General features: G+C 68.5%; 69 protein-coding genes, 1 rRNA gene and 2 pseudogenes (1 of these 72 cut by a window edge). 53 read left to right on the top strand and 19 right to left on the bottom strand.

All coding sequences use genetic code 11. The features are described 5' to 3' along the window. Positions 1–80: ribosomal RNA gene (gene rrf / locus GDJ08_RS20460) — 5S ribosomal RNA — on the top strand; the annotation flags it as partial. Positions 81–663: 583 nt separating this feature from the next. Here the strand turns inward: rrf and GDJ08_RS14485 are convergent. The 3 genes from GDJ08_RS14485 to hemH form a co-directional block, all read right to left on the bottom strand. Then, positions 664–2,406, bottom strand: a complete 1,743-nt coding sequence (locus GDJ08_RS14485; RefSeq protein WP_153165139.1) for a methyl-accepting chemotaxis protein — start codon at positions 2,404–2,406, stop codon at positions 664–666. A 379-nt stretch (positions 2,407–2,785) separates the two neighbouring features. Next, a complete protein-coding gene (locus GDJ08_RS14480; RefSeq protein ID WP_153165138.1) occupies positions 2,786–3,634 on the bottom strand; it encodes an alpha/beta fold hydrolase in 849 nt (282 codons plus the stop codon). Then, positions 3,631–4,593: a ferrochelatase gene (gene hemH, locus GDJ08_RS14475; protein WP_153165137.1), complete on the bottom strand. Its 963-nt coding sequence runs from the start codon at positions 4,591–4,593 to the stop codon at positions 3,631–3,633. Before hemH ends, GDJ08_RS14480 begins: the two co-directional genes overlap by 4 nt. Positions 4,594–4,758: 165 nt before the next feature. Here hemH and GDJ08_RS14470 point away from each other — a divergent pair, with 165 nt between their 5' ends. From GDJ08_RS14470 to tatC, 4 genes are all read left to right on the top strand, one after another. Beyond that, positions 4,759–5,646, top strand: a complete 888-nt coding sequence (locus tag GDJ08_RS14470; protein ID WP_136006492.1) for a lipid-binding SYLF domain-containing protein — start codon at positions 4,759–4,761, stop codon at positions 5,644–5,646. Between the two features lie 75 nt (positions 5,647–5,721). After that, a complete protein-coding gene (gene tatA / locus GDJ08_RS14465; RefSeq protein ID WP_136006490.1) occupies positions 5,722–5,952 on the top strand; it encodes a Sec-independent protein translocase subunit TatA in 231 nt (76 codons plus the stop codon). 15 nt (positions 5,953–5,967) lie between these two features. Continuing rightward, positions 5,968–6,477, top strand: coding sequence for a Sec-independent protein translocase protein TatB (gene tatB / locus GDJ08_RS14460; RefSeq protein ID WP_153165136.1), 510 nt, complete (start codon positions 5,968–5,970; stop codon positions 6,475–6,477). Then, entirely contained in the window at positions 6,474–7,223 is a 750-nt protein-coding gene (gene tatC / locus GDJ08_RS14455) for a twin-arginine translocase subunit TatC (protein ID WP_136006487.1), read from the top strand. Before tatB ends, tatC begins: the two co-directional genes overlap by 4 nt. 104 nt (positions 7,224–7,327) lie before the next feature. On the opposite strand, the gene GDJ08_RS14450 is transcribed toward tatC, so the two are convergent. The 3 genes from GDJ08_RS14450 to GDJ08_RS14440 all read right to left on the bottom strand — a co-directional run bounded on the left by GDJ08_RS14450 (position 7,328) and on the right by GDJ08_RS14440 (position 10,865). After that, on the bottom strand, positions 7,328–8,221 hold the full coding sequence (locus GDJ08_RS14450; RefSeq protein WP_153165135.1) for a BPSS1780 family membrane protein: 894 nt from the start codon (positions 8,219–8,221) through the stop codon (positions 7,328–7,330). Positions 8,222–8,335: 114 nt separating this feature from the next. After that, positions 8,336–9,055 carry a glutamine amidotransferase gene (locus tag GDJ08_RS14445; protein ID WP_153165134.1) on the bottom strand — a complete coding sequence of 240 codons (720 nt, stop codon included), beginning with the start codon at positions 9,053–9,055 and terminating at the stop codon, positions 8,336–8,338. After that, on the bottom strand, positions 9,027–10,865 hold the full coding sequence (locus GDJ08_RS14440; RefSeq protein WP_423669984.1) for a GspE/PulE family protein: 1,839 nt from the start codon (positions 10,863–10,865) through the stop codon (positions 9,027–9,029). The genes GDJ08_RS14445 and GDJ08_RS14440 overlap by 29 nt, the downstream gene beginning before the upstream one ends. Positions 10,866–11,063: 198 nt before the next feature. Between GDJ08_RS14440 and glyQ the strand changes: the two genes are divergently transcribed. The 9 genes from glyQ (at position 11,064) to GDJ08_RS14395 (ending at position 37,294) form a co-directional block, all read left to right on the top strand. After that, positions 11,064–11,975, top strand: a complete 912-nt coding sequence (gene glyQ / locus GDJ08_RS14435) for a glycine--tRNA ligase subunit alpha (RefSeq protein ID WP_017356533.1) — start codon at positions 11,064–11,066, stop codon at positions 11,973–11,975. Then, positions 11,972–14,146: a glycine--tRNA ligase subunit beta gene (gene glyS / locus GDJ08_RS14430; RefSeq protein WP_017356534.1), complete on the top strand. Its 2,175-nt coding sequence runs from the start codon at positions 11,972–11,974 to the stop codon at positions 14,144–14,146. The genes glyQ and glyS overlap by 4 nt, the downstream gene beginning before the upstream one ends. 245 nt (positions 14,147–14,391) lie before the next feature. Beyond that, the gene (locus GDJ08_RS14425) at positions 14,392–16,176 is read left to right on the top strand and encodes an autotransporter assembly complex protein TamA (protein WP_229296526.1); all 1,785 of its coding nucleotides are present in this window, start codon (positions 14,392–14,394) and stop codon (positions 16,174–16,176) included. Continuing rightward, positions 16,173–20,015, top strand: coding sequence for a translocation/assembly module TamB domain-containing protein (locus GDJ08_RS14420; protein ID WP_153165133.1), 3,843 nt, complete (start codon positions 16,173–16,175; stop codon positions 20,013–20,015). The genes GDJ08_RS14425 and GDJ08_RS14420 overlap by 4 nt, the downstream gene beginning before the upstream one ends. 103 nt (positions 20,016–20,118) lie before the next feature. Next, positions 20,119–22,266 carry a S46 family peptidase gene (locus GDJ08_RS14415; protein ID WP_153165132.1) on the top strand — a complete coding sequence of 716 codons (2,148 nt, stop codon included), beginning with the start codon at positions 20,119–20,121 and terminating at the stop codon, positions 22,264–22,266. A 125-nt stretch (positions 22,267–22,391) separates the two neighbouring features. Next, positions 22,392–23,141 carry a response regulator transcription factor gene (locus GDJ08_RS14410; protein ID WP_136006477.1) on the top strand — a complete coding sequence of 250 codons (750 nt, stop codon included), beginning with the start codon at positions 22,392–22,394 and terminating at the stop codon, positions 23,139–23,141. A gap of 227 nt (positions 23,142–23,368) precedes the next feature. Next, positions 23,369–32,920, top strand: a complete 9,552-nt coding sequence (locus GDJ08_RS14405; protein ID WP_153165131.1) for an SdrD B-like domain-containing protein — start codon at positions 23,369–23,371, stop codon at positions 32,918–32,920. Next, complete coding sequence (locus GDJ08_RS14400) at positions 32,917–36,273, top strand: Ig-like domain-containing protein (RefSeq protein ID WP_153165130.1); 3,357 nt, start codon at positions 32,917–32,919, stop codon at positions 36,271–36,273. The genes GDJ08_RS14405 and GDJ08_RS14400 overlap by 4 nt, the downstream gene beginning before the upstream one ends. Before the next feature lie 10 nt (positions 36,274–36,283). Further along, complete coding sequence (locus GDJ08_RS14395; protein ID WP_165699817.1) at positions 36,284–37,294, top strand: OmpA family protein; 1,011 nt, start codon at positions 36,284–36,286, stop codon at positions 37,292–37,294. A gap of 16 nt (positions 37,295–37,310) precedes the next feature. On the opposite strand, the gene GDJ08_RS14390 is transcribed toward GDJ08_RS14395, so the two are convergent. After that, positions 37,311–39,206 (bottom strand): GGDEF domain-containing protein, encoded by a 1,896-nt coding sequence (locus GDJ08_RS14390; RefSeq protein WP_165699816.1) that lies wholly within the window; start codon positions 39,204–39,206, stop codon positions 37,311–37,313. A 165-nt stretch (positions 39,207–39,371) separates the two neighbouring features. Between GDJ08_RS14390 and GDJ08_RS14385 the strand changes: the two genes are divergently transcribed. After that, positions 39,372–40,733, top strand: coding sequence for a sensor histidine kinase (locus GDJ08_RS14385; protein WP_037591210.1), 1,362 nt, complete (start codon positions 39,372–39,374; stop codon positions 40,731–40,733). A 63-nt stretch (positions 40,734–40,796) separates the two neighbouring features. After that, positions 40,797–44,249, top strand: coding sequence for a hybrid sensor histidine kinase/response regulator (locus GDJ08_RS14380; RefSeq protein ID WP_017356022.1), 3,453 nt, complete (start codon positions 40,797–40,799; stop codon positions 44,247–44,249). 21 nt (positions 44,250–44,270) lie between these two features. On the opposite strand, the gene mntP is transcribed toward GDJ08_RS14380, so the two are convergent. From mntP to acs, 3 genes are all read right to left on the bottom strand, one after another. Next, positions 44,271–44,849 (bottom strand): manganese efflux pump MntP, encoded by a 579-nt coding sequence (gene mntP, locus GDJ08_RS14375; protein WP_017356021.1) that lies wholly within the window; start codon positions 44,847–44,849, stop codon positions 44,271–44,273. A 332-nt stretch (positions 44,850–45,181) separates the two neighbouring features. After that, complete coding sequence (locus GDJ08_RS14370; protein ID WP_153165127.1) at positions 45,182–45,847, bottom strand: response regulator transcription factor; 666 nt, start codon at positions 45,845–45,847, stop codon at positions 45,182–45,184. Positions 45,848–45,948: 101 nt separating this feature from the next. Continuing rightward, a complete protein-coding gene (acs, locus tag GDJ08_RS14365; RefSeq protein ID WP_017356019.1) occupies positions 45,949–47,892 on the bottom strand; it encodes an acetate--CoA ligase in 1,944 nt (647 codons plus the stop codon). 328 nt (positions 47,893–48,220) lie between these two features. Here acs and GDJ08_RS14360 point away from each other — a divergent pair, with 328 nt between their 5' ends. The 4 genes from GDJ08_RS14360 to xth all read left to right on the top strand — a co-directional run bounded on the left by GDJ08_RS14360 (position 48,221) and on the right by xth (position 53,757). Continuing rightward, positions 48,221–49,648: a DcaP family trimeric outer membrane transporter gene (locus tag GDJ08_RS14360; RefSeq protein ID WP_017356018.1), complete on the top strand. Its 1,428-nt coding sequence runs from the start codon at positions 48,221–48,223 to the stop codon at positions 49,646–49,648. An 88-nt stretch (positions 49,649–49,736) separates the two neighbouring features. Continuing rightward, positions 49,737–51,392 carry an MFS transporter gene (locus tag GDJ08_RS14355; protein WP_017356017.1) on the top strand — a complete coding sequence of 552 codons (1,656 nt, stop codon included), beginning with the start codon at positions 49,737–49,739 and terminating at the stop codon, positions 51,390–51,392. A gap of 134 nt (positions 51,393–51,526) precedes the next feature. Beyond that, a complete protein-coding gene (locus GDJ08_RS14350) occupies positions 51,527–52,942 on the top strand; it encodes a coniferyl aldehyde dehydrogenase (protein WP_153165126.1) in 1,416 nt (471 codons plus the stop codon). Positions 52,943–52,989: 47 nt separating this feature from the next. Further along, on the top strand, positions 52,990–53,757 hold the full coding sequence (xth, locus tag GDJ08_RS14345) for an exodeoxyribonuclease III (RefSeq protein WP_136006462.1): 768 nt from the start codon (positions 52,990–52,992) through the stop codon (positions 53,755–53,757). 74 nt (positions 53,758–53,831) lie between these two features. On the opposite strand, the gene GDJ08_RS14340 is transcribed toward xth, so the two are convergent. Beyond that, on the bottom strand, positions 53,832–54,083 hold the full coding sequence (locus GDJ08_RS14340) for a GlsB/YeaQ/YmgE family stress response membrane protein (RefSeq protein WP_136006461.1): 252 nt from the start codon (positions 54,081–54,083) through the stop codon (positions 53,832–53,834). Between the two features lie 90 nt (positions 54,084–54,173). Between GDJ08_RS14340 and GDJ08_RS14335 the strand changes: the two genes are divergently transcribed. From GDJ08_RS14335 to GDJ08_RS14200, 28 genes and pseudogenes are all read left to right on the top strand, one after another. Next, positions 54,174–54,773, top strand: a complete 600-nt coding sequence (locus GDJ08_RS14335; RefSeq protein ID WP_136006459.1) for a 4'-phosphopantetheinyl transferase family protein — start codon at positions 54,174–54,176, stop codon at positions 54,771–54,773. A gap of 60 nt (positions 54,774–54,833) precedes the next feature. Then, the gene (rsmG, locus tag GDJ08_RS14330; protein ID WP_153165125.1) at positions 54,834–55,472 is read left to right on the top strand and encodes a 16S rRNA (guanine(527)-N(7))-methyltransferase RsmG; all 639 of its coding nucleotides are present in this window, start codon (positions 54,834–54,836) and stop codon (positions 55,470–55,472) included. Between the two features lie 211 nt (positions 55,473–55,683). Continuing rightward, on the top strand, positions 55,684–56,481 hold the full coding sequence (locus GDJ08_RS14325) for a ParA family protein (RefSeq protein WP_017357136.1): 798 nt from the start codon (positions 55,684–55,686) through the stop codon (positions 56,479–56,481). Further along, positions 56,481–57,404 (top strand): ParB/RepB/Spo0J family partition protein, encoded by a 924-nt coding sequence (locus GDJ08_RS14320; RefSeq protein WP_017357135.1) that lies wholly within the window; start codon positions 56,481–56,483, stop codon positions 57,402–57,404. Before GDJ08_RS14325 ends, GDJ08_RS14320 begins: the two co-directional genes overlap by 1 nt. Positions 57,405–57,438: 34 nt before the next feature. Next, a complete protein-coding gene (locus GDJ08_RS14315) occupies positions 57,439–57,747 on the top strand; it encodes a helix-hairpin-helix domain-containing protein (RefSeq protein ID WP_153165124.1) in 309 nt (102 codons plus the stop codon). Positions 57,748–57,795: 48 nt separating this feature from the next. After that, positions 57,796–58,761: an NAD-dependent epimerase/dehydratase family protein gene (locus GDJ08_RS14310; RefSeq protein ID WP_153165123.1), complete on the top strand. Its 966-nt coding sequence runs from the start codon at positions 57,796–57,798 to the stop codon at positions 58,759–58,761. A gap of 87 nt (positions 58,762–58,848) precedes the next feature. Continuing rightward, a complete protein-coding gene (locus GDJ08_RS14305; RefSeq protein WP_017357132.1) occupies positions 58,849–59,571 on the top strand; it encodes a glycosyltransferase family 2 protein in 723 nt (240 codons plus the stop codon). Then, on the top strand, positions 59,571–59,912 hold the full coding sequence (locus GDJ08_RS14300) for a lipid-A-disaccharide synthase N-terminal domain-containing protein (protein ID WP_017357131.1): 342 nt from the start codon (positions 59,571–59,573) through the stop codon (positions 59,910–59,912). Before GDJ08_RS14305 ends, GDJ08_RS14300 begins: the two co-directional genes overlap by 1 nt. Before the next feature lie 145 nt (positions 59,913–60,057). Beyond that, a complete protein-coding gene (locus tag GDJ08_RS14295; protein ID WP_153165122.1) occupies positions 60,058–61,842 on the top strand; it encodes a DUF885 domain-containing protein in 1,785 nt (594 codons plus the stop codon). 100 nt (positions 61,843–61,942) lie between these two features. Continuing rightward, on the top strand, positions 61,943–62,308 hold the full coding sequence (locus GDJ08_RS14290; RefSeq protein WP_136006449.1) for a DUF2946 family protein: 366 nt from the start codon (positions 61,943–61,945) through the stop codon (positions 62,306–62,308). Between the two features lie 56 nt (positions 62,309–62,364). Continuing rightward, entirely contained in the window at positions 62,365–63,675 is a 1,311-nt protein-coding gene (locus tag GDJ08_RS14285) for a TolC family protein (protein WP_153165121.1), read from the top strand. Between the two features lie 155 nt (positions 63,676–63,830). Next, positions 63,831–64,640: pseudogene (locus GDJ08_RS14280) on the top strand (efflux RND transporter periplasmic adaptor subunit); the annotation flags it as partial. 38 nt (positions 64,641–64,678) lie between these two features. Beyond that, positions 64,679–67,852: an efflux RND transporter permease subunit gene (locus tag GDJ08_RS14275; protein ID WP_026070811.1), complete on the top strand. Its 3,174-nt coding sequence runs from the start codon at positions 64,679–64,681 to the stop codon at positions 67,850–67,852. A gap of 99 nt (positions 67,853–67,951) precedes the next feature. Continuing rightward, positions 67,952–68,434 (top strand): hypothetical protein, encoded by a 483-nt coding sequence (locus tag GDJ08_RS14270; protein ID WP_153165119.1) that lies wholly within the window; start codon positions 67,952–67,954, stop codon positions 68,432–68,434. Then, positions 68,431–70,146 (top strand): hypothetical protein, encoded by a 1,716-nt coding sequence (locus GDJ08_RS14265; protein WP_153165118.1) that lies wholly within the window; start codon positions 68,431–68,433, stop codon positions 70,144–70,146. Before GDJ08_RS14270 ends, GDJ08_RS14265 begins: the two co-directional genes overlap by 4 nt. Positions 70,147–70,154: 8 nt before the next feature. Beyond that, positions 70,155–70,349: a hypothetical protein gene (locus GDJ08_RS14260; RefSeq protein WP_153165117.1), complete on the top strand. Its 195-nt coding sequence runs from the start codon at positions 70,155–70,157 to the stop codon at positions 70,347–70,349. Next, the gene (locus tag GDJ08_RS14255; protein WP_136006438.1) at positions 70,346–70,894 is read left to right on the top strand and encodes a hypothetical protein; all 549 of its coding nucleotides are present in this window, start codon (positions 70,346–70,348) and stop codon (positions 70,892–70,894) included. Before GDJ08_RS14260 ends, GDJ08_RS14255 begins: the two co-directional genes overlap by 4 nt. Positions 70,895–70,898: 4 nt before the next feature. Then, on the top strand, positions 70,899–72,455 hold the full coding sequence (locus GDJ08_RS14250) for an AAA family ATPase (RefSeq protein ID WP_136006436.1): 1,557 nt from the start codon (positions 70,899–70,901) through the stop codon (positions 72,453–72,455). Positions 72,456–72,662: 207 nt separating this feature from the next. Further along, on the top strand, positions 72,663–72,899 hold the full coding sequence (rpmB, locus tag GDJ08_RS14245) for a 50S ribosomal protein L28 (RefSeq protein WP_005411638.1): 237 nt from the start codon (positions 72,663–72,665) through the stop codon (positions 72,897–72,899). Positions 72,900–72,909: 10 nt separating this feature from the next. Further along, entirely contained in the window at positions 72,910–73,077 is a 168-nt protein-coding gene (gene rpmG / locus GDJ08_RS14240) for a 50S ribosomal protein L33 (RefSeq protein WP_172407465.1), read from the top strand. Between the two features lie 130 nt (positions 73,078–73,207). Continuing rightward, positions 73,208–74,626 (top strand): cardiolipin synthase, encoded by a 1,419-nt coding sequence (cls, locus tag GDJ08_RS14235; RefSeq protein ID WP_136006500.1) that lies wholly within the window; start codon positions 73,208–73,210, stop codon positions 74,624–74,626. Between the two features lie 53 nt (positions 74,627–74,679). Beyond that, entirely contained in the window at positions 74,680–76,062 is a 1,383-nt protein-coding gene (locus tag GDJ08_RS14230; RefSeq protein ID WP_153165116.1) for an FAD/NAD(P)-binding protein, read from the top strand. Positions 76,063–76,114: 52 nt separating this feature from the next. Further along, positions 76,115–78,307 carry a DNA helicase II gene (gene uvrD / locus GDJ08_RS14225; RefSeq protein WP_017357485.1) on the top strand — a complete coding sequence of 731 codons (2,193 nt, stop codon included), beginning with the start codon at positions 76,115–76,117 and terminating at the stop codon, positions 78,305–78,307. A gap of 16 nt (positions 78,308–78,323) precedes the next feature. Next, positions 78,324–78,649 (top strand): annotated as a pseudogene (locus tag GDJ08_RS14220) (low molecular weight protein tyrosine phosphatase family protein). A gap of 55 nt (positions 78,650–78,704) precedes the next feature. Then, a complete protein-coding gene (locus GDJ08_RS14215) occupies positions 78,705–79,259 on the top strand; it encodes a hypothetical protein (protein ID WP_017357488.1) in 555 nt (184 codons plus the stop codon). Between the two features lie 153 nt (positions 79,260–79,412). Continuing rightward, on the top strand, positions 79,413–79,691 hold the full coding sequence (locus GDJ08_RS14210) for a hypothetical protein (protein ID WP_017357489.1): 279 nt from the start codon (positions 79,413–79,415) through the stop codon (positions 79,689–79,691). Positions 79,692–79,754: 63 nt separating this feature from the next. Next, the gene (locus tag GDJ08_RS14205) at positions 79,755–80,321 is read left to right on the top strand and encodes a sugar O-acetyltransferase (protein WP_017357490.1); all 567 of its coding nucleotides are present in this window, start codon (positions 79,755–79,757) and stop codon (positions 80,319–80,321) included. 74 nt (positions 80,322–80,395) lie between these two features. Next, positions 80,396–80,842 (top strand): universal stress protein, encoded by a 447-nt coding sequence (locus tag GDJ08_RS14200; RefSeq protein WP_017357491.1) that lies wholly within the window; start codon positions 80,396–80,398, stop codon positions 80,840–80,842. 26 nt (positions 80,843–80,868) lie between these two features. Here GDJ08_RS14200 and GDJ08_RS14195 read toward each other — a convergent pair whose 3' ends face one another. Together GDJ08_RS14195 and GDJ08_RS14190 are read right to left on the bottom strand one after the other, a co-directional pair. Then, positions 80,869–81,108: a hypothetical protein gene (locus tag GDJ08_RS14195; RefSeq protein ID WP_017357492.1), complete on the bottom strand. Its 240-nt coding sequence runs from the start codon at positions 81,106–81,108 to the stop codon at positions 80,869–80,871. Between the two features lie 34 nt (positions 81,109–81,142). Then, positions 81,143–81,427: a DUF2782 domain-containing protein gene (locus GDJ08_RS14190; RefSeq protein WP_017357493.1), complete on the bottom strand. Its 285-nt coding sequence runs from the start codon at positions 81,425–81,427 to the stop codon at positions 81,143–81,145. A gap of 97 nt (positions 81,428–81,524) precedes the next feature. Between GDJ08_RS14190 and polA the strand changes: the two genes are divergently transcribed. Continuing rightward, positions 81,525–84,296 carry a DNA polymerase I gene (gene polA, locus GDJ08_RS14185; RefSeq protein WP_136006423.1) on the top strand — a complete coding sequence of 924 codons (2,772 nt, stop codon included), beginning with the start codon at positions 81,525–81,527 and terminating at the stop codon, positions 84,294–84,296. A gap of 375 nt (positions 84,297–84,671) precedes the next feature. Next, the gene (locus GDJ08_RS14180; RefSeq protein ID WP_017354629.1) at positions 84,672–85,151 is read left to right on the top strand and encodes a DUF421 domain-containing protein; all 480 of its coding nucleotides are present in this window, start codon (positions 84,672–84,674) and stop codon (positions 85,149–85,151) included. Positions 85,152–85,166: 15 nt separating this feature from the next. Here the strand turns inward: GDJ08_RS14180 and hemF are convergent, their stop codons facing one another. From hemF to GDJ08_RS14150, 6 genes are all read right to left on the bottom strand, one after another. Further along, complete coding sequence (gene hemF, locus GDJ08_RS14175) at positions 85,167–86,063, bottom strand: oxygen-dependent coproporphyrinogen oxidase (protein WP_017354628.1); 897 nt, start codon at positions 86,061–86,063, stop codon at positions 85,167–85,169. A gap of 63 nt (positions 86,064–86,126) precedes the next feature. After that, positions 86,127–87,749 carry a hypothetical protein gene (locus GDJ08_RS14170; protein ID WP_153165115.1) on the bottom strand — a complete coding sequence of 541 codons (1,623 nt, stop codon included), beginning with the start codon at positions 87,747–87,749 and terminating at the stop codon, positions 86,127–86,129. A gap of 27 nt (positions 87,750–87,776) precedes the next feature. Next, positions 87,777–88,175 carry a hypothetical protein gene (locus GDJ08_RS14165; protein ID WP_153165114.1) on the bottom strand — a complete coding sequence of 133 codons (399 nt, stop codon included), beginning with the start codon at positions 88,173–88,175 and terminating at the stop codon, positions 87,777–87,779. Then, positions 88,172–88,753 carry a hypothetical protein gene (locus GDJ08_RS14160; RefSeq protein WP_136006417.1) on the bottom strand — a complete coding sequence of 194 codons (582 nt, stop codon included), beginning with the start codon at positions 88,751–88,753 and terminating at the stop codon, positions 88,172–88,174. Before GDJ08_RS14160 ends, GDJ08_RS14165 begins: the two co-directional genes overlap by 4 nt. Positions 88,754–88,782: 29 nt before the next feature. Beyond that, on the bottom strand, positions 88,783–89,202 hold the full coding sequence (locus GDJ08_RS14155) for an NUDIX hydrolase (protein ID WP_017354624.1): 420 nt from the start codon (positions 89,200–89,202) through the stop codon (positions 88,783–88,785). Continuing rightward, on the bottom strand, positions 89,199–91,565 hold the full coding sequence (locus GDJ08_RS14150) for an alpha/beta hydrolase family protein (RefSeq protein ID WP_165699815.1): 2,367 nt from the start codon (positions 91,563–91,565) through the stop codon (positions 89,199–89,201). The genes GDJ08_RS14155 and GDJ08_RS14150 overlap by 4 nt, the downstream gene beginning before the upstream one ends. A gap of 350 nt (positions 91,566–91,915) precedes the next feature. Between GDJ08_RS14150 and GDJ08_RS14145 the strand changes: the two genes are divergently transcribed. The 3 genes in view from GDJ08_RS14145 to GDJ08_RS14135 are tightly spaced (at most 1 nt apart) and all read left to right on the top strand, a layout consistent with a single transcriptional unit that may run on beyond the window. Beyond that, positions 91,916–94,621, top strand: a complete 2,706-nt coding sequence (locus GDJ08_RS14145; RefSeq protein WP_153165113.1) for a type VI secretion system Vgr family protein — start codon at positions 91,916–91,918, stop codon at positions 94,619–94,621. Next, positions 94,614–95,525, top strand: a complete 912-nt coding sequence (locus GDJ08_RS14140) for a hypothetical protein (RefSeq protein ID WP_153165112.1) — start codon at positions 94,614–94,616, stop codon at positions 95,523–95,525. Before GDJ08_RS14145 ends, GDJ08_RS14140 begins: the two co-directional genes overlap by 8 nt. 1 nt (position 95,526) lies before the next feature. Then, positions 95,527–97,633: the 5' portion of a T6SS effector BTH_I2691 family protein gene (locus tag GDJ08_RS14135; RefSeq protein WP_153165111.1), read on the top strand. The gene runs 650 nt beyond the window's last position; 2,107 of the gene's 2,757 nt are visible here — the first part of the coding sequence; its start codon is at positions 95,527–95,529; the stop codon falls past the right edge of the window.

The raw sequence follows: 97,633 nt of genomic DNA, 5'->3' as shown, positions 1-97,633 counted from the left end.
CATCCCGAACTCGGAAGTGAAACGCAGCTGCGCCGATGGTAGTGTGGCCTAAGCCATGCGAGAGTAGGTCATCGCCAGGGTTTACACCCCAAAAACCCCGCTGCTCACGCAGCGGGGTTTTTTCTTTGTGCGTTGCCTGCGGCGGTGATGCATCGCTCCCCTACGGTGGACATCGACCGTACGCCGCCGATCCACATCCGAACGCGGCACCCCCGGATCGCGGCCCAGGTGCTGCACGCGGTGATGGACGGTGCAACCTGTGGTCGGCACCTACCGGACGCCGGTCCACATCGGGATGCAGTACCGGATCCCAGCCCATGCGCTCAGATCCCAGGTCGCCACCGGCCGCTGGTGGGGCGACGGCGCGCAGCGGCGGGCGCAACGTGCGGTGATGGACGGTGCGACCCGTGGTCGGCACCTACCGGACGCCGGTCCACATCGGGACGCGGTACCCCCGATCGCGGCCCATGCGCTCAGATCCCAGGTCGCCACTGGCCGCTGGTGGGGCGACGGCGTGCAGCGGCGGGCGCTGCGTGCGGTGACGGACCGTGCCCACCGGCGGTCGGCACCTGCTGGACATCAAGGGGGCGCTCAACGCTCGCCCTTGCCCAAAAAAAAACGGCGCCCGTGGCGCCGTTTCCTCGTCTCATCGCAGTGCGCGGTTCACGCCGCGCTGCGCATTCCCTGCGGTGCGGTGTCGGTCTGCGCCTGGTGGCGGAACACGGCAACCGCGTCGGTCAGTTCCCGGGCCTGGCTCTCCAGCAGACGCGCTGCAGCGCTGGCTTCTTCGACGAGCGCGGCGTTCTGCTGGGTGGCGTCGTCCATCTGGGCGACGGTCTGGTTGACCTGGTCGATGCCGGCGGCCTGTTCCTGCGATGCCGAGGAGATCTCGACCATGATGCCGCTCACTCCGCCCACGCTGCTGACGATCTCCTGCATGGTCCGGCCGGCGTCCTGCACGAGGCGGGCGCCGTCGGCAACATGGGTGGCGGCGTCCTCGATCAGGTGCTTGATCTCCTTGGCCGCATCGGCCGAGCGTTGCGCGAGGATGCGCACTTCGCTGGCCACCACCGCGAAGCCGCGGCCCTGCTCGCCGGCGCGGGCGGCTTCAACGGCGGCATTGAGGGCGAGGATGTTGGTCTGGAAGGCGATCCCGTCGATCACGCGGGTGATGTCGGCGATGCGGGTGGACGCGCCCTGGATGGTGTCCATCGTGGTGACCACGCGGCCGACCACGTCGCTGCCACGGCTGGCGACGTCGTGTGCCCCCTGTGCCAACGCGCTGGCCTGGCGGGCGTGCTCGGCATTCTGGCGCACGGTCGAGGTCAGCTCCTCCATCGACGCGGCGGTCTCCTCCAGATGCGCGGCCTGTCGCTCGGTACGCTCGGAGAGATCGCTGTTGCCGCTGGCGATCTCGCTGGCGGCCAGCGAGATTGACGCAGTGCACTGCTTGATCCGCTCGACCATTGCGGTGAGCTGGGCGGCGGTCGCGTTGGCATCGCGCTGCATGGCGGCGAACGAACCGTCGAACTCGCCCTGCATGCGCTGGTCCAGGTCGCCTTCGGCAAGCGCGGAGAGCACACGACGGATCTCGCCGACGGTGCCGCCCACGCTGTCGAGCAGGTGGTTGATGCCACCGGTCAGACTGTCGAGGAAGCTGACGCCGCTGTTGCTGGCGGGCAGGCGCTGATCGAGGTCGCCCTTGGTGGCGGCGGCCACGATGCCGGCCACGGCGTTCTCCAGCAGGAGCTCCTGGGTGCGGTCGTGCCATTCCACGGCAAAGCCGAGACGCTGGCCACGTGCGTCGAATACCGGGGTGACAACCTGGGCGAAGTGCACCGGTCCGATCCGCACACGCCCGTGATGGGCCTTGCTGAGGGTGTTGAGGATGCCGCGGATGCGATCGGGGTCAACGTGGAAGCGATGAATGCTGCTGCCGATCAGATGATCGGCGTCGAAATCGGGGAAGGCTTCGCGCAGGCTGCTCTGCTGGTTGCGCAGCAGGGTGACCACGGACTGGTTGACGTAGCGGATCACGTGGTCGTTGTCGGCGATCATCATCGCGGTCCGTGACACATCCAGCGCCTGGCGGATCTGCGCGTTCTCGCGGTGTGCGGCATCGTCGCGTGCGCGGTGCCGGGCAAGGTCGTCAGCGGCCCCGGCGGCGCGCCGTGCATCCAGTGCAGCCGCACGGGTCTGTCGGCGCTGGCGCAGCGCCATCGCGCACACCAGGGCCGCGCCGACGGCCGCGGCCAGCGACGGCGCGGGCTGACGGTGCCAGAACGCCATCGCCAGGGCGGTTGCCAGCAGCGCGGCGGCGGCCAGCAGCGCCGCGGTGTCGATGGTGAGGGGAAGCCTGCGCGCACGATCCGGCGGGCGGGAAGGGGTGTTGGGAAGGGCAGACATGACGACTCCGGAATCAGCAGGAAGCAGGGGGCCGCGACGGCGCGTGCGGACAGGCAGACGCCGCGTCGCACACTGCAGGGGCAGGGGACACGGCAATGAAAGCGGGACGATGGGGGACGCAGGGCGCACTCGCGGCGGCGGCGGTGGCGCTCACCCCCGTCATGGCCCGGTCCTGTGGGCGATGGCACGGCCAGTACGGCATGGCGATGAGGGTCCTGGAAACCGTGGGTGATGCGCGGCTTCGCGGTGGCGGAGCATGCGACGGCACAGGTGGACTCCTCCCACCTGCCCCTACGGTATCGGTCGATCGCCGGAAAAATTGAGTGCGACACGGTGTCGCAGTACGCCGCCGCATGTGCGCGGCAGCACGTGTCGGGGGTCAGGCGGCCAGGAAGCCGCGGACTACCTCACCGACCTGTCGCGGATGCTCCATGTGCAGGTGGTGGGTACCGGGGAATACCGCGAGGCGGCCATCGCGCAGCAGTGCAATGCGTTGGCTGCGCAGGGGCTCGGGGTAGTAGGACTGCGCCGGCGTGGCGTAGATCACCTGGGTGGGGCATTCAATGGCGGCCAACAGATCGTCGATCTGGGCTTCGCTCAGGCGCATCGCCGTGGGCAGCATCAGGCGGGGATCGCTGCACCAGCTGTAGCCGCCGTCCACGGCCTTGACGCCGCGTTCCACCAGCAGCCGCGCGCAGGGCTCGCTGAGCTGGTTGGTCATCATCCGGGCACGGATGGGCGTGCTCAGGTCAGGGAACACGCGCAGGTTCCTGCCCGGCAGGGCGCGGGCGGCACGCACATGGTCGCGCAGGCGCTGCGCGGTCTCATTCTCCGGCCCACGCAGACCGCCGAGCGCTTCGATCGCGACCAGGCGTTCGATCCGCTCGGGCGCGGCGGCCGCGGTGAGGCTGGCGATGCCGGCACCCATCGAATGGCCGATCAGGGAGAAGCGGTCCCAGCCGAGCGCGTCGGCAACATCCAGCACATGGCAGATCGCGCCGGGCGTGTTGTATTGCGTGCCGGGGGGCAGGTGCGCGCTGTGGCCGTGTCCGGGCAGATCGATCGCCACCAGGTCCAGGCCGGGCAGCTCGGCGGCCAGCGGGACGAAGCTGGCCGCGTTGTCGAGCCAGCCATGCAGCGCCAGCACGCGGGCGCCGTGCGGCGCGGACGCGCGCAGGCCCGCCACCGCGCTGCCGGCGACGTCGATCGAGAACGGCTGCAGGCTCATGCCAGTGCGGCGATGCTCAGCCGCGACAACGCCAGGGCGTGCTCGGGCGCATCGTTGAGGCAGGGGATGTAGCGCATGGTGGCGCCGCGCGCCGCAACGGTTTCGGTGAACCCCAGGGCCACTTCCTCCAGTGTTTCCAGGCAATCGGTCGCAAACCCGGGGCACACCACATCGATGCGGCGCGTGCCCCGTTCAGCCATCGCCCACAGCGTGGGTTCGGCGTACGGCTGCAGCCACTTCTCGCGGCCGAAGCGCGACTGGTAGGTCAATTGCCAGTCATCGGCACCCAGCTCCAGCGCCTGCGCGATCGCCTGCGCACTGGCTTCGCAGCGCTGCGGGTACGGATCGCCCGCGTCGGCCAGACGCTGCGGGATGCCGTGGAAGGAGAACACCAGCTTCTCGCCGCGGCCGTGCTGCGCCCACCACTGGCGGATGCTGGCGGCGACGGCGGCGACCCAGTCCGGATCGACGGCGTAGTCGCGCACCAGGGTGACGGTCACGCCCGGGTGCCGCGGCTGCCAGTCGCGCACCTGGTCCTCGATCGAGGCGGTGGTGGTGGTCGAATATTGCGGATACAGCGGCAGCACCACGATCCGACGCATGCCCTCGGCGGCCAGCCGGTCCAGCTCGGCCGTCAGCGCCGGTGCGCCATAACGCATCGCGTAGCGCACCCGCAGGTTGGGCATCAATGCCTGCATGGCCTCGGCCAGGCGCCGGGTATGGACCATCAGCGGCGAGCCGTCAGGCAACCAGACCAGGGCGTACTTGGCCGCCGAGCGGCCGCTGCGCAACGGCAGGATGAGCCCGTACAGCAAGGGCTTCCACAGCAACGGCGGGATCGCGACCACGCGCGGATCGCTGAGGAATTCGGCCAGGTAACGACGGACCGCCGGAGCGGTGGGCGTTTCGGGGGTGCCTAGGTTGACCGCCAGCACGGCGGTGTCGGGTGCGTCGAGCATGGGGGCTATTCTCGCAGGTCTACGCGATTGTCGGGGTCGATAGACACTATTGTGCCCATCGAGGGCGTGTATTCTCGACCGGGACGCTCATTGCTGATTCATGGCAAACCTTCTACTTTCAGTTACTTGCTCTATCTTCCTGTGTCCCGACTTCTGGAGCCCACCATGCGCCGCCTGAGCCTAGTACTGCTGATCTCCGCCAGCCTGTTGTCGACCCAGGCACTGGCCGGTCCACAGGAGGACCAGCGTGCGCGCAACGCGGTGCGCGTCCTCAACGAAATCCAGGACATTCCCGAGCAGGGTATTCCCGACAAGCTGCTGGATGAAGGCCGCGCGGTCGTGGTCATTCCCGACACGATCAAGGCCGGTCTGGTCATCGGTGGTCGCCGTGGCCACGGTCTGATGTCGGTGAAGATGCCCGATGGCAGCTGGTCCAACCCGGTGTTCGTCAAGCTCACCGGCGGCAGCATCGGCTTCCAGGCCGGCGTGCAGTCCTCGGACGTGGTGCTGGTGTTCCGCAACGACCGCAGCCTGGACAATCTCGTCAACGGCAAGTTCACCCTGGGCGCCGATGCCGGTGTCGCGGCCGGTCCGGTCGGGCGCAACGCGGCCGCCGCCACCGATGGCCAGCTGAAGGCCGAGATCTGGTCCTGGTCGCGTGCGCGTGGCCTGTTCGCCGGCGTGGCGCTGGATGGCGCCGTGCTGCAGATCGACGATGCCGCCAACCTGGACGCCTACGGCAGCAACACCACCCCGCGCATGGTCTTTGAAGGCCGCGTGGGTGAGCCGCCGTCGATCGACGTGGTGGCCTTCCGTGACCGTCTGGAAGAAGCCACCTATTCAGCCCGCGAGAAGCGCGGCACGGCCGGTGCCGCGCCTGCCCCGGCGCCGCGTTCCGCTGCCCCGGCCGTGGCTGAACGGGCCGCGCCCGCGCCTGCTGCCGGTGCCACCACGGCGCCGCTGCAGGCCGTGCCGGCGCAACCCGCGCCCCAGCAGGGCTTCCAGCCGATCGGCGAAGGCGAAGTCCGGACTGAATCGCTGGACGGCAACTGACTTTCGTCACGCGCGCCGGCTTACCACCGGTGCGCTATGCTCAACCGTCTGATCACTACGTAACGCGAGCAGCTCATGGGCAGTTTCAGCATCTGGCATTGGTTGGTCGTGCTGGTCATCGTTCTGCTGGTGTTCGGCACCAAGAAACTGACCAGCGGCGCCAAGGACCTTGGCAGCGCCGTCAAGGAATTCAAGAAGGGCATGCACGACGACGACAAGCCGGCCGCGCAGCTCGGCGATGCGTCGCGCTCGCAGCAGGACGCGGCCAAGTCGTCGCAGGCCGAGCACGACCGCGACCCGCGCTGATCCCGGGCGGTCGGTGTGTTCGATATCGGTTTCAGTGAACTGCTGGTCATCGCGGTAGTGGCCCTGGTCGTGCTCGGTCCCGAACGCCTGCCCAAGGCCGCGCGCTTTGCCGGGCTGTGGGTGCGGCGTGCGCGCAACCAGTGGGACTCGGTCAAGCAGGAGCTGGAGCGCGAACTGCACGCCGAAGAGATCAAGCGGCAGTTCCACGATGTGCAGTCCTCGGTGCAGGACACCGAAGCGCAACTGCGCGCCAGCGGCGAGGCGGTCCGGCGCGAAGCCGAGCAGCTGCGTGGCCATGCCCGGCAGCAGGGGCAGGCCGTTGCCGATGAGGCCGCCGCACCGTTGATGACCGGGCCGGTACCGGGTTCGCCGGCCAGCATGGCCCAGCACGCGACAGGGCAGGACGTGGACGCCGTTGATCCGGCCGGGGTGACGCACGCGAGGCACGATGCGGCCTCGCCCCCGGGCATTGATGGCAGCGCGCCGCGCGCGGACGCGCCTTCGCCGCCGGAGGCACCGCGATGAGCGAGACGAGCTCTCCTGAAAGTTCGCTGGTCGACCACCTGATCGAACTGCGCGCGCGCCTGGTCCGTGCCCTGCTCGGGCTGGGCGTGGTGCTGCTGGGGCTGATGCCCTTCAGCCAGAAGATCTACACGTGGCTGGCCGAACCGCTGATCTCCAAGTTGCCGCTCGGGCAATCGATGATCGCGACCAACCCGGCCGGCGCGTTTTTCGCGCCGCTGAAGCTGACCTTCTTCGTGGCGGTGTTCGTGGCGGTGCCGTGGCTGCTGTACCAGTTGTGGGCCTTCGTGGCGCCGGGCCTGTATGCGCGCGAGAAGCGGCTGGCCGTGCCGTTGCTGGTGTCGTCGGTGCTGCTGTTCTATCTCGGCTGTGCGTTCGCCTATTTCCTGGTGTTGCCGGCGGTCTTCCACTTCCTGACCACCTTCCGGCCGGAGGTCATCGCGATTACCCCGGACGCCAATGCGTACCTGGACTTCGTGCTGGCGATCTTCTTTGCGTTCGGCAGCAGTTTCGAACTGCCGGTGGCGATGGTGATCCTGACGCTGCTGGGCTGGATCAGCCCGCAGCAGTTCAAGGAAGGCCGCGGGTACGCGGTGGTGGGTATCTTCGTGCTGGCCGCGGTGCTGACGCCCCCGGACGTGGTGTCGCAGTTGATGCTGGCCATCCCGATGTGCCTGCTCTATGAGCTGGGCATCCATGCCGCGCGCTGGCTGGTGCCGCGCCCGGCGCCGGGCGCATCGCCGCAGTAGCGACGGCAAGGTTCCTCCCCCACTGCGTGGTGCGCACGCCAGCGCGGCGGTGCCGGGTGACAGGCCCGACAAAAAAACCCCGGCGCAGGCCGGGGTTTTCTGTATCAGGCGGCGAACATGTTGTTCGGGCCCGGCATCGGCGGCGGCTCCGTGCCCTGGCCGAACATCTGCTTCCACGCGGTGTAGATGGCCCCGGCGAACACCGGCATGACCACGCCCATCAGCAGCAGCTGGGCCACGAACAGCGCCAGGAAGGTGCCGCCGATGAGCTGGGCGATCAGCGCCACCAGCATCACCGCGAAGTAGATGGCGAACACGGCCACGAACGAGAGCAGGAAGAACACCAGCATCGCCGGCACGTTGTGCAGGCAGGCGCGCAGGCTCAAGCGCAGCGCCTGCAGGCCGTTGCGGTGTTCGAACATGACCTGCGGCGGCAGCGTGAACAGGGCCAGTGCCATCGCCAGGAAGGTGGCGACCACAAGGGCCAGCCACAACAGGATGCGGCCGGCCGGCAGGCTGGCGGCCAGCGCCTCGATCTGGGCGGGGTCCGGCTGCGCGCCGGACTGGCTGATCGTGTTGAGCTGCTCCATCACCTCGCTGAGGTGCTGCAGGCCGTTGCTGCCGATCAGCATCAGCAGCAATGCGCCGAGGAACAGGCCGGCCACCAGCTGCGGCAGCAGCGAGGCCAGCAGGTTCAGCGCACGGCCTTCGTACAGGCCCTGCAGCAGGTGCGCCGGCTGCGCGCTGCGGCCAAGGTCGACCTCGCGAACGGCCCACACCAGGCCGCCGAAGAACAGCGGGCCGGCCAGCGCCATGAGCAGCTGTGCCAGCGTGCTCAGCGCCGGGCTGACTACCGCCAGCGACATCACCAGCAGGGCGACCACCGCCCAGATCACGCCGAGCAGGCCAAGGGCCAGCGGCGCTCTGCGCAGCAGGGAGAAACCGGACAGCAGCCATTCCGCGCCGGCAGAGGCCGGCAGCTTGCGAATCTCGCTCATACCATTCCGAAAACTGGGGGGAGGGGCGCGGGCGCCCGGTGAATCCCGATTATCCCTGTTTTCCGCGCGCGTGACCTGAAGCCCGCGCAGGCATGATGCCGGGACGCGAGCAGCTCAGGCCAGGCGTGCCTGGCGGACGAAGCGGCGCAGCAGCTGGCGGGCCAGCGGCGCGGCGCTGACCGCGCGGGCGACGCTGCGCGCGCAGCCGCCGTGCTGGCGGATGCACTCGGCACGGGCGCGCACGTAGCCGCGCATGTGGTGGGTGGCGAACTCCGGATGGAACTGCACGCCCCACGCCTGCCGGCCCCAGCGGAAGGCATGGCAGTTGTCCTGCGCCGACCGGGCCAGCACCGCTGCGCCGTCGGGAACGCGCAGTACCGTCTGCAGATGGGTGGCGTGGGCCGGGAAGCGGGTGGGCAGGCCGGCGAACAGCGGATCGCTGTCGGCGGTGGGGTCCAGCGCCAGCTCGATCGTGCCCGACTCGCGCCCGGCCGGGTTGTAGGCCACCTCGCCGCCCAGCGCATGGGCCAGCAGCTGGTGGCCGTAGCAGATGCCGAACACCGGGCGCCCGGCGTGGACGGCGGTGCGCAGCCAGTCGGCGCTGCGTTCGCTCCAGTCGGCATGGTCGGTGACGTACGCGGCCGACCCGGTGACGATCACCCCGGCGAACTGCTGGTGCGCCGGCAGCGCCTCGCCATGCTCGACGTCCACGACCACGGTCTCGTCGGCGTCCAGCCCGGCGGCGACGCGGATCCAGTGCGGAAAGCGCCCGTAGCGTCGCAGCGAGGCGACGGGCTGGCCGGTTTCAATGATCAGGAAGGGAGCTGGATTCATCCGGGGGTGGCAGTACGGACAGGACTTCCTCGATTGTAGTCAGCCCTGCCGCCACCTTTTCAAGCCCCGCGCGGCGCAGGGTTCGCACGCCTTCAGCACGCGCGGCGCGGTTGAAAGCGGCCATATCCATGTCCGCGCGGATCATCCTGCGCAGCCGCGAACCCAATGGCAGCAGCTCATACAGGCCGACGCGGCCGAGGTAACCGGTGCGGCGGCACTCAATGCAACCTACCGGTGCATATGGCGTGGGGGTCTGAGGTAATGCTTCATCGGCATCAGCCAGCACGGCCCATTGCTCGGCGCCGAGGACGTGCGGCACCTTGCAGCTGGGGCACAGCGTGCGCACCAGGCGCTGGGCGAGGATGCCGTTGACGGTGGAGGCCAGCAGGTAGTGCGGCACGCCCAGATCGAGCAGGCGCGTGATGGCCGAGGCGGCGTCGTTGGTGTGCAGCGTGGACAGCACCAGGTGGCCGGTGAGCGAGGCCTGGACGGCCATCTGCGCGGTCTCCAGATCGCGGATCTCGCCGATCATGATGATGTCCGGGTCCTGCCGCAGCAGGGTGCGCACGCCGCTGGCGAAGTCCAGGTCGATGTTGGTCTGCACCTGCATCTGGTTGAACTCGGGAGCGATCATCTCGATCGGGTCTTCCACCGTGCAGACGTTGACGTCCGGCGTGGCCAGCCGCTTGAGCGTGGAGTACAGGGTTGTGGTCTTGCCCGAGCCGGTGGGGCCGGTGACCAGCACGATCCCGTGCGGGCGCTCGACCAGGGCGGTCCAGCCGGCGGCCTCCTGCGGGCTGAAGCCGAGCTGGTCGATGCTCTTGAAGGCCGCATCGGGATCGAAGATGCGCATCACACACTTCTCGCCGAACGCGGTGGGCATGGTCGACAGGCGCATTTCCACTTCGCGTCCGCCTGGCGACCGCGTCTTGATGCGCCCGTCCTGGGGGCGGCGGCGCTCGGCCAGGTCCATGCGACCGAGGACCTTGATACGGCTGACCACGGCGGTCATCACCGCCGGCGGCACCTCGAACACCTTGTGCAGCACGCCATCGATGCGGAAGCGCATGCGCCCCATGTCGCGGCGCGGTTCCAGGTGGATGTCCGAGGCGCGCTGTTCGTAGGCGTACTGCAGCAGCCAGTCGACGATGTGCACGATGTGCTGGTCGTCGGCATTGACGTCGCCGGCACGGCCCAGCTCCACCAACTGCTCGAAGCTGGGCAGGGTGCCGCTGGACTCGCCGCGGACATCGCCGCGCGCGCCGCGCACCGAGCGGGTCACGCCGTAGAACTCCATCGTGTAGCGGTGCAGGTCCAGCGGGTTGACCATCGCCAGCTCGATCCGGCGCCGGGTGAGGTGCTGGAGGTCGCGCAGCCATTCCTGCGCCAGTGGCTCACTGGTGGCCACCAGCACCCGTTCGGTGTCCACCGCCAGCGGCAGGAAGCGGTGCCGGCGTGCGTAGGCATGGGAGACCAGGGCGGTCACCGAGGACACATCGACCCGGGTCGGATCGACCCGCAGGTAGCGCGTGCCGGTGCGCGTGGCCAGCCATTCGGTGAGGCGCTCCAGGCCCAGCTCGCCGCCGCCGGCCGCGGCCAGCTTGAGATTGGCCAGCAGCACCAGCGGATGGACTTCACTGGCATTGCGTGCCCCCTGGGCGGAGAAGCGGATGCGCTCCAGATCGCTGTCGGCCACCAGGCCGTCGGCGACCAGTGCCGCGGCAACCTGGTCGAAGCCAAGCCGGCCCGGCAGCAGCGGGGCGGTGGCGTCCGGGCCGGGGACGAATGAAACCGGTGGGCGCTGATCCACTGCCGAGGTCCTTATGGCGTGCGGTGCACGCGGTGATGGGGTGGCCGGTATCCCCCCGGACCGGTCCATGAACGCGCCAACGCGGTCTGTGCCGCCGGCCGGACGTGCCGGCCGGTCCGGCCCGATGGCGTGCCGGGGCGGTGTCCGCGTGGTCGTCGCTATACTAGCGCACCCCTCCTGCAGGCAAGAATCCGCCGCATGTCCGCGACTTCCAACGTTCCGATCACTTTCCAGGGCCTGATCCAGACCCTCAACCAGTATTGGGCGCAGCAGGGCTGCGTGCTGATCCAGCCGCTGGACCTGGAGGTCGGTGCCGGCACCTTCCACCCGGCCACGTTCCTGCGCTCGATCGGTCCGGAAAGCTGGAATGCCGCGTACGTGCAGCCTTCGCGCCGTCCCACCGACGGCCGCTACGGCGAGAACCCCAACCGCCTGCAGCGCTACTACCAGTACCAGGTGGCGATGAAGCCGAGCCCGGACAACATCCAGCAGCTGTACCTGGATTCGCTCAAGGCGCTGGGCATCGATCCGCTGGTGCACGACCTGCGGTTTGTCGAGGACAACTGGGAATCGCCGACCCTCGGTGCCTGGGGCCTGGGCTGGGAAGTCTGGCTCAACGGCATGGAAGTCACCCAGTTCACCTACTTCCAGCAGGCCGGTGGCCTGGAGTGCAAGCCGGTGCTCGGCGAGATCACCTACGGCCTCGAGCGCCTGTGCATGTACCTGCAGAACTGCGACAACGTCTACGACCTGGTGTGGACCTACGGCCCGGATGGCACGCCGGTGACCTACGGTGATGTGTACCTGCAGAACGAGATCGAGCAGAGCACCTACAACTTCGAGTACGCCGACGTGGAGGAGATGTTCCATCGCTTCGACGCCTGCGAGAAGGAAGCGCAGACGCTGGTCGAGGTTGGCCTGCCGCTGCCGGCCTATGAGCAGGTGTGCAAGGCCAGCCATGCCTTCAACCTGCTGGATGCACGCCGTGCGATCAGCGTGACCGAGCGCCAGCGCTACATCCTGCGCGTGCGCGCGCTGGCCCAGGCCGTGGCCAGGCTGTACGAGGCCAAGCGCCTCGAAGCCGTGGCTGCCAAGGAGGTGCAGGCATGAGCACGATGCTGCCGCTGCTGATCGAACTGGGTACCGAAGAGCTGCCGGTCAAGGCGCTGCCGGGTCTGGCCCAGGCTTTCTTCGAGGGTGTTGTGGACGGCCTGACCAGGCGCGGCGTCGCCGTCGAGCGTGGCGATGCCAAGCCGCTGTCGACCCCGCGCCGCCTGGCGGTGCTGCTGCCCGGCGTGGCCGTGGAGCAGCCCGAACAGCACAGTGAAGTGCTTGGCCCGTATCTGAACATCGCGCTGGATGCCGACGGCCAGCCGACCAAGGCACTGCAGGGCTTCGCCGCCAAGGCCGGGATCGACTGGACCGCGCTGGAGCGCACCAGCGATGCCAAGGGCGAGCGCTTCGTGCACCGCTCCACCACCCCGGGCGCGCGCACCGCCACGCTGTTGCCGGAGATTCTGCGCGAGGCGATCGCGGCGATGCCGATTCCCAAGCCGATGCGCTGGGGCAGCCACGCCTACGGCTTCGCCCGCCCGGTGCATTGGCTGGTGCTGCTGCACGGCGGCGACATCGTCGAGGCCGAGGTGCTCGGCCTGAAGGCCGACCGCATGAGCCGCGGCCACCGTTTCATGCACGACAAGACCGTATGGCTGACGTCGCCGGACGACTACGTCGGCTCGCTGCAGGCGGCCTTCGTGCTGGTCGACCCCGACGCGCGCCGTACCCGCATCGTCGAGGCGGTCAATGCCGCCGCGACGCAGGCCGGTGGCCAGGCGCGGATCACAGACGACAACCTGGAGCAGGTGGTCAACCTGGTCGAATGGCCGGCGGCGGTGCTGTGCAGTTTCGAGCGCGAATTCCTGGCGGTGCCGCAGGAAGCGCTGATCGAAACGATGGAGATCAATCAGAAGTTCTTCCCGGTGCTCGATGCCGGCGGCAGGCTGACCGAGAAATTCATCGGCATCGCCAATATCGAGTCCAGGGACGTGGCCGAAGTGGCCAAGGGCTACGAGCGGGTGATCCGCCCGCGCTTCTCCGATGCCAAGTTCTTCTTCGATGAAGACCTCAAGCAGGGCCTGACGTCGATGGGCGAGGGCCTGAAGACGGTGACCTACCAGGCCAGGCTGGGCTCGGTGGCCGACAAGGTGCTGCGCGTGGTCGCGCTGGCCGAGGCGATCGCGCCGCAGGTGGGCGTGGATCCGGTGCTGGCCAAACGCGCTGCGGTGCTGGCCAAGAACGACCTGCAGTCGCGCATGGTCAACGAATTCCCCGAGCTGCAGGGCATCGCCGGCCGCCACTATGCGCTGGCCGGCGGTGAGTCGCCGGAGGTGGCGCTGGCCATCGACGAGGCCTACCAGCCGCGCTTCGGTGGCGACGATATCGCGCTGTCGCCGCTGGGCAAGGTGCTGGCGATTGCCGAGCGTGCCGACACCCTGGCGGGTGGTTTCGCCGCCGGCCTGAAGCCGACCGGCAACAAGGATCCGTTCGCCCTGCGCCGCAACGCGCTGGGGCTGGCGCGGACGGTGATCGAGAGCGGGTTCGACCTGGATCTGAACGCTTTGCTGCAGCGTGCACTGGACGGTGTCAATCACTCGATCAGCGTCGGTACCGCGCTCAGGACGGCGCGTGCAAACCAGGCGGCCGAGCAGGAAGGCATCCGCACCGTGGGCGCCAGCAAGCCGTCTGAAGAGGTTGACGCGCGGCAGTTGGCGTCGGACCTGCACCTGTTCATCCTCGACCGCCTGAAGGGCTACTACGCCGACAAGGGCGTGCCGGCCACGCACTTCAACGCGGTGGCCGACCTGAAGCCGGCCTCGCTGTACGACTTCGACCGCCGCATCGATGCCATCGGCACGTTCGCCGCGCTGCCGGAAGCCGAGGCGCTGGCCGCCGCCAACAAGCGCATCCGCAACATCCTGCGCAAGGCCGAGGGCGACATCCCGGGCATGGTCGACCGCGCGCTGCTGGCCGAACCGGCCGAGAGCGCACTGGCCGAAGCGGTGGAAGCGGCCATCGAGGAAACCAACGCCAGCCTGCACCAGAAGGACTATGTCAGCGTGCTCAACCGCCTGGCCCGCCTGCGTCCGCAGGTGGATGCGTTCTTCGATGCGGTGATGGTCAACGCCGAGGACCCCGCGCTGCGTGCCAACCGCCTGGCCCTGCTCAAGCGTCTGGGCGATCGCCTGGGCAGCGTGGCGGCGATCGAGCACCTGTCCAGCTGAGGCCACGGGGCATTGCGCCCCGCAGCCATCCCGAAGGCGCGACGGCTCCTGCTGTTCGCGCCTTCGTCGTGTGTGGCGGACGGGCGCGTGCGGTCGCGGACGCTTCTGTCCGAGGACGTGCAGGTATCGATCCTGCGGTGCATGACAAAGGCGACTTTCTGCGTGACTTTAACGGGTCCTTCACCGTCGTTCTGAAACACCCCCGCCGATTTCGCATGCCCGCGATGGCCCGTTATGCTGTCCGCATGCAGCCAACGAAAATCGCTCTGCCACTGATGTTCCTGACGCTGGCCACCGCCTCGGTGGCACACGCGCGCGGGACCATCCAGAAAGTGGACATCAAGGGACTGGACAAGGGCGACGACGCCGAGATGATCGAGAACATCGAGGTCTCGCTGTCCCTGTACGACACCATCGGCAAGGTCCAGGGCGAGTCGCGCCTGGAGTACCTGCTGTCCCAGGCCGAGCGCCAGACCCGCGAAGCGCTGGAGCCGTTCGGCTACTACAACCCGGTGATCAAGGTCGACAGCCCGCGCGAGGGCGAAACCCTGCGGGTGGTGATCCACGTGGACAAGGGTCCGCCGACCCTGGTGCGGCGCGAGCACATCGACATCACCGGACCGGCGCAGTACGACCAGTACCTGCAGGAAGACCTGGAGAAGTTCAAGCCACGCAAGGGCCAGCGTTTCGAGCACACCACCTACGAGGCCAGCAAGATCGTCGTGACCCGCCGCCTGGCCGAGCGCGGCTACTTCGATGCGGACTACACCCAGCGCCAGGTGCAGATCACCCGCGCCGAGAACGCGGCCGACATCGACCTGACCTGGGACAGCGGCCGCCGCTACAACATGGGCGACATCCGCTTCCACCAGGACTACTTCGTCGACAAGCTGTTCGATCCGCTGGTGTACTGGGACAAGGGCAGCTACTTCCATGAAGGCAAACTGGACCGGCTGCGCGAGTCGCTGACCAAGCTGGACTACTTCAGCGTGATCGACATCCAGCCGCGCCCGGACCAGGCCGACGGGAACGGGGATGTGCCGGTGGACGTCAACCTGACCCGGGCCAAGCGCACCATCTACACCGCCGGCCTGAGCTACGGCAGTGAGAGCGGTGCCGGTGTGCGCGGTGGCGTCGAGCGGCGTTTCCTCAACAACCGCGGCCACAAGATGAACACCCAGCTGGACTATGCGCAGAAGCGCAAGAGCCTGCTGACCAGCTACCGCATTCCCGCGTTCAACTGGCTTGACGGCTGGTATGCCTTCACCGCCAGCGCCTACGACGAGCAGACCGATTACATCGACCTGCGCAACTTCAAGCTGAGCGCCGGACGCAGCGGTGAAATCAACGAACACTGGACTGCGATCGCCTCGGTCAACGCGCTGCGCGAGCGCTGGCGGTACGCGTCGGGTACCGAGTTCACCGATGCGGTCTACAACACCTCCACCCTGGTGTATCCGCAGCTGGTGGCCGACTACGTCAATGTGGACGATGAACTGTTCCCGCGCCGGGGCATCAGCGGCAGCGCGACCCTGCGCGGCGGCATCGAGGGCGCCGGCTCGGACACCAGTTTCGTGCAGGCCAATGTCCGGCTGCGCTGGTACGTGCCGCTCGGTGACAGCGACCGCCTGATCCTGCGCGGCGAAGGTGGCACCACCTGGACCAGTGACCTGGTGGCCATGCCGCCGAGCCTGCGCTTCTTCGCCGGTGGCGACCGCAGCATCCGCGGCTACGCCTTCCGTGAAGTGGGCCCGCGCACGCCGGCCCCGGACAAGTACGCGCTGGGCGCGAAGAACCTGGTGATCGGCTCGGCCGAGTACGAGCATTACTTCAAAGGTGGGCCGTGGGGGGCGGCCGTGTTCGTCGACACCGGCAGCGCGTTCGACAACACCATCGATCTGCATACCGGCGTGGGCTTCGGCGTGCGCTGGAAATCACCGGTGGGGCCGGTGCGCGTGGACATCGCGCACGGCCTGAACAACCCCGATTCGCAGTTCCAGCTGTATCTGAACATCGGAGCGGACCTGTGAGTACGCCGACGCCTTCTGCGCCCACCACGCCACCGCCGCGGGTGCGTTTCTACCGCAAGCGCCGGTTCTGGGCCTGGTCCGGGTTCACCGTACTGGGTCTGGTGCTGCTGGCCCTGCTGCTGCTGTATTGGCTGCTGCAGACCGTGGCCGGCCGCGACGTGCTGCTGGCCCAGGTGAAGGCGCGGCTGCCGGTGGGGGCCTCGCTGACCTGGAGCAGGGTCGAAGGCCCGGTCGCCGGACCGCTGGTGCTGCACGATCTGGTGTTCCGCTACGACGACATCCATTTCACCGCCGAGCGCGCCTACCTGGACCCGGACATCCGGCCGCTGCTGGGGCGCAAACTCCAGCTGGACGCGCTGCAGATCAAGAACGCCACGCTGAACCTGGCCAAGAGCGACGAGCCGTTCGAGCTGCCGTCGTGGCCGGGCTCGCTGCCGCAGATCGAGATGCCGCTGGCGATGCAGGCCGACACGATCATCATCGACGGGTTCCGCATCACCCAGGCGCAGCAGCCGCTGATCGATATCGCCAAGGTGCGCGGCGGAATCGAAATCGCCAACGGTGAGTTCCGCGCCACCCAACTGAAGGTGGACAGCGACATGGGCGATTTCCGTGTCGATGGCCATTACCTGCCGCGCAGCGACTACGACACCGACATCACCATCGGCGCGCTGATGCCGGCGCCGCGCGGGCGTACGCCGGCGCGTCTGGGGCTGGTGGCGCGGGGCGACCTGGGGCATATGGAAGTGGCCATCGCCGGCAACGCGCCGGCACCGCTGCAGGCCAGCCTGGTGTTCGATGGCCGCACCGACCCGGTGTGGAAGGCCAGCGCACGCAGCCGCGAGCTGGACCTGGCGCTGCTGGTGCCGGGCATGGACGCCAGCGCCAGCACGCCGATGGCGCTGGACGTGCAGGCCGACGGCAAGGGCGGCCAGGCCAATCTGCGCGGCACCTTCAAGCAGGGCGACATCGCGCTGGAACTGGCCCCGTCCAAGGTCGGCCTGGCCGATCAGGTGCTGACCGTGGCACCGCTGCAGCTCAAGGGCTTCGGCGGCCAGGCACGGCTGGAAGGCACCGCCGATTTCACCGACAGGGAGAACGCCAGCCTGCGCTTCTCGATCGTCGCCAATGACCTGACCTTCGTACCGGCCGCGGACCCGTCCGCACCGGATGCGGCAGCCCCGGTACCGGTGACGCTGACCGAGGCGCGGATGGGCCTTGCCGGCACGCTGAAGGCATGGGCGGCGGTAGGCAAGGCCTCGGTGGAACGCGAGAAGCAGAACGCCGACCTGCAGTTCGACATACGCGGCAACGACCAGGCCGCGCTGATCAAACAGCTGCAGGCCAGCACCCCGGGCGGCGCGCTGGATGTCACCGGCCGCGTGGCCTGGGCACCGCAGCTGGACTGGGATGCCGCTGTGAAGCTCGCCGATTTCGACCCGGGGTACTTCGTGCCCGGTTGGGACGGTCGCCTGTCCGGTGCGCTGGCGTCCAAGGGGCGCCAGGTGCCGCCGCCGGCCAACAGCCCCGCCGGTACCCCCGGCAGCTACGAAGCCACCGTGGACGTGCCGGGCATCAAGGGCACGCTGCGCAAGCGCGCGCTGGATGCCAAAGGGCAGTTCGCGCTGCGCGGTACACAGGGCGAAGGCAACGTGGCGCTGGCGCTGGGCAACAGCCGCCTCACCGCCAAGGGCTCGGTCGGCGATCGTCTGGATATCGACGCGCGGCTGGAACCGGTACAGCTTGACGACCTGCTGCCGGGCAGCAGCGGCAGCCTGCGTGGCCATGTGCTGGTGAAGGGGCCGCGCACCGCGCCGGACATCAGCGCCGACCTGGTCGGCAGCGGGCTGCGCTGGGACGACTGGAGCGCCGAGGCGATCAGCATCAAGGGACGCCTGCCGTGGCAGGGCGACAGCGGCACGTTGGCGCTGCAGGGCAGCAAGGTGCAGGTGGGCATGCTGCTGGACACGCTGAACGTGGATGCGCGCGGCAGTCTCTCCAACCTGCGTGTGGACGCGCAGACCCGCAATGAACTGGGCGCGGTGGCGCTGCAGGGCGGGGTACGCCAGCAGGGCCAGACCTGGCGCGGCGATCTGTCCTCGCTGCGCATCGCGCCGGTCAAGGGCGATGCCTGGACTCTGCGCGGTCCGTCCACCTTCAGCGTGCAGGGCAGTGCGTTCACCCTCAGCGACACCTGCCTGGGCGCGGCCACCGGCGGCGCCTTGTGCGCCAGCGCCAACTGGCCACGCGACGGCCTGCAGGTGCGCGGCGATGCGCTGCCGCTGGCCCTGGTGCAGCCGTGGCTGCCGCCGCAGTCGGGGCGCCGCATCTACCTGCGCGGCGAATTGACCCTGGATGCCAGCATCCGGCCACGTGGCAACGCCTGGGAAGGTGCGGTCAAGGTCGCGTCGCTGGAAGGCGGCATCCGTCTGGGCGACAACGCCCGTGGCGAACTGGTGCGTTACGACCAGTTCTCGGTCAACGTGGACATGACGCCCGCGCAGATCAACGCCAAGCTGGGTGTGGGCTTCCAGGGCAACGGCTTCGTGGATGCCAAGGTGCAGACCGGCTGGGATGCCGGTGCGCCGCTCAACGGCGAGCTGTACCTCAACATGTCGCGTCTGTACTGGCTGGAGCTGTTCTCGCCGGACATCGTGCGCCCCACCGGGCTGATCGAAGGCCACGTCAGCCTGCGCGGGACGCGCGGCACGCCGTCGCTGGGGGGCGAGGCTACGCTGAGCAACTTCAATGGCGAGTTCCCGGCGCTCGGCCTGACGTTCGCCGAGGGCAAGGGCAGCTTCACCGCCCAGCCGGACGGCTCGGCCAAGATCACCGCGCAGGCCAATTCGGGCAAGGGCACCCTGTACGTGGACGGTGGGCTGTCGTGGTTCGGCGATGCCCAGCCACTGCAGCTGCACATTCACGGCGAGAACGTGCTGCTGGCCAATACCCCCGAGCTGCGCGTGGTGGCCAACCCGGACCTCGACTTCACCCTGGCCGGTACCGCCATGCAGCTGCGCGGCAGCGTGCATGTGCCCGAGGCCGACCTGGATCTGGAACGCCTGGATCGCGGCACCTCGGTGTCGGAGGACGTGGTGGTGCTGGATCCGGTCGATCCGGAGGAAACGCCGACCTCGCCGCTGGATATGGACCTGACCGTCAGCCTGGGCGACAAGGTCAAGATGAGCGGGTTCGGGCTGAAGGGCGCGCTCGGCGGCAAGATGCAGGTGTGGTCGCGTCCCGGCCGCGAGATGACGGCCAACGGTGGGCTGGAAGTGAGTGGCCGGTACAAGGCCTACGGCCAGGACCTGACCATCACCCGCGGCAATCTGAACTGGAACTACAACGCGGTCTCCGACCCGCGCATCAACATCCGCGCCGAGCGCCGGGTGGGCGATGTCACCGCCGGCATCGACGTCACCGGCCGCGCGCAGTCGCCGCGCGTGGATGTGTGGTCGGAACCGGCGATGTCGCAGTCCGAAGCGCTGGCCTACCTGGTGCTGGGTCGCAGCCTCACCGGTGCCAGCAGCGACCAGGCCCAGCAGGTCAACGCGGCCTCGGCGGCGTTGTCGGCCGGCAGCGGCCTGCTGGCCGCGCAGCTGGGCGCCAAGCTCGGCCTGGACGATGCCGGGGTGAGCCAGTCGCGCGCGCTGGGCGGTTCAGTGATCGGCGTGGGCAAGTACATCTCGCCCAAGCTGTACATCGGCTACGGCGTGTCGCTGGTGGGCAGCGGTTCGGTGCTGACGCTGAAGTACCTGCTGCGTCGCGGCTTCGATCTGGAACTGGAATCGAGCACCGTGGAAAACCGCGGCTCGCTGAACTGGCGCCGGGAAAAATAGGGGTCGTGCCGCGCGCTGCGCGGCGCGACCCAACCATCGGCCGTTGCCCCCGCCCGGCGCAGCGGCTATGGTCCCGGGCTGTTCTGACGTACCGGATGTGTCCATGTCGCCACGCAAGCCTCTTACCGCCGCCCTGGCCCTCGGCCTGACCCTCGCCGCCGGCGCCCATGCCGATGAAGGCATGTGGATGCCGACCCAGCTGCCGGATCTGGCCAAGCCGCTGAAGGCGGCCGGCTTCAAGGGCAATCCGGCCGACCTGGCCAACGTCACCGCGCCGCCGTTGAGTGCGGTGGTGCGTGCCGGCGGGGGTACCGGTTCGTTCGTGTCCGGCGACGGTCTGCTGCTCACCAATCACCATGTCGCGATGGGCGTGATCCAGTACAACAGCTCCCCCGAGCACAACCTGATCAACGACGGCTTCATCGCCAAGGGGCGCAGCGACGAGCGTCCGGCCAACCCGGACTTCCGGGTGCTGGTCACCACCGGCTTCGACAAGGTCACCGACGAGGTGCTGCGCGAGGCGCGCGGCAAGACCGGCCGGGCCTACTTCCATGCCGTGGACCGCGCCACCAAGCGCCTGGTGGCCGAGTGCGAGCAGGCCGGCAACGTGCGCTGCAGCGTGGCCGACATGTACTACGGCACCGACTTCTACCGCATCCGCCAGCTCGAACTGAGCGACGTGCGCCTGGTCTACGCGCCGCCGCGCGCGATCGGCAACTACGGCGATGAGATCGACAATTTCATGTGGCCGCGCCACACCGGCGACTTCACCCTGCTGCGCGCGTACGTGGGCAAGGACGGCAAGCCGGCGCCGTACAGCGTGGACAACGTGCCGTACCAGCCGCCGGCGCACCTGAAAATGGCGATCGACGGCCCGAAGACCGGTGACTACGCAATGCTGGCCGGCTATCCGGGCATTACCTACCGCCACCGCACGGCGGCCGAGTTCGCCAGCCAGATCGACGCGGTGCTGCCGCGCCGCGTGGCGGTGTACCAGCAGATGATCGACACCATCGAGGCGGCCAGCGCGCAGAATGCGCAGGCGCGTACCCGCTATGCCTCGCAGCTGCAGTCGTTGAAGAACAACCGCAAGCGCGCCGCCGGTGAGCTGGAAGGCCTGCTGCGCAGCGATGCCAAGGCGCAGCGTGCCGCCGACGAGACGGCGATGCTGGCCGCCACCGATGCAACCTACCGCGGCGACATCGATGCGCTGCTGGGCTCGCTGTCGCAGGGCGCCTCGTTCGGCGAGCGCGATCTGCTGCTGGACCTGGTGGCCAGCCAGAGCCAGCTGCTGCGTTCGGCACTGATGCTCGAACGCCTGCGGGTCGAATCGGCCAAGCCCGATGCCGAGCGCGAGAGCGGCTACCAGCAGCGCGACCTGGCGATGATTGAAGGCGTGCTCAAGCAGGTTCAGCGGCGCTACGATCCGGCCGTCGAGAAGGCGCTGCTGACCGCGCTGCTGAGCCGCTACCAGCAGTTGCCGGATGCGCAGCGCGTACCGGAATTCGACGCCGCCTTCGGACGCACCCCGGCGGCGCTGGCCAAGGCGCTGGACGGCCTGTATGCCGGCACCCGGCTCGGTGACGAAGCCGAGCGACTGTCGCGCCTGGCAGCAGCCAAGGACGGCAAAGCGCTGGCACGTGACCCGCTGATCGACCTGGCCGGCCCGCTGGTGGCGGCCCAGCTGCGCCTGGACGACCAGAGCAAGACCCGTGCGGGCGAGCAGCTGCGCCTGCGCCCGGCCTACATGCAGGCGTTGTTCGCGTGGCGTGCCAAGCAGGGCCGCGCGGTGTATCCGGACGCCAACCGCACCCTGCGCATCAGCTACGGCAAGGTCGAGGCGCTGTCGCCGCGTGATGCGGTGCATTTCGATCCGGTGACCACCGTTGCCGGCATCGTGGAGAAGAACACCAACGCCTACCCGTTCGATGCGCCCAAGCCGCTGCTGGCCGCGATCGCCAAGGGCGATTTCGGGAGCACGGCCGATCCGGTGCTGAAAACCCAGACGGTCAACTTCCTGACCAATCTGGATACCACGGGCGGCAATTCGGGCTCGCCGGTGCTCAACGCCCGGGGCGAACTGATCGGCCTGAACTTCGACAGCAATTGGGAGTCGGTCAGCGCCAGCTGGTGGTTCGATCCGCGCTACAAGCGCGCTGTGCACGTGGACATGCGCTACCTGCGCTGGCTGCTGGCCAAGGTCTATCCGGCACCCGAGCTGCTGAAGGAAATGGACGTGCCGGCGGAATGAGGCACCTCGCCGGTCACGATCCCGCGTCGTGACCGGCGACATGTCGGCCGCTACTTTTGTCGCATTTGGCGCGTTTCCAGACGGCAGCTAGACTGCAGGCCGGTGAAGGCAAGGCAAGCGGCCACGTGACGGCAGACCAGGACAACCGCGGCGGCGCACCGCTGCCGGCGGCGCAGAAGGAACTGGACGGGTTGACTGTCTGGGTGGTCGAGGACGATCCGGAACTGCTCGACCTGATGCTCGACGACCTGCAGTGGCGCGGTGCACAGGCCCGTGGACTCGGCAGTGCCGAGGCGCTCTATCGCGCGCTGCTGCACGATCGCTGCGACATCGTCGTGCTCGATGTCGGCCTGCCCGGCGAAGACGGCTATGCGGTGGCCAGCCATCTGCGCCAGGCCGGCGATATCGGCATTGTCATGCTGACCGGTCGCGGCAGTGCGCACGACATGGCGCATGGACTGACCCAGGGAGCCGACGTCTACCTGGTCAAGCCGCTGGATCTGGATGTACTGGCTGCCGGGCTGCTCAGTCTGCGCCGCCGCCTGTCTGCGCCCCGCCCTGTCATGCCGCCGATCATGGACGCGCAGCAGGCCTGGCAACTGTCGTCCGATGGCTGGACGCTGCAGTCGCCGGCCCGGCAGACCCTCGCGTTGACCGCGATGGAGCGGGGCGTGCTGCAGTTGCTGTTCGAGGCGTCCGGTGAGCCGGTTACCCGTGATCGCCTGATCGAGCGCATCACCGACACGCCCTGGGATTTCGATCCGCACCGGCTCGATGTGCTCGTACACCGGCTGCGTGCCCGCGTGCGCAGCGCCACCGGGCTGGAACTGCCCATCCGCGCCCTGCGTGGACAAGGCTATCTGCTGACCGCCTGAGATCGGGCACCCCCGCGTGTGAGGCAGTGTGAGCCAGCGTGAGCGGACGGCACTGACTTGCCGATGGTGCAACAGCACAATGCGCCCCGCTTGAGCGTGCCCATGACGACAGTCGCGCGCGCCCAGGTCGCCGTACGTCACGGGAGCATCGTGCCAGCCTGCGGTCATCGCCGCTTCCGGCCGGGTTCCCTCTGAAAGCAGCAGAGACCGGAACAGGGGAACAACGCATGTCCAGCCATAGCGATCGCGCAGCCATCTGCGCGGCGGTGACGCCGTTCGAGCGCGCAGCCACATCAGCCCGCATGGGCCGCTGGCGCGCCGTCCTGGCGACCCTGATGCTGGCCCTGCCATTGTCTGCGTGGGCGATCGATCTGCAGGTCACCGATTTCTCCGATACCGGCTACGACCCGGTACCGGCTGGCACCACCGTGATCTACAACGTCAAAGTCGAGAACGGCGCCAATGACACCGCTGCCGGCAGCGTGACGCTGATCGACCTCCCGGTCGGCACGGCGCTGGGCAGCCCCGCGCCGGCCGGCTGCAGCGCATCGCCCGGCAGCGCCGGCATCACCCGCGTGGTGTGTACCAACCCGACCCTGAGCGCCTCCGGTGCGCCGTACCAGTTCAAGCTGCCGGTCACCACCGTGCAGACCCAGCCGGCGACGATCACCCTGCATGCGGCCATCGGCTTCGCCGCCGCGTTGCCGCCGGCCACCACGCCGATCGTGGCGCTGCAGGCCAACGATCCGTTCTTCGCCGGTGACACCAACGTCGGCAACAACCGTTCCAACCAGACCACGACCATCCAGGCCGCGGCCGACCTGGAACTGAGCAAGACCGCCAGCCCTGATCCGGTGATCGGCGGCGGCGAGGTGACCTATACCCTCACCGTCAGGAACAACGGCCCCAGCGTCACCACCGGTTTCCGGGTGGTGGACACGCTGCCGCCGAACGTGACGCTGGTCGGCACTCCCAACGGCGCGGACTGGAGCTTCAGCGCGCAGAACGGCACCTACAACGGCACCCTGGCCGTGGGTGCGAGCGCCAGCTACCAGTTCCGCGGCAAGGTCAATGTCGGCACCGGCAACATCGTCAACGCCGCGGTGGTCAACGCCGGGTCCGTGCCCGATGCGGTGCCGGACAACAATGCCGCGCGCGTCACCACGGCGGTCACCGCCGGTGCGGATCTGGCGATGTCCAAGTCGGTATCGCCGGCGCCGGCGGCGGCCGGTTCGGTGGTGACGTACACCCTGACCGCGCGCAATGACGGCCCCAGCGCCGCCACCGGCGTGGTCGTGACCGACGCGATGCCGGAAGGTTTCGTGATCACCGGTGGCGTGGCACCGGCCGGCTGGACCTGCACCAGCAATGCCGGGGCGAGCGTCCGTACCTGCAGCCTGGCCGGCAGCTTCGCGCCGGGTGCGCAGGCGATCATCACCATCACCGCACAGGTGCCTTCGACCGGCACCAACAGCAGTGGGGTGGTCAGCAACACCGCGAACATCAGCGCAACCACGCCGGACCCCGTGCCGGCCAACAACAGTGGCACCGTCGGCCTGACCATCATTCCCGATGGCGCCGACCTGCGCATGAGCAAGTCCCGCTCGCCCTTGCTGGTCCCGGTGTGGAACGGCACCGGTGTGCGCAGCGACAGCATGATGACGTCCACGCTTGGCGTGCAGAACCTGGGGCCACGGGCGGTCACCGGCGACCTGCAGGTGGTGGACACGCTCGCGGCCGGCGAGCAGTGGGTCGATGCCAGCGGGCAGCCGATCCTCCCCGGTACCTCGGTGGTGATCGGGCGCTGGAGCTGCAGCGTCAATCGTGCGTGGGCCGTCGGCCAGGCGCAGACGGTGGCCTGCACCCTGGTCACCGGTTATCCGGTGGCCGTCAATGCCAGCGCGCCCGCTCTGGCGCTGCAGACGCTGGCGCGCACCGCCGGTGCGCTGCGCAATGACGCCTGCACCGGCGGCAGCGGCGGCTCGCTCGAGCCGGTGACCGCCGGCGGCATCAACCGCGATCCGAACGACACCAACGACTGTGCCGGCGGCGAGAGCCGCGCCACCGACGACCGTGCCGATCTGTCGATCACCAAGCAGACCAACGGGCCGGGCGACGCCGACAACATCATCCGCAACAGCGATGATTCGGTGACCTACACGCTGCTGATCCACAATGACGGCGAAGCCACCCCCGGCGTGGTGGTGAACGACCCGATTCCGGGCTTCGTCACCGGCGTGACCACGGTGACCGGCAACGCCAGCCCGGCGGGCTGGAACTGCCGCCTGAGCGGCAGCGCGTGGGTGTGCGATGCCGGAACCAGCGTACTGGGCCGCAACGAGACCGCGACCGTGCGTTTCACCGTCAATCGCGGGCTGTTCGACAGCCAGGGCCAGCCGGCCGGCGTCTGCGGCGGGCAGCCGCTGCTGCCGGGCCGCTTCTGCAACACGGCCGGTGTGCGCATCAATCCGGCCATTCCCGGCGCGCTGGGCGAGATCGACCAGAGCAACAACACCGCCTCGGACTGGGTCCAGATCGATGCGGTGGCCAATGTCGCCACCACCCGCAAGGACATCACCTCGGGCACGCCGGGGCGTGCCGGCGTCAACACCTCGTACCGCATCACCTACCAGAACCGGGGTCCGTCGACGGCGCGTGGCGTGGTCTTCAGCGATCTGTTCACGCTGCCTGCCAACGATGCCGGTTTCGTACTGCTCTCCGCGCTGCGTACCGGTTCGGACGCGGCGAGCAAGGCCTGCACGGTGACCACACATGACCCGTCTATCAGCTCCGCACCGGCGCCCGGTGGCACCTCCTGGTTCAACACCGGCAGTGCGCCGGCCACGCTGCGCCTGACCTGCACGCCGAAGGACATGGCCAACAACTCCACCGAAACGATGACGGTGGAGATCCGCCCGAACGTCAACAGTGGCAACACCGGCCGCCAGTTCACCAATACCGGCAGTTTCCACTTCGACCTCGATGGTGACGGTACGCCGGACCCGTCCAGTGGCACCGACGCCAACGGCCGGACCTACGATTACAACAACCGCACCGACGACGACAGCAAGGACGCGACCTTGCCGTTCGATGCCGGTCGCGTCGATCTGATCGTCAACAAGATCGACCAGAACTTCATCGGCGCGGTGGACCCGCTGGGCTTCGACTCGCGCGCCGGGATGGAGGTCAACAACTACATCTACTACCAGATCAGCGTGCGCAACGCGGGCCCGTCATTGGCCACGCGCGCCATGATCGACGACACCATCACCCCGCCGCCGGGCGCCAGCGTGAGCCTGGTCGGCAGCCGCACCGGCACCGCCGCTGGCCCGCAGGGTGCATTGGAACCGGTCGGCACCCGCTGCTCGGTGGCCGCTGGCAGCACCAATCCCAGCACCGGGCCGCAGACCATTTCCTGCACCCTGCCCAGCGCCGGTGTCACCACCACCGACGAAGGCGTCATCACCAACAACCAGACCAGCTACCTGTACCTGATCTATCAGTACATGACCGCCCCGCCGGCCACCGGCGAAACGCTGAAGAACTCGGTCACCGCGCGCTCGGCCGAAGCCGAGAGCGATACCAGCAACAACACTGCCACCCAGGAAACCAGCATCCGCACGCGCTCGGACCTGTCCATCCGCAAGTCCAGCGTAGTGCTCGCCCCGAGTGCCGATCCCAGCCAGCCCCTGCCGGCGGCGGCGGGCACGGTCAGCCTGCACCAGCCGTTCTGGTTCGTGCTGGACGTGGTCAATTACGGCCCCGGCCACAGTCTGTCGCGCGACCGCACCGGGACCAACCCGCTCAACGGCGACGGCGTGGTTGTCACCGATACCCTGCCGGATGGGCTTGAGGTGCTCGGCGGCGCGGCGGCCATCACCTGGCAGAAGCGCGGTGCCACCGCGGACCCGGGCGTGCAGACCACCGGCCTGGGCAACTGCCTGCTGGTGGGCCGCACCGTCACCTGCCGGATGGGCGATCTGGCGCTGGACGGGCAGGTGCGCGTGCTGATTCCCGCGCGCTGGACCACGCTTCCGGCCAACGGCACCGGCATCAACAGTGCCAAGGCCACCAGCGACCAGCTTGATCCGGACCCGGGCAACAACGACGACACCACCACCCACACCGTGCTCCGTTCCTCGCTGGCCGGCGTGGTGTTCCAGGACCGCGACCGCGCCGGTGCCAACGGGGGCACCCTGCAAAGCGGCGAGCCGCTGATCTCCGGCGTGCGCGTCCACCTCAGCGGTGAGGATGCCTACGGCAATGCCGTTGCACTCGATGCCACCACCGATGCGCAGGGCGCCTATCGCTTCGAGAACCTGGCCCCGGCAGGCGCCCAGGGGTATACCCTGACCCAGACCCAGCCGCCGACCTACGCCAACGGCCCGGTCGCCCCGCCGTCCAGCGGTCCGCTGGCGCCGTCGGCCGGGGGTGTGTTCGCGGCGGTGACGCCGCCCGGCAGCGCCGACTCGGTCTACACCACCATCGCGCTGGGCGCGGGGGTGGATGCGGTGCGCTACGACTTCCCGGAAGTGCGGCGTCCCTCGCTGTCCGGCTTCGTCTATGTGGACGGCAACTACAGCAACGTGCGCGACGCCGGCGACGCCCCGATCGCCAATGCCACCCTCGAACTGCTCGATGCCACCGGCACTGTCGTGGCCACCCGTACCACCGGCAACGATGGCAGCTACAGCTTCCTGGGGCTGGACCCGCAGATCTACACGCTGCGCGAAGTGCTGCCGGACGGCAGCTACCGCAACCGTCCGAGTGCGATCAATCCTGGCCTGATCGGCGGCGTGGCATGCGCCAGCTGCAGCGTGGCGACCGGTGCCGGCGGCGATGCCGCCAGCACCGATCGCATCGCCGGCATCGATCTGTCCAACGGCGACGATGGCACCGTGTTCAACTTCGGCGAAGACGCGGTCACCGCCATCTCCGGCCATGTCTATCTGGACCGTAATGGCAATGGCGACTTCGACGCCGGCGATGCCGGCGACCGCGGCTCGCAGCCCAACGGCGGCCTGCAGGACGTGACCATCACCCTGACCGGCGCCGGCCCGGACGGCGTCTACGGCACCGCCGACGATCTGCCGCCGGTCAGCGTGCAGACCGACGCGCAGGGCCGTTACACCTTCGACACTCTGGTCGTCGGCCAGCACTACCGCATCACCGAAACGCAGCCGCAGGGGTATGCCAACGCGACGGAGAACCCGGGCAACCGGATCGACATCGCCACGCTGCCGTTGACCGGCTCCAGCGGCAACGATTTCGGCGAGAAGCTCGGTTCCTTGGCCGGCCTTGTCTACGAGGATTTCTCCAACGTGGCCGCCGGCAACAACAACGGCGTCCGCGACAGCGGCGAGAACCCGATCGCCAACGTGATCGTGACCCTCACCGGCACCGACGTGCTCGGCAATCCGGTCAGCCTGACCGCGACCACCGACGCCACGGGCGCCTACCGCTTCAACGATCTGCTGCCGGCCCAGGCCGGCACCGGCTACACGCTGACCGAAACCCAGCCGGCCGCGTATCTGGACGGCAAGCACACCGCCGGCACGGCCACCACGCCGGGCAGCACCGCCGTGCCCAACGTGATCTCCGGCATCGGTATCGACGCCGGCCAGGACGCCACCGGTTACCTGTTCGGCGAGCTGGCCAACGCGCCCATCAGTGGCACGGTGTACCTGGACCGCAACGATGACGGCCAGAACAACGCCGGCGACGTCGGCATTCCCGGCGTGCAGGTGGTCATTGTGGGCGCAGGCCCGGACGGTGTGTTCGGCACCGGCGACGACACCAGCGAAACCCTGCTGACCAACGCCGATGGGCATTACAGCTATCCCGGCGCCGTGGCCGGGCAGGACTACCGCATCACCGAGACCCAGCCGACCGGGCTGGCCGAGGGTCGCCAGACCCCCGGCAACGTGATCAACATCGTCAACCTGCCGGTGGCCGGCTCGACCGGCAACGACTTCGGTGAGCGCGCCGGCAGTCTGTCCGGCACCGTGTACCTGGACCGCAACAACAATGGCGTGCAGGATGCCGGCGAACCGGGCCTGCCCAATGTGCAAGTACAGCTGCCGGCCGGCACGGTCGATGCGCTGGGCCAGCCGCTTGCCGCCATCACCACCGATGCCGACGGCCGCTACCGCTTCGCCGATCTGCTGGCGGGCACCTATACGGTGACCCAGCAGGTGGCGCAGCCGGTGTTCAATGGCGCCGCCACGATCAACGGCATCACCCGCGCCGGCACCATCGACGGCACCCCGGCCGGTACCGCCACCCCCGTGGCAAGCGTGCCCAGTGCCATCAGCGCGATCGTGCTGCCGGCCGGCAAGGCGTCGCTCGCCAACAACTTCGGTGAAGTGCTGGCCGTGTCCGTGTCCGGCACGGTGTTCTTCGACGCCGACAACAACGGCGCGCAGCAGGGTGCGGCCGAAACCGGCATCGAGGGCGTGACCATCGAGCTGACCGGTACCGACGATACCGGCGCCAGCGTGCAGCGCACCGTGCAGACCGATGCGGATGGCCGCTTCGCCTTTGCCGACCTGCGCCCGGGCATCTATACGCTGGTTGAACCGCAGCAGCCCACCGGCACCAGCAACGGCATCACCACTGCCGGCACCATCGATGGCGTCAGCAGCGGGACCGCCACGCCGGTGACCACGGTGCCCAGCCGGATCGGCACGATCGATCTGTCCACGCCGGGCAGCGCCTCGGTGGACAACCTGTTTGGCGAGATTCCGCTCAACAGCGGGATCAGCGGCAAGGTCTGGATCGACCGCAACAACGATGGCGTCGTCGATCCGGGTGAAACCGGCCTGGCCAACGTCGTCATCACCCTGACCGGCACCGACCTGGTCGGCAATCCGATCAGCCGCGACACCGTGACCGATGCCGATGGCAACTACAGCTTCGGCGACCTGCCGCCGGGCACCTACACCGTGACCGAACCGGAGCAGCCGACAGGCACCCGCGATGGCCGTACCGTGGCCGGCAGCACCGGTGGCACGGCGACCGCGCCGGGCACGACGCCGTCGACCATCACCGGCCTGGTGCTGGGGGTCAACCAGCAGTCGGTCCAGAACAACTTTGGCGAGATTCCGACCGGCAGCATCGCCGGGCGCGTCTACAACGACAGCAACGACAACGGGCTGGTCGATCCGGGTGAGGGCGGCATCGCCAACGTCACCGTGGTGCTGACCGGCACCGACGATCTGGGCCAGCCGGTCTCGATCACGCTGACCACCGATGCCGACGGTCGCTACCGTTTCGACGGCCTGCGCCCGGGCACCTATACGGTGACCGAGCCGACCCAGCCGCCGCAGACCCTCAATGGCATCACCCGTGCCGGCACCGTGGGTGGCGTGGTCACCGGCGTGGCCAGCGGCCGCGAGACCGTACCGTCGACCATCGGCCAGATCGTGCTGCCGCTGGGCGGCGATTCGCTGGACAACAACTTCGGCGAGATTGGTGATTCACCGGACATGCTGGTCAGCAAGTCGGCCGCCAGCCCGCGCTTCACCGTCAACAACATCGCCGCGTACACCCTCCAGGTGCGCAATGGCGGACAGCAGCCGTCGCGCGGCGAATATGTCGTGCACGACCGCCTGCCTGCCGGCCTGACCCTCGCCGCTGCCCCGACCGGTACCGGTTGGGTCTGCACCGGCGCGGTGGGCGACACGCGCTTCACCTGCCGCAGCCAGCAGGTACTGGCCGCCGGTGCCACCTCGCCGGACACCATCGCGGTGCAGGCGCTGGTCGGTGCCGCCGCCGCCGAGGCCGGCACCGTGCACAACGCCGTGCTGGTTGAGGGCGGTGGCGAAAACGAGTTCCGCGCGCCGACCCCCGCCGAGCGCTCGGCGTTCGATGGCGACGTGACCCAGCTGCCCGCGTGCGTGGAGGCGATCCAGTTCAACGCCTGCCGCGTGCCGAATGCCGTGCAGCTGGCCGCGTCGGTCGGCGGGACCGTGTGGTACGACATCGGCAGCGATGACCAGCTGCTCGACGGGGGCGACCAGCGCCTGCCGTCGTGGGGCGTCGAACTGGTCGATCCGATCACCGGGCAGGTGGTGAAGACCACCACCACCGGTGCCGACGGCAGCTACCGCTTCGCCGATGTGGTGCCGGGCGTGACCTGGAACATCCGCTTCCGCGATCCGACCTCCAACATCCTGTGGCCCAATCCGGTCACCCGCGAGTCCCTGTCCGGGGTCCTGGAAGCCTGCGACGCGGCGACCGCCATCGCGCGCGCCGGGGTCAGTGCCTGCCGGGTCAACGACAATGGCATCAGCCAGCTGGAAGTCGTGCTCCGCCCCGGCCAGCACCTGCCGCAGCAGAGCCTGCCGGTGGACCCGTCGGGCGTGGTCTACGACGCCACCACCCGTGACCCGGTCCCGGGCTCCATCGTGACCCTGAGCCCGGTGGGCGTGTGCACCGGTTACGACCCGCGCACCGCGGTGCTCAATGCCGGCAGCGGTGGCTATCGCCTCGAGGGCAGTGCGATCTCGATGACGGTGGGCAGCGAGGGCTTCTACCAGTTCGCGTTCGGTCCGGCCGCGCCGGCCCGTTGCGAATTCAAGCTCACCGTCACGCCGCCGGGCAGCTACCAGTTCGTGTCCACGTTGATCCCGCCGCAGAGTGGCTCGCTGTCGCCGGCAGGCGGCGCGGGTGCCAACCATGAGGTGCAGCCGAACCGTCTCGCGCCGACCGGTGCGGTCGGCCTGCCGACCCAGTACTACCTGGGCCTGTTCGCCGGCTCGGATACCGCCGCGATCATCAACAACCACCTGCCGCTGGACACTGCGGTGGCAACGGGCTTGGCCATCAGCAAGAACGGCGACCGCCAGACCGCCGAGATCGGCGACACCGTGCAGTACACGATCACCATCCGCCAGACCGCGGGCAGCGCGCTGCGCACGGTCAACGTGATCGATCGTCTGCCGCGCGGCTTCACCTACATCGACGGCACCGCACGTGCCGATGGCCGCGCCGTGACCGATCCCTCCGGCAAGCCGGGCCCGCTGCTGGGCTTCGATGTCGGCCCGATCGCGGTCGGCGGGCAGATCGTCCTGACCTACCGCGTGCGGGTGGGCGTGGGTGCGCAGCAGGGCGACGGCATCAACCGTGCCCAGGCGTTCGGCTGTGCCTTCAGCGGCGGCTGCATCGATACCGGCAGCATCACCCCGCTGCCCGGTGCGCTCCCGTCCAACCGCGCCGAATACCGCGTGCGGGTCACCGGTGGCGTGTTCACCGACCAGGCCTGCGTGCTGGGCAAGGTGTTCATGGACTGCAACAACAACCATGTGCAGGACCGCGAAGAACTGGGCATCCCGGGCGTGCGGCTGTACTTCTCCGACGGCACCTGGGTGATCAGCGACTCCGAAGGCAAGTACAGCTACTGCGGCCTGCCGCCGCAGAGCCACACGCTGAAGGTGGATGCCAGCACGTTGCCGGTCGGCGCGCGCCTGACCACCAGCAGCAACCGCAACCTGGGCGATGCCGACAGCCTGTTCCTGGATCTCAAGAACGGCGAACTGCACCGCGCCGACTTCATCGAGGGCAGCTGTGCCAACCCGGTGCTGGAGCAGGTCAAGGCCCGGCGCACCCAGGGTGAGGTACGTGCGCCGGAGACCGAAGCCGGGCAGGCGCCGCTGCGCTTTGACAGCAAACCCGCGCGGGCGCCGCAACAGGCGACCGACTCGGCCAACCAGAGACCGATCGTGCATCCCAGAGCCAACCCGCCCGCTGCCGGCGCTTCGACGGAGGTGCAGCCATGAGCCGCGCCCACCCGTTGTACCGTCTGCCGCGCCTGAGCCTGCTGGCCTGCGCCCTGGCCGCCGTACCTGCGATGGCGCAGAGCGTGGGCAGCGCTGGCCGCTTCACGCCGGTTCTCGGCGATGCCAGCACCCTGTACCCGCGCAGCCCTGCCAGCACCGATGCCGCGCCGCGCGCACTGGACAGCGCCGTGCCCGGTACGCTCGACCGCATCCTGGTCGAGCTGGACCGGGATGGCGTACCGGCCGATGGCCAGAGTGCGGTGCACGTGCGCGTGCAGCTGCTCGATGCCGCCGGCCGCGCGCTGGCCGGCACCACCTACGCCACGATCGAGACCAGCGGTGGCCGCATCCGCCTGCCGGGCTCGCGCACCGACGAACTCGGACCGGGCGCGCTCGACGCCGACAAGGTCACCCCCGGCATCCAGCTGCAGGTAGTGGACGGCGTGGCCGAGTTCGACCTGCTCGCGCCGCACGACCCGCAGGACGTGGTGCTGCGCATCACCGCCGGCGCCGAGACCGCACAGGGCACCATCGGCTTCCTGCCGGAAATGCGTGAGCTGCTGGCAACCGGCCTGATCGAGGGCGTGGTCAACTTCCGCCGGCGCAGCAATGCCGGTCTGATCTCCCCGGTGGAGCACCACGACGCGTTCGACCGCGACATCCGCCGCTGGGAGCGCCAGTTCAACAACGGCAAGGCCAATGCGGCCGCGCGTACCGCGTTCTTCGTCAAGGGGCGCATCAAGGGCGAGTACCTGCTGACCGCCGCCTACGATTCGGACAAGGACACCCGCGGCCGCCTGCTGCGCGATATCCAGCCTGAAGAGTTCTATCCGGTCTATGGCGATTCGTCGCTGCGTGGCTTCGATGCGCGCTCGGCCGAGCGCCTGTACGTGCGCATCGACAACCGGCGCAGCTACCTGCTGTACGGCGACTTCCAGACCGGCGACACCCTTGCCACGGCCACCGGTATCGGTGGCAGCGGCGCGATTCCGCAGCGCAGCCTGGGTACCTACAACCGGACCGCCACCGGCCTGGGCTGGCACTTCGAAAGCGAGCGCGTGCGCAGCAATGTGTTTGCGATGCAGGATTCGCTGCGCCAGGTGATCGAGGAGTTCCGCAGCCAGGGCAGTGGGCCCTACGCACTGCGCAACAACGCCGTGCTGGAAGGCAGCGAACGCGTGGAAGTGATCGTGCGCGACCGCAACCAGCCCACGCGCATCACCTCGGTGCGCTCGCTGGCGCGGCTGGTCGACTACAGCTTCGAGCCGTTCTCCGGCCGCATCCTGCTCAATCAGTTCCTGCCGGCCTTCGACAGCGACCTCAACCCGGTCTCGCTGCGCATCACCTATGAGCTGGACCAGGGCACCGAAAAGTTCTGGGTGGTCGGCGCCGATGCGCAGGTCAAACTGACCGACCAGCTCGAAGTCGGCGCGGCGGCGGTCGAGGACCGCAACCCGTATGCCGAGTTCAAGATGGGCAGCGCCAACGCGAGCTACCGGTTCGGGGCCAACACGCTGCTGGTGGCCGAGTTCGCCCGGACCCGCAGCGAGGTCAACACCAATTCGATCAACCAGATCACCTCGCAGGGCCTGAAGGACATCAGCGGCGAGGTTGAAGGCGATGCCTGGCGTGTGGAGTTCGCGCACCGTGCCGACAAGCTGGACGCGCGCCTGTTTGCCGCCCGCACCGATCCGGCGTTCAACAACCCGGCGGCCCCGCTGTATGGCGGCCGTGGCGAGTACAACGCGCGCGTTGCCTACCGGGTCGGCCCGCGGCTGGAACTGTATGTGGAAGGCCTGCGCAGCGAGGACCGCAATCCGGACGGCGGCAAGCGCGACGCGGGTGGCGCCGGCGTGCGCATCGGCGCCACCGACCGCCTGACCGTGGACCTGGGCGTGCGCAGCATCCGCGAGACCATCGGCGTGACCTCGCCGTGGTCGTCCGGTGTGCCGTTCGGCAATGCCGGCGGCCTGACCGGCGGGTTTGCGACCGGTTCCGGCGGTGGCGCGCTGGGGTACGGGCAGCAGGCGCTGGACCCGCTGACCGGCCTGATGGTCATCAACGGCAGCAGCACCGGCAGCCCGATCACCAGCGACCTGCCGGTGGGCACCGAGCTCGAATCGGACAGTGCGCGGTTTGGCCTGGGCTATCGCCTCAATGACCGCCTCAGCGCGGGCGCGGAAGTGGAGCACAGCGTCAGTGGCGAAGATCGCCGGCGTCTGGCCGCGGGCCTGGACTACCAGGTGTTCGAGCGCAGCCGGGTGTATGGCCGCTACGAGAAGCAGACCGGCCTGACCAGCGCGTACGGCATCACCACCACCGACCGCGAGGCCGACGCACTGGTGTTCGGTATCGACAGCAGCTATCTGCGCGATACCCAGACCTTCAGCGAGTACCGCCTGCGCGATTCGATCAGTGGCCGCGATGTACAGGCTGCCTCGGGCATCCGCAACACCTGGGACATCCGCGAAGGCCTGCGCCTGGCCAGTTCGGCCGAGCACGTCAAGGTGATCGACGGCAGCACCGGTGACAGCACCGGCCTGGCGCTGGCCCTGGACTACAGCGCCAATCCGCTGTGGCGCGGCGCGATCCGGGCCGAGCACCGCATCTCCGAGGACGTGCCCGACACGGCCACCAACGAGGCCTTCAACACCACGCTGCTGCAGTTCATGCTTGCCCGCAAGCTCAGCCGTGACTGGACCCTGCTGGCCCGCAACTACCTGCTCAGCACACGCTACGATGCCCGCGGCGATGTGCTGCAGGACCGCTTCCAGCTCGGCGTCGCCTACCGCGATACCGACCGCAACCGGATCAACGCGCTGGCGCGCTACGAATACAAGCTCGAACGCGATGAAAGCGGCCTGACCCTGTCCGACGGCAACACCGTTGATGGCACCAGCCAGGACGTGCGCACCCGCGCGCACATCGTCTCGGCCCATGCTGACTGGCACCCGTCGCGGCCGTGGTGGCTGACCGGCCGCGTGGCAGGCAAGTGGCAGCAGGACCAGTTCGCCTACACCGACAGTGCGCGCGTCAACAGCCGCTTCCGGGCCGTGTTGCTGTCCGGGCGGGTGGTGTACGACATCACCGAGAACTGGGACATCGGCGTGCTTGCCTCCACCTTCCGCGGGCAGGCCGGCGCCAACCAGTACGCCTACGGCATGGAGGTCGGCCGCCTGCTGCGGCAGAACCTGTGGCTGTCGGCCGGCTACAACTGGACCGGCTTCGACGGCGACCGCGACCTCAACGGGTACGAGTACACCCAGCAGGGCGTGTTCCTGCGCCTGCGCTTCAAGTTCGATGAAGACCTTTTCCGGCCGGACCCCGTCCGCTACCGCGACCCGGCACGCTGAGGATGCCCTGATGACCACTCTTTCCCCGATGAACCGTGCTGTCCCCTCGCTGCTCGCCGCCGCGCTGCTCGCCAGCGTTGTCGCGCCCGCCGGTGCACAGCAGACACAGCTGCTGCCGCAGCAGAAACGCATCACCGACGAGGCGATCCATGCCGATCACGGCGCCTACGAGGCGACCCAGGGCCGGATCCAGGCGCTCAACGATGGGGGCCGCCCGATCCGCGATTACCACCTGTCCAAGGCGCAGTGCTGGCTGGACGTGTCATTCCACGAGTACAGCCGCAACGACCGCAGCGCGTTCCCGCAGCAGGCGCTCACCGAGTCGGAGAAGCTGATCGTGGGCATGGAGCAGGGCGTCTCGCCGCTGCCCATCGACACCCCGCTGGTGAACAAGGCCAAGTACCTGCGCGATGACCTGTGGCAACGCCTGCGGGTGCTGCACGGTGCGCCGGGCTTCAGTTGCGCCCAGCAGCAGGTCGCCTGTGGCGAGGTCGAGCTGGTGCATGCCGGCAACGAGTTCAACCAGCAGCAGTGGCGGCACTCCAAGCCGTACATCCAGATTGCCGAGGAACTGGTCAACGAAGCAGAAGCGCTGGCCCGCCAGTGCGGCGCCGTGCCGGCCATCGCCGCCGCACCGGGGCCGCTGGTCGCCAATGTGCTGTTCGAGTTCGACCGCGATGCGTACCGTGACATCCGCACCTACTCCCTGGAAAGCGTGGACCGCGCGCTGGCCCGGATCGCCGACGAAGGCCTGCAATTGCAGGGCATCACCCTGGTTGGCCATGCCGATCGCATGCAGGGCCGCGGCTTCGACGCCAACCAGTCGCTCTCCGAACGGCGGGCACGCACGGTACGCGAACTGCTGGTCGGCCGCGGCATTGATCCGGCCCGCATCCGCTACGAGTACCGGGGCGATACCCAGCAGGTGCAGCAGTGCGATGGCGTGCGCCCACGCGCGGCGCTGCTGGAATGCCTGCTGCCGAACCGGCGGGTCGAGGTGCGGTTCGAGGTAACGCGCTGACCGGTCGGTCCGGACATCAAGTGCCGGTCTGTACGTCCTGATCCACGGGCGAACGGACCGGCCCCGGGCGCGGCGGAAGCCAGGCCATCGGTCGGCTTCCGGCCAGCGACAGCCAGCCGCAGGTCATGGCCCGTGCGGGGTCGTGCAGCAGGCTGTACAGATCGACGTCGCGGCCGGCGTCCTCGCCCCACAGCATGGCCCAGGCGTTGTGGCCGCTGCGGCGCGCGCTCTGCAGCGCCCGGTCGGCCGCGCGCAGGCTGTCGTCAAGCGCGTCCGACGCACCGGCGAAGAGGGGCAGGGGTGCCATACCGATGCTGGCGGTCAGGGTCAGGTGCTGGCCGGGGCCCGTGTCCACCACCAGCCGCTCGATCGCCGCGCGCAGATGGCTGGCCAACGCCTGCGCAGCCGGCGCGGCGGTGTCATGCCGCGCAACCAGGAAAGTGGCGCCGCTCCATCGCGCGATCCGGTCATGGCTGTCGCAGTGCTGGCGCAGGCACCGGCCCACCGCGCGCAGCACGGCGTCGCCGGCGGCCTCGCCATGCCGTTCGTTGAGCGCCTTGAACGCATCCAGTTCCACCAGCATCACCACGCTGCGCTGCTCGGTACCGCTCCTGGCCCGGTCCGCGGCGAGCAGGCGCTCGGCTTCCCGGCGGTTGACCAGCCCGGTCACCCTGTCGGTGCTGCTCAGCAGCGTGAGGCGGCGCCGCTGCCGGCGCATGCGCAGCACGATGACGGTGGCGACGGCCACCACCACCAGCAGCGCCACCAGCGCGCTGTTGCGCAGCACGCGCACGCGGCCCAGGTCCTGCATTGCATTGACCTCGGCCGGGTCGATGCTGCGCTCCGCGGTGGCCTGCAGCCGGGCGAGCTGGTTGAGGGTGTCGCCCTTGCTGCGCGCGCGGTCGATGTCGCGGGCCTCGCGCGCGTACCGCAAGGCCAGGGCGCGTTCGCCCCGCAGGGTGTGGATGTCGCCGAGCAGATCCAGGCCGGCGCGGACCTCGTCGGTGAAGCGACCCCGCTCCGCCGCGGCCTGGGCCTGCTCCGCCAGCGGCAACGCGGCCTCGGCCCCTGCCCGGTCGAGGGTCAGCCGCGCCAGCCGCTGCAACGTGACGATGTGGCCCTGCGGGTCCTGCACGGCCTGCCAGTCCAGCACGCTGCGGAACTTCGCCTCGGCCTCGGGCAACTGCCCGGCCAGTCGCTGGATCTCGGCACGATGGCTGACGATGCGGTGCAGAAAGAGCTCCTGGCCGCCCAGGCGCGTGCCGATGGCTTCGGCACGGGTGAACGCGGTGGAGGCCTCTTCATGCCGATGCATCTGCAGCAGCGCAAAGCCGTAGTTGTAGTACAGGATCAGATCGCCCGGGTTGGGCGGCCGTCGCATGTGCTGGTTCAGGGCGGTGGCTTTCTGCAGATAGGTCAGTGCGCCCTGCGGGTCGCCCATCGCATCACCGCGGATCATGGCGATCTGCATCAGCGCACCGATCTGCCCCTGCACGTCCCGTTGGCGGACGGCTTCTTCCAGGAACAGATTGGTCAGCTCCAGTGCCTGTGCATGATCGCCGCGCCACAACAGCAGGTGCGCGGCCATCGACTGGGCGCGGAGCCGGTCTTCGGGATTCGCATCGGGGCGGGCAGCCGCGGCCTGCAGCCGCGCCGGCAGGTCTGCGGCCTGGTCGAGCTGGCCCTGCGAGCGCAATGCCACGCCCAGACACGCCAGGGCACCGATCTCGATCGAGGTCGGCAGCGACGGCGATGCGAGCAGCGCACGCGCCATCTGCAGCGATGTCCGTGGCGCGCTGGTCAGCAGGGCATGGCATTGCTGGACCTGGGCGACCAGCGGTGCGCTGTTGATCGGATGCTGCGCCAGTGCGCAGGGCGCAGCGACCGACAACAGGCAGACGAGCGCGGACACGCCGCGACGGACACGTGACAACTTGGGCATAGGAGCGACGACTTCCCGGTCGAGTGCAGGCCGGCGGCGATGCGGAGCGCCCGCGACGGTACTGCCAGCTTGTGCGTGGCTACTATACCCTCCTTGCCGCCGGTCGCCGTCGCACCGGCCTGGAGCCTGCCGCGCATGTCCACTACCGCATCGACCGCCCGGACCGGTCCGCGCCCTGCCACCGCGCCACAGTCGCTTGGGCGGCGTACCGAGACCATGCTGCGGGGCCTGCTGTGCCTGGTGGGCCTGTTCCATCTGCTGATGGCCGGCTGGACCGCCCTGCGGATGGGAGTGGGTCTGGACCCGATGGTCCCGGTCATCGCCACGCTGCACGCGCTGCTGTGCGGGCTGTGCCTGTGGGAGCAGCGGGCCGGGCGGTCGCTGCGTGCGGCTGCCGTGTTTGTCTGTGGCCAGCTGCTCCTGCTGACGGCGGCCTATGTCTATTGGGGCCTGGCCGCACAGTTGCGGCTGCAACTGGTGCTGCTGATGCCGGTCATGCTGGTCTCGGCCGTGCTCGGGCGGCGCCCGCTGGCGGGGGTGGCCGCCTGGATCAGCCTGTTGATCGTGGTGGGTGCGTGGGTGGACGCGTCCAGCGTGATGTTCCACCCCGATCGGCTGCTGGCGGCCGTGAACGACCTGGCGGTCTGCGTCTTCGGCACGCTGCTGGCCGCCTGGCTGCTGCACCACAGCGTCACCGGCCTGCGCGAAAGCCTGCAGGTGGCACGCGACCACGGCCGCGATCTGGCCCGCAAGCGGGATCAGCTGCAGTTGGAGATGCAGGAGAAGGAGCGCTCGCGCGGCCAGCTGGTGCATGCGATGAAGATGGAGAACGTCGGCCGCCTCGCCAGTGGCATCGCGCATGATTTCAATCACCTGCTGGCATTGATCCAGAGCTACATCGCCAAAGCGCGGCGCAGTCAGGGCAGTGAGCTGCAGGCCGCCCTGCAGGGCGGTGATTCCGCGGTGCGGCGGGCGACTGCGGTCAGCAGGCGGCTGCTGGATTTCAGCCGGCTCGAAGACAGCCGGCCTTGCCTGCTGGATGTGGCCACGGTGGTTTCGGACATGGCACCGATGCTGCAGCAGGTCTTCCACCCCGGCGTGCGGTGCGAGGTGGACAGCGGCCAGGTGCAGTGCCTCATCCACTTCGATCCGGCCCAGTTGGAGTCGATCCTGATCAGCCTGGCGGTCAATGCCAACCAGGCCATGCCGGAGGGTGGGCACTTCAGCCTGACCGTGACGCAGCCGTCGCGCGTGGACGAGGTGGTCCTGCGGGCCAGCGACAGCGGCCACGGCATGAGCGAGGAGGTGCGCGCCCGGTGCCTGGAGCCGTTCTTCACCACCAAACCGATGGGCCAGGGCACCGGACTTGGTCTGGCGGTGACGGCGAGCCTGGTGCAGGCAGCGGGTGGGCACATCGACGTGGAGAGCGCCAGGGGACGCGGCACGCAGGTGTGCATCCGGCTGCCGACGCGCCCACGGGCGGCGGCACAGGGCTGATCCGGGGCGCGTCCGGGGCCGTGCAGCCGCTACACTGCGGGCTGCTCCCGCGGAAACAATCCTGTGGTCTCCAGCTGGATCCTGCTGCTGGTCTCGGTGGCCTACGCCGCGCTGCTGTTCGGCGTGGCATGGTGGGGCGACCGTCGCCCGATGTATCCGGACCGTCCCTGGCTGCGGCCGGTGGTCTACAGCCTGGCACTGGCGGTGTACTGCTCGTCGTGGACCTTCTACGGCGCGGTGGGCACGGCGGTACGCAATGGCATCGGCTACCTGCCGATCTACCTGGGCCCGCTGCTGCTGTGGGTATTCGGCTGGCGCATCATCGAGCGCCTGGCGCTGATCGCGCGCAGCCAGAACGTGGTCTCCATCGCCGACTTCATCTCGTCACGGTTCGGCCGCTCGCGGCGCCTGGCCGCACTGGTGGCGGTGATCGCACTGATCGGCATCGTGCCGTACCTCGCGCTTCAGTACAAAGCGGTCGCGATGAGCCTGCAGGTGCTCACCGGCAACGTCGGCCCCACCGGTTTCTTCACTGATCCGGCGTTGTACGTGGCGCTGCTGATGGCGCTGTTCGCCACGCTGTTCGGCACCCGCCAGGTGGACGCCACCGAGCACCACCACGGGATGATGCTGGCGATCGCGCTGGAGTCGATGATCAAGCTGATCGCGATGGTCGCGCTGGGTCTGTTCGCCTACCTGTGGCTCAACGACCGCACCGACGCGGTGATCGAGTCTGCGCATACCCTGTTCAGCGGCCTGCCGCCGGTCGGCTTCATCTCGCAGACGCTGCTGAGCTTCCTGGCGATCATCTGCCTGCCGCGACAGTTCCACGTGGCGGTGGTCGAGTGCGGCGACGTGCGCGACATCCGCCGCGCGCGCTGGATGTTCGGCGCCTACCTGGTGGTGATCTCGGCGATGGTGATCCCGATCGCCACCGCCGGGGTGACCCTGTTCGGCACCGGCGGCAGCGTGGCCGATGACAGCATGGTACTGGCCCTGCCGCTGGCCGAAGGGCGCAAGTTCCTGGCGCTGGTGGCCTACGTGGGCGGCTTCTCCGCCGCCACCGGCATGGTCATCGTGGCGTCGATCGCACTGGCCACGATGGTCAGCAACGATCTGGTGATGCCGGTGCTGCTGCGCCGCAGCGGCGATCACCAGGAAGCGGCCGATGTGGCTTCGCGGGTGCTGTGGATCCGGCGTACCGCGATTCTGCTGCTGGCGCTGGCGGCCTACAGCTATTACCGCGGCAGCAGCAATGACAGCACCCTTGCCTCGTACGGGCTGATGGCATTCGCCGCAGTGGCGCAGTTCGCTCCGGGGCTGATCGGCGGGCTGTACTGGCGCGGTGCCAGCCGCAAGGGCGTGGAGATCGGCATGCTGCTGGGCTTCGGCACCTGGGCGTACACGCTGCTGCTGCCGGCGCTGACCCACGCCGGCTGGATGGAGGCGACGTGGCTGGTGCAGGGCCCGTTCGGGATCGGCTGGCTGCAGCCGCAGCATCTGTTTGGCATGAGTGGCTGGGACCCGCTCACGCACGGCACGTTCTGGTCGTTGCTGGTCAACGTGGCGGCGATGGTGCTGGTATCAGTGCGCTGGCGCCCCGGTGTGGACGAGCGCCTGCGTGCCGCGCCGTTCCTGGACCCCTATGCGCAGCGGCCCTCGGTGGCCGGTGCGTGGCCCGGCAACGTGCACGTCGGCGATCTGCTGGCGCTGGCCTCGCGGGTGGTCGGCGACCGCCATGCGCGTCGCTCGTTCTTTGAGCAGGCACAGTCAATGGGCCGCGAGCTGCAGGCCTCCGCGCCAGCCGACCGCGCGTGGGTGCAGTTCACCGAGCGGTTGCTGGCTGCCTCGATCGGTGCGGCCTCGGCACGCCTGCTGCTGACCAGCCTGCTGCGGGGTTCGGGCATGGACCTGGGCGAAGTGGTGGCGGTGCTCGATGAAGCCGGGCAGGAGCTGCGCTTCAACCGCGAGATCCTCTCCACGACCCTGGAGAACATCAGTGCCGGGGTCAGCGTGGTCGATCCGGACATGCGGCTGACCGCGTGGAACCGGCGCTACCAGCAGATGTTCGGCTACCCCGACGGCATGCTGTACGTGGGCCGCCCGGTTGCCGACCTGATCCGCTACAACGCCGAGCGCGGCGAGCTGGGCGAGGGCGACATCGACGTGCAGATCAACCGCCGCATCGGCTACATGCGCGCCGGCTCACCGCATGTGTTCGAGCGGACCCGCAGCGATGGCAAGGTGATCGAAATGCGCGGCCAGGCGCTGCCCGGCGGCGGCTATGTCACCAGCTACAACGACATCACCGATTACAAGCACGCCGAAAAAGCCCTGCTGGAAGCCAATGAAACGCTGGAACAGCGCGTGGCCGAGCGCTCGCACGAGGCCGAGGTGGCGCAGCAGTCCAAGACCCGCTTCCTGGCCGCGATCAGCCATGACGTGCTGCAGCCGCTCAATGCCGCGCGGCTGTTCGCCTCGGCGCTGCGCGACAGCCACCAGAACAACGAGGAGCAGCGCCATCTGGCCGAACGCGTCGATGCCTCGCTGCGCGCGGCCGAAGAGCTGCTGGATGGCCTGCTGGACGTATCGCGGCTGGATGCCGGTGGCCTGCACCCGCTGATCGGTGATTTCGATGTCAGCCTGTTGATGCGCGAGCTGGCCGCCCAGTACTCGCCGGTGGCCGCCGGCCGCGGCCTGCGTCTGGATCTGTTCGCGCGCCCGGCCTGGGTGCGCAGCGACCGCCGGCTGCTGCGCCGGGTGCTGCAGAACTTCCTGGCCAATGCGCTGCGCTATACCCGGCAGGGGCGGATCGTGCTGGCGGTGCGTCAGCGCGGGCAGGAAGTGGAGCTGCAGGTGTGGGATACCGGTCCGGGCATTCCCGAGCATCACATGCAGCAGATTTTCGACGAGTTCCACCGCTACCAGCAGCCGTTCGACTGGGGCGAGCAGGGGTTGGGGCTGGGCCTGTCGATCTGCCAGCGCATCTCCCGCCTGCTCGACCACCGCCTCAACGCGCGCAGCCGGGTCGGCAGCGGCAGCATGTTCTCCATCCTGTTGCCGCGGGTGGATGCGCCGGACCTGCCCACCTCGGCGGTGGCCCTGCCGGTTGCCAGCCCGTCTACCCGGACCGACTCGCTGGCGGGCATGCGCGTGCTGTGCGTGGACAACGACCAGGAGATCCTGGACGGCATGCGCGCGCTGCTGGGGCGCTGGCAGGTCGAGGTGATCACCGCCAGCACCGTGGATCAGGCGCTGGAGAAGGTGGCCGAGCGCCCGGACGTGATGCTGGTGGATTACCACCTGCACGACCGCCTGGATGGACTGGACACTCTGGTGGCGATGCGCGACAAGGCCGGCCGGGCGATTCCCGGCGCGTTGCTGACCGCCGACGGGCGCGACGAGCTCAAGCGCATGGCCCGCGAACGGGGTTACCGGTTGCTGACCAAGCCGATCAAGCCGGCGTCGCTGCGTGCCTTCCTGGCGGCGTTCCACGACACCCGCGGCGACATGTAGCCGCGGGTGAGCGGCGCCGGGTCAGGCCATCGCGCCGCTGAGGTGTTCGTACAGGATGGTGGCGCCGATGATGATCAGGATCAGGCCGCCGATGATCTCCGCGCGCTTGCCGACCATGTTGCCCAGCACGCGGCCGAGCATGATGCCGGCGGTGACCATGCTGAAGGTGCACAGGCCGATCACCAGCGCCATCACGCCGATGTTCACGTCCAGGAAGGCCAGGCCGATGCCGACCGCCATCGCATCGATGCTTGTGGCCAGGCCGGTCAGGGCCAGCCGCCAGAAGCCGTGGTGCCTGTCCGGATCGTCCTGTCCGTCGTCGCTGTCCGGGCGGATGCCGTTGATGATCATGTGCACGCCCAGCGCACCGAGCAGGCCGAACGCGATCCAGTGATCGAACGCCTCCACGTACTGGAGCGCCGCGCGGCCGAGCAGCCAGCCGATCACCGGGGTGATCGCTTCGATGACACCGAAGATGAGGCCGGCGCGCAGGGCATCGGGGAGGCGCGGCTTGCGCATGGCGGCGCCCTTGCCGATCGCCGCGGCGAAGGCATCGGTGGACATGGCAAAGCCGATCAGCAGGATCGAAAGGGGTGACATGGGGACGTACACGGCAGGTCGGGCGATTGCGAGCAACGGACCGCGTTCGCGCCCAACCTGTCGTTGCGCACGCGGACCGCTGGTCTCGCCAACCAAGATGGCTGCCCGCACCACGGCGCACTGGCCGAGTATGTTGATACGGGCGTTTCCTATCGCAGGAAACAGGCTACTCCCCAAGGGGACGCGAAGCTTAGCACCGGCATCGCCGCGTGGCGCATCCACGGCCAATTGCGCAGGCAGCGCTGGGTTTTATAGCTCTGGCTATAACGCAAGGCGTCAGGGGCAGAGCGGGGTGCGCCGACTGTCGGTCAGCTGCTCCTGCTCCCCGCGATTCAATCCTCTTCCGGCGGCAATACGATCGGCTCTTCGTCGATGGCCAGCTTGCCGGCCATCAACACCGCCTGCGTGCGGTTGGTCACGCCCAGCTTGCGCAGGATCGCGGTGACATGCGCCTTGATCGTTGCTTCGGATACGTTGAGGTCGTAGGCGATCTGCTTGTTGAGCCGGCCCACGCCGAGCATCTGCAGCACACGGAACTGCTGCGGGGTGAGTTCGCGCAGGCGCTGGCCGATCTCGCGTTCCTCGCGCTCGGTGGGCGGCACGTTGTGCGCCTCCGGCGGCGCCCAGGTCTCACCATCGAGAATGGTGCCCAGGGCGTGGCCGATGGTGTCCGAGTCGGCGGACTTGGGAATGAACCCGAACGCGCCGTGGTCGAGCGCGCGACGCATCACCGTGGGTTCCTCGCGTGCGGACACCACCACCACCGGGAGCTGCGGGTGCAGGGCGCGCATGTGCACGAGCGCGTTGAAGCCCTGTGCACCTGGCATGTTGAGATCCATAAGGACCAGGTCGGCATCGGTGTGCTGGTCGGCGAGCAGGTACAGCGCTTCCACGCTGTCCGCTTCGTACAGCTGCACGCCGGGAATCACGCGTTGCACGGCCCCGCGAAGGGCTTCGCGGAACAACGGGTGGTCATCGGCAATCAGGAGGGTGGTCATGGTGGGGGCCATGTGGCGGAGGAGTAACGCGAGGGAACGGAATGCGTGTAGCGGGCTGGCAGCCCCCGGAACCGGGGGCTGCCACGGTCTGCCTGCGGCCCTTATTTCACTTTGCGTTCTTCCACCAGCGACGCCACCACCGACGGATCGGCCAGGGTCGAGGTGTCGCCGAGCTGGTCGGGCGCGTTCTCGGCGATCTTGCGCAGGATGCGGCGCATGATCTTGCCCGAGCGTGTCTTCGGCAGACCTGGTGCCCATTGCAGGTGATCAGGCGCGGCGATCGGCCCGATCTCCTTGCGCACCCAGGCGACCAGCTCCTTGTGCAGTTCATCGCTGGGCGTCTCGTCGGCGATCAGGGTCACATAGGCATAGATGCCCTGGCCCTTGATATCGTGCGGGAAGCCCACCACGGCCGCTTCGGCCACCTTCGGGTGCGAGACCAGCGCGCTCTCCACTTCGGCGGTGCCGATGCGGTGGCCGGATACATTGATCACATCGTCCACGCGGCCGGTGATCCAGTAGTAGCCATCTTCGTCGCGGCGGCAGCCGTCGCCGGTGAAGTAGCTGCCCGGGTAGGTGCGGAAGTAGGTGTCGATGAAGCGCTGGTGGTCGCCATAGACGCTGCGCATCTGCCCCGGCCAGGAATCACGGATGATCAGGTTGCCTTCGGCGGCACCTTCCTGGATCTCGCCTTCTGCGTTGACCAGGGCCGGCTGCACGCCGAAGAAGGGCAGGGTGGCTGAACCGGGCTTGAGATCGATCGCGCCGGCCAGCGGCGAAATCAGGATGCCGCCGGTTTCGGTCTGCCACCAGGTGTCCACGATCGGGCAGCGGCTGTCGCCGACCACCTCGTAGTACCAGCGCCAGGCTTCCGGATTGATCGGCTCGCCGACGCTGCCGAGCAGGCGCAGCGAGGCGCGCGAGGTGCGCTTGACCGGTGCCTCGCCTTCGCGCATCAACGCGCGGATCGCGGTCGGTGCGGTGTAGAAGAGGGTGACCTGGTGCTTGTCGATCACTTCCCAGAAGCGCGAGGTGGTGGGGTAGTTCGGCACGCCTTCGAACATCAGCGAGGTCGCGCCGTTGGCCAGCGGTCCGTACACGATGTAGCTGTGGCCGGTGACCCAGCCGACGTCGGCGGTGCACCAGTAGATGTCGTCCTCGCGCAGGTCGAACACTGCTTCGTGGGTATAGGCCGCGTACAGCAGGTAACCGCCGGTGGTGTGCAGCACGCCCTTCGGCTTGCCGGTGGAACCGGAGGTGTAGAGGATGAACAGCGGGTCTTCGGCGTTCATCCGCTCCGGTTCGCAGGTGGCCGGCTGCGGGTCCACCACATCGTGGAACCAGCGGTCGCGCGGCGCCTGCATGTCCACCGCGCCGCCGGTGTGGCGGACCACCAGCACCGTTTCCACGGTGGTGGTGCCGGGCAGCTTCAAGGCGGCGTCGACGTTGGCCTTCAGCGGAATCTTCCTGCCACCGCGCAGGCCTTCATCGGCGGTGATGATCAGCTTGCTGCCGCAGTCGATCACGCGGTCGGCGATCGAGTTGGGTGCAAAGCCACCGAACACCACCGAGTGGATCGCGCCGATGCGTGCGCAGGCCAGCATGGCCACGGCGGCATCGACGATCATCGGCAGGTAGATGGTGACCCGGTCGCCCTTCCTGACGCCCAGGTTGCGCAGGGCATTGCCGAGGCGGCAGGTGCGCTCGTACAGCTCGCGGTAGGTCACGCCCTGGGCGGGCGCATCGGGGCTGTCCGGCTCGAACAGCAGCGCGACCTTGTCGCCGCGCGTGGCCAGTTGCCGGTCCAGGCAGTTGACGCTGGCGTTGAGTTCGCCGTCCTCGAACCACTTGATGCGGAAATCGTCGAGCTGATAGCTCACGTTCCGGATCGTCGACGGCTTGGTATACCAGTCCAGGCGTTCTGCGGCCTTGCCCCAGAACGCGTCGGGATTCTCCACCGACGCGCGGTAGAGCTGCTGGTAGGTGTTCTTGTCAATGCGCGCCTTGGCGGCGAACTCCGCCTTGACGGGGTAAATATCGGCCATGACACCCTCACTTGCACTAGGACTTGGGTTGTGCGATCGCAGCATAACCCGCGATTCATCCCCCTCAGTTTGCCGCATCCATCCGCCTTCGCGTTATCGGGACGGTTAGACCTTGGTCGTACCAGCGGCGGTCGGCGTACCGACAGACAGCCGGTACCCACCCGGTTGCCTGCGGCACCTTGCTGCCCTCCTGCGGCCTCCAGGTGCCCGCGCCGACGTCGCGGCTACTACCAATGGCTAATACCGGGGTGCGTCAGGCTGACGCACGCTCGGCTCGACCGTGACCCCACACGCGGCGATCACTTTGCCACCCGGGAGAGAGGGCAACATGAGTACCCGTATGTTGAAGACCATGCGCACGCCGTTGGCGACCTGCCTGCTGGTCGCATTGGTGGCGCCTGGCATGGCGTTTGCCGAAACCGCCAAAGAGAAGCAGCTGGAAGCCCGCGTTGCCGAGCTCGAACGCCAGGTGCAGCTGCTGCTGTCCACCTCGCAGCAGCAGCAGACCCAGATCAGCCAGGCGCAGACCGATGTCACTGCGGTCCGCACCCTTCAGGCCCAGCAGCCGGCCACGGCCACCGTGCCGGCAGGCAAGCAGCCGATCCAGGTCACCACCATCACCCCGGGCGCCGCGCCGGGCACCACCGTCAAGATCGGCGGCTTCATCAAGGCCGATTTCCTGGCCACCCAGACCGGCGACGGCCAGCTCGCCGACGATGCCACGGGCCGCGCGCTGTATCTGCCGGGCCAGACCCCGGTGGCCGGTGCCGGCGGCAGCGGCCAGCGGTCCGACGTGGACTTCAACGCCCACGCCAAGTTCTCGCGTTTCAACCTGGGCATCGACAACGTGTCGGACAAGGGCAACAAGTCCGGCGCGTTCTTCGAGATGGACTTCTTCGGCAACTCGCTGGGCAACCAGACCGCGACCAATACCTACGGTGTGACCCTGCGTCACGCGTACATGTACTGGAACAACTGGATGGCCGGCCAGACCTGGTCCAACTTCATGGACGCCGCCTCGCTGCCGGAAGCCGTCGACTTCGTCGGCCCGACCGATGGTGTGCTGTTCGTGCGCCAGGCACAGATCCGCTACACCCGGGGCGGCTTCAGCGTCGCGCTGGAAAACCCTGAAACCACCGTGCTGACCGGTACCCGCAACCCGGTCACCGGTGCGTGGACCAACGCGGCCAGCAACGCCGACCGCGGCGCGCTGCCGGACCTGACCCTGCGCTACGGCTGGAAAGGCGACTGGGGCACCTTTGGCGTGGGCGGCATCGTGCGTCAGCTCAAGGTCGACAACCAGGCCACCCGTGCCGACGCCGACAAGATCGGAGGCGGCCTGACCCTGGGCGGCAAGTGGGTGATGGGCGACAGCGACACCCTGCATTACCAGCTCAGTGGCGGCGAAGGCATCGCCCGCTACGTGGGTCTGGGCGTGACGGCCGATACCGCCTACGACATCGCCCGTGACGAGCTCGACCCGACCGGCGTGCTGGCCGGCTACGTCGGCTGGCGCCACGCCTTCAGCCCCAAGCTGCGTACCAACCTGATCTATGCGCGCAGCGACTACGACAACAGCGGCTCGCTCGGTCCCCTGGTGACCAAGAGCGTGCAGAGCATCCGCGGCAACGTGTTCTACACGCCGATGCCGAAGGTCGATATCGGCGCCGAGTACATGTACGGCGTCCGCGAGATCGAGGATGGCCGCAAGGGCGACATCAACCGCCTGCAGTTCACCACGAAGTACAGCTTCTGAATGAGCGTGCCGACCGATGGTCGGCACCTGCCGGAAGAACTAGAACGATTGCCGACGAACAGTCGGCACTACCGAGGGGAATCGTCCAATGTCCACTACACCTGTACCTGCAAAAGCTGAACTTACCCAAGGCCACAAGAAGGTCATCTTCGCGTCCAGCCTTGGCACCGTTTTCGAGTGGTATGACTTCTTCCTGTACGGCTCGCTGGCGGCGATCATCGCCAAGCAGTTCTTCAGCGGCGTCAACGAAACCACCGGCATGATCTTCGCGCTGCTGGCCTTCGCGGCCGGCTTCTTCGTGCGTCCGTTCGGCGCGGCGTTTTTCGGCAGCCTCGGCGACCGCATCGGCCGCAAGTACACCTTCCTGGTCACGATCCTGATCATGGGCATCTCGACCTTCCTGGTCGGCGTGCTGCCCAACTACGCCTCGATCGGCTTTGCCGCTCCGGTGATCCTGATCGTCCTGCGCCTGGCCCAGGGCCTGGCGATGGGCGGTGAGTATGGCGGTGCGGCAACCTATGTGGCCGAGCATGCACCGGTGGACAAGCGCGGCCTGTACACCAGCTTCATCCAGTGCACCGCGACGCTGGGCCTGTTCATGTCGCTGCTGATCATCCTGGCCTGCCGCTACTTCCTGGGCAACGAAGCGTTCGAAGCCTGGGGCTGGCGCATTCCGTTCCTGGTGTCGATCGTGCTGCTGGGCATCTCGGTGTGGATCCGCCTGCAGCTCAGCGAATCGCCGCTGTTCCAGCAGATGAAGGCCGAAGGCAAGGGCTCCAAGACCCCGTTCCGCGACAGCCTCAAGGGCGGCAACCTGAAGCTGATGCTGCTGGTGCTGCTCGGCGCCGCGGCCGGCCAGGCCGTGGTCTGGTACGGCGGCCAGTTCTATGCGCTGTTCTTCCTGAGCAGCATGCTCAAGGTTGAAGCCACCACCTCCTACCTGCTGATCGCCGCGGCGCTGGCACTGGGCACGCCGTTCTTCATCTTCTTCGGCTGGCTGTCCGATCGCATCGGCCGCAAGAAGATCATCCTGGCCGGCTGCCTGCTGGCGGCTGTCACCTACATCCCGGTGTTCAAGGGCCTGACCCACTTCGCCAACCCGGCCGTGGAAGAAGCCCGTGCAACCTCGCCGGCGCTGGTCGTGGCCGATCCGAACACCTGCTCGTTCCAGTTCGATCCGGTGGCGGTGCGCAAGTTCACCAGCTCCTGCGACATCGCCACGGCCGCACTGACCAAGGCCGGCGTGCCGTATGAAGTGCAACCTGCCGCAGCCGGTTCGCTGGCCGTGATCAACGTCGGCAGCGCCAGCGTCGCCTCCTACGAGGCCGCCGGCCTGACCAAGGAAGACGGCAAGGCCAAGGCCGATGCGTTCGGTGCGGAACTGAAGACCGCGCTGACCTCGGCCGGTTACCCGGCCAAGGCCGACAACGCCCGCATCAACATCCCCGGCACCATCCTGATGCTGTGGATTCTGGTGCTGTACGTGACGATGGTGTACGGCCCGATCGCCGCCTACCTGGTCGAGCTGTTCCCGACCCGCATCCGCTACACCTCGATGTCGCTGCCGTATCACATCGGCAACGGCTGGTTCGGTGGTTTCCTGCCGGCAATTTCGTTCGCGCTGGTGGCCGGTACCGGCAACCTGTACTACGGCCTGTGGTATCCGATCATCATCGCGCTGATGACGGTCGTGGTGGGCGGGTTGTTCCTGAAGGAAACCCGCGGCGTGGACATCACCAAGTAACGGTGAGCCCCACGGCGTGAGGACAGGGCCGCGATGCGAATCGCGGCCCTGTCCGTTTCCCGGCAGGACCGGCCGCTGGCCGGCAACCGCGCACAGCGCTCCGCCGTCACGCAGGCTGCCGCTATAGTCGCGGCATGAGCGATACCCATACCGATCCCGCCGTGCTTCCGGCGCTCCTGAACGTCCTGCGCAGCGCCTGGCAGGCCAATCGTCCGTCGCTGGACCAGCGCCGGGACGACCTGCAGCGCCTGCGTGCTGCCCTGAAGGCCCGGCTGCCGCAGATGGCCGAGGCGATCTCGGCCGACTTCGGCCACCGCTCCACCCATGAGTCGCTGATCGCCGATGGCATGACCGTGCTCAACGAGATCGACCACCTGCTGCGGCACCTGCGCGGCTGGATGCGCCCGCGCCGGGTCGGCGTGGGCTGGCGCTTCTGGCCGGCGCGCGCGCAGACCCGTCCGGTGCCGCTGGGCGTGGTCGGGGTGATCTCGCCGTGGAACTACCCGGTGAACCTGGCGCTGATTCCATTGGCCACCGCCATCGCGGCGGGTAACCACGTCATCCTCAAACCCTCCGAGCACACGCCGCGCACCAGCGCGTTCCTGCAGGACCTGCTGGCCCAGGTGTTTCCGGCCCACCGTGTGGCGGTGGTACAGGGCGACGCGGAACTGGCGTCTGCGCTGGCTGGCTCGCCGCTGGACCATCTGGTCTTCACCGGTTCCACCGCCGTCGGTCGCAAGGTCATGGCTGCCGCCGCGCAGCATCTGACCCCGCTGACCCTGGAACTGGGGGGCAAGTCGCCGGCGATCCTGTGCAGCGATTACCCGCTGGACAAGGCCGCCGCGCGGCTGGCCACCGGCAAGTGGTTCAATGCCGGCCAGACCTGCATAGCGCCGGATTACATCCTCATCGACGGTCGCCGCCAGCGTGAGCTGGTGCAGCAGCTGCAGACGCAGGTGCGCGCGCGTTACGGCGATTTCAGCGATCCCTCCGATTACACCCGGATCATCCATGCCGGCCAGTACCAGCGCCTGCGTGGGTATCTGGAACAGGCCCGCGCCCGCGGCGTGCCGGTGATCGAACTGGCCAGTGTCGATCCGGCACGGGCCGAGCGCGAGCGCCTGATCGTGCCGACCATCGTGCTCGATCCGCCGGCCGACCTGGACCTGATGCAGGAGGAGATCTTCGGCCCGATCCTGCCGGTGTGCGCCTATCCGGATCTGGACGCGGCGCTGGCCGGGGTGCAGGCGCGCGACCGGCCGCTGGCGCTGTACGTCTTCAGCCAGCAGCGCGACACGGTCGAGCGGGTGCTCGACCAGATCGTGGCCGGCGGCGTCACCGTCAACGACACGCTCCTGCACTTCGCCATCAACGGCCTGCCGTTTGGCGGTGTCGGGCCCAGCGGCATGGGGGCGTACCACGCCCGCGCCGGTTTCGATGCGATGAGCAAGCAGCTGCCGGTCCTGTGGCAGTCGCGCTGGGCGGCCAGCGATCTGCTCAAGCCGCCGTACGCGAAGATCGCCGGCATGCTCAGGGCGCTGGTGCGCTGATGCCGGCCGGCGGCCGGCAGCCGGCAGTACCCGGGTAGAATGGCGCCATGAAAATCGCCTCCTGGAACGTCAACTCACTCAATGTGCGCCTGCCGCACCTGGAACAATGGCTCACCACGTTCTCACCGGACGTGGTCGGCATCCAGGAAACCAAGATGGAGGACCACAAGTTCCCCGACGCGGTGCTGGCCGGGCTGGGCTACCGCAGCGTGTTTGCCGGGCAGAAGACCTACAACGGTGTCGCGCTGCTCTCGCGCGAGCCGGCGCAGGACGTGCAGATCGGCATTCCCGGCTTCGAGGACGAGCAGAAGCGCGCGATCGCCGGCACCGTCAACGGCGTGCGCATCATCAACCTGTACGTGGTCAACGGCCAGGACGTGGGCACCGACAAGTACGCCTACAAGCTGCGCTGGCTCGAGGCGGTACACGCCTGGGTGGCCGACGAACTGCAGCGCTACCCTGAGCTGGTGGTGATGGGCGACTTCAACATCGCCCCGGACGCCCGCGACGTGCACGATCCGCTGGTGTGGAACGAGAACCACATTCTCACCTCCACCGCCGAGCGTGGCGCGCTGAACAAGCTGCTGCAGCTTGGCCTGCATGACGCCTTCCGCCTGCACAACGAAGAGGAAGGCGTGTTCAGCTGGTGGGATTACCGCGCCGCCGGCTTCCGCCGCAACCTGGGCCTGCGTATCGACCTGACCCTGGTCACCGACGCGCTCAAGGCGCGCGCGCTGGCGTCGGGCATTGATCGCGAACCGCGGACCTGGGACCGCCCCAGCGACCATGCGCCGGCCTGGGTACAGCTGGGCTGATCCCGGCCATGCAACAAGGCCCGGCGGTGCCGGGCCTTGTTGGGACGTGCATACCCACCCGACGTGGGTACCTGCTAACGGACGCTTTTTCGGGTAAACAGATTGACGATCGCAAGCAGGATCACCGCACCGATCAGCGAGAACAGGAACGTACGGAGGGTGATGGCTTCGTTGATGCCACCGCCGAACAACCAACCGGCCAGCAGTGCACCGACGATGCCAACCACGATGTTGAGGATGATGCCCTGCTGCGCGTCCCGCTTCATGATGATGCTGGCCAGCCACCCCACGATGCCGCCGACGATCAGCCAGATGATGATGCCCATAGCGTTGACTCCCGGTTTGCGTGTGCGACCGGCCCAGTTGACGGCAACGCCCGTGAAGTTGTCGTGCAGCCCTGCTCACCTGGCACAGCCATGAGCCTGCCGGTCACACTGGACGGTCCGTGGCGGTTCGGTCCGGTCACTGTGTGGCGGCTGCCGCACGTGCCCGGCACCCGTGGCGAGCCGCAGGCGCGGGTGCTGCTGGCCCAGCAGCTGGGCGGTGACCCGGACCGCCTGCCGCTGCACCGCGACTCGCGCGGCCGCCCGGAACTGCATGGGCCGCTGGCCCACCTGGGCACCGGCTGGAGCCACAGCCACGGCCTGCTGCTGGTCGCGCTGGGCGAAGGGGTGCGCCTGGGCGTGGACCTGGAGCCCCTGCGCCCGCGCCCGCGCATGCGCGAGATCATCGAGCGCTTCTTCCATCCGGCCGAGGTGGCGTGGCTGCTGGGCCTGGAGGAAGACGCCCGCGCGCCGTGGTTCTTCCGCGTGTGGTGCGTCAAGGAAGCCATCCTCAAGGCGCAGGGGCAGGGCATCTCATTTGGCCTGCACCGCCTGCAGCTGGCCCCGGACGCCAACGGCGCCCTGCATCTGGCCTGGTGCGATCCCGAGCTCGGTGACCCCGCGCGCTGGCACCTTCACGAATGGCAGGCCGCCGCCGATTTCCGCGCGGCGCTGGCGTTTCACGCGCTGTGAGGCCCGCGGGGACGCTGGTTGACGCGGTCGCCCATGCGGCCGACCTGCGATAATCCCTCCATGACCGAACATACCCTTCCGGCCGGCGTGGCCGATGCGCTCGCGCGCGGCCTGGCCGCAATGGAGCTGGATGCCGCCCTGGCGCCGCCCCTGCTGACCTACCTGGCCCTGCTCGACCGCTGGAACCGCACCTACAACCTGACCGCCATCCGCGACCCGCTGGAGATGGTCACCCGCCACCTGCTCGACTCGCTGGCGATGCAGCCGCACCTGGAGCGCGGCACCCTGGCCGACCTGGGCACCGGACCCGGGCTGCCCGGCATCCCGCTGGCCATCGCGCGCCCGCAGCTGCAGGTGACCCTGGTCGAAAGCAACGGCAAGAAAGCCCGCTTCATGCGCGAAGCGGTGCGCCAGCTTGGCCTGGGCAATGCCCGCGTCGCCGAGTCGCGCGCCGAAGCCCTGGCCGAACCCGGTGCCTATGACGCGCTGACCGCCCGCGCGATGGACACTCTGGCCGGCATCATCGATGTCGGCGGCCATCTGCTGCGCCCCGGCGGCCGGCTGCTGGCCATGAAGGGCGTGTACCCGCATGACGAGATCGCCCAGCTGCCGGCCGGCTGGACGGTCGAACAGGTCCTGCCGCTGCACGTGCCGGGCCTGACCGGCGAGCGGCATCTGGTGGTCGTGGCCGGCCCCTGAGCCCGCACGCGTGACCGTGGCCGGGTGGCCTGCCGCCCGCCGCTCCATCGGCGCCAGCGCCCGCCCCCGTTGCCGCTCCGCCCTTCCCGGGGTGCGTCGAACACGCGCACCGGGACGTTCGGGCGCCCGGCGCGGCGCATCTCACAGTGCATGACACGCCCCATATACGCATAATGACCAGTCCCACTCCCTGCCGATGAGGCTCACCCGCATGGCCCGCATCATCGCCATCGCCAACCAGAAAGGTGGCGTCGGCAAGACCACGACCGCCGTCAATCTGGCCGCCTCCCTGGCTGCTGCACCCAAGCGCGTGCTCCTGGTCGACCTCGATTCCCAGGGAAATGCGACCATGGGCAGCGGCGTGGACAAGCGTGAAGTCGCTGCGTCCACCTGCGATCTGCTGCTCGGCGAAGCCACCGCTGCCGACGTCCGGGTCACCACGCCGGAAGGCTTCGACCTGCTGCCGGGCAACATCGACCTGACCGCCGCCGAGATCCAGCTGATGGACCAGGGCGAGCGCGAGCAGCGCCTCAAGCGCGCGCTGGCCCCGGTCCGGGACGAATACGACTACATCCTGATCGACTGCCCGCCGGCGCTGTCGCTGCTGACCCTGAACGCGTTGGCTGCCGCCGATTCGGTGATCGTGCCGATGCAGTGCGAGTACTACGCGCTGGAAGGCCTGAGCGCGCTGGTGGAAACCATTGAAGCGCTGCGTGCCAACCTCAACCCGGCACTGGAGATCGAGGGCGTGCTGCGCACCATGTTCGACGTGCGCAACAACCTGGCCAATGCGGTGTCGGCCGAGTTGACCGAGCATTTCGGTGATCGTGTGTTCCGCACCATCGTGCCGCGCAACGTACGCCTGGCCGAAGCGCCCAGCCACGGCCAGAGCATCGTCGGGTACGACCGTGCCTCGCGCGGTGGCGTCGCCTACCTCGGCCTGGCCGGCGAGATCATCCGCCGCCACCAACAACGCAATAAGGCCGACAAGGCCCTGGAGACTGCCTGATGAGCACCAAGCCCGCCCTCGGCAAGAAACGCGGCCTCGGCCGTGGCCTCGACGCCCTGCTGGGCCCGAAGGGGGCGGTGACGCAGGTGCAGGCGGCCGCAGTGATCGAGCCGCAGCCCGGTGAGATCCTGCGCAAGCTGCCGGTGGGGCAGCTGCAGCCCGGCAAGTACCAGCCGCGCCGCGACATGGACGAGACCAAGCTGGGCGAACTGGCCGACTCGATCCGCTCGCAGGGCGTGATCCAGCCGATCCTGGTGCGCCAGCTCGGTGCGGACAGCTTCGAGATCGTGGCCGGCGAACGTCGCTGGCGCGCCTCGCAGTTGGCCGGCCTGGACGAAGTGCCCGTGGTGGTGCGTGAGCTGGAAGACCGCACCGTCATCGCGATGGCGCTGATCGAGAACATCCAGCGCGAAGACCTCAATCCGCTCGAAGAAGCCGAAGCACTGCAGCGGCTGATCACCGAGTTCGCCCTGACCCACGCCGAGGCCGCGCAGGCCGTGGGCCGGTCGCGGGCGGCGGTGTCCAACCTGCTGCGCCTGCTTGAACTGCCGATCGCCATCCGCCTGCTGCTGGAAACCCGCCGGCTGGAAATGGGCCACGCCCGCGCGCTGCTGACGCTGGCGCCGGAACTGGCCAGCAAGCTGGCCCAGGAAGCCGCCGATGAAGGCTGGTCAGTGCGCGAAGTGGAACACCGCGCGCAGCAGTTCGCGGCGGGCAAGGTGCCCGGTGCGCTGCGCAGGAAGCCGGCCGCCAGTGCGCCGCAGGCCGACATCGCATCGCTGGAAACCGAACTGTCCGAATCGCTGGGCGCCCGCGTGGCGATCAACCACGGCCGTGGCGGCAAGGGCAAGCTGATCATCCATTACACCGACCTGGACACGCTGGATGGCGTGCTCGAACGACTCCGCGCACAGAAGGGCTGAGTCCCGACCTGCGCCAGAGGATGTCCCCCCTGCAATGAATCCCACCAAGGTCGACCGCAATCATCTGTTGCGTCTGACCGACCTGCCGAACGTCGGGCCGGCCTGCGAGAAGGATCTGCGTCTGATCGGCATCCGCATGCCCGCGCATGTCCGCGGCCGCGACGCCTATGACATGTACGCGCAGTTGTGCCTGCGCACCGGGGTCGTGCACGACCCCTGCGTGATCGATGTCTTTCTGTCCATCGTGCGCTTCATGCAGGGCGAGGCACCGCGACCCTGGTGGGACTTCAGCAAGGAACGCAAGGCCACGCTGGCAAAGGAAGCGCCGTTGACCCTGCGGTGAGCGCGGCGTAGCACAATAGGCGCAGTGAACTTTCCGGGACGCCTCTCCATGACCCTTCTTGTCACCGGCGCTGCCGGCTTCATCGGCGCCAACACCGTCCGTGCCCTGCTCGATGCGGGCCACGCGGTGGTCGGCCTGGACAACTACAACGACTACTACGACCCGCAGATCAAGCGCGATCGCGTGGCCGCACTGTGCCCGGATGCGGATATCCGCGTCCTGGACCTCACGGACCGCGACGGCCTGGCCGCGCTGTTCGACGAGGTGAAGCCGACCCGGGTGATCCACCTCGCCGCCCAGGCGGGGGTGCGCTATTCGCTGGAGAATCCGCACGCCTACGTTGACAGCAACCTGGTCGGCTTCGTCAACATGCTCGAACTGTGCCGCCACCGCGGCGTGGCGCACCTGGTGTATGCCTCCAGCAGCTCGGTGTACGGCGATTCGGCAACGCCGCCGTTCTCCGAGGACCAGCGCATCGACCAGCCGCGTTCGCTGTATGCCGCCACCAAGGCGGCCAATGAGCTGATGGCACACACTTACGCCCATCTGTACGGTCTGCGTGCCACCGGTCTGCGCTTCTTCACCGTGTACGGCCCGTGGGGCCGCCCGGACATGGCGCCGCTGCTGTTCTCGCGCGCGGTGCTGGCGGGCCGCCCGATCGACGTGTTCAACGACGGAAAAATGCAGCGCGACTTCACACATGTCTCCGACATCGTGGCCGGTATCCTCGGCGCGCTGGCGCATCCGTCCGGGGAGGAGGTTCCGCACCGTGTCTTCAACCTGGGCAATCACACACCGGTCGAGCTGGAGCACTTCATCGGTGTCATCGAGGCGGCGGCCGGGCGTCCGGCGCACAAGGTCTACAAGCCCCTGCAGCCTGGCGATATGGTGCGCACGATGGCCGATACCACGCGCGTACATGACGCCTTCGGCTATGAACCGGCCACGCCCATCGAGCGCGGCCTGCCGCCGGTGGTGGCCTGGTGCCGCGACTATTTCGGCGATCACGCCTGACACACGCGCCCCAATTCATCTTCAGATAACCTTGCGTGCGGACAATGCGCGCTCTTTTTCGATCCTGGCCCTTCGCAGAGCCCGACCATGAGCCAACCCCAGCTGTCGGTCGTCGTCCCGGTCTTCAATGAACGCGACAACGTCACCCCCCTGATCGACGAGATCACCGCCGCGCTGCGCGGCCGGATCGACTTCGAGATCGTCTACGTCGACGATCACTCCCGCGACGACACCCTGGCGGTGCTGCAGGGCCTGAAGGCCGACAACCCGGAACTGCGGGTACTGCACCACGTCAGCCAGAGCGGCCAGAGCACGGCGGTCCGCACCGGCGTCAAGCACGCCCGTGCGCCGTGGATCGCCACGCTGGACGGCGACGGCCAGAACGACCCGGCCGACATCCCCGGGCTGCTGGCCGCCCGTGACACGGCCGCGCCGCAGGTGAAGCTGTTCGCCGGCTGGCGGGTCAACCGCCAGGACAGCGGCAGCAAGCGCTGGGCCAGCAAGTGGGCCAACGCGATCCGTGCGCGCATGCTGCGCGACAACACCCCCGATACCGGCTGTGGCATCAAGCTGTTCGAGCGTGAGGCCTTCCTGGACCTGCCGTATTTCGACCACATGCACCGCTATCTGCCAGCGCTGATGCAGCGCGCCGGCTGGAAGACGGTCAGCGTGCCGGTCAACCATCGCCACCGCACCGCCGGTGTCTCCAAGTACAACAACCTGGGCCGTGCCTTGGTCGGCATCCGCGATCTGCGTGGCGTGGCCTGGCTGATCACGCGCAGCAAGCGCACCGCCGTGGAAGAGCGCTGATGGAACTGCACGGGCTCGACCAGCCGTTGACCTGGCTGTACTGGACCGGCCTGCACGTGACCGGCTGGAAGCTGATCGGCTATACGGGCGCGCTGATGTTCGGCGGCCGCTGGCTGGTGCAGTTCATCGCCTCCCGGCGTGCGGGCAAGCCGGTGATTCCACGCCTGTTCTGGTACATGAGCGTGGTCGGCAGCCTGATGACGCTGAGCTATTTCCTGTTCTCGGCCAAGCAGGATTCGGTTGGCGTGCTGCAGAACCTGTTCCCGGCCTTCACCGCCCTGTACAGCCTCAAGCTGGACATCCAGCACCGCGGCTGGAAGCGGGACAAGGCGCAGCATTGACCTGACGGGGGAGCCGGCCGTTGGTTGGCCGCGACCCGCGGTCGATCCCCGTTCCTGCGGCGGTGCGGCAGGACCTTTGATCCATGCACCGGCCCCTGCGGGAGTGCCATGATCGGGGTTTGCCGTCCATCGGGAACCGCTGATCGTGAAATCGCCGCTCGTCACCGCCCTGCTGCTTGCCCTGGCGCTTCCTGCCGCCGCCGCCTTTGCCGCCCCGCCGGCCGCCCCGGCCGCCGCACCTGCCAGCCTGGCCACCGAGCATGCCGCCGATGCGCAGTTCCGTGCCATCTACGAAAAGGAATGGACGTGGCGCCAGGACGGCGGCGGCGAGGCCAGCGAAGACGGTGACGGTCCGGCCAATGCCACCCGCATGCCCGACGTCGGCGCCGCTGCCCAGCAGGCGCGGCTGAAGGTGTGGGACGCGGTGCTGGCCCAGCTCGACCGGATCGACCCCGCGACGCTCTCGCCCGACAACCAGATCAATTACGCCATCTACCGCGACCAGGTCTTCAACCTGGCGGCCGACGTGCGCCTGCGCGGCTATGAAATGCCGTTCAACGCCGACTCCTCGTTCTGGTCCAACCTGTCGTTCATGGCGCGCCGCGAAATGAAGACCGCGCAGGACTTCCGCAACTACATCGCGCGGCTCAACGACGTGCCGCGCTACTTCGACCAGCAGACCGACAACATGCGTGCCGGCCTCAAGCGCGGCTTCAGCGTGCCGCGTGCGGTGCTCGACGGCCGCGAAGTGTCCATCGCCACCGTGTCCGAGCTGAAGGACCCCACCCAGTCGCCGCTGTACGCCCCGTTCAAGAAGCTGCCGGCCAGCATCCCGGCCGCCGAGCAGGCGCAACTGCAGGAACAGGCGCGGCAGGCCATTGGCGGCGCTGTGGTGCCGGCGTTCGCCAAGCTGCGCACGTTCTTCGTCACCGAGTACGTGCCGCAGGCGCGCACCACCCTGGCCGCCGAAGCCATGCCCGACGGCAAGGCCTACTACAAGCAGCAGATCCACGAATACACCACGCTGGACCTCACCCCGCAGCAGATCCACGAAATCGGCCTGAAGGAAGTGGCACGCATCCAGAGCGAGATGAACGGCATCATCCAGCAGGTGCAGTTCAAGGGCAGCTTCGCCGAGTTCCTCACCTTCCTGCGCACCGACCCGCAGTTCTACGCCAAGACCCCGGACGAACTGCTGCACCGCGCCGCCTGGATCTCCAAGCGCGTGGATGGCGTGATCGGCAAGTACATGACCCTGCCGCGCGCGCGCTTCACCATCGTGCCGGTGCCGCCGGACATTGCCCCATTCTGGACCGCCGGCCGCGGCGGCATGGGCACCTACTGGCTCAACACCTACAACCTGCCGGCGCGCCCGTTGTACAACCTGCCGGCGCTGACCCTGCACGAATCCGATCCGGGCCATGCACTGCAGGGCGCGCTCGCCGCCGAACAGGGCGAGCAGCCCGAGTTCCGCCGCACGGCCTACATCTCCGCCTACGGCGAAGGCTGGGGCCTGTACTGCGAGAAGCTGGGCGTGGAGATGGGCATCTACGAAACCCCGTACGAGGATTTCGGGCGCCTGACCTACGAAATGTGGCGTGCCGCGCGCCTGGTGATCGACACCGGCGTGCACCACAAGGGCTGGAGCCGTGAGCAGGCCATCGCCTACCTGCGCGACCACACCGCGCTGAGCGAGCACGAGGTGACCACCGAGGTGGATCGCTACATCTCCTGGCCGGGCCAGGCGCTGAGCTACAAGCTGGGCGAGATCGCGATCGTGCGCCTGCGGGCGCAGGCCGAGCAGGAACTGGGCGATCGCTTCGACGTGAAGTCCTTCCACGACGCCGTGCTCAAGCAGGGCTCGGTGCCGCTGCCGGTGCTGGAACGGCAGATCCAGGCCTACATCGCCCAGCGCAAGGCCGCGACCTGAGACAGACGGGGCCTGCAGGCACGCAGCAGGCCCCGTCAACGTGAACCTTCGCAGCGCACTGCGATTGTGTAACGGGCAAGCGGACCGCTACCCTGCGGCCATGTTCCGCCGTGCCCGCCCGCGTCCGTCCCTGCTGCTGCGCCTGCTGATGCTGGTTGCGGTGGGACTGGGCGTGTTCGGCAGCGCCACGGCGTCGGCGCTGGCCGACATCCACATCAGCCTGCATGCCGATGCCGCGCACCTGGCCGATGATGCCGACGCCGAAGGCCCCGATCACGACGGCAGCGATCTGCTGCACACCCTGGTCCATTGTGGCCATTGTCACGGCCACGGCGGCGTGCTGCCGATGGCGTCGCTGCCGTGGACGCTGCCGTCCGCGCCGCCTCACGCACTGCCGTCCAGCCTGACCGCGCAGCTGCGTACCCAGCCGCCCGAGAGCCTGCTGCGTCCTCCGATAGCGGCCTGATGCCACGCGGCTCCGTGCCGCCGTCCGACATCTGAACCGCTTTCTGGAGAATCCCCATGTGGATGCGTCTGGCAGCCTTGGCTGCCTTTGCGTTCGTGCCGTGCGTGTCCGCACAGGGCACGGCGCCGGCTGTAGCGTCACCCCCCACCGCATTGACCCTGGACGACGCGATCGCCCGCGTCGCCCGCTACCATCCCGATCTGCGCCTGGTCGATGCGCAGCGCCCGCTCTGGGAAGCGCGCCGTGATGCGGCGGCACTGCGTCCCCCGCTGACGCTCGGCGTGGATCTGGAGAACGCGTTCGGCAGCGGCGACGCCAGCGGCCTGCAGGCCGCCGAACTGACCGTTACGCTGGCCGGTGTGCTCGAACGCGGCGGCAAACTGGACGCCCGTCGTGCGGTGGCCCAGGCCAACATCGACGCACTCGCACCGCAACGCGAAACCGCGCGGCTGGACCTGATGGCCGAGGTGGCCCGCCGCTACCTGGCGGTCACCGAGGCGCGCCAGCAACTGGCCATCGCCACGACCGACATCGAACAGCGCCGCCGCGCGGTTGCCGCGGCCCGCCTGCGGCTGCAGGCCGGCGCGTCGCCGGAATCGGTGCTGCTCACCGCGCAGTCGATGCTGGCCCAGGCTGAACTGGACCGCGACCGTGCCAGGCAGATGGACCAGTCCGCGCGCGCGGCGTTGTCCGCGCTGTGGCGCGCGCGCGACCCCGGCTTCGAGGTCGTCACCGGCGATCCGATGCGGTTGCCAGCCCTGCAGGCCTTCGCCGCACTGGCCGAGGAACTGCAGCGCACCCCCGAACTGGCCGTGCTGGCCGGCGAGCGTCGCCTGCGCGAGGCGCAGCTGACCCTGGCCCGGACCCAGGCGCGGCCGGACATGAGCTGGCAGGTCGGCATGCGCAACAGCCGCGACACGCGCGATACCTCGCTGGTGGCCGGCGTCAGCCTGCCGCTGGGCAGCGTGCGCCGCGCCGAACCGGACATCCGTGCGGCCGAGGCCGAACTGGCCTTGAGCAGCGTCGAGCGCGAGGCGCGCGAACTCCAGCTCTACGCCACCCTGGCCGAGGCGCACGGCCGTTACCTGACCGCGCGGCTGGAAGTCACGCGCATGGCCAGCGACGTGCTGCCGCGCCTCACGCGCGCCGAGAACGCGGCCGAAAAGGCGTGGCGTGCCGGTGCCATCAGCTACATGGAGTGGGCGCAACTGCAGGCCCTTCGCATCGAGGCGCGGCAGCGCCAGCTCGCTGCCGCGATCACCGCACAGACCGCGCTGATCGAAATCCAGCGACTCACCGGCCAGAGCATGGTCGCTACCGCCGATGCCCCGGCACATTCCACGGTGTCCACGGAGGACCGCCCATGACCCTTTCCGCATCCCGCACCGCCCTGGCCGCCAGCCTGCTGCTGGCCCTGTTGGCCCTGACCGGCTGTGGCAAGGACACCCCGGCCGACGCAGCCCCGGGCCACGGCGAGCCTGGCCACGAGGAGGGCGAGGACGACCATGACGCACCGGAGAGCACCACGATCACGGCGGCGATGGCCGGGCAGGCCGGCATCCGTGTGGCGCCCGTGGTCGCCGGCACCATCGCCGACGAACATGATGTGCAGGGCCTGCTGACCCCCGTCGATGGGCGCGTGGCGCAGGTGACGGCGCGTTTCCCCGGCCCGATCCGTTCGCTGCGCGCCAACGTCGGCGACCGCGTGGCGGCCGGGCAGGTGCTGGCCAGCATTGAAAGCAACCTCAGCCTGACCACCTACACCGTCAGCGCGCCGATCGCCGGTGTGGTGCTGGCACGCCAGGCGCAGGTGGGCGGCGTGGCCGGGGAGGGCACGCCGCTGTTCGAGATCGGCGATCTGTCCACGCTGTGGGTGGACCTGCACATCTTCGGCAACGACACCCAGCACATCACCGCCGGCGTGCCGGTCACGGTGTCGCGCATGACCGATGGCGTGAGCCAGGCCACCACGCTCGAACGCGTGCTGCCCGGCACCGCCACCGCCAGCCAAAGTACCGTGGCGCGCGCCACGCTGCGCAACGACGACGGTCTGTGGCGGCCTGGTGCGGCGGTCAAGGCGCGCATCGTGGTGGCGACCACGCCGGCCGCGCAGATAGTGCCGCTGTCGGCGCTGCAGAGCATGGACGGCAAGGACGTGGTGTTCGTGCGCACCGCCGACACTTACACCGCCCGCCCGGTCACGCTCGGCGCGCGCGACGCCACGCAGGTCGAAGTCCTGTCGGGCCTGACGCCCGGCGAGGACGTCGTGGTGGAGCAGAGCTACGTGGTCAAGGCCGACATCGGCAAGGCGGGGGCGTCGCATGAACATTGATCCCGTTCTGCTGCCGCCCGTCCGCGGAGGTTGCCGTCATGCTTGAGCGCATCATTGGCATGTCCATCGCCCATCGCTGGCTGATGATGAGCCTGACCACGGTGCTGGTCGCAGTGGGCATCTGGAGTTTCACCCAGCTGCCGATCGACGCCACGCCGGACATCACCAATGTCCAGGTGCAGATCAACACCGCCGCACCGGGGTATTCACCGCTGGAGACCGAACAGCGCATCACCTATCCGGTGGAGACGGTGATGGCCGGTCTGCCGCGGATGGAGCAGGCCCGCTCGCTGTCGCGCTACGGCCTGTCGCAGGTGACCGTGGTGTTCGAGGACGGCACCGACATCTACTTCGCCCGGCAACAGGTGGCCGAGCGCCTGCAGCAGGTCAAATCGCAGATTCCGACAGGGCTGGACCCGCAGCTCGGCCCGATCGCCACCGGTCTGGGCGAGATCTTCATGTACACCATCGACGCCGATCCCAAGGCGCGCAAGGCCGATGGCACGCCGTACACCGCCACCGACCTGCGCACCCTGCAGGACTGGGTGATCCGGCCGCAGTTGCGCAACGTGCCGGGCGTGACCGAGGTCAACACCATCGGGGGCTTCCAGCGCCAGGTCCACATCACGCCGGACCCGGCCCGGCTGCGTGCGCTGGGCTTCACCCTGGAAGACGTCGCCGAGGCGGTGGAGGCCAACAACCAGAACGTCGGCGCCGGCTACATCGAACGCAACGGCCAGCAGTTCCTGGTGCGCATCCCCGGCCAGGTGGCCAACCTGGAGGAGATCGGCAACATCGTGCTGGCACGGCGCGAAGGCGTGCCGATCCATGTGCATGACGTGGCCGAGGTCAAGGACGGTCCGGAACTGCGCAGCGGTGCGGCGACCCAGAACGGCCACGAAGTGGTGATGGGCACGGTGGTGATGCTGATTGGCGCCAACAGCCGCGACGTGGCCCAGGCGGCCGCCGCGCGCCTGCAGCAGGCCCAGCGCAGCCTGCCCGAGGGTGTCACTGTCACGGCCAGCTATGACCGCACGGCGCTGGTGGACCGTACTATCGCCACCGTGGCCAGGAATCTGGTCGAGGGCGCGCTGCTGGTGATCGTGGTGCTGTTCCTGCTGCTCGGCAATTTCCGCGCGGCGCTGATCACCGCCGCGGTGATTCCGTTGGCGATGCTGTTCACCCTCACCGGGATGGCGCGCGGCGGGATCTCGGCCAACCTGATGAGCCTGGGCGCGCTGGATTTCGGCCTGATCGTCGACGGTGCGGTGATCATCATCGAGAACTGCCTGCGCCGCTTCGGCGAACGCCAGCACGCGCTCGGTCGTGACATGACCCGCCAGGAGCGTTTCCAGGAAACCGCCAGCGCGACGGCCGAGGTGATCCGCCCCAGCCTGTTCGGACTGGGCATCATCACCGCGGTGTACCTGCCGATCTTCGCGCTGTCCGGCGTGGAAGGAAAAATGTTCCACCCGATGGCGATCACGGTGGTCCTGGCCCTGACCGGCGCGATGGTGCTGGCACTGACCTTCGTGCCGGCCGCGATCGCTCTGTTCCTGGGCGGGCGCGTGCAGGAGAAGGAAAACCGCCTGATGGCGTGGGTGCGTCGCCGTTACGAGCCGCTGCTGGCGTTCTCGCTGCGTCGCGGGCGCTGGATGGTGGCCGGTGCACTGGTGCTGGTGGTCGGTTGCGGGCTGCTCGCCACCCGGCTGGGCAGCGAGTTCGTGCCGAACCTGGACGAAGGCGATGTGGCCATGCATGCCATGCGCATTCCCGGCACCAGCCTGACCCAGTCCATCGACATGCAGAAGCACATCGAAAACCGGCTGGTGCAGTTTCCCGAGGTAAGCAAGGTGTTCTCCAAGATCGGTACGCCGGAGGTCGCCTCCGACCCGATGCCGCCGTCGGTGGCCGATACTTTCATCATGATGAAACCGCGCAAGGACTGGCCGGACCCGCGCAAGCCGCGCGCGACGCTGCTGGGCGAGCTGGAGGCCGCGGTCGAGCAGTTGCCCGGCAACAACTACGAGTTCACCCAGCCCATCCAGATGCGCACCAACGAGCTGATCTCCGGCGTCCGTGCGGACGTGGCGGTGATGCTGTTCGGCGATGACCTGGAGACGCTGCTGGCGGTGGGCAGACGCATCGCGGCGGTGGCCGGCAAGGTACCGGGCGCGGCCGATGTGCGGGTCGAAGAGACCAGCGGCCTGCCGCTGCTCACCGTGACCCCCGACCGCACCGCGCTGGCCGGCTACGGGCTCAACCCGGGCCAGGTGCAGTCCACCGTCGCCACGGCGGTGGGCGGGCAGGTGGCCGGGCAGTTGTTCGAAGGCGACCGCCGCTTCGACATCGTGGTGCGGTTGCCCGAAGCCCTGCGCCAGGACCCGGCCGCCCTGGCGGACCTGCCGGTATCGCTGGAAAGCGCACTGTCCGGCGGTGATGCCGATGAGTCCAGCCGCGCCGCCAGTGGCACCAACGGCGCGCGCACCGTGCCGCTGCGTGAACTGGCCACGCTGGCCAACAGTGAGGGCCCGAACCAGATCAACCGCGAGAACGGCAAGCGCCGCATCGTGATCACCGCCAATGTGCGCGACCGCGATCTGGGCGGCTTCGTCGGCGAGCTGCAGCAGACCATCGGCCGCGAGGTGCAGGTGCCCAACGGGTACTGGATCGAGTATGGCGGCAGCTTCGAGCAGTTGATCTCGGCCAGCCGGCGCCTGGCGATCGTGGTGCCGCTCACGCTGGTCATCATCTTCGCGCTGCTGTTCTGGGCCTTCGGGTCGATCAAGGACGCGGCCATCGTCTTCAGCGGCGTACCGCTGGCGCTGACCGGCGGTGTGCTGGCGCTTGCCGCGCGGGGCATTCCGCTGTCGATCTCGGCCGGCGTCGGCTTCATCGCGCTGTCCGGCGTGGCGGTGCTCAACGGCCTGGTGATGATCAGCTTCGTGCGCAGCCTTCGCGAAGGAGGGCTGCCGCTCGCGCAGGCCGTGCGCGACGGCGCGCTGGGCCGTCTGCGCCCGGTGCTGATGACCGCGCTGGTGGCATCGCTGGGCTTCGTGCCGATGGCCTTCAATGTCGGTGCCGGTTCGGAAGTGCAGCGCCCGCTGGCGACGGTGGTGATCGGCGGCATCGTGTCGTCCACGCTGCTGACCCTGCTGGTGCTGCCGGTGCTTTACCGCTGGCTTCATCGTCGCGACGCGTCGCCGGCGTGAGCCCGTGCTCCGCGCGCCATGTGGCGCGCGGAGCACGCCCGACTCTGGTACCTTTCTGCGTCGTTACGCCGCGGCCGCGGCAATGCAGGACGCAGCGACATGGCGCGCAATCTACTGTTGGGCACCCCCGCCACCACCACCCCGACCCTGACCACGACGCGGTCGCAGGCCTCTAGCGGGCTGGCCTCCGCATCGCTGGACACCCGCCTGCGCCAGAAGCGCTCGCCGGCCTACCTGCAGGCGATGGCCAAACTCGATGCCGGCGGCCACGTGCACGACCGCCAGGCACTGGATGCGCTGCTCGCGCAGATCGATCAGGAACTGGGCACGATCGAGATCCAGGAGCGCCTGCTGGGCATTGTCGGGCGTTGCTACCTGGGGCACCCCTACGAAGTGCACACCCTGGACCTCGGCGGGCGCATCACCGAGCATTTCAAGAAAGGTCACCCGCTGCCGCTAACGCTCGAACGGGCCCGCGTCCTGGCCACGCATCCGTCGTATGCCTTCATCGAGGTGTACGCCACCCGGATGGTCGCGGTGAGCGAGTCCGGGCAGACCGCGATCATTGAAGGAACGGCATGAGTACCCAACGCATCATCCATATGGCGGACCTGTCCGCCATCAACAGCAGCCTGCGCACCCTCGGCCGCGATCTGGACTCGCTGAACGCGCAGGTCGATGCGGTCCAGCACGACGTCGGCGCAACCCGCAGCGAACTGGCACGCCTGGAAAAGGCGTTCATGGATTTTGTCGCCGCCGACGTCAAGGCCAAGGAGCTGTCGCTCGCCGAGACCCGCCAGGTCAAGATCCGCCAGGAACTGGAAACCCGCTTCGGCCACTACGGCGAGGTGCGTCGCCAGACCACCGGCATCCTGCAGGCCGCCGACATTTCGCTGGTCCGCCAGGACACCATCCGTGCCGCCAGCGAGAACCTGATGCTGGCCGCACCGGGGTACTGGCTTGCGCCGGCGCTGGTGGCCCTGGCCGCCTGGCTCAACGACCACAAGGACCTGGCCGAGCGCGCGCTGGCCGAAGCGATCCGCCGCGACGATGAGAAGACCAGCCTGCTGTTCGCGCTGGTCAGCCGCCGCGCCGGTCGCCTGGCCGCATCGCAGCAGTGGATGGACCGCTACCTGGGCATGCAGAACCCGGTGGAACTGGACCGCCAGACCGTGGTGCTCATCGATGCGATCGCCGCCGGTGTGTTTGGTGTGGAAACCGCGCTGACCTGCGTGGCGCGCACCAGCGACTGGATCGAGGAGCTGTCCCAGCGCGCCGGCTTCATCGAGAGCCAGCGCAGCCAGTGGATCGACGCGCTGCGCTCGAAGACGCCGCACGGCGACGACAGCGCCCGCTACCCGCATCTGCAGCAGTACAGCCCCACCTGGCCGGCCCTGCAGGCCTCGCTCAATGCCACCGCCACGCACGGCGCGGTCGCCCAGCATTTCCAGGCCGTGTTCAGTGGCGAGGTCCGCGCGACTGCCGGCCTGGCCGCCGATGTCGATGCACTGCTGACCAAGCTGGTCTCCCATTTCGATGTGGAGGAACTGCCGCTGCGTCGCGATGAGGAGCTGTGCCGCCTGATCATCGAAGAGAACGGTGACCGCGCTGCCGCCACGTCGCGCTTCCAGCTGCAGGATCCCGCGCTGGAGCACCGCATCAGCTTCACCCAGCTGCTGACCAACGCGGCGATGCATCCGGAAACCTCGCACGCCTCGCGCGCCACCCAGCGCTTTGCCACCGCGCAGTCGCGCGCCTGGATCCTGGAGGCGCACCACGACCTCACCGCCAGCATCCGCCTGGCGGTGCCAACGCAGGTGCAGCTGCACCTGGATGGCTGGGAAGGCAGCACCACCGACGGCGGCAACCAGGCCGACCTGGAAGCCGCGCTGGGCCAGCACATCGACGGCCGTCTGGCCGAGGCACTGGCCTCGGTCAAGCTGGGCATCCACCACTGGCTGGTGATGGGCCTGGGCATCCTGCTGATGCTGCTGGCCCTGGGCAACATCGTGGGCATGGTGATCGCGGCGGTGATGCTGCTGTGGGTGTACATGGCCTACCGCAATCTGGACAAGCAGCGCACCAAGGTGCGCGCCGATTTCGCCGCGCTGCGCGAGCAGAGCCAGCAGGCGTTGAAGGCCTGCGTTGCCGAAGTGGTCGAAGTACGCCGCGACCTGGCCGCGCGCGATGCGCAGTCCGCGTCGGTGACCGCGCTGCTGGAATCGATCACGCCCGACCAGTTCACCCTGGGCGGCCACGACAACACCCGCCGCATTCTTGCCGCCACCGCCTGAGGCCCGCCATGACCCGATCCCTGCTGGATGCCACTGTCACGCCGCCGCCGTTGCCGGCCGAAGTACCGCCCCTGTCGCCGTTGCCGGTCGAGCGTGCACCGGCCGTGTCCGTCGCTCCGGACGCCCTGGCTGGCGCCCTGCCGGGCTGGGACCTGCTCCCGGCCACCGGCTTCGTGCGGCGCAAGCGCGCTACGGCCGGATGACCCTGCCGGTTCCCCGCACCTACGCGCAATGGAGCCAGGTGCTGGATGCCTTTGACGATGGCCAGCATGATGCCGAGGCCCTGGCGGCGATGGCGGCCGGCCAGGTGGACTGGACGCCCGGCGTGGCCACGCTGTTCAGCCAGCGTGTCTGCGCGCTGCTCGACCGCCGCCTGCAGCGCTGCGGCGCACGCCTGACCCGTGACCTCGGCCTGCGCAGCGACGAGGTCACCCTGGTGCGCGCGCTGCTCGATGCGCGCCGCCACTTCGCCGTGCTCTACCAGCTTGCCACCCTGGCCACGCTGCCCGAACCGCTGCGTGCGCACCTGCGCGCCGAGCTGGAACGCATCGCCGCGGACATGCAGCGCGGGCTGGAGGAGGGCGCGCAACGCGCCCGCTGCGAGCGTTCGCTGCGCGCGCTGCGCCACAACAGCCTGTGCCACTACCGGCCTGCCGCTACCGATGCCGTGGCGCCTGCCCCGATGCCCGGCGCCCTTTCCGCGGAACCGCCGGCACTGCCGGCGCGCCGCCGTACCCTGATGATCTGACGCCATGAGCGATACCCGCGAGTTCCACGCCACGCTGACCCGCTACCTGAAGGCGCGCGTGCCCTTCATCTCCATCCGCAGCACCGAGCGGGCCCGGGTGCTGGACATCCTGCGCGACGTTGCCGGCGCGCTGAATGCCCCGTTTTACGTGCACACCCTGTCGCAGGGCACGCGTGAGCTGTCCACCGGCCGTATCGTCAACGAGGACAGGTCGGTGGTCGGCGCGGTCGACTTCGCCAGCCAGCAGATGGCCCAGCGCCAGAACCTGAGTTTCGTGCTCACCGAAGTGTCCGACCTGGAGGACGACACGCCCTCGGCGCGGCAGCTGATCGACGTGGCGATGCTGGCCGCCGACCACGGCGGTTCGCTGGTGGTGGTCACCAGCAAGCCGATCTTCGGCCAGCTGCAGCGGCTGGGCATGTCGCTGGTGCTGTCGCCGCCCACCGAAGACGAGATGGCGGCGATCATCCATGAGCAGATCGACCCGTATCGCAGCCAGTTCCAGATCGCCTGGGACGATGCCGACATCCGCCAGGCGGCCGCGATCCTTGCCGGCATCTCGCGCCTGGAAGCGGAAAACATCATCGCTACGCTGCTGGTGAACGGCCGGATCGACAAGAACGACCTGGTGGAGCTGATGCACGCCAAGGACCGCATCTTCGCCGACATTTCCGGCATCGAGCGCGTGCCCGTGCGCGGCGGCGACCTCAGCGTCGGCGGCCTGGGCGGGCTCAAGGACTGGCTGGCCCGCGAGCGCCCGCTGCTGACCGCCGACCTGCGCGAACGCGGCATCCGCCCGCCGCGCGGCGTGCTGCTGGTGGGCGTGCCCGGCTGCGGCAAATCGCTGTCGGCCAAGGCCATCGCGCAGGACTGGCAGTTGCCGCTGTACCGGCTGGACCTGTCCACGATCCACGGCCAGTACCTCGGGCAGAGCGAGGGCCGGCTGAAGGAAGCCCTGGCCACCGCCGATCACGTGGCGCCGTGCGTGCTGTGGATCGACGAGATCGAGAAGGGCCTGGCCGGCGCGACCGGCGGCGGCGATGGCGGGACCTCGACCCGGCTGGTCGGCCAGTTCCTGTACTGGCTGCAGGAAGCCCGCACCCGGGTGTTCGTGGTGGCCACCGCCAACGATGTCTCCAAGCTGCCGCCGGAGCTGCTGCGCCGTGGCCGCTTCGACGAACTGTTCTTCGTCGACCTGCCGACCGCGCCGGAACGCCGCGACATCATCGGGATCTATGCCCGGCGCGGCCTCCAACAGCGCGAGCTGGCCCCGGCGCTGCTCGACGAGCTGGTCGAGCTGTCCGAGGGCTTTGCCGGCTCGGACCTGGAGTCGGCCGTGCGCGAGGTGGTCAAGGAGGCCTACCTGAAGGGCGATGCGGTGGTCACCGATGACCTGTTCCGGCGCAGCTTCCAGAACGTGGTGCCGCTGTCGCGGACCGCGCCGGAGCAGATCGAGAACATCCGCGCCTGGGGCCGGGAGCGGGCCGTACCCGCCTCGGGCGAGGCGATCGCCGGCACCCCGCTGACCAGCGGCCGCCCGCGCCGCGCCGTGCTGACCTGAGCCGCCGGCGCCTTGCATCACAGGGCGCGCGCTGGCATAATGCGCGGCTCGCTGTGTCCAAAAACCTTTGGATCGGCGGCCGGGAACACGTCATCCGGTCGGCCCTCGACAGCGTAACCCTTTGATTCTCATGACGTGTGGCGGGAAACCGTCGAGGCCGCCGTCGCCCGGGCTATGGGCCGACACTTACTTTCATCGAGGTGCGCAATGTCCCGCGTATGCCAAGTTTCCGGCAAGCGAGTGCAGACGGGTAACAACGTCTCGCACGCCAACAACAAGACCCGTCGTCGTTTCCTGCCCAACCTGCACGAGCGCCGCTTCTGGGTTGCCAGCGAGAACCGCTGGGTCAAGCTTCGTGTTTCCGCGCATGCCCTGCGCACCATCGACAAGAACGGCATTGATTCCGTTCTGGCTGAGCTGCGTGCGCGCGGCGAAAAGGTCTGAGGAGTAAACGATCATGGCAGGCAAGCGCGACAAGATCCGTCTGATTTCGACGGCCAACACTGGCCACTTCTACACGACGGACAAGAACAAGAAGAACACCCCCGGGAAGATGGAATTCCTGAAGTACGATCCGGTCGTGCGCAAGCACGTCCTGTACAAGGAAGGCAAGATCAAGTAATCCGTCACCGGATTGGTTGATGTCCCGCGAAGAACCCGCCGAGAGGCGGGTTTTTTGTTGGGCGGCCGGCCACCACGGCCGCACACGGCAGCCGTGGCAGAATGCGGTTCCACCCCCGACGGGCGACGCGATGCTGTTCGAGTGGATGCTGGGTTCCTGGTTGTTGATGCTGGACTGGCTGATCCGGCTGGCCGCGCTGTTCTGGATTCCCACCCGCACCACCCCGGGGGCGGCGCGCAGCTGGCTGCTGCTGGTCGGCTTCGTGCCGTTGCTGGGGTTGCCCCTGTATCTGCTGTTCGGCCATCCGTGGCTGTCGCGGCAGCGCGTGCAGCGACAGGCCGAAGCCTCCCAGGTCATCCGCGAGGAACAGGCCCTGCAACCGCCGCTGCGCTGGACGCCGCTGCCGGACACGGCCACCGCCGAGATCGTGCCGCTGATCGAGCGCCAGGGCGACTTCATGCCCATCCACGGCAACGCGGTTGAACTGCTCAGCGACTACGACGCCTCCCTGCAGGCGCTCATCGCCGATATCGACCAGGCCCGCGACCGCGTGCACCTGTTGTACTACCTGATGTTCGACGATGCGGTCGGCGAAGCGATCGTGCAGGCGCTGCAGCGCGCCGCCGCCCGCGGCGTGCATTGCCGGCTGCTGCTCGATGCGGTGGGCGCCAAGCGCGGCCTGCGCCGCTACCGCCATCGGCTGCAGGCGCTCGGCGTGGACGTGCGCGCGATGCTGCCCGGTGGGCTGCGCTGGCGGCGCAGCGGCCGCATGGACCTGCGCAACCATCGCAAGATCGCGGTGATCGACAACCGGGTCGGCTACATCGGTTCGCAGAACCTGGCCCAGCCGCAGTTCGTGCCCGGTTTCCCCAACAGGGAACTGGTGGCGCGGGTGCGCGGTCCGGCCGTGGCCCATCTGGAAGCGGTATTTGCCAGCGACTGGTACATGGAAACCGGCCAGCGCCTGGACGTGTTGACCGCCGTGCCGGTGTGCTCGGCCGACGTGGCCACCCAACTGCTGCCCAGCGGCCCGGCCTATCCCTTCAGCAACGCGCGCGACGCGGTCAATGCGTTGATCCACCTGGCCCGCCGGCGCATCGTGCTGGTCACGCCGTACTTCGTGCCGGACGAGGCCACCCTCAGTGCACTGCGCATCGCCGCGCTGTCCGGCGTGCAGGTGCAGCTGATCCTGTCGGCCAGCAGCAACCAGCGGCTGACCGCCTGGGCGCAGGAGGCGTACTACGACGAACTGCTGCGCTGCGGTGTGCGCATCGCCCTGTACGAGCCCAGTTTCCTGCATGCCAAGCACCTGACCGTGGACGAGGACATCGCGCTGGTCGGCTCGATCAACCTGGACATCCGCTCGTTCGCCCTCAACGCCGAGATCGGCATGCTCTGCTACGACGCCGGCATCGTGGCGCAGCTGCTGCGCATCGAGAACGACTACCTGCTGCAGTCGCGCCAGCTCGACCTGAAAACCTGGCGCGGCCGGCCGGCATGGCGACGCAGCCGCGAAGGCATCGCCCGGCTGGCCGACGCGCTGATGTAGCGCTGCGGCGGCGTCCGACAGAGGCGGTCGCGCGCATCGCCTACAATCGCTGCATGACTGCCACCGAAACTTCCCGCCAGTGCGACCTGGCCATCGTCGGCGGTGGTGCGGCCGGCGTGCTGGTCGCGCTGCACGCGCTGCGCTCCGCCACCGGCGCTGCCCAGATCGTCCTGTTCGAGCCGGCCTCGGTGCTGGCCCAGGGCATCGCCTACGCCACGGCATGGCCGGACCATCTGCTCAACGTGCCGGTCGGCAGGATGAGCGGCCTGCCCGACGCCGCCGATGACTTCCTGGCATATCTCCTGCAGATCGAGGCGTTCCCGACCCTGGACCGTGACGCACTGGCGGCAGCATACGTGCCGCGGCGCATGTACGCCGCCTACCTGCAGGCGCGCCTGGAGCAGGCACAGGCCGACAGCCCGGCCCGGCTGCAGGTCGTGCATGAGGCCGTCCTTGGCCTGCATCCGGGCAACGCCGTACAGCGGCTGTCGCTGGCCAACGGCGATCACTGGCAGGCGCGCCAGGTGGTGCTGGCCTGTGGCAACAGCATGCGGCCGCTGCCGGTGCCCGGCGCCGAGGCGCTGCCCCCGGGAAAGGTGGTCGATGCGTGGGATTACGACGGTGTGCGCCTGCTGGCCGGCGCCGGCGACGTGGCCATCATCGGTTCCGGCCTGAGCATGGCCGACAGCGTGGTCGCGCTGGCCAACGCCGGTCACCGCGGGCGCATCCATGTGCTGTCGCGCCATGCCCTGCTGCCGTTGCCGCATGCGCACGGCGGCGCGGCGACCTTCGATCCGCAGCCGCTGCCGGGCATGCCGCTGCGCCAGGCGCTGCGCGCGCTGCGCGTGCACGCCCGCAGTGCCGTCAGCCAGGGGCTGCCCTGGCAGGCGGTGATGGACCGCATCCGCCCGCTGGGCCAGGCGTTGTGGCAGGGGCTGGATGCGGTCGACCAGCGCCGTTTCCTGCGCCACGTGGTGCGGTACTGGGATGTGCATCGCCATCGCATCGCCGAGCCGGTGGAGGCGCAGGTCGCCGCACTGGAGCAGTCCGGCCAGCTGCAGCGCCATCGGGCCCGCCTGGACGCCGTGCGGGTGCTGGACGGCTCCCTGCAGGTGCACGCACACGATGCCGCCGGCGTGCTGCCGCCATTGAACGTGGACGCACTGATCAACGCCACCGGCGTGGAAACCCGCGCCACCGCCATGCGCAATCCGCTGGTGCGGCAGTTGCTCGCCGATGGCCACGCACGCCCGGGTCCGCACGGCCTGGGGGTGGATACCTCGGTGGAGCGGGGGCAGTTGCTGGATGCGGCGGGCCAACCCCAGGCCGGGGTGCAGGTGGTCGGCAGCCTGCGCATCGGCACACTCTGGGAAAGCCTGGCCATTCCCGAACTGCGCGGCCAGGCCCAGCAGGCGGCACGCGCCGCGCTGGGCTGAACCGGTTGCAGGCGGTGGCGGTCGCCGCACGCTGCACGGGGTAAAATGGGGCATGGATGTCTCCCACTTGCTCGACGGGCTCAACCCCGCCCAGCGCGAAGCTGTGTCCGCGCCGCCCGGCCACCATCTGGTGCTTGCCGGTGCCGGTTCCGGCAAGACCCGCGTGCTTATCCACCGCATCGCCTGGCTCAATGAAGTCTGCGGCGTGCCGACCCACGGCATTTTTGCGGTGACCTTCACCAACAAGGCTGCCGGTGAGATGCGTCACCGCATCGACCTGCAGCTGCCGCAGGGCAGCCGCGGCGCGTGGATCGGTACCTTCCACGGCCTGGCGCACCGCCTGCTGCGGCTGCACTACCAGGACGCCAAGCTGCCCGACAGCTTCCAGGTGCTCGATTCGGACGACCAGCTGCGCCTGGTCAAGCGGGTCGTGCAGCAGCTGGAGATCGACGACGGCAAGTTCCCGCCCAAGCAGATCGCCTGGTGGATCAACGAGCAGAAGGACGAAGGCCGTCGGCCGCAGCACATCCAGCCCGAGCCGCATGACGCCTGGCTGGAAACCATGCGCCAGGCCTACGCCGCCTACCAGGAGCGCTGCGACCGTGCCGGGCTCGTCGACTTCGCCGAGCTGCTGCTGCGCGCACATGAACTGCTGCGCGACAACCCGGCACTGTTGGCCCACTACCGCTCGCGCTTCCGCGAGATCCTCGTCGACGAGTTCCAGGACACCAATGCCATCCAGTACGCCTTCGTGCGCGTGCTGGCCGGCGACAGCGGCCACGTGTTCGTGGTCGGCGACGACGACCAGGCCATCTACGGCTGGCGCGGTGCCAAGGTCGAGAACGTACAGCGCTTCCTGAAGGACTTCCCCGGCGCGCAGACCGTGCGCCTGGAGCAGAACTACCGGTCCAGCGCCAACATCCTCGGCGCAGCCAATGCGGTGATCGCGCACAACCCGGACCGGATCGGCAAGGAGCTGTGGACCGACAGCGGCGATGGCGAGCCGATCGATCTGTACGCCGCCTACAACGAAATGGACGAGGCGCGTTACGTGGTCGAGCGCGCGCGGCAGTGGGTGCGCGATGGTGGCAGCTACGGCGATGCCGCCGTGCTCTATCGCAGCAACGCGCAGTCGCGCGCGTTCGAAGAAGCGCTGCTGTCCGAGCAGGTGCCGTACCGGGTGTACGGTGGCATGCGCTTCTTCGAGCGCGCCGAAATCAAGGATGCGCTGGCCTACCTGCGGTTGATGACCAACCGCAACGATGACGCCGCATTCGAACGGGCGGTCAACACGCCCACGCGTGGCATCGGCGACCGCACCCTGGACGAAGTGCGCCGGCTGGCGCGCACCCAGGCAATCTCACTGTGGGAAGCCACCATGCTGACCACGCAGGGCGACGCCCTGGCTGCGCGCGCGCGCAACGCGTTGGCCGGGTTCCTGACCCTGGTCAACCAGTTGCACGGTGAAGCCGGCGAGATGACCCTGGCTGAACGCATCGACCACGTGCTGGTGCGCTCGGGCCTGCGCGAGCACTGGTCAAAGGAAAGCCGCAACGCGCTGGATTCGGAGTCGCGTGCGGACAACCTGGACGAACTGGTGTCGGTGGCCTCGCGCTTCGTGCGCCGCGAGGACGACATCGAAGAAACCGGCGAAACGATGAGCGAGCTGGTTGCCTTCCTGTCCTACGCCTCGCTGGAGGCCGGCGAAGGCCAGGCGCAGGCGGGCGAGGAGGGCGTGCAGCTGATGACCCTGCACTCGGCCAAGGGCCTGGAGTTCCCCATCGTGTTCCTGGCCGGCATGGAAGACGGCCTGTTCCCGAGCGCACGTTCGCTGGAAGAAAGCGGCCGGCTGGAAGAAGAGCGCCGCCTGGCCTACGTGGGCATCACCCGCGCGCGTCAGAAGCTGGTGCTCAGCTACGCCGAATCGCGGCGCATCCACGGCCAGGACAACTACAACGTGCCCTCGCGCTTTCTGCGCGAGATCCCGCGCGAGCTGCTCAACGAAGTGCGCCCCAAGGTGCAGGTCTCGCGCAGCGCCTCGCTCGGTGCCAACCGTGTGATGGGCCACGCCGCGCTGGAAGCGCCGCCGCTCAAGCTGGGCGCGATGGTTTCCCACGCCCGCTTTGGCGAAGGCATGGTCACCGACTACGAAGGCAGCGGCCAGCACGCACGCGTGCAGGTGGAATTTGCCGAGGCCGGCAGCAAGTGGCTGGTGATGGCGTACGCCAACCTGACGGTGCTGTAAGGAGGGCGCGCCACGGATGACGCGCCACATTCTCTTCATCTGCAGCCAGAACCGCCTGCGCAGCCCGACAGCTGAGCAGGTGTTTGCCGATTGGCCCGGCATCGAGACCGCATCGGCCGGTCTCAAGCCGGATGCCGACGTGCCGGTCAGTCCGGAACTGCTGCAGTGGGCCGATCTGACGTGGTGATGGAGCGCGCGCACCGCAGCCGTCTGTCCAGCCGGTTGCGGTCATGGCTGGGGGGCAAGCGGGTGGTGTGCCTGGATATTCCCGACGATTACGACTTCATGCAGCCGGCACGGGTGGAACTGCTGGAGCGCAAGGTGCCGCCGCTTCTGCGCTGAGCAGCCGTCCAGTGGCCGGCACTACAATGGGGCTCTTTTTGCGTAGATCGCCCCCATGACCGATTCGCCGCTGCACATCAACGTCAAGCTGAATGCCCGGCTCCAGCCCGAGCATCGGCTGCAGCTGTTCGAAGATCCGCTCGATGCGATGCTCGAGGGCGTCGGCATCGGCGAAATCCTGGGCGGCGGCACGGCGCTGTCCGAGGACGGGGAGGTCGAGTACGGCGACCTGGAGATCCAGCTGCACGACGCCGCCGCACTGCCGCAGGTGATCGAACTGCTCGAGCAGCTCGGCGCGCCGAAGGGGTCGCTGATCCAGCGTGACGGTGAGGACGATCTGCCGTTTGGCATCACCGAAGGCCTGGGGCTGTACCTGGATGGCGTGAATCTGCCGGACGAGGTCTACGAGCAGTGCGATTCGAACTATGTGTTCGACCAGATCGTCGAGCGCATCGACGGCCACGGTGAAATCTGCAGCTGGTGGCAGGGGCCGAGCGAAACAGCGCTGTATCTGTACGGCGCCAGCTTCGACACACTGCGCGACCGCATTGCCGATCTGCTCGCCAGCTATCCGCTGTGCCAGGGCGCGCGCGTGGTGCGGATCGCCTGACCGGCGCGTTCCCCCCTTTCATCATCCCAACCCCCCCCGCTTCATCCGCCCCCGCCCCCGGCTCATCCCGGATTTCACGCGCTTCGTCGCGTGCCGCTTGCCCGGGTCCCGGCGCGCGCCCAGAGTCTGGCGCTGTCCGCTGGGAGCGCGCATATGAACAAGGGAATCCCGTACCTGCTTGCCGTCCTGGTCGCGCTGACGCTGTCGGCCGACTGGGGTGCACCGGTGCTGGCCCTGTTCCAGCATGCCTATGCCTGCCTGGAGGGCGGCGGTGGCCTGGACCTGGTACGCCTGCGCTGTGAGGCGCAGCCCACCGGGTTGTGTGCCGCGCTGGCGACGTGGCCCTTCTGGGCGACGGCGGCGGCGGTCGCGGTCGCCGCCGTTCTGGCGGCGCGGCCGGGGGGGTGGCCGCGCGCACGGCACGCGGCCTGACGGCGGCATCCCCGGAACGTGGCCGGGCAGTGCATCATCGGCTGTCTACCCTGAGGAACTGCCATGCCCCTGACTGAGAAGGACAAGATGCTGTCCGGCCAACCCTATCGGCCGGGCGACCCGGTGCTGCAGGCCGACATGGCGGCAGCCAAAGCGTGGATGGTGCGCTACAACGCGGCCCTGGCGGCCTCGCCGGCGGTACGTCGCGAGCTGCTGCGCGAGCGTCTGGGCGCGGTCGGCGAGGGCGCGGTGATCCGTCCGCCGTTCCACTGTGACTATGGCAGCCACATCCATCTGGGCCGCGATGTGTTCCTCAACTACAACTGCGTGATCCTCGACGTGGCCGAGGTCCGCATCGGCGATGGCACCCAGATCGGGCCGGCCGTGCAGATCTACGCCGCCGACCATCCACGCGATCCGCAGCAGCGCGCCGCCGGGCTGGAATCGGCACGGCCGGTACGGATCGGGCGCAATGTGTGGATCGGGGGCGGTGCCATCCTGCTGCCTGGCGTGGAGATCGGTGATGACGCCGTGGTTGGCGCCGGCAGCGTGGTGACCCGCGACGTTCCTGCCGGGGCCACCGTGGTCGGCAATCCGGCGCGCGTGGTGGCGCGCCCGCACGGGGATTGATCCTGCTCAAGGCATGATCTCCACACCGGGTGTGCAATGGTGTCCCTTCCATTGCCCCTCCCTGGAGCCCTGTCATGTACAAGCGAATCCTGATTGCCACCGATGGTTCGGAGCTGGCCGAGAAGGGGCTGCTCAAAGGCCTGGAGCTGGCCAAGGACCTCAATGCGGAGGTCGACATCGTGACCGTGTCCGAACCCTGGGCGGTGGGCATGTACGACGCGATGGGCTGGAGCGTGGGGTATATGAACAGCCCCGAGTACAAGGCCGACCGCGAAGAGACCGCGCAGAAGGTGCTGGCCCCGGCCAAGGCGACCGCCGATGCACAGGGACTGCGCGCGAACACCGTGCATGTGCTCGACCGCTACGCGGCCGACGGCATCATCGACACCGCCACCGAGCGTGGCAGCGACCTGATCGTAATGACCTCGCACGGCCGTCGCGGCGTCACCCGGGTGCTGCTCGGCAGCCAGACCGCCGAAGTGCTGGCGCGCAGTACCGTACCGGTGCTGGTCATCCGCTGAGGCGTAGTGCCGGCCAGCGGCCGGCACTACGGGCGCAGCGCGAGCGTCTGCGATTCGTCCAGGCTGCCGTCCGGCTGCAGCACGACATAGCGTTCACCGCTGCGATCGAACAGCACCGGGATCGGGTCGCGGAACAGCGGGCGGCGGACGAAGCGCAGCACCCAGCCGAAATGCTCCAGCGTCTCCACCGCCTGCCGCTGTTCCGGGGTCAGGCCGGCCCGCAGCTGGGCGGGGTCCGGCGGTTGGCGGCGTTCAGGCGTGGTCATCGGGCGGGGCGGGCGACAGCGGCAGGGCAGGTGCTCACCAGCTGTAGAGCTTCCAGTAGACCGGCGATACGCCATCCTTGTCGTTGTCCATGCGGCCATCCCCGTTGCGGTCGTACATGTAGTACGCGGGGCCGCGCGAGGGCGTTACCTTGACCATGCGGAGCTGGCCGCTGACCCGGTATTCCTCGACGGTATCGCCGTTGTCCAGGGTGCGCCTGGAAATGTCCGCGCCGCTGACATCGACCGGGGGAGCGCCCGCGCCGCCGGTGGAAGCGCAGCCAGCCAGTGCGAGCAGGGCAGCCAGCAACAGGATCTTCATGGGCCGTAGGTCCTTGGACAGGGGAGTCCGGATTATGCCCCATGCGTTGTGAGCCCGGTGCCGCGAACCGCGCGGGCCGGGCGCGTAGAATCGTCGCATGAGCCGATTAGTCCTGATTGACGGGTCCAGTTACCTGTATCGCGCGTTCCACGCGCTCCCGCCGCTGACCAATGCGCACGGTGAACCCACCGGCGCGCTGTTCGGCGTGGTCAACATGCTGCGTGCCACGCTGAAGGAGCGCCCAGAGTTCGTCGCCTTCGTGGTCGATGCGCCCGGCAAGACCTTCCGCGACGACCTGTATGCCGACTACAAGGCCAACCGGCCGCCGATGCCCGACGACCTGCGCCCGCAGATCGAGCCGATGTGCCGCATCGTCGAAGCACTCGGGCTGAGCATCCTGCGCATCCCCGGCGTGGAAGCCGACGACGTGATCGGCACGCTGGCGCTGCAGGGCCACCGTGACGGCCTGCAGGTCACCATCTCCACCGGCGACAAGGACTTCGCCCAGCTGGTCCGCCCGGGCATCGAACTGGTCAACACCATGACCGGCAGCCGCATGGACTCGGACACGGCGGTGATGGAGAAATTTGGCGTGCGCGCCGACCAGATCGTCGACCTGCTGGCGCTGATGGGCGATGCGGTCGACAACGTGCCCGGGGTGGAGAAGTGCGGCCCCAAGACCGCTGCCAAATGGCTGGCCGAGTACCAGCACCTGGAGGGGGTGATGGCCGCGGCGGCGACCATGAAGGGCAAGATCGGCGACAACCTGCGCGCGGCGCTCGAGCGCCTGCCACTCAACCGCGAGCTGGTCACCATCCGCACCGACGTGGCGCTGGACGTCACGCCGCAGACGCTGCCGCTGCGCGAGCCGGACGTGCCCACCCTGAGCGAGCTGTACCTGCGCTACGGCTTCACCCAGGCGCTGAAGGAGCTGGGCGGGCCGGTACCGGCACCGGCCGCCGCCAGCGACGCCCCGGTCAGCCTGCGCGGCACGGCGGCCGGCTTCGCCCGCAGCACGCCGGCCGAGGCGGACGCCGCGATCGACCCGGCGCTGTCCGCCCCGGGTGACTACGAAACCGTGCTCACCACCGAACAGCTCACCGCCTGGGTGGCGCGTGCGGAAGCAGCCGACCTGATCGCCTTCGACACCGAAACCGACGCGCTCGATGCGATGCGCGCCAATCTGGTCGGCATCAGCCTGGCGGTCGAGCCCGGCCGGGCGGCCTATATTCCGGTGGGCCACGACTATCCCGGCGCGCCGGCCCAGCTGCCGCGCGAGCAGGTGCTGGCCGCGCTGCGCCCGGTGCTGGAGAACCCGGCCAAGAAGAAGGTCGGACAGCACGGCAAGTACGATCTGCACGTGCTGCGCCGGCATGGCGTCGAGGTGCGCGGTTACCACGACGACACCATGCTCGAGAGCTTCGTGCTGAACTCTACCGCCACCCGCCACGACATGGATTCGCTGGCGATGCGCTATCTGGGCTACACCACCATCAAGTTCGAGGACGTCGCCGGCAAGGGCGCCAAGCAGATCCCGTTCTCCCAGGTGGGCCTGGATGAAGCCGGCCGCTACGCCGCCGAAGATGCCGACATCACCCTGCGCCTGCACCACGCGCTGCAGCCGCAGCTGCTGGCGGTGCCGGCGCTGTACAGCGTCTACCGCGACATCGAAATGCCGCTGGTGCCGGTGCTGGCCACCATCGAGGCCAATGGCGTGCACATCGACATGGCCGAACTGCGCCGGCAGAGCCAGGACCTGGGCGTGCGCATGCTGGCGGCCCAGCAGAAGGCCACCGAGCTGGCCGGCCACACCTTCAACCTGGATTCGCCCAAGCAGTTGCAGGCCGTGCTGTTCGACGAGCTCAAGCTGCCGGCCCTGGTGAAGACCCCCAAGGGCCAGCCAAGCACCAACGAAGAGGCGCTGGAGGCCATCGCCGAACAGCACGAGCTGCCGCGGGTGATCCTGGAGTACCGCGGGCTGGCCAAGCTGCGCAGCACCTACACCGACAAGCTGCCGGAGATGGTCAATCCCGATACCGGGCGCGTCCATACCAGCTACCACCAGTCCGGTGCGGCCACCGGGCGGTTGTCGTCCTCCGACCCGAACCTGCAGAACATCCCGATCCGCACCGACGACGGTCGCCGCATCCGCCGCGCATTCGTCGCGCCGCCGGGGCGCAAGCTGCTGGCCTGCGACTACTCGCAGATCGAGCTGCGGATCATGGCCCACCTGTCCGAGGACCCGGGCCTGGTGCGTGCGTTCGAGCAGGGGGCGGACGTGCATCGCGCAACGGCGGCCGAAGTGTTCGGGCGTGCGCTCGACGAGGTCACCCCCAATGAACGCCGCGCGGCCAAGGCGATCAATTTCGGCCTGATGTACGGCATGAGTGCGTTCGGCCTGGCGCGCAATCTGGGCATCGACCGTGGCCAGGCCCAGGATTATGTCGCGCTGTATTTCAGCCGCTATCCGGGCGTGCGCGATTTCATGGAGCGCATGCGCCAGCAGGCGCGCGAGCAGGGCTACGTGGAAACCCTGTTCGGTCGCCGCCTGTATCTGAACGACATCAACGCCCGCAATCAGGGCCTGCGCGCCGGCGCTGAACGGGCGGCGATCAATGCGCCGATGCAGGGTACGGCGGCGGACATCATCAAGCGCGCGATGGTGCGGGTGGATGACTGGCTGCAGACCCAGGACGGCCAGGCCCGGATGATCCTGCAGGTACACGATGAACTGGTCTTCGAAACCGAAAGCAGCTTCCTCGAAACCTTGCGTTCCCAGGTCGTGGCGCTGATGTCCTCGGCGGCGGAACTGCGCGTGCCGCTGGTGGTGGACGCGGGCGTCGGCGACAACTGGGATGAGGCGCACTGAGGGGTTTTCGGCCGCAGAAGGATGAACTTGTTCATTACGCGGCCGTAATCTGACTCTTCGATGAATGTTTCCGTGACGCGGCGAGGATTAATTGGGCCCCTTCACGAACTATCAATGTTCGAGGTGCTTTTATAGACCTCGACAGGCGCAACGCCTGTTGTGGATCTCTCCCATCCCCTGGAGCAGATCTCGGAACGGGGGCTCCTCCCCAAGCGCCCGTTCCCCGGCCCCGCTGACCTCCCCCTGGTCGGCGGGGCTTTTTATTTGGGCCGTTGCCAGCCGCACGGCCGCCCCGGGAGGCCCCCTGTCGCAACTGCCGATTGCCTGCAGCCCGCGCTCTGGCCCATCCTGCCGGCACGTTCCGGGGAGAGTGCAATGAGCGATCTGTTTGCCTTGGCCATGCCGTGGTGGGAATTCATCCTGCGCGCGGTGGTTGTCTACGTGGTGGTGCTGGGCATGGTGCGCCTGTCCGGTAAACGCGCGCTGGGCCAGATCACGCCGTTCGACGTGCTGCTGATTGTGCTGCTCGGCAACGCGGTGCAGAACGCGCTGCTGGGGCAGGACACCTCGCTGGGCGGCGGTCTGCTGCTGGCGGCGACGCTGATCCTGATCAACTATTCGGTCGGTTGGCTCAGTACGCGCAGCCGTCGCATCGAAACGCTGGTCGAAGGCGAGCCGGTGCTGATCGCACGCGACGGCAAACTGCTGGCCTCGGTGCTGAAACGGGAACTGGTGACCCAGGCCGATTTCAACGCGGCCATGCGTCAGCAGGGGTGTCGCGATGTGAGCGAAGTGGCGATGGCGCTGCTGGAGATCAACGGCCACATCACCATCGTGCCCAAGGACAAGACATAGCCTCGGGTTGCCGCGTCACACCCAGTCGCGCGGCACCAGGTAATCGGCCAGCCGCGCCTCGTCGCTGCCGCTCTCGGGCTGGAAGCCATACTCCCAGCGTGCGCGCGGCGGCAGGCTCATCAGGATGCTTTCGCTGCGACCGCCGCTCTGCAGGCCGAACAACGTGCCGCGGTCGTAGACCAGGTTGAATTCCACGTAGCGGCCGCGCCGGTACAGCTGGAACTCGCGCTCGCGTTCGCCGTAGGGCGTGGTCTTGCGGCGCGCCACCAGCGGCAGGTACGCATCCAGGAAGCCGTCGCCGACCGCACGCAGGTAGGCGAAATCGCGCTCGAAGTCGCCATGCAGGTCGTCGAAGAACAGGCCGCCGACGCCGCGCGTTTCATTGCGGTGGCGCAGGAAGAAGTACTCGTCGCACCAGCGCTTGTGCGCGGCGTAGCGCTCGTCGCCGAACGGTGCGCACAGGTCGTGCGCCACCCGGTGCCAATGCTGCACGTCTTCGTCGAACGGATAGAACGGGGTCAGGTCGAAACCACCGCCGAACCACGACGCCACCGCCTCGCCATCGCGCTCGGCGCGGAAGTAGCGCACGTTGGCGTGCGTGGTGGGCAAATAGGGATTGAGCGGGTGGAACACCAGCGATACCCCGGTCGCCCGCCACGAGGCGCCGGCCAGTTCCGGCCGGTTGGCCGAGGCCGAGGGCGGCAGGCGGGTACCGGACACGTCGGAGAAGCCGATGCCGGCCTGCTCGAACACCGCGCCATCGCGCAGGATGCGGGTACGGCCACCGCCGCCCTCGGCACGCTGCCAGAGGTCTTCGGTGAACCGCGCCCGGCCGTCGGCGGCCTCGATGGCCGCGCAGATGCGGTCCTGCAGGTCGGTCAGGTAGCTGCGTACGCGTTCGAATTCATTCATGGCGCGTACTTTACCGCAGCCGCGCGAGGTGCCTGCAGCCGGCAGGCCGCAGGCACCGGGGGCTCAGCGGCCGCCCTTGCGGTTGCGGTTGGACGATGCGGGCGCGTCGTCCGCCGCGGGACCGGCGGTGTCGTCCGATCCGGTGTCCTCGTCCTCCTCGCGGCTCAGCCGGTCGGCCATCCGTTCCAGGTTGCCTGACAACTGCAGCATCGCCCAGTTGCGGGTGGCGTGCACATCGCAGGCGACATGGGTGCCCTTGCCATCGCGGGCGCACAGGGCCTGCATCGATTCGGGAATGGCCTCATCGCCGGTGTGCTCGTACACCGTGACCAGGTTCTCGCAGCCTTCGCGCACACCGGCGGTGCACATCTTCTGGTAGTAGGGGGCTGCCTCGGCCCAGCGATCGCCCAGCGCCAGGCGATGGCCCATCGCGTTGCAGCCCTGCAGGCGGCCGGCATCGCAGCAGGCCTGCGCGCCGCGCTCGCTGCCGCCGGTGGGGCAGTCCTGGGTCAGCGGCACCTCGACGAACACCACCGACGCGGCGCACTGGCCGGCCGCGCCTTCGCGGGTGTAGTAGGCGTAGCGGTTCCAGGTGTCCACGCCGATCAGGCTGCCGTTGGCGAGCGGCTGCAGCACAAAGTCGTCACCCTTGTCGTGGCGGATGCGGATCTGCCCGTCCTCCAGGCGTGCGCGCAGCTGGCCACTGAGCGGTATCTGCACCAGCCCACCATCGCCGAAGGCCAGGCTGTCCATCAGCCCGGTGGCGGCCGTGTACTGGCCACAGGGCAGGGACGTGGCGGCGACCGGCCGCATGTCGGCGGCCGTCAGGCCCTGCAGCGGCGCAGCTGCGGTGCAGCTGTCCGGATTGCCGCCCTTGGTGCAGGCCAGTTGCAGCGCGTCACGGGCCGGCAGCCAGCGCCCGGCGGTCCACAGGGCCTGGGCCACGTCCTGGCAGAACGTGCCGGCCGGGTAGGCGCGACACAGCGCGGTCACGTCGTCCAGCGCGGCCGCCGGCAGCGGGGCCGGCTTCTGGCTGCTCAGCAGGATGCTGGCGAATGCCTTGGCCATCGCCATGCTGGCCGCTTCCTTGCAGGCCTCGGCATCGTACTGGCCGCTGTCGGGCTTGCACGATGCCGGTTCCTGCAGGTCCGGATCCTCCTCGCCGATGTCCTCGCGCGTGACGGCTTCGCGCGCCTCGGTTTCGTAACTGGACAGCAGCGCCTTGCAGGCCGCCGGCACGCCCTCCGCGCACCACGGGCGCAGCACGTCGCGGTCGGCCATGCGGATGTCGTCCAGGCAGGTACCGATGCTGGCACGGCAACTGTTCTCCGGGAACTGCACAGGCGGCTTGCAGCGCGCCGGCTCGCTGAGCCGGTACGTGAGGTAACCGGCTTCGAGGCTGCGGCCGCCATCGGTGATGTCCGCCTCCAGCACCACCCCGGCATCGGGGTCGGCCATCTTCAGTTGCTTCCCCAGGCGCCGCAGCAGATACGGCTCGCGGGCACTCCCGGGCATCTGGCGGTAGCCCTGGTTGGGGCTTTCAATGACGATCCGGGTGGGGTTGTCGTCCGCCTGGTAGGTACCGCATTGCAGCGTGATGGGCGGGGCGGACGCCGGGGCCGCCGACAGCAGCGCCACCGGCGCTGCCAGACCGGCCAGCGTGGCCAGTACACGAATCAAGGACATGGGAGGTACCTGTACGAAAAAAAAGGATCAGGGGACCGGGCCGGCACTGCCGACCGGAGTCACGGGAAGCGGCGCTGCGTCCTCGGCGGGCGCGGTCCAGTCGGGGCAGGTGGCCGCTGCGCGCAGCCGATAGCGCTGGCCATCGTTGACCAGGGTCTGCTCGGTTGCGTCGTAGTCGATCCGGTACTGTCGCCCATCGCCGAGCCCGGTCAGGCGCCAGTGCGCGCCGTCCGGCTCCAGGCGGAAGTAGGTCGGGTCGTCGGGAGGGAAGGGGTAGACCACCGTACCCCTGCCCACCACCTCCAGCGCCGGTCCGTCCTCGCCGACCACATAGCGGCCGCACGGGATGTGCTGCGCGTCGGCCAGCGCGCTGCCGGCCAGCAGGCACGCCAGCGCGCCCGTCCCCCACCGCAGTCGCCGGATCACGGAAAGAACCGCGCGCGCACGTCGGCGCGCCACAGCCGCTGCACCAGCCACAGGTGCAGCACGAAGAACACGATCGCCGCCAGCGCGAGCAGGCCGGTCCAGATCGCGCGCTGCACGCGCAGGGACGCACGCAGCGCCTGGATATCCGGGGTCTGCACGGTGGTGGCCAGTGCGGCCTGCATGTTCTGCAGAAACAGGTCCATCAGCCACGGCACCACGAAATTGAGCAGCGCGGTCAGCACCAGCAGGAAGGTGAAACCCACCAGGGCCCAGCGCTGGAAACGCAGCAGCCCCCAGCAGGCAGCCACGCCGAACAGGCTGAGCAGCAGGGCCGCCGCGGTCAACGCCTGGGCATGCGCAATGCCCAGCTTTACCGGCTCAGGCAGCAGGGTCCACCAGTCGCTCTCCCACAACGCCATCCTCGTGGCGTCGGTCAGCAGCAGCGGCAGCGCGAGCATCTGCACGGCGAACCACAGGCTGGAGGCGGCGCACACCAGGAGCGAGGCCTTGGCCATCGGCGCGATGAAGTCGTCGGCGCGCGGTGTACGTAGCGGTAAATGGGGAGGAGGCAATGACATCCGGTGTCCTGGGTGACCAGACCGCGATGTCAGATCGCGGCCACCGCACGTGCGGCCGCGGGCAGGATATGGTCTGCGCTCAACGGTGCCAAGCGGCAATTGTGCGGCGGTACGCCTGCAATCCACGCCAGCTCCGCGATTTCGGCGCGTGCCTGCGGCGTTCCCGCCACCCGCACCTGCCAGGCGTGGGCGCGAACCCGGCGGCCCGGCTCGTTCACCGCCCAGGCTTCGAACGCCCCCAGCGGCAAGGCGCTGCCGGCGTCCAGCCGCACGCCCAGTTCCTCGTGCAGCTCGCGGGCGAGGGCGTCCAGCGGCGCCTCACCCGGCTCGGGTTTGCCACCGGGCTGGATGAACGTGTCCGAGCCGTGCTTGCGCACCACCAGCACGCGGCCGGTGGTGTCGCGGATGACCGCGGCGACGATCTCGATCGGCGCCGCGTCGTGGCTCACTTCAGGTTCTCCTCGAACAGCTTGAGGATGCGCTTGTACTGGTCCAGCCAGGAATCCGGACGCACGTAGCCGTGGCGTTCCAGCGGGTACGGCGCGATCGTCCAGTTGTCCTTGTGCAGCTCGATCAGCTTCTGGGTCAGATTCACCGAGTCCTGGAAGAACACGTTGTCATCCATCATCCCGTGGGCGATCAGCAGGTGGTCCTGCAGGCCATCGGCGTACTCGATCGGCGACGACGTGCGGTACGCCTCCGGATCGATGTCCGGCGTGTTGAGGATGTTGGCGGTGTAGCCGTGGTTGTACTGGTGCCAGTCGACCACCGGGCGCAACGCGGCACCGGCCTTGAATGTGCCCGGCGAGCGGAACAGCGCCATGAAGGTCATGAAGCCGCCATAGGAGCCGCCGTAGATGCCGGCATGCGCGCGGTCACCCTGCTTGGTGTCCACCAGCCAGTCCAGGCCGTCCTTGTAGTCTTCCAGCTCCGGGTGGCCCATGTTGCGGTAGATCGCCGTGCGCCAGTTGCGGCCGTAGCCTTCGCTGCCGCGGTAATCCATGTCCAGCACGATGTAGCCCTTCTGCACCAGCAGGTTGTGGAACATCTGCTCGCGGAAGTAGGCCGGGTAGCGCTGGTGCACGTTCTGCAGGTAGCCGGCGCCGTGCACGAACATGGCGATCGGATACTGCTTGCCCGGCTCGGGGGTTTCCGGACCGTAGTACTTGGCCCAGACCACGCCGGCACCGTGCTTGGACGGCACCTGCACCAGCTTGGGCTGGATCCACTCGCGCGCCTTGAAGGCGGCCGTACGGGTGTCGGTCAGCAGCCTGGCCTGGCCACCGGCGGTGGGGACCACCGCCACCTGCGCCGGCAGGTACGCACCGGAGTAGCGCACCAGCAGCTGCTGGCCGTCCGGGGACAGCGAGAAGTCTTCCACACCGTTGAGCGAGGTCAGCTCACGCACCTGCCGGCTGGCGGTGTCCACCGCACACACTTCGTAGTCGCCGGGCGACTGCTGGTTGCACAGGAAGTAGAAACCGCGGCCATCGGCGCTGGGCACCGGCATCGAGGTTTCCCACGAGCCGCGGGTCAGCGCCTGTGGCTTGGCCGTACCCTGCTGGGTGTACAGGTGTGAATACCCCGATTCCTCCGACAGCAGCCACAGCGTGCGGTTGTCGCTGGACCAGCCGAAGTCGTTGAAGCCCCAGTTGATCCACGCGCTGTCGGTCAGCCGGTGGCGATTCTCCAGCCTGGCGCTGGCCGCCGAGACGCTGACGATCCAGCGGTCCTTGTTGTCGTTGGCGCGCAGCATGATGGCCGCCTGCTGACCATCGGCGCTCCAGCGGATGCCGGGGCTGCCCGGGCCGGCCAGCACCTCCAGCGGACGGTTGCCCTTCAATGCGTCCTTGCCGGCGGCCTTGCGCAGCGCGGCCAGCGGATCGGTGCCGATGCCGGGCAGACCGTCCAGCGACAGCGGCTTGACCGTGCCGGCCACGGCATCGACCAGCCACAGCGCGTGCGGCTCCGGATCGTTGCGGCCCACGCGGGTGCGGGTGTCCTCGAATTCCTCATAGCCCGATTCGGTCACGTACTTGGGCATCTTGCCGCCGCGGCCTTCATCGAAGCTCTTCGGCTTGGTCACCACGATCAGCGTGCGGGCATCCGGCGACAGCACGCTGTCGACGATCTCCACATCGGCGCCCAGGTACACCGGACCCGGGGCGCGGGTGCTGTCGGCGCGGCGCCAGCTCGCTTCCTGCTGCTTGAGCGCCTCGCGCTGCGCGCGGTCGTTGCGCAGCGTGGCCAGGGTGCGCAGCTGCTGGTCGCGCAGCACATCGGCCTTGGGCGCGTCATCGGGATTCTTCTCGGCCTTCAGGCTGGCCACCTGCTGCACGCTCCCGGCGGCGGTCCAGTGGAACCAGTTCTGGCCGGTGCGCCAGATCACCCCGCCGTCGCGGGCGAACGCCACCGCAGCGGATTTCTCGGTGCTGCGGGTCAGCTGGGTCAGCGCGCCGCTGCGCAGGTCGCGGAGGAACACATCGCCGTTGCGCACGAACACCGATCGCTGGCGCGCGCTGTCGTACACCGGACTGTCCACGTCCAGCGTGCCGCGCTGGTCGTCGCTGACCTGCACCGCCACGCCACCGCCGATCGGCTGGCGGAAGGTATCGCGGACCGGGCTGCCTGTGCGCTTGAGCTGGTACTCGACCTGCTGGCTGTTCCAGGACCACCACGCGCTCTCGACCGGCGGGCCGATCCAGTCCGGGTCGGCCATTGCCTGCTCGATGGTGATCGGCGTCGGCGCGGCGTGGGCGGCTCCGCCGAGGGCGGCGAGCAGCAGCAGGGACAAGGGCAGCGTTCTGGGCATTGCGGGCGGCACCGTAGAGGAAAACCCGGCAAGCGTAGCAGCCGTCAAGGCCCGCCGAAGGGGCCACAGGTCATGGGGACAGGATCGGAAAAGTCGCGCGTGCGCAGGGGTCCACGCGGAGGAGCGGATGGGGGATGCGGCGCTGGCCATCACCGTTCGTGCGTCGAGCGAAGTCCGCGTTGATCAATCTTCGAAATTTCATAGAAACATCAATCGCTTATTCAAACTTTTCCTATGGTGGCACTCCGCTGCCTCCGCCCAGAATTCACGCGGTGACGCACGGTGCGGGGTACTCCCGCCCGGCCATCGGGCGGCCTGGAGCCTCCGTGCCAACAAGGAGTGGATCGGTCATGGAAGGGATATACGCGCTGCGGGCGGCACTGGCGGCCGCCACGCAGGAGCGGCGCCACCTGCGGCTGGACACGCTGTTGGGAGCGCGGCTGGGGGCGGTCGAGGCGTTCAGCGGCATCGAGCAGGTCGATGGTGCGGGTTTCGTGCTGGACGTCCTGGTGCTGTCGCTGGAGGCCGATCTGCCGCTGGAACAGTTGTACGGCACCCCTGCGCTGCTGCAGATGCAGACCACCGGCGCGCCACGCGCGTTCCACGGGCACGTCACCGCCGTTGAACGGCTCGGCAGCAACGGCGGCCTGGCGCGCTATCGGCTGCGCCTGCAGCCGTGGCTGGCGTTTCTGGCCCAGCGCGTGGACAGCTACGTGTTCCATGACCGCAGCGTGGTGGAGATCGTCGAGGACATCTTCGCCGACTACACCGGTCTGGTGCCGGCCTGGCGCTGGGCGCTGGCCGACCGCAGCCAGTACGCCAGGCGCAGCCTGACCACGCAGTACCAGGAGTCGGACCTGGGCTTCCTGCAGCGGCTGCTGGCCGAGGAGGGCATCTACTACTGGTTCGAGCATGCCGGCGACCCGGGCAACGCCCGCCTGGGCGCACACACGCTGGTGCTGGCCGATCACCACGGCGACGTTCCTCGACTGGGCACCGTGCGCTTCCACCGCCGCGATGCCACCGAGCGCAGCGACAGCGTGCGGCACTGGCGCGTGGCACGGCGCTGGTGTCCGGCTGCCGTGTCACGCCGCAGTTGGGATCACCGCTCCGCCACTCTGCGCCACGCGCGTGCCGAGGCGCCGGCGGGGGTGTCGGGTATCGGCGAGGACATCGACACCAGCGGCCCGTACGGCTGGCAGGACAGCGCCCGCGGCCAGCGCCGCGCGCAGCAGCACCTGGATGCGCTGCGCGTGCGCGCGCACACCATCGAGGGGCAGGGCAGCTGGCGCCAGCTGGGACCGGGCGCGCAGTTCCAGCTGGGCCAGCATCCGGGTGTGGACGCCGGCACGAGCTTCCTGTGCCTGTCGGTGCAGCACCAGGCCCGCAACAATCTCGAGGCGGACATCCTCGATGCGCTCGAGCAGCAGCTCGGCCCGGTCGCGCAGGCGCCGCTGGCGCTGCCGGTCGCACTGGCCGGGCTGGCCGCCGCCGCACCCGCGCAGGTGGTGACCTCCACCTTCTACGACAACCGCTTCGTGGTGATTCCGGCTGACGTGGTCTATCGCCCGCAGACCGAGGACGGCCACGGCGTGCGCCTGCATCCGCGCCCGTCGATCACCGGCACGCTCAGCGCCATCGTGGTCAGCGACGGCGAGCCGCTGCAGTCCGACCGCGACCATCGCATCAAGGTGCAGTTCCCGTGGCAGCGCGGCGGTGCGTCCAGCACCGGCCAGGCGCACCCGGGCGGCGACGACAATGCCCCGGCCAACGGCGGTGCCTGGACCTGGGTGCGGGTGATGACCCCGTGGGCCGGCGACAACTGGGGCGGGGTGGTGCTGCCGCGGCGCGGCCAGGAAGTGCTGGTGGCGTTCCTGGAGGGCGACATCGACCGCCCGGTAGTGGTGGGTGCGGTCTACAACGGCCGCGGCCAGAACGATGCCTCGCACAACCAGGTCGCCAGCGGCGGCGCGCAGGCCACCGGCAACGCGGCCGCGTGGTTCGAGGGCAACGACCACGGCGCGGTGTTCACCGGCTTCAAGAGCCAGGCGCTGGCCGACAGCCAGGGCGGCGCGGGCGGCTACCAGCAGCTGCGCCTGGACGACACCCCCGGGCAGGGCCGCGCGCAGCTGTCCACCACCCAGCATGCGACCACGCTGACCCTGGGCCACCTCAAGGGCGGAGAGGACAACGTGCGCGAGGCCGAGCGCGGCTTCGGCGCCGAGCTGTCCAGCCAGGCGTTCGGCGCGCTGCGCGCGGGCAAGGGCCTGCTGCTCAGCACCGAAGGCGGCGAACCGCAGCTGGCGGCCAATCAGGCGATGGCGCAGCTGCAGGAAAGCACCGAGCTGGTGGCCACGCTCAACGAATCGGCCCACAACCAGCAGGCGATGCTGCCGCAGGAGCCGAGCGAGCTGCCGGCGCACCAGACGCTGCTGCAGTTGCAGGAAAAGCTGGGCGGCATCCAGAGCGGTGGCCCGGCCGGCAGCATCCAGGGCGGTGACGGCGAAGCGCCGGGTTGGGATGCGCCGACGCTGATGGGCAGCGGCGTGGCCGGGGTGATGAGCCTGACGCCGGCCGACCAGGTGTGGGTCAGCGGCACGCAGACCACGCTGGCCAGCGGGGTGGCGTTGAACTGGCTGAGCCAGGGCTCGCTCACCCTGGCGGTGTCCGGCGGGCTGGTGCTCTACACCGCCGGCAACGAGGCCAAGGCGGACAGTCCCAACACCGAACGCGGCATCGCGCTGCACGCCGCGCAGGGCAAGGTCAGCGCCCGCGTGCACAAGAATCTGGCGCAGCTGGCGGCCAAGACCGCAGTCAAGATCGCCAGTACCGAAGCGGACGTGCTGGTGTCGGCACCGGCCAAGCATGTGCTGGCCACTGCGGCCGGTGCGTACCTGCGCATCGAGGGCGACAACATCGAACTGGGCGCGCCGGGCAAGGTGGAGTTCAAGGCCAGCCAGCGCGAGTGGACGGATCCGGACCAGGAAACGGTCGACATGGACCTCGCCGACGGCCAGCTGGGGGGCTGTGATGCCAAGGACAACGCCGATGTCTGATGTCGCCGATACGGAGTACAGGTACGGCCTGCAGGCGCAACGCGCTGTCGCCGACGTGTGCTATCTGCTCCGCCGTGCGTCCCGCGGCCAGAAGCATCTTCATGTACTTCTGGATACCCGGCGTGGACTGGATGACTGCTTCGCCGACGCGAAAGAGAGGCCGCAGGTCGGGATCAAGGTAGCGGGGCACGGCGCCTCTGTCTTGCTGCTCATGACGCTCGATGCCACGGCTGAGGACCTCCTGCAGACATCCGTCGAACGGTTCAGGAATGCCCGGCTCCATCAGCAGCGTTCCCAGGTGGTCGCCTGGATTGTATCCCCTCTGCCTGTTGACCCAAGCGCCTCGTTGATCCGGCAGCTGCTCAGCCACGAGCAGAGGCTGGGCTCGCGAAATGCCGCGGAAATGTTCGACGCCCGCTCGATTCTGCACTGGCCGCACGCAATGTCCCAGCACCAGCAGGGCGCCATCGCGCGATCCGAACAGGCCTTGGCATCACTCGATTTCAACGGCGACCTGGCGTGGTTGGCGTTCCGCCTTCTCGATGACGCAGCGGCAGCGGCCGCATTGCCCGTGCCATTCAACCATGAGCGCGTGACGCTGGTGAACGAAACCCTTCGGGCACTTTGCGAGATCGGCACCACGGGCGTCGATCTGGGGGAGGCACACCGCTTCGCCGATTCCATCCTCCGCGACGCCGGCAGGAACAACCTGCTGGACAGGGTGATCCTTCTTGCGCATGCGCTGGTACTGGGGTGCGACTTCCATCGCTCGCCGGAGGTGCGCAGGTTGCTCGCACGCACGCCCGCATCGGAAGCAGCATTGGCACGTGCCCTCGCCGCACTCGGGCCCAACGAACTTCAACGCATCCAGTCCTCGCTGACGATTGCTGCGGGGTCGTGCTGACATGCATGCAATGGACAACAGGATCGTCGGCGCAGCGCTGAAGACGGTGTCGCCCTGCGTACAGGGCAACTGCCGCAACTGCGACAAGACTGGTCTGCTGGTGCACCCGTTCCGCTACTCCGCATTCTGCAGCGATGACGCATCGATTCTGGGCATGGTGCCGGCGCTGCGTCCATCGACCGGTGCTGCCCTGCCGGAGCTGCGAACGGCCCGATATGCCTTGCGGATGATGCGCGAGGGTTATTTATACGTCGTACTCAAGCGCCACGGGCTTACCCAGCTGGACAGTTATTACGTACGCCCGAGCGGGCGCTTGATGCGCTTCCGAGGTGAGCCACCGGATCGCAAAACGTCTGCCATCGCCTGTGCCCGCATGGCCGCGTCGGCGAACGCGCTGATGGTCGCCATCGATGCACCTGAAGAGGTCGCGATGTCCTATTGGCTGTTCACCCCGGATCCCCTATCCAGCAACAAAGAAGCCGAGCTGGTCGAACAGGCAGAGATGATGGCGGCACAGGGCGTGCTGCAGGCCTTCAGCCCCCAGCAATGGGTAGCGCAGCAGGGAAGTCAGGAGTTCGCACTGTCGCCCATGACGATACGTGCGTTCGTGCTTGAGTACCTCGCCATCGGCGAGATCGCCGCGCTGGCCGCGCTGCAGACGCCCATCGTGGCTGCGCTCGACGAACAGGCCTTTCCAGCGCTGTGCGATCCACTGGATCCGCCAATGCCGCCACGATTCGATGCCTTGAGGGGCGGGGCGGTCTATCAGTCCGCGCTTCAGCGATCGCTGCCGGCCCTGCGTGAGGCGGCCACCGCGCTGCACGCGTCGGGCGGCGTCGGGATCGCGCTGCAGGATGCCATCGGCATCACGCAGGAGCTCAATGCATGGCGCAATCGTGCAATGGAAGGGGTCGAACCCTGGATGCGGCATCGGGACGCGCATGGCCGTGACAACGCGTGGAAGTATCTGGCCGCCCATCAATACGCCCAGATTCGCGAGGGAGTGCTATCCAAGCGGATCCGGCTCGCGCGCGACGATGCTGCCGACCGCGCCAACGCACCCTACGACAAGATTGAAGAGGATCTGAAGACAGCCGAAGTACGTGGTGGCATGATCGATCCAGGGCCGATGCTGGAGATCGTCACGATCACGCGCGACGCTGATCCCTTCGGTCTCCGGCGCAGGGTGGTTGAACGGGCGGAACGACTGGCGAAGGAACGGTTCGACCGCGCCGAGGCGCAACTGGACGGCACCCAGACCAGCATCCTTGAAGAGTTCAAGGCGATCGCTGCACCCTGCGAACAGAAGATGCGCGAGCGGGCCCCGGATCATCTTGCGTGGCTGTGCAGCCCGATGCTAACGCTGGCGCTGCGCAGCTATGACCAGCATGACCTGGTCCGCGGGTGGGCATTCGCCGTACAGGTCGGCATCGCGATGACGGGCATGGAGGCGGATGACGAGTCGCGCCTCGTCCTGGACGACTGGTGGAAGACGCTGGCGCTGGTCGACCCTGCGAGCCAAGGCATCGAAGAAGGGAACCTGGCGTGGCGGGTCTACGCGTTGAACCACCTGCCCTTGGCCCAGGAGCTGGTCGGTGCGCTGGACGCCGCCCAAACCGATGCGTCGGCTACGGACGTATGGGGCATCGTGGCGGCGGGCAATGAGGCGGTCATCCGGGCGTTGGACATGTTCGACAAGGCCAACGCTGCCCTGCGTGCCTGCGAAAATGCCGGACAGGTTGCGTGGTTCAAACGCAGCCTGCTCGGCACGGTGATGAGCTGGTACGCCCAATGGGGGCGTGTGCTGTACAAGACATCACTGCCTGCGGCGGCCGACAAGTTCCAGATGAATCTCATGACCCGCGCCCTGCCGCTGCGGATGGGAGACTACGCCCGGAACTACCCGGTTGCGGAGTTCCATGCCCGCTCGGCGGACACCGTCAAAACGTCCTACTGGCGTGGGCAGTTCAGCCGCTTTGTCCGTGTGGGCCTTGATCGTGAGATGGCCAAGGGGCGCGAAGGTGGCGTGTATCAAGGACGGGCGCTGATGCTCGCCACGCTCTTCGAGTCTCTCAATCTCATGATCAAAGGGCGCAACCTGCTCGGCG

It is taken from the genome of Stenotrophomonas nematodicola (genome assembly GCF_009467805.1).
Classification (GTDB): domain Bacteria; phylum Pseudomonadota; class Gammaproteobacteria; order Xanthomonadales; family Xanthomonadaceae; genus Stenotrophomonas; species Stenotrophomonas nematodicola.
Note: the sequence above shows the minus strand (reverse complement) of the source record. Positions and strands in the feature narration are given on the sequence as shown.

Coding starts and splice junctions, on each gene's coding strand:
- GDJ08_RS14485 (WP_153165139.1), bottom strand. CDS start 2,406: ATGTCTGCCCTTCCCAACACCCCTTCCCGCCCGCCGGATCGTGCGCGC.
- GDJ08_RS14480 (WP_153165138.1), bottom strand. CDS start 3,634: ATGAGCCTGCAGCCGTTCTCGATCGACGTCGCCGGCAGCGCGGTGGCG.
- hemH (WP_153165137.1), bottom strand. CDS start 4,593: ATGCTCGACGCACCCGACACCGCCGTGCTGGCGGTCAACCTAGGCACC.
- GDJ08_RS14470 (WP_136006492.1), top strand. CDS start 4,759: ATGCGCCGCCTGAGCCTAGTACTGCTGATCTCCGCCAGCCTGTTGTCG.
- tatA (WP_136006490.1), top strand. CDS start 5,722: ATGGGCAGTTTCAGCATCTGGCATTGGTTGGTCGTGCTGGTCATCGTT.
- tatC (WP_136006487.1), top strand. CDS start 6,474: ATGAGCGAGACGAGCTCTCCTGAAAGTTCGCTGGTCGACCACCTGATC.
- GDJ08_RS14450 (WP_153165135.1), bottom strand. CDS start 8,221: ATGAGCGAGATTCGCAAGCTGCCGGCCTCTGCCGGCGCGGAATGGCTG.
- GDJ08_RS14445 (WP_153165134.1), bottom strand. CDS start 9,055: ATGAATCCAGCTCCCTTCCTGATCATTGAAACCGGCCAGCCCGTCGCC.
- glyQ (WP_017356533.1), top strand. CDS start 11,064: ATGTCCGCGACTTCCAACGTTCCGATCACTTTCCAGGGCCTGATCCAG.
- glyS (WP_017356534.1), top strand. CDS start 11,972: ATGAGCACGATGCTGCCGCTGCTGATCGAACTGGGTACCGAAGAGCTG.
- GDJ08_RS14425 (WP_229296526.1), top strand. CDS start 14,392: ATGCAGCCAACGAAAATCGCTCTGCCACTGATGTTCCTGACGCTGGCC.
- GDJ08_RS14415 (WP_153165132.1), top strand. CDS start 20,119: ATGTCGCCACGCAAGCCTCTTACCGCCGCCCTGGCCCTCGGCCTGACC.
- GDJ08_RS14405 (WP_153165131.1), top strand. CDS start 23,369: ATGTCCAGCCATAGCGATCGCGCAGCCATCTGCGCGGCGGTGACGCCG.
- GDJ08_RS14400 (WP_153165130.1), top strand. CDS start 32,917: ATGAGCCGCGCCCACCCGTTGTACCGTCTGCCGCGCCTGAGCCTGCTG.
- GDJ08_RS14395 (WP_165699817.1), top strand. CDS start 36,284: ATGACCACTCTTTCCCCGATGAACCGTGCTGTCCCCTCGCTGCTCGCC.
- GDJ08_RS14385 (WP_037591210.1), top strand. CDS start 39,372: ATGTCCACTACCGCATCGACCGCCCGGACCGGTCCGCGCCCTGCCACC.
- mntP (WP_017356021.1), bottom strand. CDS start 44,849: ATGTCACCCCTTTCGATCCTGCTGATCGGCTTTGCCATGTCCACCGAT.
- GDJ08_RS14370 (WP_153165127.1), bottom strand. CDS start 45,847: ATGACCACCCTCCTGATTGCCGATGACCACCCGTTGTTCCGCGAAGCC.
- acs (WP_017356019.1), bottom strand. CDS start 47,892: ATGGCCGATATTTACCCCGTCAAGGCGGAGTTCGCCGCCAAGGCGCGC.
- GDJ08_RS14360 (WP_017356018.1), top strand. CDS start 48,221: ATGAGTACCCGTATGTTGAAGACCATGCGCACGCCGTTGGCGACCTGC.
- GDJ08_RS14355 (WP_017356017.1), top strand. CDS start 49,737: ATGTCCACTACACCTGTACCTGCAAAAGCTGAACTTACCCAAGGCCAC.
- GDJ08_RS14350 (WP_153165126.1), top strand. CDS start 51,527: ATGAGCGATACCCATACCGATCCCGCCGTGCTTCCGGCGCTCCTGAAC.
- xth (WP_136006462.1), top strand. CDS start 52,990: ATGAAAATCGCCTCCTGGAACGTCAACTCACTCAATGTGCGCCTGCCG.
- GDJ08_RS14340 (WP_136006461.1), bottom strand. CDS start 54,083: ATGGGCATCATCATCTGGCTGATCGTCGGCGGCATCGTGGGGTGGCTG.
- GDJ08_RS14335 (WP_136006459.1), top strand. CDS start 54,174: ATGAGCCTGCCGGTCACACTGGACGGTCCGTGGCGGTTCGGTCCGGTC.
- rsmG (WP_153165125.1), top strand. CDS start 54,834: ATGACCGAACATACCCTTCCGGCCGGCGTGGCCGATGCGCTCGCGCGC.
- GDJ08_RS14325 (WP_017357136.1), top strand. CDS start 55,684: ATGGCCCGCATCATCGCCATCGCCAACCAGAAAGGTGGCGTCGGCAAG.
- GDJ08_RS14320 (WP_017357135.1), top strand. CDS start 56,481: ATGAGCACCAAGCCCGCCCTCGGCAAGAAACGCGGCCTCGGCCGTGGC.
- GDJ08_RS14315 (WP_153165124.1), top strand. CDS start 57,439: ATGAATCCCACCAAGGTCGACCGCAATCATCTGTTGCGTCTGACCGAC.
- GDJ08_RS14310 (WP_153165123.1), top strand. CDS start 57,796: ATGACCCTTCTTGTCACCGGCGCTGCCGGCTTCATCGGCGCCAACACC.
- GDJ08_RS14305 (WP_017357132.1), top strand. CDS start 58,849: ATGAGCCAACCCCAGCTGTCGGTCGTCGTCCCGGTCTTCAATGAACGC.
- GDJ08_RS14300 (WP_017357131.1), top strand. CDS start 59,571: ATGGAACTGCACGGGCTCGACCAGCCGTTGACCTGGCTGTACTGGACC.
- GDJ08_RS14290 (WP_136006449.1), top strand. CDS start 61,943: ATGTTCCGCCGTGCCCGCCCGCGTCCGTCCCTGCTGCTGCGCCTGCTG.
- GDJ08_RS14285 (WP_153165121.1), top strand. CDS start 62,365: ATGTGGATGCGTCTGGCAGCCTTGGCTGCCTTTGCGTTCGTGCCGTGC.
- GDJ08_RS14275 (WP_026070811.1), top strand. CDS start 64,679: ATGCTTGAGCGCATCATTGGCATGTCCATCGCCCATCGCTGGCTGATG.
- GDJ08_RS14270 (WP_153165119.1), top strand. CDS start 67,952: ATGGCGCGCAATCTACTGTTGGGCACCCCCGCCACCACCACCCCGACC.
- GDJ08_RS14265 (WP_153165118.1), top strand. CDS start 68,431: ATGAGTACCCAACGCATCATCCATATGGCGGACCTGTCCGCCATCAAC.
- GDJ08_RS14260 (WP_153165117.1), top strand. CDS start 70,155: ATGACCCGATCCCTGCTGGATGCCACTGTCACGCCGCCGCCGTTGCCG.
- GDJ08_RS14255 (WP_136006438.1), top strand. CDS start 70,346: ATGACCCTGCCGGTTCCCCGCACCTACGCGCAATGGAGCCAGGTGCTG.
- GDJ08_RS14250 (WP_136006436.1), top strand. CDS start 70,899: ATGAGCGATACCCGCGAGTTCCACGCCACGCTGACCCGCTACCTGAAG.
- rpmB (WP_005411638.1), top strand. CDS start 72,663: ATGTCCCGCGTATGCCAAGTTTCCGGCAAGCGAGTGCAGACGGGTAAC.
- cls (WP_136006500.1), top strand. CDS start 73,208: ATGCTGTTCGAGTGGATGCTGGGTTCCTGGTTGTTGATGCTGGACTGG.
- GDJ08_RS14230 (WP_153165116.1), top strand. CDS start 74,680: ATGACTGCCACCGAAACTTCCCGCCAGTGCGACCTGGCCATCGTCGGC.
- uvrD (WP_017357485.1), top strand. CDS start 76,115: ATGGATGTCTCCCACTTGCTCGACGGGCTCAACCCCGCCCAGCGCGAA.
- GDJ08_RS14215 (WP_017357488.1), top strand. CDS start 78,705: ATGACCGATTCGCCGCTGCACATCAACGTCAAGCTGAATGCCCGGCTC.
- GDJ08_RS14210 (WP_017357489.1), top strand. CDS start 79,413: ATGAACAAGGGAATCCCGTACCTGCTTGCCGTCCTGGTCGCGCTGACG.
- GDJ08_RS14205 (WP_017357490.1), top strand. CDS start 79,755: ATGCCCCTGACTGAGAAGGACAAGATGCTGTCCGGCCAACCCTATCGG.
- GDJ08_RS14200 (WP_017357491.1), top strand. CDS start 80,396: ATGTACAAGCGAATCCTGATTGCCACCGATGGTTCGGAGCTGGCCGAG.
- GDJ08_RS14195 (WP_017357492.1), bottom strand. CDS start 81,108: ATGACCACGCCTGAACGCCGCCAACCGCCGGACCCCGCCCAGCTGCGG.
- GDJ08_RS14190 (WP_017357493.1), bottom strand. CDS start 81,427: ATGAAGATCCTGTTGCTGGCTGCCCTGCTCGCACTGGCTGGCTGCGCT.
- polA (WP_136006423.1), top strand. CDS start 81,525: ATGAGCCGATTAGTCCTGATTGACGGGTCCAGTTACCTGTATCGCGCG.
- GDJ08_RS14180 (WP_017354629.1), top strand. CDS start 84,672: ATGAGCGATCTGTTTGCCTTGGCCATGCCGTGGTGGGAATTCATCCTG.
- hemF (WP_017354628.1), bottom strand. CDS start 86,063: ATGAATGAATTCGAACGCGTACGCAGCTACCTGACCGACCTGCAGGAC.
- GDJ08_RS14170 (WP_153165115.1), bottom strand. CDS start 87,749: ATGTCCTTGATTCGTGTACTGGCCACGCTGGCCGGTCTGGCAGCGCCG.
- GDJ08_RS14160 (WP_136006417.1), bottom strand. CDS start 88,753: ATGTCATTGCCTCCTCCCCATTTACCGCTACGTACACCGCGCGCCGAC.
- GDJ08_RS14150 (WP_165699815.1), bottom strand. CDS start 91,565: ATGCCCAGAACGCTGCCCTTGTCCCTGCTGCTGCTCGCCGCCCTCGGC.
- GDJ08_RS14145 (WP_153165113.1), top strand. CDS start 91,916: ATGGAAGGGATATACGCGCTGCGGGCGGCACTGGCGGCCGCCACGCAG.
- GDJ08_RS14140 (WP_153165112.1), top strand. CDS start 94,614: ATGTCTGATGTCGCCGATACGGAGTACAGGTACGGCCTGCAGGCGCAA.